Raw genomic sequence first — 112,348 nt, 5'->3', positions numbered from 1 at the left:
CTTCCGCACCTGGTGCGCAAGCCCTCGTCGTTCTTCCTGGTGCCCGGCTTCGTCCTGATCTCGTTCATGATGGCGGTCGTCAAGCTCTGCGCGCTCGCCACCATCCGCAAGCAGCGCTGGCTGACCAGGCAGGTGTCGGTGGAGAACGGCGTCGTCGTCAGGACCGCGCAGCCCGCCGGGGCGGAGGTCGCGGCATGAGGCACCTCACCCGCGTCGCAGGCGCCGCCCTCGCCGCGGCCGCCCTGCTGGCCGCCGTCGCGCCCGCCGCCCAGGCCGCCGGTGCCGCCCAGGGCGACCCGGACGTCGCCGCCTGGCAGCGCAGCGGACGCCCGGACCGGCTGATGGTGGTCAGGCCCGGCACCGCCGCACTGATCAGTCACGGCTCCGTGGTGAAACGGCTGTACCCGCCGTACGGACCGCTCCCGCTCAGCTGGCTGGCCGCCAACGCCGGCCGCGAGTGGGTCGGTTACGTACCGGTGAAGGCGGGTGAGTCCAGAACCGTGCGCATCAACACGGCCGTGCTGCTCACTCCCGGCACCACCCTGCAGATGGGCCGCCGCACACCCACCGTGCTGATGACCGCCGGGAAGACCGCCGCCTCCGGCACCTGGATCAGCGGCAGCCGGGCCAACCTCGACATCGACGATGTCACTTTGACATCCGCAGCCGCAGACGGGACCGACCCGGCCCCCGCGGACATGGCCGGACGCCCGTACCTCGCCATGGGTGCGGGGGGCCGCATGACGATCACCGGCACAGAAGTGATCGGCTTCGGCCGGGGGGCCGGCGCCCCGAGCCGGGAGTCCGGCGTCACCTGGGGCCGGACCGCCACCGGCTCGGCCACCGGCTCGACGTTCCAGGGGGGCCGCACCGGCCTGCGACTGACCGGATCGACCGAGGTGGCTCTCGACAAGGTCACCGTCAAGGGGTCCGTCCAGGACGGCGTCGTGCTGGACGGCGACCGGGGCACCACCGTACGAGGGCTGACCGTCGAGGGCAGCGGCGGCAACGGTGTGACCGTCGGCGGCACCGACCGCCGCAGTCTGTCCGGCATCACCACCAGCGACAGCCACGGCACCGGTATCAAGGCCACCGCCCAGCGTGGCCTGACCCTCACGGCAACGGCCTCGCACCACGACGCCGGCGGCGGAGTCCGGCTGGTCTCCTGCGTCTCCTGCACCCTCGACCAGGCCGTGGTGGACGGTGCGCCCTCCGCGATCAGCGTCTCCGGCCCGGGCGCACGGGTGACCGTGCGCGATGCCCGGCTCACCGGCGGCGGGGACGGCGCCGGGGTGGCGCTCGCCGCGGACATCGCCGGTGCCACCGTCACCGGCGGCACGATCAGCGGCTTCGACCGGGGCATCGCGATCGGCGGTCCCGACGTCCGGGTGGACGGGACCACCGTCACCGGCGCCGGCACCGGCGTCGAGGTCTACGGGCGCGCCCGCGACGTCGCGTTGCACTCCGTGGTGGTCCGCGGTGGCCGGGCGGGAGTCACCGCCTCGGCCACCACCACGGACGTCGTCCTGTCCGACGTCCGGATCAGCGGCACCTCCCGCAAGGGCCTGGCCTCCGCGTCCGAGGGCCTCGTGGTCACCGGCGGGTCGGTCTCGGGCGCCCTCACGGCCGTCGACCTCGGCGCCTCCGCCCGGCTGGAGAAGCTGACCGTCAGCGATGCCCGACGGGGAATGCACCTGGCCGCCGGCGTGCACGCACGCGGCCAGGGCCTGGACATTCTCGCCGAACGCAAGGGAATCCAGGCGGACGCGGACGCGTGGATCAGCATCACGGACTCGCGGGTGAGGGCCCCCACCGCCCTCTCCGGGAAGGGCACGATCAAGCGGCTCGGGCACACGGAGGTGACCCTGCCGCCGTTCCCCTGGCTCGGGTTCGCGGCGCTGGTCGCACTCGTCCTCGCCGTTCTGCTCCAGACCGTCCACCAGGTCCGCCACCGCAGGACACCGCGGCCCCGGGTGGCGGCCCACGTGCGGAACACCGCATGACCTGGCGGCACCGCCGCATCCAACACCCGCAACACCCCCGCAGTTCAGTGCCGAACGGCGGGGGCCATGTCAGGAGCCTCGCATGAACGACCAGCCACTCAGACCAGCCGCGACCACCCGAAACGGTGCCCGACGCGTTGCCGTCTACCTCAGCGTTCTCGGAGTGCTGACCGGCCCCATCGTGCTGTTCGGAGCGCCGGCCCAGGCCGTCGCGTGCTCCGGCCAGGTTCGCTACGCCGGCAGCACCAACACCATCTACCTGACCTCGGGCACCGCGAGCCTGTCCGACATCCACGCCCTCTGCCCGTCCGCGCCCCTGGTGGAGACGGACCCGGGCACCAGCACCTGGGAACTGAGTGCGGACCTGGTCGTCCAGAACGGCGCCACCCTCGAACTGCACGGCACACCGGTCGGCGGCGACGTCGACGCCCTGCGGCTGCGCAGCCTGTCCGACAACGTCGCCACTCACGTCAGCGCCATCACCGCGCAGTACGGCGACATCGACATCAACACCGTCCACATCACCTCGTGGGACGATGCCACCGGCGCCCCGGACACGGACCCGTACCTGCCCGCGAACGCCGCGGCCGGTTCACGGGCGCGCTCCTTCATCCGGGCGATCTCGTACCTGGACGCCGACGGCACGCCGCGTGAGTCGCGGATGGACATCAAGGACAGCGACATCGGCTACCTCGGCTCCCACGCCGCCGAGAGCTACGGCGTGTCCTACAAGGGCCGCGGCTGCGACTCCACCCACCTCGACGTGTGCGCGGCACTGAACGTCTACGGCTCGCAGACCAACAGCCGGTTCCACCACAACTTCATGGGCACGTACACGTTCAACGCGTACGCCATGACCTTCATCGGCAACGAGTACGACCACAACGTGATGTACGGGCTCGACCCGCACGACGACTCCGACTACCTGACGATCAAGCACAACCACGCGCACGACAACGGCGACCACGGGATCATCTGCTCGCAGCGCTGCGACCACCTGGAGATCGCGTACAACGAGGTCGACCACAACGGCATACCGCCGTACGTCCCGCCCGGCGACGACGACCCGTCGGACAACCAGGTCCACGGCATCATGATCCACCGCGGGGTCACCGACAGCGTCATCGAGAACAACCACGTCCACGACCAGCCCAACGGCGCCGGCATCGCGGTCTTCGACAGCAGCGGCGACACCATCCGCAACAACATCGTCACCGGCGCGGAGTACGGGCTGCGCTACAGCGTCGGCTCGAGGGACGTCACCACGACCGGCAACACGGTGACGAACAGCAGCCAGTACGCGGTCTTCACCTACCAGGGCTCGGACATCCCGGCCTACACCAACAGCTCCGGCCGGCCGAGCGACCTCGTCTTCACCGGCAACACCTTCGACACGACCTCCAGCAACGCGGTGAAGCTGAACCAGACCGACGGGACGGTCTTCTCCGGCAACGCGTTCAGCGGCACGTTCTCCTCCGGTGTGCTCACGCAGTGGAGCACGGGGACCGTGTTCTCCGGCAACACCGTTCCCACGTCGCTGACGTACTCGGTGAAGGGTGACCCGGCCACTCCGGGCAGCATCGTCTTCGAGGACATCAAGCAGTCCACGAAGGTGGCGGTGGACTCCGTCGGCTCGGCGTCGTTCACCGGCTCCGCCGGCACCGTCTACAAGGCGAGCGGCTACCCGGCCGTCCCCACCACGCTCGGCTCCTCGGGGACCGGCAGCACGGCGACGCTGACCGCGGCGACCGTCGGCACCTCCCAGGTGACCGTCACCCCGCAGTCGGTCGCGGTGGTCCCCGCGAGCGGCACCGCCACGGGCCGCGTGCCCACCGGCGCCGGAGCATACGAGGTCCTGGTCGAGCCTGGCACCGCCGGCACCGACCTCGCCTTCACCGCCACCGGGCTGACCGCCGGCACCAGGTATGTGCTGACGGCGGGCGGCACCACGATCGCCGGCGGCACGGCCTCCGCCGACGGCACCCTCACCCTGCACACGGTGCCGAGCACGACGCAGGAGGTGAACTACCGGGTCGTCAGGGCGAGCTAGCGGACCGTGAGAGGACCTGACCCCCAGATCGACAGTCCGGCACACGAGACGGGAGCGGCGGCAGTGCGCAGACGGCAGTTCATCAAGGCTTCCGGGGCCGCCACGATCGGTACGGGGCTCGCCGCCTGCTCCTCCGGACCGGGGAGCGGCACGTCCGGATCCCCGGGCCGCTCCGCCGGCTCGGCCACCCCGCTGAGCGCGGACCCGGCGGCCCTGGCCCGGTTCTTCGGCCCCCGGCTCACGGCACGTGCGGACGGCTCGTTCGGCCTCTCCCGCGCCGAGCTGCTGCCGGGAAGCCACCCCGTGCTGGGCGGGCTGCTGCGGGTGCACTACCCGGCACGCTCCGCCAGCCCGACCGTGGCGCGACAGTACGGCCTTCCCCAGGGAGGGGCGCAGCTCTACCTCGAGCTGCTGCACGGCTCCGTCGACTTCCTCCACCTTCGTTACTACGTCCGGTTCCCGGACGACTTCGACTTCGTCAAGGGGGGCAAGCTGCCCGGTCTGTACGGCGGGACGGTGACGAGCGGCCGTCGTATTCCCGACGGCGACGACGGGCTGTCCACCCGCTACATGTGGCGCGCGCACGGCGCCGCCGAGGTCTACGCCTATCTGCCGACGTCGGTCGCCCACGGCACTTCGCTCGGCCGTGGTTCCTGGGACTGGCCGCTCGGCCGCTGGGTGTGCGTCGAACAGGCCGTACGCCTCAACCGGCCGGGCCGCTTCGACGGGAACGTGACCGTCCACGTCGACGGGCGGCAGGTGATGAGCCGGGGCGGACTGGAATTCCGTACCACCGACCGGCTCGGCATCGACGGAGTGCTCTTCTCGACCTTCTTCGGCGGCAGCGACCCGAGTTGGGCGACGCCGCGTTCGCAGTACGCCGACTTCGCGGCGTTCGCCGTGTCCGACCGCCCGATCGACCCGCTTCGAGGCATCTGAACGTTCGTCCGAACCTTCGTCCTGGGAGGGACCCCACCATGACCATCACGCATGACACGGCTCCCGCCATCACCGGCTGGGGCGGATCACACGTCCGACAGGCCGTCATCCTCGCCGGCGGGCAGGCCAGCAGGCTGCGCCCCTACACGGACCACATCCCCAAGGCCCTGGTGGAGGTGGCCGGACGGCCCATCTTCGAACACCAGGCGCACTGGCTGGCGGCCGAGGGCATCGAGGAGGTCGTCATCTCCTGCGGCTACAAGGCCGACGTGCTGCGCGCGTACGTGGACGCGAACCGGCTTCCGCTGCACGTACGGGTCGTCGTCGAGGACGAGCCGCTCGGCCGCGGCGGCGGCCTGAAGTACGCCGCCGCCCACCTCCCGTTCCCCGGAGAACGGTGGGCGGGCCTCAACGGCGACATCCTCACCCGCTTCTCGCTGCGCGACCTGGCGCGGGCGCACGTCGAGCGGGCCGCGCTCGCCACGCTGGCGGTGACGCCGTTGAAGTCGCCGTACGGGATCGTGGAGATGACCCACTCCGACCGGGTGACGAGCTTCACGGAGGCGCCGGTGCTGCCGCACTGGATCAACGCGGGGGTGTACCTGTTCGAGCCGGAGGTCACCGCGCTCCTGCCGGACCTGGGCGACCACGAGGACACCACCTTCCCCGGGCTGGCGCAGGAGGGCCGGCTGTCGGCGTACCGGATCAACGGGTACTGGCGCGGCGTGGACAACGCCAAGGACCTGAAGACGGCGACGAAGGAGATCACGGCGTTCGGCTGGGTCCAGGCGGTCACCGCCTAGCCGAAACGCCAGTGACTCCACGGCTGGCGGAAGCCGTCACCAACGACGTATCCACACGTCATGGCCCTGAACGGCTCGCTCATCGCTGGTACTGCGCCCAGCAGCCCGGTGCCCGACAGGAGGCCGCCGCTTCGGCGGACGCGGAGTCGGCTCCGCGTCCGTGGGGCCGTGACGCGAGGTGCCTCGCCCCGGAGCCGGGGGCCGTCGGCCCCGACCTGCCCCCGACAACGAGAGGGTTTTTCCGTGCCCGACTACTCCCAACTCGTCAAGGCCTACGACATCCGTGGCGAGGTCCCCGTACAGCTGAACGCCGACCTCGCCCGCAAGACCGGTGCCCTCTTCGTCCGGCTCACCGGCGCGCCGCGGATCGTGGTCGCTCGCGACATGCGCGACAGCAGCCCGGAGCTGGCCGCGGCGTTCGCCGCCGGGGCGAACGCCGCAGGGGCGGACGTCGTCGAGGCCGGGCTCGGCTCCACCGACTACCTGTACTACGCCTCCGGCAGCCTCGACCTGCCCGGTGCGATGATCACCGCCAGCCACAACCCGGCCAAGGACAACGGCATCAAGCTGTGCCGCGCCGGAGCGGCGCCCATCGGTGAGAGCTCCGGGCTGGGGCAGATACGGTCCTGGCTGGAGGCCGACGACATTCCGGTGCCGGCGGCCCGCCCCGGCACCCTCACCTCCCGGAATCTGCTCGGCGACTACGCCGCCCACCTGAACGCCCTCGTCCCCCTCAAGGGCAACCGCCGCCTGACCGCGGTGGTGGACGCCGGCAACGGCATGGCCGGCCACACCGTGCCGGCCGTCCTCGACGGACTGCCCGTCGACGTCGACCCCCTGTACTTCGAACTCGACGGCACCTTCCCCCATCACGAGGCCAATCCCCTGGACCCGAAGAACCTCGTCGACCTTCAGGCCCGGGTGCGCGCCGTCGGCGCCGACATCGGCCTCGCCTTCGACGGGGACGCCGACCGGTGTTTCTTCGTCGACGAGCGCGGCGAGGCGGTGTCCCCCTCGGCCGTCGTCGGCCTGGTCGCCGGCCGTGAGCTGGCCCGTCACCCCGGCTCGGCCGTGGTGCACAACGTGATCACCTCCGCGGCCGCCGTCGAGATCATCCGTGAGCAGGGCGGCACGCCGGTCCGTTCCCGGGTCGGCCACTCGTTCATGAAGGCCGCGATGGCCGAGCACGACGCGGTCTTCGGCGGCGAGCACTCCGGCCACTACTACTTCCGCGACTTCTGGCGTGCCGACACCGGGATGCTCACCGCCCTCCACGTGCTGGCCGCCCTCGGCGAGCAGGACCGCCCGCTGTCCGAGCTCGCCGCCGGCTACTCCCGCTACGCGGCCTCCGGTGAGATCAACTCCGTGGTCGCCGACGTGACCGGCACCCTTGACCGGGTCGAAGCCGTCTACCGCGGGGAAGGGGTCACCACCGACCGGCTGGACGGGCTGACCGTGGACCTGGGCGACGGCCGCTGGTTCAATCTGCGGCCGTCGAACACCGAGCCCCTGCTGCGGCTGAACGTCGAGGCGCCCCTCCAGGGGGCTGTCGACGCCCTGCGCGACCGGGTACTCGGCCTCGTGCGGACCGCACCCAGAGCAGCCGGCCTCGACGCGACCGCCCGCACGGCACGCCGGGAAGCTGCGGCACGCGGCGAGTGATCGCAGAAGAAACCGACAAGGAACAAGGCCCGGGTCTTCGACCTGGGCCTTCTCCATGGAGGGGGGTGACATGCTGTGCCCGCGGCCGGGGCGCCGTCCAGAAGCCGGAACCCGGACGGTGATCCTTCCATCTTCCTGTGCCGGAAGCCACGTCGACGCCCGGCGTCGGAGGCCGAGCCAGGCCCCCGACGGGCTGCGCTTCGTGAGGGAGAATCGACTAAAAGTTGAGACATAAGATATCGCGGGTGTTTTCTCGGATAACCCACAGAATTGCGGCCGTGTGGCGGCAACCACGAGCGAGACTCTGGGCCGTGGCGGGTGTGGCGACCCTCGGATTCCTCATCACGCTGGAGATCGTCGCGCGTCGCTACGGCCTGCAGGGGCCGATGACCCACCAGGTTCAAGAGGTGATATTCGCCCCCAAATCGGGGCCTCTGCTGTACGCCAGTATGGCGTTGATGATGGTGGTACTCACCTGGCGGCAACGGTTCATCGCGGTCGGTGCCGCGATCGGTATCGACGTCGTCTTCTTGTTGGTCCGGTGGGCGGTCGACGCCAGGACGACCGGCGGCCACCCCTTCGGCAACGGCGCGTTGTGGGTGATTCTGGGCTGTGCGGTCATCGCTGTCACGCGCCGCACCGGCCGGGAACGTGTTCTGCTGCTGAAGGGCGTCGGGCTGGGCCTGCTGCTGGTGGCCGGCCGCAAGACCGGAGACACCTGGCTGCTCATCACCTCGAAAACCCGCCCGGCGGTGCTCGACCAGTACCTGGCGACCGCCGATCACGCGCTGGGCAACCCGTCGTGGCTGGTGGGCCGGGTTGTCACGGCCACCGGCTCGATCGGCTTCAATTTCCTCGACTTCGTCTACGGCCAGCTCGCGGTGGCCGCGGTCGTCGTCGCGCTGTACCAACTGCGTCACGTGGCGGTCGAGCGCCGCTTCCCGCGCCATCATCTGGTGCGCACGTTTCTGGTGATCGGCCTCCTCGGGCCGGCCATCTACATGATCTTCCCGGTGGTCGGACCGGTCTTCGCGTACGCCAACGGCACCGAACACTGGGCGGCGGTCAGCCTGTGGGCGGAAACGCATCCCACCGGGCACTGGGCGGTGGCCGATCTGTGGCCGGAAACGCCGCCGCCGATCAACGCCCCGCACCGCATGCCGTTCGACGAGATCACCCCACGTAACTGCATGCCCAGCCTGCACACGGCGTGGGCGGTCGCGATCTTCATTCATACCCGGCAGGGCCCGAGGGTTCTGCGCTTCGCAGGCACGTTCTGGCTGATCGCCACGCTCGTCGCAACGCTGGGATTCGGCTACCACTACGGCGTGGATCTCATCGCCGGCGTGGTGTTCACCCTCACGGTCGAGGCGGCTCTGCGCGCGTACGACCGCGGCTGGGACCGATCAGGGATCCAACTGGTCGCTTACGGCGCAACAGTCTTCGCCGCGCTCCTGGTGTCGTATCGCTGTCTGCCGTTGGAGATGGCCGAACATCCGTGGGTCTACGGACCACTTCTCATACTGGCGATGACCTCAGTGGTCTACGGCTACGTACGGACCACCACACTGTGGGAACCGAGGACCGCATCGGAGCGGCAACCGGAACCGCAACCCGAACCGGTGTGAATCACCTTGCGCCGGTTGCGTGCTGAGCCCCCAGGTCCGACCCGGGGGCTCGACTGACGTGTCAGGGCGTGACGTCGAAGGCGGCGGCGCGGGGGACGAACGTCGTGTCCCCGTCCTTGGCCGTCGCCAGTGCCGAGACGTGCCACGTGCCCTTGGCCAGCTCGGCCGCCTCCCGCTTCGTGACCTTCAGCGTGTAGGTGCAGCGGGTGGTCTCGTCCGAGGTGCTCCGGCACTTGGCGTTCTCCGCCGAGCGAAGCTCCACCTCGGTCGGGTCGAGCTTCGAACTCGCGGGCCAGGCAAGGACCTTGAGGGTCCGGATGCCCGAGTCGTCACTCACGTCCACGGTGTAGGTGAACGAGCCCGCGCTGCCTTCGGACGGAGCCACGTAGCGGGCCGAGCCGTTCTCCAGGGTCGGCTCCGTGGGGGCCGAGGCCAGGGCGAGACCGCCGGCGGCCACTCCGCCGAGGGCGACGGCGCCGATGAGCGAGGTGAAGAGAATGCGCTTGGACATGGGAGGTCCCCCTGAGTTCGCTTGAGTTCGCTTGAGTTCGTCGGAGAGTCGGATACGCGGAAAGCGTGGAAGAACCGCTGGTGGAAGCAGTCCTGGAAGTGGTCGTGGAAGCGGTGGCCGACCGCGTTCTCGATGTGATCGAGCCTATGGCCGGGGGCGTGGCGTCGTCCTCGCGCTGCGGGACGATTGGCGCTTCGAACCGCAGGTAGAGCATCTGCAACCCAGGTAAGAGACCGGGATCCGCCTCCAGCCGGACTCGGGCCGCTCACCTGCGGTCATAGCCTTGATCCGCCATGAATCGAACCGACGACCGGCTGCTCCCGGTCCTGCTGATCTGCGCCCAGGCCGTGGTGTGGCCCGGGGCGGCGCTGGTGCGCGGGGCCGTCCCGCCCGCGTCCGCCCTTCTTGTGGCGGCCCTGGTCGCCGCAGTGGTGACGGCCGCACTCGCACTCCGCGGTATCCGCCCGGTGGTCACCCTCGTCGTGGTCGTCGCCGCCTGTGCGCTGGGCGCCGGCCCGCTGCCCGTCGGGGCGATGGCGGTACTCGGCACCGCGGGTGTCGCGCTGGCCCTGTTCACCGTGGCGACCGAGCGCGACGCCTTCACCGCCGTGCTGTGCGTGGGGGCGCTCGCCGTCTGGCAGCTCCTGCAGGGCATCAGCCTGCACGGGCTCAGCGACCGCAACGGACTCGACCTCGTCCTGACCGCGGTGCTGTACGCCGCCGTGTGCGGCGCCGGCTTCCTCGTACGGCGGACCCGTCGCGCGCGGCAAGTGGCCGAACAGCTGCTGAAGCGGGCCGAGTCCGAGCGCCACCGGCTCCCGGCGGTCGAACGACGCCGTATGGAAAGGGAGTTGCACGACGTCAGCGCCCACCATCTGACGGCCGTGGTGGTCACGGCGGGGGCGGCCCTCGGGCTGCGCGAACGTCGTCCCGAACTGGCCGAGGAGGCACTGGAGTTCGCGGTCGAGACCGGCCGCGAGGTCACCCGCGCGCTCGGCGCGGTACGGGCGCCGGCTGCCTCCCGCGAGGACGTGCCGTCACCGGAGGAGCGGCTGCTGGACCTGGTCGCGGGGTTCCGGCGCCTGGACCAGCAGGTGGACTGCGAGATCGACCCCCTGCCGGACGGCGCCGTCGCGGACGCGGCGTACGGCATCGTGCGCGAGGCGCTGACCAACGTGGCACGGCACGCCCCCGGTGCGCATACGAGGGTGCAGGTCCGGTACGGCGACACCCGTACCGACGTCGTGGTCACGAGCGCGGCACCGCCGGCCGGTGCGGCGGCGCACGGTGCGGGGCTCGGCGGCGGTCGCGGCCAGGGCTTCCTGCGGTCGCGAGCCCGGGAGGCGGGCGGCACCCTCACCACCGGACCGACGGCGGAAGGCGGTTGGGAGGTGCGTGCGGTCCTGCCCGGCCGGACCGCGGCACCGGTGGAGCGGTCGGTTCAGCGGAGCTACCGCCTGGCGCAGCTGACGGCCGCCGTCGGCCTGGTCGTACAGCCGCTGCTCCCGGTGCTGGTCATCCGGGCGGAGGACGCGTCGAGCGGGACGCGGGTGTCCGCGGGCGTGCTCTTCGCGCTGCTGGCCACGGCACAGGCGGTCGCACTGCTGTGGCTGCGCCGTGCGCCCCGCGCGGCCCACGGAGTCCTGTTCGGGCTGGCCCTGCTGTGGCCGGTGGCGATGGCCACGGGCGACTACACCGGCCCGGTGGTCCTGCCCCCTGCGCTGAGCCTGCTGGCCACCTGCGCGGCGCTTGCGGCGGACGCCGCCCGTCCGGCAGTCGGTCCGTCCCTCGCCGAAGACCGCCCGCGCCTTCCCCTGCCGGCCCTCCCGGTCGCCGCCGTGGCAGCGCACGCGGCGGCCGCGACAGCAGCCGTCCTCGATCGGGGCACCACAGTTCCGGTCCTGGCGGTCGTCGCGGGGACGACGGCCGCGGCGTCCCTGGCGGTCGGCGCGGCCCGCTGGGCCGGAGCCCTGCGCGGGCGGCGCGACCGGGCCGCCCGGGGCACCCAGGACGAACGCCTCGCCACCTGGACGGAGGAAGCCGTCCGAGACGCCTGGGCCGAACGTCGCCGTATAGCCGCCGGCCTGGAAACCACCGTCCTGGCCCGCACCGCCGACATGGTCGCCGAGGCAGAGGCGGGCCGGCTCGACGCGACAGCGACCCGCGCCCGTGAGGCCCTGGCCGCGATGCGCGCCCTGCTCGACACGGTTCAGGAGGCCGAGACCGGGCCCGAACTGCGGCCGCAGCCCACCCTCCAGGCGCTCGACCTGCTCGCCCACCAACTCCGGGCCACCGGCCGCGACATCGAGATACGGCTGACCGACCGCGTACCGGAACGACTGCCCACCGCCGTCGACCTGGCCGCCTACCACGCCGCCGAGACGGTGCTCGCGGTCGGCGGCGAGGAACCCGCGGTCCTCGAACTCGACGCGGACGACGATACGTTGACGATCACTGCCACCGGGGTGCCCCGCGCCGCCGACCCCGGCGTACGGGAGCGGCTGACCACCCGGGTCTCGGCACTCGGCGGCACCCTGACCACCGGCCCGCAGGGCACTGTCCGCCTCCGGCTGCCACTCGCGGTCGCGCAGGACGACTCGGACAACGAGGAAAGGCAACGATGAGCCTCAACGTGCTGGTCGTCGACGACCAGAGCATCGTACGGGCGGGGTTCGCCGCCGTGATCGACGCCGAGGAGGACTTGACGGTCGTCGGCGAGGCCGCCGACGGCGCCGCCGCGGTACGGCTCGCCGAAGAGCTGGCACCCGACGTGGTCGTCATGGACGTACGCATGCCCGAACTGGACGGCATCGCCGCCACCCGCATCATCACCGGCCGGGAGAACGCGCCCCGTGTCCTCGTCCTGACCACCTTCGACCTCGACGCGTACGTCTTCGACGCGCTGCGCGCCGGCGCCTCGGGCTTCCTCCTCAAGGACGTACACCCCTCCGAACTGCTGCAGGGCATCCGGGTGGTGGCGGCCGGCGAGAGCGTGCTCGCCCCGTCCGCGACCCGCCGCCTCATCGGCCACTACGCGTCCGGACCGCCCGCCGCGGTCCCGGCCGGGAGCTCCCCCGAGCTGGACAGCCTGACCGGCAGCCAGCGGGGCGTCCTCACCCTGGTCGCGTCCGGCCTCACCAACGCGGAGATCGCCGAGCAACTCGGCATCACCGTGGGCACCGTGAAGTCCCACGTGAACGCTCTGCTCCGCAAACTCGGCCTGCGCGACCGCGTACAGGCGACGATCCTCGCGTACGACCTCGGCCTCGCCCGCCCTAACCCACCCGGCACCCACCTCTGACCACCACGACGCAACCAAGGAGTCCGTCCCGTGACCGGTACCGATCACGATTCCGTCAAATCCGACTTCCGCCGTGTACGCGACCACCTCGGCGTCGTCGGCCTCGTCTACCTCGCGGTCTGTGTCGTCCTGCTCGTCTGGGCGCTCATGGCGACCGAGGGCGACAGTTCGGGCGAGTCCATGGCGGGCGTCATCCCACTCCTCGCCACCGCCCCCGCCAGCCTCGTCTACCTCGTGTTGCCGGACAACCAGGTGATGTTCATCAGCGCCGTCGCTTTCGGGGCCGAGGTCAACGCCGAGATCATCGGCTGGTGCACCCGCGCACTGCGCCGCGGCAGACGCCCGGACCCGGCGTCCTGAGCCGCGGCACCTGCAGGAGACTGCTCACCGGATGCGGCTTCCCGCCTCAGCCTCCCCTTCGGAGAGCGGGACGGCCCAGTGCCAGCTGTGCCACGCGTGGCCAGTCGGCCGCCGCCCCGCTCACCCGCGGCGTACCAGGGCGGCGGCGTGGCACGCGGACCCGAAGGGCCCCGGGGGCGCTGCGGCACACGACGGGTGCCGGGAGTACGACGTGTTCGCCGTCGATGCCGACCGGGAGGGTGTCTGTGTCCGCTTCGACGACGACTTCCTCGGCGCTGAGCCGGATGAGTCCCTCGGTGTGCTGACCAGAGCGCGGACCGCGCACCATCCGTGCCGCCTGAGCGGTGTTCGTGACCCGCACGCACACCACGCCGAGCAGTCCCGAGTCCAGCCGTTCCCTGCGCCCTGGACGGGCCGCGTCGACGGCACGCCCGTAGGGGTTGTTGCTGACGAGCAGCGCCTGGAGTCCGTCGGTGTGCGTCCGGCCGGCGCGCATCCGCAGCCTGGGCGCGTCCTCGCCGGTGAGGAGGCCGGGGAGCGTCCGCAGGATCGTGTGCGTCTTCGCGTTCCGGTACGCCGGGTCGGCGACGACGGACGCGTACGTTCCGAAGGAGGCGTTGTTGACGAAGACCCGGTCCGCGGCGTACCCGAGGTCGACGCGGAGTTCGACGCTGTCGGTCAAGGCGCCCAGGGCCGCCGCCGGGTCGTCGCGGTCGAGGCCGAGATCGAGGGCGAAGTGGTTGCGGGTGCCGACGGGAATCACCACGAACGGCAGGTCGTGGTGGGCCGCGACCTCGGCCACCAGCGCCTGGGTGCCGTCACCTCCCGCCACCGCCAGGAGGTCGGCTCCCTCGGATACGGCCTGCCGGGCCAGCGCGGTGACGTCCTGGCCTCCCTCGAGCAGGACCACCCGGCAGCCCGCCGCCTGAGCCTTCTCCACCAGGTGGAAGCGGCCCACCTTGCCGCCACCGGAGCGCGGATTCATGAGGACCCAGGGGTGATGGGGCGTCTCGGCCACGGCTCGTTCGGAGGCGGTGCGCCCGTGCCCGGGCGCCAGGGCCGTACGCGCCGCCGTGACGGCCAGCACCCACAGGGCCAGGGACAGGCAGGCCACCCACAGCATGCCGTACGCGGCGTACAGGGCGAGGACAGCGACCGGTGCGGTCACCGACAGGGCCACCCCGAGGGCACGGAGCACACCGGTGTGTGCCAGGGTCCACCACACCCCGACGGCGGCGAGCGCCAGTCCGGCGATACCGACCAGCACCCACAGCACGCTCCGCAGACCGGCGGCGACGAGCGGCACCAGGATGCTCGCCAGCAGGGCGAGCATCGCGAGGCGAGCCCGTCCGGCACGGCCCTCATGCGTGCGCCCGGCCCTTCCCTCGCCCCATCCGCTCACTTCTTCGCACTCCCGGGCACGGCGTCGCTCACACGTCGTGCGGCGCGCCCTCGTACGGGTCGAAGGGATTGCCGGGTTGGACCACGCACAGGGCCCAGATGACGAAGCCCGAGATCGCGATCATCACGACCGACCAGACCGGGTAGTACGGCAGGGACAGGAAGTTGGCGATGATGACGAGCCCGGCGATGGCCACGCCGGCGAAACGCGCCCACGTCGCGGTCTGGAGCAGCCCGGCGCTGACGGCCACGGCGAGCACGCCCATGGCGAGGTGAATCCAGCCCCAGGCGGTCAGGTCGAACTTGAAGACATAGTCGTCGGTCGTGACGAAGACGGCGTCCTCGGCGATCCCCATGACGCCCCGGAAGATGTCGAGTACGCCCACAAGCATGAGCATGACGGCTGCGAAGACCGTGAGGCCGCCTGCCCATTCCTGCTTCCTCGTGGGCACCGGCCTGGTGTGTGGTGTGGTCATCTTGCCCCTCGTTTCGTGTCGTCCGGCTTGCTCAGCGACCGGACGTGGGGGTGGTGCCTCCGGCGCCCGGGCGGTCCGCCGGACCGTGGCCGGTCAGGACCAGCTCCTTCGCCCTGCGGAACTCCTCGTCCGTGATGTCGCCGCGGGCACGGATCTCGGACAACTTGGCGAGTTCGTCGACGCTCGTGGGGCGGCCCCTGCCGCCCGCGGTCTCCCTGATGTAGCTGTCGAACGCCTCCTGCTGTGCGCGCGCCTGCGCCACTTCCCGGCGGCCCATGTTCTTGCCGCGGGCGATCACATAGACGAACACGCCCAGGAAGGGCAGGACGACGACGAACACCAGCCAGCCGGCCTTCGCCCAACCGCTCAGATCGTCGTCACGGAAGATGTCGACGACGATGCGGAAGAGCAGGATGAACCACAGGATCCACAGGAAGAACCAGAGCATGGTCCAGAAGGCGCTCAACAGTGGATAGTCGTACGCCAGGTACATCTGCGCGCTCATGTCCGTCCTCCGTCCAGGGCGCTCGCCCGGCAGCGGTTCTGGTGCCTTCAGCGTGCGCACGGCAATCACCGGGCGGCCTCACCCGCCGCGGGTGAGTTCATCCGTGCTCTCCTCGTCGTATGCGCCGCCTCTGCCGCGCCTGCCGTGCCTGCCGTGCCTGCCGCACCGGTCCGGGGCCTCTGCCGGCACCCGTCGGAGCGGCGGACACGCTGTCAGACCGTCGCGGCGGGACTCTCCGGGCCCGTGATGTGCCTCCTTCGGAGGGCGGCCCGCCACGCGAGCGCCACGGCCACCTCGGCCAGGCCGAGCAGGACGAGCCACAGGCCGAGCAGCCGGGTCAGGGCACGGGCCGATTCCGTCGGCAGGGCGAGCACCACCACTCCCGCGACGATGCCGAGCACGGCGACGGCCAGAACGACGCCACGGTGTGGCAGTTCCTTGGCGGCGATGGCCGTGTGGAGGGTGAGGATGCCGGACACGAGCCAGACGAGCCCGACGATCAGTGAGAGCGCGGCGATGGTCTGCAGCGGGTTCCGCAGGCACAGCACCCCCGCCAGGATGTACAGCACGGCCAGGAGCAAGCCCGCGAGCCGTTCACCGTGGTCCTCCCCGGCGAAGACGGCCACGAACCGGAACGCCCCGTTCACCAGCAGGTACAGGCCGACGAGGACCGCCAGGACGTGCAGGGTCTGGTCCGGCCAGACCAGTACCAGGACGCCCGGCACCAGCGTGGCGACCGCCGAGCCCAGGATCCAGGTCCATGAACGGCCGAGACGCGCCAGTACGTCCGCGGGGTCGCCCACTGGGCCGAGGCCGGCCTGGTCGCCCACCGGGCCGGGGGCAGCCCCGCCGGGCACGTGTTCCGGTCCGGTAGGCGGTTCCGGACCACGCGACATGGTCATGGCTCCTCCTCGCCTGATCGAGCGATGCGACCGGACCGCCGACGGGTGCCGGCGGGGCGGTGCGCGGGGACCTGACCGCTTCAGCGTCCCGCGCGCCGCGGACCACCGGGCCACCCACGATGGGTGATCCGCCCGTCCCGCGCGTCGCGAGACGGGGCGCAGTGACCCGTCCCGAGGTAGTGCCGGCGTTCGGTGCGGGACCACGGACCGCGCATCGGCCCGGTGCGTGGACCGCCACTCGCGGGCCGACCCGATCACTCCGGCAGCTGTCGCATCTCCACGACGCGCAGTCCCAGCGACTGGCAGCGCGCCAGCAGCCCGTACAGGTGCGCCTCGTCCACGACAGGGCCGTACAGGACGGTCTGGCCGGACATCACCACGTGACCCAGTTCCGGGAATGCCTCGGCCAGCGTTTCCGACAGGTGCCCGTCGACGCGGATCTCGTAGCGCATGAGCTGTTCTCCCACGAGGACCTGGGGACAGGTGGACGGCGCCTTTCTCTGCGATGGTCCGTCTCGGCGCCTCACCGGGCCTCACCCGGTACAGGTGACCCGTCGCCCGGCACACGGACGGCTGACCCGGGTCAGTGCTTCAGGATGATCTTGAAGGAGATGATCAGCAGACCGAGCAGCAGATTGACCGAGGCGGTGGCGGCCACGAGACGCCAGGAGGCACCGGCGTGGCGAGCCGCGGCCGCGGACCAGCCCACCTGCCCGGCCACGGCGACGGACAGCGCCAGCCAGAGGGTGCCCTGCACGTCCAGGCCCAGGAGCGGGCTGACGGCCACCGCGGCGGCCGGCGGCACGGCGGCCTTGACGATCGGCCACTCGTCCCGGCACACGTGCAGCACGACCCGGCGGTCCAGGGCCTGTTGTGCCAGACGCGCTCCGAACAGATGGGCGTGCACGTGCGCGATCCAGAACACCGCGCCGGTGAGCAACAACAGCAGCACCAGCTCAGCGCGCGGGAAGTCCCCGAGAGTGCCGGCACCGATCACCACGGAGGCGGCGAGCATGGATCCGTAGACGCCGCCCGTGTAGTCCGCATGGGCCCGGCGGGCCCGGCGTTCGGCACTGCGCGCCGAGGCTGTGGCGGGGTGGGTCCTGAACACCGGTGCCTCCCTCCGCGCTCAGCGCTTCGATCCGATGTGCTTCTGTCCGCTCGCTCCGGGCGGAGCATCGGCGTTCGGCTGCCGCGGGCGGCTCTCCCGGCCGGTCGGCAGGTGCGGTGTGACCAGGAAACTGGCGAGAGCGATGCCGCCGGTGGCGAGGATCGCCGCCTTCAGACCGTCGAGCTGCGCCGCGGCGTACGAGTCCGTGACGGCGTCGACCTCGGACGGGGGCAGCCCGGCCCGCTCGGCCGCCGAGCGCACCTGCTCGGTGGCCACGAAGGTGACCCCGGCTTCGAGAGCGACACCGGCCTGCGTACGGGTCTCCTCCGACAGCCGTGGGTCGTCCGCCACCTGCGTGGTGAAGGCGTGGGCCAGCGCGCCGATGAGGATCGACCCGATGAGCGCGGTCCCCAGCGCGGAGCCCAGGTTCTGTGCCGTGAACTGGAGCCCGCCGACCTCACTGCGTTCCTCCTCGGCGGCGCTGGACTGGACGACGTTGCCCAGCTGCGAGGCGAGCAGGCCGACGCCCACGCCCAGCAGGGCCATGGCCCCGGCGAACTGCGCGTCGTCGAGGACCGGGTCGATGGTGGCGAGCAGCCACACGATGGCCGCCGCCAGAGTCGCCAGGGCCACCCGGACCACCCGGCGCGGCCCCACCACCCTCCCCAGCGAGGACGCGCTGAGGGAGGTCACGAGCATGGTGACGGACACCGGGAGCAGGCGCAGCCCCGTCTCGAACGCGTCGAGCCCCTGCACCACCTGCAAGTACAGCGGGATGGTGAAGAAGAGTCCGAGCAGGATGAGGTTCTGGCTCAGCAGCGTCATCAGTCCCGATCGCAGCACGGGCCTGCTCAGCAGCGACAGGTGGACGAGGGGATCGGCGCCCCGGTCGTCCCGCCGCCGCTCCCAGTGCCGGAACACGGCCAGGACGGCCACCCCGGCTCCGATGACGAACAGCGTCGGGGCGAAGCCCAGGACGGTGAAGGGAGGGTTGCGGGGCTGCACCCATCCCCAGGTGCTGCTCTGCAGCACCCCGAGCACGCCCAGCCCCAGCCCGGCCGCCGAGAGGACGGCTCCGACGCCGTCCAGCCGGGGGCGGGGGCCGGTCCGGGGGGACTTCGCGATCACTCGGTGGCAGCACAGGACGGCCACGACGACCACGACCTCACCGGCGAAGACCAGCCGCCAGGTGAGGTACGTCGTCACCCAGCCGCCCAGCAGCGGACCGACCGCGATGCCGGCGCCGGCGAGCCCGCCGATGACGCCGTAGGCGACGGCCCGGTCCCGCCCCCGGTACGACTCCGCGACGAGGGCGGCCATGGCCGGCAGCACCATGGCGGCTCCGAGTCCTTCGATGACGGACCAGCCCAGCGCGAGGACCCACAGGGTGGGGGCCACGGCGGTCAGGGCGGACCCCACGCCGTAGACGACGAGGCCGAGGAGGAACATACGGCGACGTCCCAGGATGTCCCCGAACCTGCCACCGATGATCATGAACGCGGCCATGACCAGCGCGTACAGCGTGATGACGGCCTGGATGGCGGTGACCTCCGTGTCGAAGTCCTCGACCAGCTGACTGATGGAGACGTTCATGACGGAGGTGTCCAGAACCATCAGGAACTGGGCCGTACCCAGGACGATCAGAGCCCGCCAGTGCTTCACGGTGTCCACCTCGCCGACTCGGCCCTGGCCCGGGGACGCCGGTGGAGTCGGCCGGGCAGCGGCCGGGGCACGCCCGGCCGCCACCCCCATCGCACCCGAAGCACCCGCCCGGCGCCTCACCCGCCACGGGGGAAGCGGCGGGCACCGGAAGGCGTCCACGCCGGTGGGGCCCGGTGCACGACTGCGCCGGTGGGGGTGGCGGACACGCGCGTCGAGGCACCCTCACCACACGCTTTGGCTGATCATCCTGCCCACCAGGTGGGCGTGCGTGCGTCGGTATCAGCGTGCGCCACCTCTGCGCAGGACCTTGTCGACGCCGACCGCGACGACGACGAGGGTCCCGGTCGCGACGTCCTGGTAGAGGCTGTCGATGCCCGCCTGGGTGAGGCCGGAGCGGAGCACGTTGACGATGAGCGCTCCGATCAGCGTTCCGACCACGCTTCCCCGGCCGCCGAAGAGGCTGGTCCCGCCGATGACGACAGCGGTGATGGTCTCCAGGTTCGCCGTCTGGTAGGAGTTGGGGTCGGCATTGGGGATGCGGCCGAGGGCCTGCCAGGCGGCGATCCCGTAGAGGAGACCGGCGGTGACGTAGACCGACAGGACCGTGCGCCGCACGTTGATGCCGGTCAGGCGGGCGGCCTCGGGTGCGTTGCCGACGGCGTAGATGTGCCGGCCCCAGCTCGTCCTGGTGAGCACGTACCAGAAGAACGCGTACAGACCCAACAGCAGGAACGTTCCCCACGTGACGAGTGCGCCGCCGACGTGGACGCCTTGCCCCCAGAAGACGAGCAGATCGCTGGTCACCGGATAGCTGCGGGAATCGGAGTAGAGCCTGCCCGCGGCGTAGACGACGGTCAGTGCGCCCAGGGTCACGATGAAGGAGGGCAGGCCCAGCCGGGCCACGAGCAGGCCGTTGACGAGCCCGAGGAAGGTCGCCACGACCAGGCCGAGCAGCAGCGCCGCCGCGGGGCTGCCTCCCTCGAAGACGAGCTTGGCCATCACGATCGTGCCGAGGACCGCGATGGCCCCGTTCGACAGGTCGATGCCCGCGGTGAGGATGATCAGGGACTGTCCCAGCGCCAGAATGCCGATCACGATGGTCTGCTGCAGCACCAGGGAGAGGTTTCCCGGCGTCAAGAACGTGTCCGTCGTGAGCGAGAAGACCAGTACGGCGCCGGCCAGGGCGGCCAGGGGGCCGGCCGTCGGCGTGCGCAGCGCGTACCGCAACGCCTGCCGCAGCGGAGCGTCCGGCTCGCTCCCGGCCGCGGGGCTGGTGGTGACGGGAGATCTCATGATCCTTTACTGGTCCCTTCCACGGGTCGGCGCCCGAAGCTCATCCCCAGCAGTGCTGGAGTCCCCAGTCCGTGTTCTGGGACGCCAGTCCCTGCACCGGCTTGTCGGTGATGAGTTCCGTGCCCGTGTCCGTGAAGCCGGACGGTTTCCTCCCGCTCTTGGTGAACTCGATGACCGCGGCCACACCCCGGTCGGCCATCCTGACCGGGAACTGCATGACGGTGGCCGCGTAGTGGCCGGATCTGACGGCCCGTACGCCGTCGCATCCGCCGTCGATGGTGCCGATGGTCACCTGCCGGGTGAGGCCGCGTGCGGCGATGGCAGCGGAGGCGCCGTCGGCCACCGGTTCGTTGATGGTGTAGACCGAGTTCACGTCGGTCGTGCGCTGCAGCAGGTTCTCCGTCGCGGTCTGCGCCCGGTTGCGGTCGCCGTTGGTGTTCGCCCGCCCGCGGATGACCGGTGAGTCGTCCTTGATCCCGAACCCTCTGAGGAACCCGTCGTGGCGCTGCTGACTGACCGAGGACCCTTGCGTACCGTCCAGCATGATCAGTTCGGGGGGCCGGTCGGCGAGCACGGCCCTGACGTAGGCGCCCTGGAGGCGTCCCGCCTTGAAGTTGTCGGTCGCGTACGTGGCGTCCACGGCGTCTTCCGGGTCCGTGGCACTGTCCAGCGCGATCACCAGGATGCCCTGCCGCCGGGCTTCCGCGATGGCGCCCAGGACCCCCGTCGTGTTCGACGGCGTGATCAGGATTCCCTGCACGTCGCGGGCGATGAGGCTCTCCATCGCGGCGACCTGGCCCTCGTTGTCGCCGTCGAACCTGCCGGCCAGGGCGATGAGCTCGGCGCCGTTCTTCTTCGCCGCGTCCGCGGCGGCCTTGCGCATGGTCACGAAGAACGGATTGGTCTCGGTCTTGGTCACCAGACCGATCGTGACCTTCCGTGTCCCGCCACCCCCCGTGGAGTCCTGACTCCCGCCGCAGGCGGCGGCGCCGAGCAGCAACGTGCCCACCAAGAGGACCGCGGCCCCCTGCCGGGGGCGCCGTGGCCGGCTGCGCTTGCGGACGGTGTGACGGTGTGCCATCGGTGACACCCTCCTCCGGCAGGGTCCAACGTCGTGGAAGCCCCCGTACCTCACATATGTGTCCAGATTGTTAATGAATATGGCATTTTGCCCTTCAATCTCCTCTTCAACGGCCTCAGCGGCCCGCGGCGTGGCGCACTGTCGTCGAGGCACGCTGTGCCGCGCCCGGCCGCACCGGCACCGGCGCCGGCACCGGGCTGAAGGTTGCGGCCGTGCCACGAGGGGCGAAAGATGGTGATCTGCCAGGGAAGGTCCTGATCCTGTCATGGGGTACCGGACTCGCCTGTGATCAGGGCTCCACCGAGGCGGTGCGGCGGCACCCGTGATCGGGAGGAGAAGGTGAGATTCGCGTGACTGGGCCTCCCCTGCTTTCGCTGCGCGGAATCTCCAAGCGGTTCGGCGCCGTCCAAGCCCTGAAGGACGTCGACCTGGAGCTCCGCGCGGGGGAGGTTGTCGCCCTACTGGGCGACAACGGTGCCGGTAAGTCCACCCTCATCAAGGTCATCGCCGGTGTCGACCCCGCCGACAAGGGCGTCATCGAGTGGGAGGGCCGGGCCGTCCATATCAGGACGCCCCAGATCGCCCAGCGTCTGGGCATCGCGACCGTGTACCAGAATCTGGCGCTGTGCGACGCCCTCGATGTCGCCGAGAACCTCTTCCTGGGACGGGAGCGGCGGTGCGCCGGTGTCCGGGGCCGCCTGTTCCGGTTGATGGACAACAGCGGCATGCGTGGGGAGGCGCGACGGCAGCTCGACGCACTGGGCATCCGCGTCCCCGACGTGCGTGCTCCGGTTGCTTCACTGTCCGCGGGTCAGCGGCAGACCGTGGCGATCTCCCGCGCACTCCTCGGCCGGCCGAAGGCCGTCCTCCTGGACGAGCCCACCGCGGCGCTGGGCGTCTCTCAGGCCAGCCATGTCCTGGACCTCGTCGACGAGCTCCGTGAGCAGGACATCGGAGTGATCCTCATCAGTCACAACCTGGGAGACGTCAAGGCTGTGGCGGACGAGGCGGCGGTGCTGCGGCTGGGCCGCAACAACGGCTTCTTCCATGTGCCGACCACACCGCAGGACAGGATCTTCGCCTCCATCGTCGGCGCCACGGGCAATGACTGACGTCTGTAGTGACTGATGTGGTGGCAGAGGCGATGGATTGTCGGCGGGCACGGACGGCTCCCCTGCACACCCGTGACTGAGCGGGGTGAGCAATGTTAGAAAGGCCGGATGGAAGACCGCTTTGCCCGAGTTCGGCATGTATCGCCGCTGTGGTCACTGGTGCGAAAGAACACGCGAAGCGTCGCGGGGCAGATATTCCTCCTGCAGGTGGCGCTGGTGGTTCTGCTCGTGGCATTCGCCGTCTTCTCCCTTGTCCTGCAGTCACAGCGGCACACCAACGCCGAGGCCAAACGGAGATCCATAGCCGTCGCGCAGACTTTCGCGCATTCCCCAGGCGTGCTGTCCGCGCTGCAAGCCCCCGATCCCGCGAAAGTCCTGCAGCCGCTGACTGAGGCGGGACGCAAGTCCGCGGGCGTCGACTTCGTCGTGGTGATGGACACGAAGGGGATCCGCTACACCCATCCCCTGCCGGACCGGATCGGGAAGCGGTTCGTGGGAAAGATCGAGCCGTCGCTGGCGGGGAAGGTCTATACCGAAAGCGTGCACGGCCCCCTCGGGGAAGAAGTCCAGGCGACCGTGCCCATCCGGAACACCCAGGGCCACGTGATGGCCCTCGTCTCTGCCGGGCTGAAAGTCAAGAACGTGACCAGTCTGGTGGACCGGCAGATACCGATCATCCTGACCGCCGGAGCGGGCGCACTCGGAGCGGCCACCGCCGCCACGGTGATGGTGGGCAGGCGGCTGCGACGACAGACTCACAGCCTGGCCCCGAACGAGATGACCCGCATGTATGAGCACCACGACGCGGTGCTGCACTCCGTGCGCGAAGGGGTGCTCATTGTCAATGACGAGGGGCGATTGCTGCTGGTGAACGACGAGGCCAGGCGACTCCTGGAGCTGCCCCCGGACGCAGAGGGCAAGCATGTGTCCCAGATACCGACCCTCGGACCTGAAATGGTGTCGTTGCTCAGCTCCGGCCGCGAGGCCACTGACGAGGTGCACCTGGCCGGCCCGCGGCTGCTGGTGGTCAACCAGAGGCCCACGGATTGCGACGGAGGTCCCAAGGGCACCGTTGTGACGCTGCGCGATTCCACGGAGCTGCGGGCTGTGTCCGGCAAGGCCGAAACCACAGGTGAGCGGCTGAAGCTGCTCTACGACGCCGGACTGGGCATCGGCACCACCCTGGACGCGATCCAAACGGCCGACGAACTCGCCCGGATCGCCGTCCCTCGTTTCGCCGACTTCGTCACCGTGGACCTGGCCGACGCCGTGTTGCACGGCGAGGAACCGGCGACCACGGCAAAGGGAATGCGACGCGTTGCCGTATGCGGTATCCGCGACGACCAACCGCTCTACGAGAAGGGCCGGCTGATCGACTTTCTGCCCTCCACGCCCCAAGCACGCGGCTACGGCACCGGCCGCTCGGAACTGGTGGCCGACCTGTCCACCGCGACGGGCTGGCATCTGCAGGACCCGGAGCGGACCGAGCAGATAGTGGACTACGGCATCCATTCGCTCATAGCGGCTCCGATCCAAGCCCGTGGTGTCGTGCTGGGCATGGTCAACTTCTGGCGCTCCAAGGAGCACGACCCCTTCGACCAGGAGGAGCTCTCACTGGCGGAGGAACTGGTGGCTCGTGCCGCGGTCAGCATCGACAACGCCCGCCGGTACACGCGCGAGCACGCCCTGGCGGTCACCCTCCAGCGCAGCCTGCTGCCGCGAGGCCTGCCCGAGCAGAGCGCCGTCGACGTCGGCTACCGGTATCTCCCGGCCCAGTCGGGTGTGAGCGGGGACTGGTTCGATGTGATTCCCCTGCCAGGCAGCCGCGTGGCCCTGGTCGTCGGTGACGTGGTCGGCCACGGCCTGCACGCCGCTGCGACCATGGGGCGGCTGCGGACCGCGGTGCACAACTTCTCCACGCTCGACATGCCGCCCGATGAGCTTCTGAGTCATCTGGACGACCTGGTCGGGCGCATCGACCAGGACGAGGCGTGCACGGACAGCCCCGCCGCCGTCGTGGGCGCCACCTGCCTGTACGCGATCTACGACCCTGCGACGCGCCGCTGCACCATGGCACGCGCGGGGCACCTGGCTCCTGCGCTGGTCCATCCTGACGGAAACGTCACGTTTCCCGACCTGCCGCCGGGTCCGCCACTGGGTCTCGGCGGCATGCCCTTCCAGGCCGCTGAGCTGGACATCGCCGAAGGCTCCCAGCTCGTCCTTTACACCGACGGTCTCATTGAGGACCGGACCCGCGACCTCGACGAAGGAATGGAACTCCTGCGCAAAGCCCTGGCGGGTCACCCTGAGCGCGCGCCGGAGGAGAGCTGCCAGGCCGTGCTGGAATCGCTGTTGCCCGAACGCCCCACGGACGACGTGGCTCTGCTCATCGCCCGTACCCATGCGCTGCCGCCGGACCGGATCGCCGAGTGGGACGTGCCACCCGATCCGGCTGCCGTCGCCGGGGTGCGCGCCGCGGCGACCGACAAGCTCGACGAGTGGGGGCTGTCCGAACTGGGCTTCAGCATGGAACTGGTGCTGAGCGAGCTCGTCACCAACGCTGTCCGCTACGGTTGCGCGCCGATCCACATGAGGCTGATCTGCGACCGCACGCTGATCTGCGAGGTGGCTGACGGCAGCAGTACCTCGCCCCACCTGCGATATGCCGCGACGACCGACGAAGGTGGCCGGGGCCTGTTCCTGGTGTCGCAGCTGACCGAGCGCTGGGGAACCCGGTACACGCCCCAGGGCAAGGTGATCTGGGCTGAGCAGGCACTACCGAATCACTGAGACGCCGTTCGCCTTCCCACCGCGATCCGTTGGAGGTCGGCATCGCGGACGTGGACCACACCCAGCCGGCCCTCGCCGAACTCGTCGGCCGCGGCAGCCTGTACGCGCCGGCCTGGTCGAACAATGCCCGTGACGTCGCCGCCGACCATCACACCCGGACGGGAACCCGCATCGACACCGGCACCTTCCGCGCCCGCCTCGGCGTCCCCGCCCCTATGGCCGACGCCGTCGCCGCCACCCCTGACAGGAGAACGGCCGCGAGAAACACACCGCCGCCTGCACCGCCCCGCGCTGCGGCTCGCCGCCACGGATCACCGCACAGAACAGCACTGTCACAGTGTCACAGACCTGTTCGAAGACGGCTCCCTCTCGGTATGAGCGGGAGGAAGCACGGCACCCATGGGGCACGATCACCGCGACATTCCGAACCCCGGGGGGCTTCTCATGGTTTACGCAGCTCGTTCACGCCGTACCACCGCCGTACTCGCCGCTCTCTCGCTCGGCATCATGGCACTGACCGCATGCAACGGCGACGCCGAGAAGGACACGGCCGACTCGGCCGCCCCGAGTACGGCAGTGAGCCCGTCCACTGCGGGTACGGACAAGGGCGCCGGCACACCTTCGACGGCCGACCCCGGTGACGGTGCCGGCGACGGCGGGACCTCCGCCGACAGTGACAGCACCCCGCCGTCATCGGAGCCGGAGCCCGGGGCCGATGACGGTCAGGACGGAGGTGTGGGCATGTGTGAGACGACCGACCTGACCTACAACGTCACCGTCGCGTCCAGGCCCGTCAACCACGCCCTGCTGACCGCCACCAACAAGGGCAGCGCCCCCTGTCTGCTGCCGGCGAACGAGCTGGTGATCACGATTCCGGGGCTGGACGGCGCCGCCGAGCACGTAGGCCCCGACGGCAAGGACTGGATTCTGAAGGCCGGCGAGAGCGCCTATGCGGGGATCATGTTCTCCCGCGCCGACACCGCGGGCGGCAAGAGCGCCGAGAAGGTGGAAATCGCGCTCACCGCTTCCGAGAGCCCGACGACGGTGCTGATCAACGATGGCCCCGTCACGGTCAACGACGGCCAGGTCACCAGCTTTTTCGGCACCGCCGAGGACGCACTCACCTACTGATCATCACACGCAACAACAAGGCCCAGGTCTCTGACCTGGGCCTTCACCATGGAGCGGGAGACGAGAATCGAACTCGCGCTCTCAGCTGGGAAGCGACGGGGCTTGGGTGACCCCATGGCTACTGACCTGCGAGGATTCATCGCGCCGACATCGTGGCGCGGGCCCGGTCGCACCCCCGTTGACCGTGGTTGTCCGCTCATATGGGCACGGTGTGGGCCGGGAGTCGAAGAAGGGCGGGCAGAGTTTCTGTGTCAACGGGCTCTGCGCTTGGTTCGGCCGGTTCGAATGGCCGGCTCGGGGAGAGCTTCGCCGGTGCACAGTCCGACGGCGCTCCCCCTGCCTGGCGCACTTGCCGGCTTCTGGGCCGTACCTGCGATGCAGGAGCAGCCGCCGGTCGAAGGTGGTGTGGCTGAGAGCGCGGCGGGCGCCGTTGCGGCATGCCCGGTCGGCACCGGTCAGTGGAGCCGGCGGAAGAAGCCGCGGATGTCGTCGACCAGCAGGTCGGGGGCGTCGTGCGCGCCGAAGTGACTGCCGGTGTCGTACACGTTCCAGGACACGATGTTCTTGTGGTCACGTTCGGCGAACGGGCGGATCGACTGGAAGTCCCAGGCGAAGTTGGCCAGCCCGAGCGGCACGGTGGTGGGTTCGGTCGGCTTGTCCACCGCGTGGAGGACCTCGTAGTAGAGGCGGGCCGATGATGCGGCGGTGTTGGTCAGCCAGTAGATCATGGTGTTGGTCAGTACGTAGTCCGGGTCGAGGTTCGGCCCGAGCAACTGCGCGTTCCAGCCCAGCTGCCCCACCGGCGAGTCCGCCAAGGCGTGGGCCAGGGTCTGAGGGGCAGTGGACTGCAGCTTGTCGTACGCGCCGCCGTTGTCCATCCACCACCGCAGGAACTCGACCTTCTTCCGGTCCTCCTCGGACAGGCCGTCCAGCTCGGCCGGGTCGCCGGACGGGAACGAGAAGATCTGGGTGACGTGCACACCGATCACGTGCTCGGGATCGCAGCGGCCCACCTCGGGGGAGATGAGCGAGCCGGCATCGTTGCCGTGCGCGCCGTACCGCTCGTACCCGAGGCGGGGCATCAACTCGGCCCACGCCTTCGCGGAGGCCGGCATCGATCTCGTGCAACGAACCGTGCGGTTGCAGCAGACCACCCAGGGTTCAGCAGCCCGACGGTCGGCGTAAAAACGGAAGTGTCATTCCGATCGCTGCGAGTCGACGGGAGCTTCGTCGCTGTGCACTCGGACGGAACTGTTGCCACCCGTCTGCTGCTGGGCGCGCATCGCCGCCCACTGCCCCGCCATGACGACCAACGTTCTGGCACGAATCTGGCACCCGGCGAGTGATCGCCAAGCACAGCAAAAAGGCCCGGGTCTCTGACCTGGGCCTTCTTCATGGAGCGGGTGACGAGAATCGAACTCGCGCTCTCAGCTTGGGAAGCTGCATGGCCAGAGCGGCGGAAGGTGTCGACTGCGGTCTCGGCACCCGCCTGCTCAGACGCGGGTCCGACACGCTTTCCAACTGTGTTGGTGGGATGGTGGGCTGCGTGTCGGGGCGTTCACCTGCGTTCATGGGCGGTCGGCTGGGTGAGGCGAGTCCGGCGTGCGGTCCTCTCCGAACGGCCGTGAACGCGACCGAACGAGACGGAAACCGAGACGGCCGCACTCCTCACCGCAGCACCGCAGACAGCCCGCGGGTAGCTGTCGAACCCACCGCTAGGCAGCCTTGGGCCGCGCCGCACGCGTACCCGGGGCGGCCTCCTGTGCATCCTCGGACCAGAAGATCTCGTCTTCTCCGAAGTCCGGGGCCTGGAAGGGGTCTGTCGTCGGAGGCGGTGATACTGCAGTGGAACGGCGGGGCTGCCCTTCCAGCGCGGAGAACAGCGACGTCGGGTCGATGAGAGGTCTGCCTTTCGTTACAGGTCCCTGATGGGGCCTGGCGTGCCGTGACCGGGCACAGCGGTCCTACAGCTTGGTCATCTTGGCGTACGGGCTCAAGATCCGCATGCGCGCCGAGCCGAAATCCACGAGCGCCGCGATTCCGTCCTCGATGCCGATCACCCGGCCGAGGCCGTACATGTCATGTGTGACCTGGTCGCCCAAGGCGAAGTGCTTGGGAGCCGGTGTGACCGGGGCCTTGAAGGGGCTGGTAGGCAAATGACGCTTCGGTGCCGCAGGCTTTGTCATAGCTCAGTATGAGCCTACATGTGTCCCTCTCGCTGTGGCCGTCGGCACAGAACCGGACGGGAACAACCGCGTCACGCCACTGACCTGGTGCCGAGCAAGAACTGAGGACGGTACGGCGCCTCACTCCGGGGACGCGGCCGCGCTGCGGCCGGCCCTGCTCACCGCGAGCAGGGGGAGGATGGCGAGGGCAGCGCCGATCCACAGCACGCTCGTGGTGGCGATGCCGTCGACGGCGAGGCCGCCGAAGAGCGCGCCGAGCGCGATGGACAGGTTGAAAGCGGAGACGTACAGCGACGAGGCGGCCTCGCGGGTGTCCGGTGCGGCGTCGAGGATCCAGGTCTGGAAGGTGACCGGTACCGCGCCGTAGCCCAGGCCCCACAGGAGCATGATGAAGCCCGCGGTGACGGCGCCTGTGTCGACGAGCGCGAGCATCACCATGGCCACGGCGAGGAGCACGGAGATGCACACGACGGTCTGCCGCAGCTGTTTGGCGATGAGCGCTCCGGCGATGAAGTTGCCGCAGATGCCGGCGACACCGAAAGTCAGCAGCAGCGCGCTGATCATGTTGTCGTCGATTCCATCGCCTTGGAGGATCGGCCGGACGAACGTGTAGGCCAGGAAGTGGCCGGTGATCACGAGGAAGGTGATGGCGATCCCGGCACGTACTCCCGCGTTGTCCTTGAAGACCTTTGGCAGGTCCGCGAACGTGATGGTCTGTTCGGCCGGCACCTTCGGCATCAGGAAGATCATGCAGGCCAGGGAAGTCAGCCCGAGGATGCCTACGGCGGCGAACGCGGTGCGCCAGCCGCTGAGGTCACCGATGATCGTGCCCGTGGGGACGCCGAGGACGGACGCGGTCTCGACGCCGCCGAAGATGACGGCGGTGGCCCGGGGGATGTGCTTCGTGGGCACCAGTCGCAGCGCTATGCCGCCGGCGAGGGACCAGAAGCCGCCGACGCTGATGCCGATCAGGAAGCGGGCGACCAGGACGATCGCGAAGCTGGTCGCGAAGGCGGAGGCCAGGTTGGCCGTGCCCACCAGGCCGATCAGGACCGCCAGCACGATGCGGCGGTCGATTCGGCCGGTGGCCACGGTGACCAGGGGCGCCGCGACGGCGGCCACCAGGCCCGGTCCTCCCTCGGCGCCAAGGACGGCAGCCTGCCCGCCTGGCGGGTCGACGCGCTCGCCGCCGACGGCTCGACGACCGCGACCGTGCTGGCCCGCTCGCAGAGCCTCTCCCTCGCCGTCCCCACCCCCGACGGCGGCCTCCTGGTGCCCGGCAGCGGCTCCGACACCGCCGACTGGGGAGTGAACCTGGTCCGCGCGGGCGCCGCCGGCACCCCCGTGGTCCAGAAGGTAGCCGCCTCCGTGCTGAACCCGGTGGCCGACCCGGTGCAGGCGCTCACCCTGGACAACGGCCGGCTGACCGTGACCGAGCACGACCACGACCTGGGCGGCACGTACCTGTACAGCCGGACGATCGGCACCACCGGCGACACCCTCACCGTCGGCTCCCGCACCAACCACGGTGTCAGCACCGACCCCTGGCCCCACCTCGTGGGCACCGGGGACGGTCGTACGGTGATCTGGAACGAGTGGTACGGGCAGGGCGACCCTGTCCCCCGGGTCCTCCAGCCGAAGGGCACGCTGCCCGGCACGGCGATCGACTCCCGGCGCAACTACGTCCGCGTGTGGGACGCCGAGGGCCGGTACGCCGCGATGGCCACCGAGTACACCGAGGAGGCCGGGTCCGAGACGCGGGTCGTCGACCTCGACACCGGCGCCACGGCGCTCACCTCGGCGCAGCACGGCCGGACGATGTGGGGCACCACCCTGTGGATGCCGGACGGCAACGACGCCGTCGCGACGCCGGTCGATGTCCGCACCGGCACCAAGGGCGAGTCGGTGTGGCTCGGCCCGAAGTGCGGCCTGGAGGACCTGGAGGCGGTCGGACGCTGGCTGCTGTGGACGTGCTCGGGGTCGGGCCTGAACGAGAGCCAGGGCGTCTACGACACCGTCACGAAGACCAAGCTGACGCTCACACAGGGTACCTGGGAGACCGCGAAGCTCGGCGACGGCTTCGTCGTCATGGACGTGGACGGCGAGCTGAGGGTGACCGACGTACGCGGCGGCACCCCCGTGACACACACGGTGGGCACCGTCCCGGCCGGGCAGCCCTGGGACGTCGACCCGTACACCGGCCTGATCGCGTATGTCGACGACAAGGAGAACACCCACCTGGTGCCCAGCGGTGTCCCCGTCTCGGCCCTGTCCCAGCTCGACTCCTCCGTCGCGGGTTCGGTCGACGTCAAGGGCGGCACCGCGCCCTGGAGCCCCAGGTGGTGGCTGTCGAAGCCGGCCGCCTCCTGGACACTCGTGCTCAGGAACAAGGCCACGGGGGCGACGGTGCGCACCCTGTCCGGCGGCACGGCACATGGCGTGCTCCAGCCGTCATGGAACGGCAAGGACACGGCCGGCAAGCTCGTCGCCAACGGCGCCCACACCTGGACGCTCACCGTCACCCCGGCCGACGGCCAGGGCGCGGCCCTCACGAAGACCGGCACGCTCAAGGTCACCGGCGCGACCCCGGTCCGGCGGGACTTCGCCACGGCGGACGGCTTCGGCGAGGTGCTCACCCTCAACGCTTCGGGCGCGCTGACGTACCAGTACGGCACCGGCACCGGGTCCCTGACCGGCAAGAAGACGGGCTCCGGCTGGCCGACGAGCGCGAAGTTCGTGCCGTACGGCGACCTGAACGGCGACCGGTGCAACGACGTTCTCGTCCGCTACAGCAGCGGCGCGCTGCGTGCCTACCGGCCCGCGTGCGGGGCGGCGGTGACCCCGTCGACGGCGTACACCTCGCTGGGCACGAGTGGCTGGACGCAGTACGACGTGCTGACCTCACCGGGGGACCTCAGCGGTGACGGCCGCGCGGACCTGATCGTCCGTCAGACCTCCACCGGGGACGTCTACCTCTACAAGGCGACGAGCGCGGGGAAGCTGTCGGCGCGGACGAAGATCGCGTCCAGGTGGACGGGCTACAAGAAGATCGTGGGTGCCGGCGACCTCAACGGCGACGGCCACGGCGACCTGCTGGCTCAGGACAAGTCGAACGAGCTGTGGCGCTACGACGGCACCGCGGCGGGCAAGTTCAAGAGCCGGGTGAAGATCTTCAACAACTGGGGGGCCTCGTACAACGTCATCGTCGGCGTGGGCGACATCACCGGCGACGGCAAGGCCGACCTCGTCTCCCGTGACACCTCCGGTGCCCTCTACCGCAACAACGGCAACGGCAAGGGCTCCTTCGGCAGCCGCACCAAGCTCGCCACCGGCTGGCAGAGCTACAAGGGCGTGTTCTGATCAACGCCACACCCCCCCTTCCGACCGGCGGGGCGGACGCCCGCTGTGGGGGAGCGAGGGGGGCACACCCGCGGGGGGCTTCTGCTCCCTGCGCATGAGGCAGCCACTGCGCAACTCTCCGTGGTGAACAGGCAGTTCAACGCAGCTGCAGGAGCTGATCGAGTGCGAGGTCCCGGTCCGGTCAACGTTGCCGGCTGGGGTCGTGTGTCCCTCATGCTGGAGGTGCTGCCAGGATGACTTGCCCTTCAGCTCCATGCCTATCGGGTCTCATGAGATGCCTGCGGAAGTTGAGTCCGGGCGGACGCAACAGGTGCTGCCCTGCTGCTTGGCCAGGGAGTCGTCGTCGGCCTTGACGACGTACACCTCCCCGTGCTCGTGGCCGGGGCCTTGGACCCAGACCTTGTCCTGGAGGGCGTACCAACAGATGGTGTCCATCTCCGCGGCCGTGGTCGGACCGGACTCCTTCCCGGGCGTCACCACCCAGTGAGCAGCAGATGGTTGAGAAGCAGCGCGAGTACCGCCTGAGCGGCCAGCCAGGTGCGGGGTCGGGTGAGGAACGCGCAGGCCGGCAGCAGCCACACCGCGAAGGGGAGCCAGATGCGTTCCGTCTCGGCCTTGCTCATGCCAGACAGGTCGGCGGCCAGGAGGGCGAGGAGGGCCGCGGACACGAGAAGGGCGAGGCTGCCGTGGCCGGGGGGTTCGGTGCGCCGCCGGAGCAACACGGCACCCGTCCGCCGTAGCCCCGGTGCCGTCGCCAGGCCCGTGATCAGGACCGCGCAGGCGAGGTTCGCCCATACCCAGTAGCCGTACGGGCGGATGCCGCCCACGCCCTGGTAGTAGCGCGTGACCAGGAGGCGGTATGCCTCCCACCAGTCGAACCCGGCGAGGGTGAAGGCCGTCGGCACGACGGCCAGACCGGCGAGCAGCGGCACGAGCAGCATGGGCCGTTCCCGGACGTGCCGTCGGCCTAGCAGCAGCACCGCCGCGCCGATGAGTGCGACGAGTGTGAGGCCGTACGAGAGGTAGCAGGTGAGCCCGAAGAGGAGTCCGGCCGCCGCCGCCCTCCCCCACTCTCGGCTTCGCTCGAGCGGGGGGACCCCCATCGACGACCTTCCGCTGACCGCAAGTGCCAGCAGCGCCACGGCCCACGCCGCGACCGCCGCGAAGTACGCGTCGGCCGAGGTGCCCATCCACACTGCGGCCGGGGCCAGGACCAGGAAGGGCGCCGCTCGTCGCGCGAGGTTCTCACCGGCCAGTGCCCGTACCGCGACCAGCACGGCCACGCATGCCGTGGCGCCGACGGTGATGCACCACACCCCGGCCCAGCCGCCGCCCCGCAGGCCGATCCGGTCGAGGAGGACGAAGGTGAGCGTCGCCGCCGGGGGGTGGCCGGCGACATGGGCGGGCCAGTTGTCTGGGGACTCCAGAAGGATGTGGTGGGTGAAGTCCCGCAGGGTGGCCGGGATGTCGTCGAAGCGGTCGATGACCTGGAGGTACTCGTGGGGGGTGGTGAGGCGGCCCGCGATGCCCCGCTGCCAGCCGTCGATCAGGGCGAGGGAGGCGATCCAGGCCGTTGCCGTCGCCCAGGCCGTCGCGAGCAGGGCCCGCCAGGGCAGCCGGGCGGCGAGGACGGGGCCGTATGCCACCGCGGCCGCCGCCACGAGGAGGGCGGCCGGGGTGCCGGGGCCGACGTGTGGGGCCCAAGTGGCGAGCAACGGTGGCCAGTTGACGAACAGGGTGTGGTGGGAGTGCTGGATGTGCCGTCCGACCAGTACGGCCGCCGTGACGAGGAGGGCGGCGGACAGGGCGGCGTACAGATCGCGGAGGAGGGGGCGGGTCACATCCGCACGCTAGGCCGGGCGATGGGTTGAAGTACCTCCGTCCGGGCCGGATGTCAGCGTTTCGTCATGGGTCGCGGAGCCGTTCCGGGGGTGTGTCGGACCTACGGTCGAGCCATGACACGGTCTCCTTCCTCGCCGGGTTTCTGGCGCAGCCCCCTGCGCGGCCCGTGGCTGACCTCGGTGCTGGGCGTCGTCCTGCTCGGTGGGATCACGGTGCTGTTCGTGACGGGGCTGGTGTCCTACGCCGCCTACAACCCGAACCTGGCTCCGGTGAACGACAAGACCCCGGACAAGGGGATCCTCGGCTTCTACCTGTTCTCCTGGCCCACCGACCCGCACTGGCTGTACCGGCTGAACCAGGGTGTTCACGTCACGCTCGGCATCACGCTGATCCCCGTGCTGCTGGCCAAGCTGTGGTCGGTGATCCCGAGGCTGTTCGCGCTGCCGCCGGCTCGCTCGCTCGCGCACGCGCTGGAGCGGATCTCGCTGCTGTTGCTGGTCGGCGGCGCGCTGTTCGAGTTCGTGACGGGCGTGCTCAACATCCAGCTGGACTACATCTTCCCGGGCTCCTTCTACACCCTGCATTTCTACGGGGCCTGGGTGTTCTTCGCCGCGTTCGTCGCCCACGCCGTCCTGAAGACTCCCGCGGCTGTACGGAACCTGCGCCGGCTCAGGGAGGACGACTCATCCGATCCGGTCCCATCCGATCCGGTCCCATCCGATCTGGTCTCCCCGCGCCCGGATCCGCCGACCGTCTCCCGGCGTGGTGCCCTGTGGTTCGTCGGGGGCGGCACGCTGCTGCTGTTCGCGACCACGGTCGGGCAGAGCTTCGACGGGCTGCTGCGGCGCACCGCCCTGCTGGCCCCGCACGGCGGCGCCGACCCGGGCAGTGGCCCGAACGGCTTCCAGATCAACAAGACTGCCCGGTACGCCGGGATCGATACGGCGGAGACGACCGAGGACGCGTGGCGTCTCGTCGTGACCGGACGTACCGGCACCGTCCGCCTGAGCCGTGCCGAGCTGGCCCGACTTCCCTTGCACAGTGCGGCGTTGCCCATCGCCTGTGTCGAGGGCTGGTCGACGTCCGACCAGTGGTGGCGCGGGGTGCGGCTGCGCGACCTCGCCGTGCTCGTCGGGTACGACGACGATCCGCCGGACGTGCTCGTCGAGTCCCTCCAACGGCGCGGCGCCTTCCGTCGTGCCGCGCTGCGGGCCAACCAGGTCGCCGATCCGCGCTCTCTGCTCGCCCTGTACGTCAACGGCGAGGACCTGTCCCCCGACCACGGCTTCCCGGCACGGATCATCGTGTCCGCGGCGCCCGGCGTGCTGAACACCAAGTGGGTGGCCCGTATGACCTTCGGAGACCTCTGATGCGCCGACCGCTGATCCCGGTCGGAAGTCCGTTCCAGCTTCTGCTGCTCGCCGCCTCGTTCGCCCTCGCCGGCTACGCGGGCGTGCGCCTCCTTGCCGACGACTGGTTCGGGGTGGCGGTGTGGTTCGTGGGGGCGGCGCTGCTGCACGACCTCGTCCTGCTGCCGCTGTACGCGGTGGCGGACCGGGCCGTCGTGCAGGGGATCGGTGCGGCCGGGCACAGGGAGTGGGCGATGTACGTCCGTGTCCCGGCAGCGCTGTCCGGCCTGCTTCTGCTGGTGTGGTTCCCGCTGATCAGCGGGATGGTGGACCGGCGTTACCGCCTGGGCACCGGACTGTCTCCGGAGGGCTTCCTGGCCCGCTGGCTGCTGATCACTGCGGTGCTCTTCGGCGGCTCGGCGCTGCTGCTGGCGCTGCGGCTGCGCAGGGCGACGAAGCAGCGCCCGCCGGCCGTCCACTGACCGACAGCCCTCCACCCGGCCCTGCGTGCGTGCCGCAGAAGGGCCGGGGTGCCGAGCCGCGCCCAGGGGAACGCACCGTCTGGTCCACAGTTGTGGATGACGTCGACGACCTGCACCTCGACGCGCTCGTCGATGTCCACCGGCGCGGTCTCTGCGATCAACAGGCCGCCGCGGGAGAGGAGTCCGGCCACCCGGTCCAGCAGGGCGCGCGGATCGCCGCCGATGCCGACGTTGCCGTCCATGAGCAGGACGGTGCCCCAGCGGCCCTCGCCGGGCAGGGAGTCGAAGACGGAGCGCCGCAGTGCCTGGCCTCCGAGCCGTACGGCGTGGTGGACGGCGGTCTCGCTGACGTCGATGCCGAGGGCGGTCCGGCCACGGGCGGCGAGTTCCGCGACCAGCCGCCCGGGTCCGCAGCCGACGTCCAGCACTGCGCCCTCGCACCGGTCCAGTACGTCGAGGTCGACCGGGTCGGCGTGGGCGCACCAGCGTTCGACGTCGAGCGGCAGCAGCCAGCCGTCGGCGCGCCGCAGGAACAGTGGGCCACGACCGGCGCGCAGGGCGGTGGCGTACGGGTCGGCGACGGCCCAGGCGGCAGGCGTCGTGGTCATGGGCGCGTCACCGCCCGGCACCGGGCCAGCTGTGCCGCGAACCTCCCGCGAGGGGCGAGCGCGGCGACGGCGTGGGCGTCGGCGGCCGTGTCGACGTCCCGCAGGCGGGGCAGGTCCCGCACGCGCAGCCCCGCGCGCACCAGCCGCTCCCGTTGTACGGCGCCGGTGGCGGGCGTCGACATGGGCACGCCCCGGAGCAGGGCGGGATCGGGCTCGGCCAGCCCGAGGGCCCAGAAGCCACCGTCCTCGGCCGGACCGAGGTACGCGTCGCAGTCCGCGAAGTCGACGGTGAGCAGCTCCGGCGTCACCTGCGGGGTGTCCATGCCGATCAGCAGGGCGGGCCCGTCGCACCCGGCGAAAGCGGCTGCGAGCCGTTCGTCGAGACCGCCCGCGCACTGCCGTACGACGTCGAAGCCGGGCGGGAGCCAGGGACCGGGAGTGCCGTCCAGCACGAGGACGCGGCGGGCGGCGGGCGTGGCGGCCACGACCAGCAGGGTGTCGGCGAGCGAGGCCTCCGCGAGCGCCGCAGCTTCCGGTGGCGTGAACGGCGGGGTGAGCCGGGTCTTGACCCGGCCCGGCACAGGCTCCTTGGCGATGACGAGGAGGGTGGTCACCGGGCCGTCCTCTCGCGTACGGGTGCTTCGTTCAGCACGCGGCTCATGTCCCGTACCGCCTGCCAGGTGCCGCGCCAGGTGCCCGTCACCTTCGAGGCGCCGGTGCGGGGCAGGTAGGGGACGTCGTGCTCGGTGATGCGCCAGCCCGCGTCGGCGGCGCGCACCACCATCTGGAGCGGATAGCCGCTGCGCCGGTCGGTGAGGCCGAGGGCGAGCAGGGGCTCGCGGCGGGCGGCGCGCAGCGGTCCCAGGTCGTGCAGGCGCAGACCCGTGCGGCGGCGCAGCAGCCGGGCGAGCGCGAGATTGCCGGCCCTCGCGTGCGCCGGCCATGCGCCGCGGCCCTGCGGCCGCCTGCGGCCGAGCACCAGGTCGGCCGCGCCGGAGCGGACCTCGCGAACGAAGGGTTTCAGCTGTGCCGGGTCGAGGGAGGCGTCGCAGTCACAGAAGCACACGAACTCGGCGGTGGCCGCGGTCAGTCCCGCGTGGCAGGCCGCGCCGAAACCCCGCCGGGGCTCGTGCACGACGGTCGCCCCGAGCGATCGGGCGACATCCGCCGATCCGTCCGTGGAGCCGTTGTCCACGACCAGGGCCCGCCAGCCGGCCGGAACCCGGGCCAGGACCCAGGGAAGGGCCTCGGCCTCATTCAGGCAGGGGAGCACGACATCTACATCCGCGTCGGTGGTCACGGCTCTCACCCTACGAACGGGAATCGGGCATATCGGTCCTTCGCTCCTTACGAAACGCGGACGTCGGAGCCCCGGGAGCCGACCGAAGCCGCACAGAGGCGGGCCCGGTGCGAGGCTGGGGGCATGCAGCAGTCGTACGAGGCGGGCGGAGCGGACGCCCGCGCCCGGGTCCTGGTCGTCGACGACGATCCCACGGTCGCGGAGGTCGTCGCCGGTTACCTGGACCGGGCCGGATACGTCGTCGACCGGGCCGACGACGGTCCGGCCGCCCTGACCCGGGCCGCCGCACACTGGCCGGACCTGGTGGTGCTGGACCTGATGCTGCCCGGCATGGACGGCCTGGAGGTGTGCCGCCGGATGCGCGGCCGCGGGCCCGTGCCGGTCATCATGCTCACCGCGCGCGGCGACGAGGACGACCGCATCCTCGGCCTGGAGGTCGGTGCCGACGACTACGTCACCAAGCCGTTCAGCCCCCGCGAACTCGTCCTCAGGGTGGAGTCGGTGCTGCGCCGCGCCCGGCCCGAAGCAGGCACGCGGGCGCTGAGCGCGGCCGGACTGACCGTCGACCCCACCGCCCGCCGCGCCACCAAGAACGGCACCGAACTCGCCCTCACGCTCCGGGAGTTCGACCTCCTCGCCTTCTTCCTGCGCAATCAGGGACGGGCGTACGGCCGCGAGGACCTGATGCGCGAGGTATGGGGCTGGGACTTCGGTGACCTGTCCACCGTCACCGTCCACGTCCGCCGGCTGCGCGGCAAGGTCGAGGACGACCCGGCCCGGCCCCGGCTCATCCAGACGGTGTGGGGCGTGGGCTACCGCTTCGAACCCGGCGGCGGGGAGGAGGACTGACCGTGCGCGACACCCTCCTCATCGCCCTGTACGCCTTCGCCGGCGCCGCCGTCACCGGCCTGGCCGGAGCCGGTGCGCTGCGCCTGCTGCGCCGCCGTTCGCTCACCGCGTCGCTCACCGTGGTCGCGGCGGTCGGAGTGGTCGCGATGCTCGCGGGCACGCTCGCCGTCGCCTGGGCGATGTTCCTGTCGCCGCACGACCTCACCGTGGTGACGACCGTGGTGGCGATGGCAGCCGTGGTCTCCCTCGCGACCGCGCTGCTGCTGGGCCGCTGGGTCGTCGCCCGCAGCCGTGAACTTGCCCTCGCCGCACGCTCGTTCGGCGACGGCGGCGACTTCTCCGCTCCCGATGGCCCGGCCACCGCCGAACTCGAGTCACTCAGCCAGGAGCTGGCGGCCACCAGTGCGAAGCTCGCCGAGTCCCGCAACCGTGAGCGCGCGTTGGAGACCTCCCGGCGCGAACTGGTCTCCTGGATCTCCCACGACCTGCGCACCCCGCTGGCCGGCCTGCGTGCCATGTCCGAGGCGCTGGAGGACGGGGTCGCCGCCGACCCCGAGCGCTACCTGAGGCAGATCCGCACCGAGGTCGAACGCCTCAACGGCATGGTCGGCGACCTCTTCGAGCTCTCCCGCATCCACGCCGGAACCCTGCCCCTGAACCCCGCCAGGATCTCCCTGTACGACCTGATCGGCGACGCCCTCGCGGGCGCGGACCCGCTCGCCCGCGAGCACGGCGTAAAGCTGGTCGGCGACGATGTGGACGCGGTCCCGGTCGAGGTCGACGGCAAGGAGATGAGCCGCGTCCTGGGCAACCTCCTGGTCAACGCCATCCGCCGCACCCCTGCCGACGGTACGGTCGCGGTTGCCGCCGAGCGCTCGCCCGACGGTGTGGTCGTGTCCGTCACGGACGGCTGCGGCGGCATCCCCGACGAGGACCTGCCCCGCGTCTTCGACACCGGCTGGCGAGGCACGCACGCCCGCACGCCCCCGGCGGGCGCGGGCCTCGGCCTCGCCATCGTGCGGGGCATCGTGGAGGCCCACCACGGGCGGGCCACCGTACGCAACATCCCGGGCGGATGCCGCTTCGAGGTGGTGCTGCCCGCCGCCGCTTCCTGAACACGGGCAGCACCACCGGTCCTACGCCCACCGCATCCCGGCACGCGCGAACTCCGCCATGCCTTCCGCGAACCCGACCTGGGGCTTCCAGCCGAATTCGGCTCGCAGCCGTGAGGAGTCCGCGGTGATGTGCCGGACGTCTCCCAGCCGGTACTCGCCGGTGACGACGGGCTCGGGTCCCCCGCACGCCGAGGCCAGCGCACATGCCATCTCGCCCACGGTGTGCGGCTCACCGCTGCCCGTGTTGTACGCCGTCAGCGCCCCGCTCGGCGCCCCGGCCGCCTCCAGCGCGGCCACGTTGGCGGCGGCCACGTCCCGCACGTGCACGAAGTCACGTCGCTGACAGCCGTCCTCGAAGACACGCGGCGCCTCGCCCCGGGCGAGTGCGGACCGGAAGAAGGAGGCGACCCCGGCGTACGGGGTGTCGCGGGGCATCCGGGGCCCGTACACGTTGTGGTAGCGCAGCGACACCGCCGAGCAGCCCGTAGACCGGGCCCACGCGGCGGCCAGGTGCTCCTGCGCGAGCTTGGTCGTGGCGTACACGTTCCGCGGATCGACCGGCGCGTCCTCCCCGACCAGCCCGGGAGCCAGCGCCTCCCCGCACACCGGGCACGGCGGCTCGAACCGCCCCGCGTCCAGATCGGCGACGTTCCGCGGCCCCGGCCGCACCACCCCGTGCCGCCGACACTCGTACCGCCCCTCCCCGTACACGACCATCGACCCGGCCAGCACGAGACGCCGTACCCCCGCGTCGGCCATCGCGGCGAGCAGCACGGCGGTGCCCAGGTCGTTGCGCGAGACGTACTCCGCCGCGTCGGCGACCCCGTTGCCGAGCCCGACCATCGCCGCCTGATGGCATACGGCGTCGACACCGGCCAGCGCGCGGGCGACCGCCGCCGGGTCCCGCACATCGGCGCCGGGATCCGCCCGGACGTCGTACACGACCGGCTCGTGCCCGTGGGCCGTGAGCGCCTCGACGACATGGGACCCGATGAATCCGGCACCGCCGGTGACCAGTACACGCATACGGCCACGCTAGATCCGCGACGGTGCCGCGCCCCCGTGACCGGCCCTGCACGTCATCACTCCGTAAGACGTCGAAGGCGCGTCGGAAGGGGACAAAACGGTACCTCCGCGAGACGCTGCCGTACGCGCCCCTCATCGCCGCCCAGGGAGACCGTCATGGCAACGTCGCCTTCCCCGTCCGCGAACGACTCCTACCGCTTCGACGACCTCACCGCCCTGTTCATCAACTGCACGCTCAAGCCGTCCCCGCAGCTCAGCCACACCCAGGGACTGATCGACAAGAGCGCGGCGGTCATGATGGAGCGCGGGGTCACCACATCCGAGATCCGGGCCGTCGACCACAACGTCGCCCCCGGCGTATATCCGGACATGACCGAGCACGGCTTCGCGGTCGACGAGTGGCCCGCGCTGTACGAGCAGGTGATGGCCGCCGACATCCTGGTGCTTGCCGGACCGATCTGGCTCGGCGACAACAGCTCCGTCACCAAGAAGGTCATCGAGCGGCTCTACGCCTGCTCCTCACTGCTCAACTCCCAGGGCCAGTACGCCTACTACGGCCGCGTCGGAGGCTGTCTGATCACCGGAAACGAGGACGGCGTGAAGCACTGTGCGATGAACGTCCTCTACAGCCTCCAGCACCTCGGCTACACGATCCCGCCCCAGGCCGACGCCGGGTGGATCGGCGCGGCCGGCCCCGGACCGTCGTACCTCGACGCGGGCTCGGGCGGCCCGGAGAACGACTTCACCAACCGCAACACCGCCTTCATGACCTGGAACCTGATGCACCTGGCCGCTCTGCTCAAGCGCTCGGGCGGCGTCCCCGCCCACGGCAACCAACGCTCCGAATGGGACGCCGGCTGCAGTGCCGAGGCGGCCAACCCCGAACACCGCTGAGGCGCTCACGCCCGAGGCGTACGGCTTGCGTCATCCATCCGGCGCAGGCTGTGCGGACCTGCACTGGTAGCCGGCCCTCCGTGGCCACGGCAAACTGCCGGCGGTCGGTTGCTTCGCATCCCGCCGACCCAGGTGGTCATCGACGACGCCCGCGACCGAACTGCGGTCGAAGATCGGTCGACCGAGCCGACGTCCGCTGTTCACCGGCGTCACGAAAGCAAGGTCATCTGGGATACGTCACCACCGAGCAGGTCGAAACGATCCTCGATCGACTGGGCCGGGCGGTCTGCCACGGATAGGGTGTAAAGAACGCGTCAAGATGACGCGGGGTGTGCCGGGAAGTCTGGTCGGCGTCCGTAGGGCCGTGTGCCTTTTGCCGACACCCCGGAGGTTCGCCGACTTGGCCGCCAGCCCGCCCCGTGCCCCGTTCCTAGGTCTTCTCTCCTGGCCGGAACGGCAGGCTGTAGCTCGGGCTCTGCGTACCGAGACGGTGGGTGGCCTGGTCCTGCTGGTCGCCGCGACAGTGGCGCTGGTGTGGGCGAACGCTCCCTTCAGCAGCACGTACTTCACCATCCGTGACTTCCACTTCGGGATACCCGCCCTGGGGTTGGACCTGTCAGTCGGCCACTGGACCTCCGACGGGCTGCTGACTGTGTTCTTCCTGGTCGCCGGGATCGAACTGAAGCGCGAGCTGGTCGTCGGCTCACTGCGCACCCCGGCCACGGCGGTGCTGCCGGTCATCGCCGCATTGTGCGGCATGCTGGTACCCGCCACCCTGTACGCGATCACTGCTGCCGCCGGCAGAGGCAGCATGGACGGCTGGGCAGTACCCATGGCCACCGACATCGCCTTCGCCCTGGCAGTCCTGGCAGTCATCTCCACCCATCTGCCAACCGCCCTGCGCGCCTTCCTGCTCACCCTCGCGGTCGTCGACGACCTCGGCGCGATCCTGATCATCGCCACCTTCTTCACCTCCGACCTCAACTACTGGGCTCTGGCCGGGGCCTTCGCGGGACTGGGTGTCTTCTACGTCCTGCAGCGCCTGCGGGTGCGGGGCTGGTGGTGGTATCTGCCGCTGGGTGTGACGGTCTGGGCGCTGATGAACAACGGCGGTGTCCATGCCACCGTCGCAGGGGTCGCCATGGGACTGATCCTGCGCACCACCCGCGAGGGGGGCGAACAGAAATCCCCCGGGGAACGCACCGGGCATCTGCTGCACCCGCTCTCCGCCGGAATCTGTGTTCCACTGTTCGCGCTGTTCGCCGCAGGGGTCAGCGTCTCCGCAGAAGGGCTGGGCAAGGTCTTCGCCACGCCCGAACCCCTCGGAGTCATCGTCGGTCTGGTCGTGGGCAAGATCCTCGGCATCTTCGCCGGCACCTACCTCGCCGCGCGCTTCACCCGCGCCCAACTCAACCCGGACCTGGCCTGGGCCGACATCTTCGGCCTGGCAACACTGGCCGGGATCGGTTTCACCGTCGCCCTGCTCATCGGCGAACTCGCCTTCCCGGGCACCGCCGTCGGCGAGCACATCAAGGTCGCCGTCCTGATCGCGTCGCTCACCGCCGCCGTGCTCGCCACCCTGTTGCTGCGCCGCAGGAACAGCGTCTACCGGCGTCTGTACGAGGAGGAAAACCTCGACGAGGACGCCGACGACATCCCCGACATCTACCAGCGCACCGAAGGCAGCAGCACATGACCCCGCCACTGCCACCCGCCTGCTCACCGCAGCAGCATGGCTGCAGGTCGAGCGGCAGGAGCAGGGTGGCGATCAGGAGTCGGAAGACGCGCGGGCCGGGGAGGGCGAAGACGCGGATGGCGGCGCCGAGGACGACGCCGGGCAGCGTGCCCAGCACCAGACGCCGGGCGAGGTCACCACGCAGGGCGCCGCCGCGATGGTAGCGCCACAGGGCGCCGAGGCCGGCGACGACGTTGAACAGCAGGTTCGCCGGAGTGACCGCCGGGTTGGGCACGCCGAGCTCCGGTGGCACCTGGAGTCGTATGCCGAGCCGGGGCCCGACGGGTTGCTCTTCGTGGGGGAGAAGGGGGCACCGTTCCGCCGCAGCACCTTCGGCCGGAGGTGGCGCAAGGCGCGTGAGATCGTCGGCATGCCCGAGGGCTTCCGCTTCTACGACCTCCGCCACACCGGACACACCCTGTCCACGCGGTCCGGCGCCACCCTCAAAGACACGATGGTCCGCGCCGGCCAGTCCTCCGAGAAAGCGGCGCTGATCTACCAGCACTCCGACGACGACCGGCAGCAGGAAGTTGCAGCCGCCCTCGACGCGACAGTCCGCAAGGCACGCCAGGAAGCTGCGAGCGTGCCAGATCAGGAGATCCCCGCCCCCGACGATCACCGTTCTGGCACGAATCTGGCACGCGGCGAGTGATCGCAGAAGACAGCAAAAAAGGCCCGGGTCTCTGACCTGGGCCTTCTTCATGGAGCGGGTGACGAGAATCGAACTCGCGCTCTCAGCTTGGGAAGCTGCGATCATTTGGGGTTGGTTCCGGCGCTGACCTGGTCAGACGGCCGGGGTGCTGCCTTACCCAGGCTCGGCTGCTTTCACCGTGATGCCCCGCTGTTCCCCGCTGGATCTGGTGCGCTTGTGGTGCGGCCGTGCTGGGTAGCCACGGCCGCACCCTTCTGATCTGTAGCTCTACAGAGACCGGTCAACGCGGGTCGTTCCGGCTGACCTAGAGGCCCTGGGGGCTGCTACCAGTCGGTAGTAGTTGCTGTGGTTGCGGTACCCGGCTGCTGTACGGCGGCCTGCTGCTCCTGGCGCTCCAGGATCGCTGGGGCTCTCCGTCGCCACGACGTTGCCGCTACAACTACAAGCACGCTGATCAGGGCGATAGTGGGCGCCCCCTCAGGTGGCCTTGTGGCGGTCTGCCATGGTACGTCGCTGTTGCCACGTATATAGGCACTCACCGTTATGGTCCCACCGCCTACGGCTATGCCTCGGCCAGTCGCCCGAGGCTTGGCCAGGGGGCATCGCGTGGCGGTACGCCGAGCGCCGACTTGGAAGAGTGCAACCGCGGGCCAGCCGCTCTGGTCGCGGTACCTAAAGAACATCGATCAGTAGCCCAGAAGGACCAACAATTGATGTCGCTCCCGCATCATCGATTGTCGTCTTCTTATAATGGCGCAGACGTCCAACCGCGCGAGGACTAGCCAACATTAGCGGAGTGCGAATGGGGCAAGCCAAAGACTTCACCGTGACGACATTTGGCCTCTTGATTGCATTCTTCTTGCCGGGGCTAATTGGGCTTTACGGATTCAGTCTTTGGAACCACCAGGCTGCGGAAACCTTCAAGACATTCAGGACTTCCGGCTCTAATATCGGCCTCTTTCTTTTGCTCCTCATGGCTTCACTTGCGGTTGGGCTTACCCTCACCCCAATTCGAGCCCTCCTGTACGAGGAGAAAATCTGCAAGAGTCATAGACCTGCCGCCAACCTCTACAGGAATCTTCATCGCGGTAATCGACATGAAGGTTTTCGCACAATCGTCGACGAGCAGTACAGGTACCATCAATTCTGGGGGAACTCCTCTCTTGCCGCCATCCCCCTCATGCTTCGCGTGACGCTCGACTGTTTTTCGGCGTCTCTGGTGTTGGGAATCTTTGTGATGCTTGCGTTCCTGGCGGTCGAAACAGTGACTGTATGGGCCGCCATTCAGGGCTACATCAGATACGTCCAAAAGCACAACGCACTCTTGAGATAGAAGTGGCCATCGTTTAAGGAAGGTCCAGTGCCGAACGGCATCCCGCATTCTCCAGGGGCAACACCTCCGCGCAAGGCAAGTGCCGGACACTTGATGGCGGCGGTCGAGGCCGCGTCACTGCGCACCGATGTCCCGGCCTTCCGCCCAGGTGACACCGTCAACGTCCACGTCCGCGTCATCGAGGGCAACCGCTCCCGTGTGCAGCAGTTCAAGGGCGTTGTGATCCGCCGCCAGGGCGCCGGTGTCCGCGAGACCTTCACGGTCCGCAAGGTCTCCTTCTCCATCGGCGTCGAGCGCACCTTCCCGGTGCACACCCCGATCGTCGAGAAGATCGAGCTGGTCACCCGCGGCAACGTGCGCCGCGCCAAGCTGTACTACCTCCGTGAGCTCCGCGGCAAGGCCGCGAAGATCAAGGAGAAACCGAAGCGTCGTTAACCTCGGCATTTCATGACGGTCCGTCGGATCTTCCGGGGCGCCCGTCGCAGTATCCCGCCGGGCTCAGCAACGATGCCGGTGCGGTCGACTAGAGCAAGCCGCGACGGCCGGCCCGTGAAGGCAACCTGGAGCTGTTCGCCTCCAAGGTCCTCAGCTTGGGAAGCTCGGGTCTCTTGGCCGCGGTTGCAGCAGTGACCTGCGGCGGAGCGATGTTGGAGTCCTGGTCGCACCCGGGGCAAGTTCCCGTGGTTCCCCGCAGGATCTGGCACGCGAATGGCACGGCCTCTTCGCCTCGAACGTCCTTTGGCGGAGCTGGGCCCCGGAGTGTCTGAGCCTCAGCCGACGACAGTCAGCCACGACGGCGGGTGCGTCGACCGACCACGCACGCGTATGCCTCGCTGCACCCCCACCGACCTCAGCCACGCTACTGGCTTGTGTCGTCGACCAGAGTAAGCCGCGACGGCCGGCCCGTGACGGACGGGTGCGCGGGCCCTCGGCTGGGGTGGTGCGGTGAGTGCAGGCGCTCGTTGAACGACGTGGGGTCCCTGTGACGCACGCACCTTCTACAAGCCATCCCGCAAACACTGGGTGAGCCAATCGCTTGGTGGGTAGTGTGGAACGTTGTCGGGGCCGACCACCCTTGTGGCGCTGGCCAGGGTTCCGCAGGGGGTAGCGCAGATTACATGCCAACAGTCACGCTTGCCGATCAAATGCTATTGCACATTTCCACCAGCAAGAGTGCGACAATATCGGCACTTCCAGTAGGTGGCAGCAAATATCCGTTCCCCACGGCTCAACTGCTGCAGCAGATCGTCTCGGATCGTCTGCTTCTAGCGGGAGGGCATCTCCGAGCGGGTGACGCTCTACTTTTTGCGACACAATACAGATCGGCCATCAGTCGTTTCTACTACGCAATGTATCAAGCGGCGCGCGCCATCGCTTTCGCGGAAATTAAAGGTGACGATCACGAGCGCCACAACATCCTTCCGCGGAATCTCCCGGCGGGCATCGATAGCCCGGTCTTGCGTGAGGCTGAACTCGTGGATGCCCGCCTGCTGCGCAATCAGGCTGATTATGACATCTACCCAATCAACGAATCCGATTGGGAAAACGATGCTCGTGCACTTTCAGCAACAGCGGCCAACTTTGTCCAGATGTGCGAATCTTTCGCCCTGACGAACGGATATATCTGATGTCGGCAAGTGATTACGAAGCCCGAATCGCTCGGGTACTTGACGATGCAGACATCCCCATCGTGCGTGTTGAGGAAAGGTCATTTCCTGGCGAACGATGGTTTCTTGTTTGGGTGGACGAAGACTCGATAGCGGCAGCGCAGAGTCTGGCTGGACCTATTGAGCAAGAACTAAATTCCGTCCACGATACGGAAAATGAATCTCTCGCTGTCACCTTTAGGCCGCACCGTACCAGTGTTGAAAAGCCTCTGGTCTCTACGCCAAAGAGTGTCCTCGCCTCTTCAAAAGTTGACCAGCTGATCCAGCTGTTGGAAGCTAGGTCGCGCACATCTGACGCACTTCCCAGTCTCAAGTACATGGAAGATCCCCGGGCTAGTCTGGCCGCTATTGGTGCGTCACGTCACCACCTCGTCTACGGTCGACGTGGTGTAGGGAAGACCGCGCTCCTTCTTGAGGCTAAGCGTCTCGCCGAGAGAGAAGGGCACGTAACGGCGTGGATGAATGCCCACACCCTGCGGCTAATGAACTCATCTTCCGCTTTCCTTATGATTGCGGAGACTGTACTAACCTCCTTGATTCAGCACGCAGGCACTTCCCAGGGTGATTCCTTCGCTCGCCTAAAGGATCTCGGCGAGAAAGTCACATCTCTCCGGGCCGCTGAAGGAGATGCAGAGCTCGGCGAAACCATCGCTGATCTGAATAGGGGATTGCGGACAGTCCTGCGAGCGGGGATCGTTCGCCTGTACCTGTATCTCGATGACTTCTACCTTTTTCCCATCTCCGCGCAACCGCATCTGCTTGACTACTTGACTAGCATGCTGCGCGACTGTGATGGCTGGCTGAAGGTTGCGAGCATCGAACGCTTGACGCGGCCTTTCGAGCCATCCTCGCATATCGGCATTGAAATTCCGCATGACGCATCCAAGATCGATCTGGACGTGACTTTGGAAGATCCTGAGGCCACGCAGAGGTTCTTGGAGTCCGTGCTTACGAACTACACGGAAACTGTGGGGATCGCTAAGCCGTCGAGTATCACCCGTAATGCGGCGCTTGGCAGGCTGATTCTCGGTTCAGGTGGTGTACCTAGGGATTACTTGAACCTTTTCGCCTCTTCGATCGTGGCAGCTAGATCCCGGACAAACGCTCGGGAGGTCGGACAGGAAGACGTCGCAGATGCCGCCGGTAAGGCGGCGCGAGGAAAATTGAGAGATCTAGAGCAGGATGTTTCTGCAGATAACGCCGATTCTTTGACCTCGGCTCTCGAATACCTTTCGTCGTATGTTCGGGGAGAGGGGTACACCTACTTCCGCGTCGATGTTGCCCAAAAATCCCTCCCGGCCTATGAGACTCTTGCACGCCTCGTTGACCTCCGGTTTGCGCATCTGATTCAGGCTACGCTCTCAGACCAGCACCGCCAGGGAGTCAAGTATGAGGCGTACATTCTCGACCTAAGTCAGTACTCAGATGTGCGCTTGAAGCGGGGGCTGCACGTACTTGACCTCGAGGACGGCAAATGGACTTTTAGGTTGAGCGGCAAGGCTAATACGCTCAGGAAATTGAAGAGCACTCTATTCCGAGACGAGTTGCGGCGATCGCCTGTACTCGATCTGGAAGCACTTGGGCGGCATGCGGGCCTGAACACGGCGTGAGGTCGGTAGAACGACTTTGGGGCCGTGATCTTCGAGGCACGCGCCAGAGTGGCTGCGCAAAGCCGTGTAGCCGACCGCCGCAGCCGCGATGAACCCCTGCTTCGGCATCTCATGGTTGATCGCTCTGAGCGCGGCACGGGCGCCGGCCGGGCTGGAGCGGGACGGAGGCAGGAGCGCAGGCCCGGCCGGGGGCCGGGCCGCGCGCGGGGAGCGGAGCGAGCCGCCTTGAACCAGTGAAGAAGGTTGTTACTCAGTCGGTGGTTGGGGCGGCTGTGATGCTGCGGGACTGTGCTGCGGCTCGTCGAAGAGCTTCGGCTACTTGCTCGGCCGCATCGGCGGACAAGAGGATCTCTTGGGTCCACAGAATCGAGAGCCTGATGTCGCCGTTCAGCAGGTTGGTGGCAACGTCGACTTCGGTGCCGTTGCCGGTGACGTCCTGCACGTTGAGGTTTGGATCGCTGCCGTAGACGCTCATGGTGTCCGGCTCGTGCGGTGGGTGCTGGCGGCCGTGATGTTCCACAAAGGGGCTGCGTACTGCTCAGGGCGGCTGCTGATAAGTAGTTGGCGCAGGTCCTCGCGGAGGGAGCCGTTGAGGTTCAGCGCCTCGGTGATGCGGCGGAACGTCGTGTGGGTGACTCCGCGGTTCCGGGCCTCGGCCTCGAACTGGTCGAGTTGGGCCAGCACGGCTTGGGGGTCGAGCTTTACCGGTGGCTGCTCTTTGAGCCATGTGGCTTTGTTGCGCTCGTAGTCGATCTCCGAGTAGCCGCAGATTTCGCGGCTGTGTGCTTCTACCTCGTCCAGTGTGGCGGTCGTCATGATGGCGCGGGCCAGCCGGTTGCGGCTCAGCGCTTCGTCCAGATCGACCTCATGGACGGTCGGTCCTTCGTCGGTGAGGGGGACGGGGAGTCCGGCGTCCCGCATCTCGCAGGTGCCGCGTACGCCTCGGGCTGTCGCCGCGAGCATCCCGGTTGCCTCGGAGGGGTGCCACTCCAGGACCGAGCTGATCGGCTCAACGTCCTTGGCCGTGAAGGTGTGGATCAGTGGGCCGAGCAGGTCGCGCAGTTCATCGGGAGGCAGTTCACCGTCCAGGCCGGGGCCTGCCACCAGGAGGCGGATCGGTGCGTTCACCTGGCAGCACGCGGCGAGCGTGACGGCGTCGGCAAGCGGGCTTTTCAAGGTCGGTTCATCGCCTCGGGCGAGGATGTCGCCGCCTACGTCCAGGAGATCGATCGACTCCGGTGAGAAGTGGCTTAGTAGCTCTTCGAGTTGGCGGGTGATGCCCTCGACTCCGTGGTGCGGGTCGATCAGCGCGAAGGTGTGCGGGAGTTCTGTTGCGAGTCGGGGAAGGGTGGAGCCCGCCGGAGCGATCGGGCGGGCCTTGGCCGGCACTGCCCAGACTGCTGGGGTGAGGGGTTGGAGGCCGGTGAAGTTCTCTGGTCCTCGGGGGCCTGGTACCGGGTCGATCAGCAAGCGGTCCCACGCGTACGTGAGGATCACCGCCTGGTCGTCCTCGCCGTATAGAGCGGTGTGAAGCATTGCGGCGGCGACTGCGTCGCCCCCTCCTCCTGCTGCGACGATCAACCGCGTCATGGGCCCAAGACTACGGGGTCGGGGCCTTGACCAGTCACCCTATAGTGGCTAGAGGCTATAGCCACTTGGACGAGGAGGGGACATGCCTCAGATTGAGGAGGCGCAGCCGAAGTATCTCCAGATCGCGCACTTCATCCGTGATCAGATCCTTCGGGGCGACCTGCGGCCCGGAGACGAGGTCCCTTCGGAGCGGCAACTGGCGGCGGACTGGAAGGTGTCCCGGCCGACGGCGGCGCGGTCGCTGGAAGCGCTGAGCCATCAGGGGCTCGTCGAGAAGCGGCAGGGGTCCGGCACGTACGTGCGGAGCCTTGAAGTGAACCGGCGGGCACGGGAGTTGTACGGGCGGGCCCGGCAGACCGGGAAGATCTACACGCCCGGTGAGTACGCCGTGATCACGTCGGCTGGGTGGCTGGACGCGCCGGATCACGTTGCTGAGGCGTTGGGCCTGGTGAAGGACCGTCGGGCCGTGCATCGCCGGCGGGTGACCAACAACCAGGATGGGCCCATTACGCTGTCCACTTCGTGGTTCGCGCCGGACGTCGGGCAGCGGGCGCCCAAGCTCCTGGAGCCGGAGCGGATCCAAGAGGGCACCTTGATGTACGTCGAGAACATGACGGGGCGGCAGGGGAGTTACGCGGAAGATCGCATGTGTGCTCGGCAGGCGACTGATGAGGAGGTGGCAGACCTCCAGCTTGAGCCTGGCTCGGCGGTGTTGATCGTGCATCACGTCGTCTTCGACCTCCAGGACCGGCCGTTGGAGTTCGCCGAAGCCACCTACCCACCGCACCGCTGGGCGTTCGAGCAGGGATACCCACTCACCTGATGGCTCGTCACTTCGACGGAACTGCTTGCGCGCCGCGAGTGGCTAATGCCACTATCCAGTAAGTGGCTAAGGCCACTTGATCGGAAGGGGGCACGGAGTGACGAGTCAGCGGCCGGACCAGGGAGCTCACTTACCTTGCCGGGGTTGCCGTGGGCGTGGCTGGAAGCGTGTCAGTTCGCGTACGTCCCTGGCGCTCGCCGCTGCCGCCGACCGCACTCGTGCCACATCGAAGCGGCGCTGCCTCGACTGCGACGGCAGCGGCAAGGAGTGAGCGCGGATGGCTTACACGATCGACCGCTACCCCTGTGAGGACTCCCCGCGGCTCGGAGCGATGACCTTGCATCCGACCCCGGAGTCCGTCCCCCGGGCTCGACGCTGGTTCCGGAAGTTCATCGCCCCGTACAACCCGGCCTGCTCGGTCGAGGACTGCGTGCTGATGATCTCGGAGCTGGTGACCAACGCCATCCGCTACGGGCAGGCGGACGAGCCGTGGCAGGTGCGGGTGGAGTGGTTCCGGGAGGAGACCTCGCTCCGGGTCGAGGTGCACAACCCCGGTTTCCCGGCGAACGTGCGGCTCCGGCGCCCCGATGCCAACGACGCGCACGGGCGGGGGCTGCTGCTGGTGGACTCGATCGCCGAGTCGTGGCACTCCGGGCCCAGTCGCTTCGGCGGGACGGTGGTCTCCTTCGTGGTCGCCGATGCCTGGCCGTCGTAAGGGCAATACCCTCCCTTGGTACTGCGCCGGCGGATTCGTCGCTAGTCTGGTTGACCAGTTGACTTGGCCAATCTCGACAGGCGGCGGCGTTCATGGCGTATGAAGTGGAGGCACCAAAGTACGTCCGCCTCGCTCAGACCATTCAGCAGCGCATCGAGGACGGCACGTACCCGCCCGGCACCCGTGTGCCCAGTGAGAACCAATTGGTGCAGGCCTTCGGGATGTCCCGCCCAACCGTCGTCCGGGCCCTGGAGCTGCTGAAGCGTGACGGCTGGCTGGAGTCACGGCAGGGGTACGGCACGATCGTGCGGGGGCGTCCGGCGGTGGTCGAGCAGAAGGACCGCCGGGGGAGTGAGGCGCTCGCGCGTGACGAGTCGCAGTCCCCAGGGCGACTCGTAGAGGTCGGTCACGTCCCCGTTCCGGCCCGCGTCGCCTCCGTGCTCGGGCTGCCGAAGCGGGCCAAGGTCCTTATGCGCCGATTCCTCGTCGTGGAGGACGGCGAACCCGTCGAGCTGGTCTCGTCGTACTTTCCCGCCGGCCTGGTCGAGGGCACCGAACTGGAGAGTGCCGACGCTCTGACCGGCAGCACTCGCGCGCACCTGGAAGCACGCAAGAAGGTCCGTTTCGACCACGTGACGGAACGGGTATCGGCCCGCCTTCCTGCGCCTGCCGAAGCCGAGCTTCTTGACGTCCCGGACGGCGTTCCGGTGCTGAGCGTCCTTGTCGTCGCGTGCGACGCCTCCGGCCAAGCACTGCAAGTCTCTGACGTACTGCTTCCTGCCGATCGGCAGGAGCTGGAAGACACCTACCGCCTGAACTGAGCCCGGTCCAGGGCTGGGTCTTGTCTTCGGATCACTCTCACGGACGTGCGATAGGTTGCCCGCCATGGCTGAACTCGGACCCGTCGCCTGGCCACCTGCTCCGATAAGGACCGAACGGCTCGTGCTCCGCGAGTCCGAGGCCCGGGATCGTGCGGCGTTCATCGAGCTGTTCGCATGCCCAGAGGTGCACACCTACCTCGGTGGCCCTCGACCGCGTGATGAGCTCGAACGTGCGATGCCTGAGGTACCCGGTCGGCGCCCTGGCCTTTTCGTGATCGATCTCGGCGGAGCGATGATCGGCTCGATCACGCTCGATCGGCGCGACGCAGAGCGTCCGGGTCACGTCCGTCCGGATGGCGGGGACGCCGAGCTCGGCTACATGTTCCTGCCGGAGGCGTGGGGATGCGGGTACGCCGCCGAGGCGTGCGCAGCGGCGCTCGACTGGTTTGCCGACGCACTCCCGAGCGAGCCGGTGGTGCTCTGCACCCAGACCGCCAACAGCCGCTCGATGCGCCTGGCGGCGAAGCTGGGGTTCACCGAGGTGGAGCGGTTCGAGGAGTGGGGCTCCGAGCAGTGGTTCGGCGTGTGGTCTTCGGTCACGCCGTCCGGTTGAGCTAGCCGTCCTCCCGGCCGGGAAGCGGTGCCCCCTGGAGAAACGCTCGGTAAGCGTCCGCGGCGTCGTCCTCCACGGTCGGCCCTTCCGGTCCGTACCGTGTGTCGCTCCGGTCGCGTTTCGGTCCGGAGATCCAGAAAGCCTCATCGGTTTCGACGTCGTAGAAGTTCGCGTCGAACAAGCCGAGACCCGTGGCGCGCCGCAGGGTCCGCCCCTGGAAGTAGGCGGTCTTCCAGCTCTTGGAGAAGTCCACCCACCCGATCCACGACGGTCCGCGGTCGGTGTCGTAGCCCGTCTTGAGCTGCACGAACGTGATTCGGCGAGGCATGCTCCCAGCTTGGCCGGTCGCGCTACTCCAGCAAACCGAGTTTGTGGATCGATCCGATGGCCAACCGTTCTAGCTTGACAAGTCAACTTGGCATCCCTAGCTTCGAGCTTGCTAAGTCAACTTGTCAGGTGGCGAGTTGGTCGACTCAGAAGGAGAAACTCTGTGCGCGTGATCCGTGTTGACGCCTCGACCGCGACGATCCTGCTCACCGAAGCGCCGGCGCCGAAGGTGCGCGACCGGCAGACCGGCGAGATCGCCAAGGACGCCGTGAGCGGTGAGGCGCTCATGACCATCGGCGTCGTCTACATCGACGAGGGTGAGTCGTCGCTGATCCAGGTCACCATCCCGGAGAGCGGTGTGACGGACGGCTTGGCCGTCGGCGCCCCGGTCTCCCTCCCCGGCCTCGTCGCCCGGCCCTGGCAGAGCGTGTTCAACGGGCAGCAGCGGCACGGCATCGCCTACCGGGCCACGGCCGTCATGCCCGGGGCGTTCCAGATGGCTCAGGCGGGCTGATCGACGTGACCGACCTGGTGACGTTGGCCGAGCTGGGCGGACCGCTCGCCGTGATAGGCGGCGCGGCCTACGCCCGGCACGCCCACCCGGCGGCGTACTGGCCCACGGTCGGGCTGCCGCTCTCGGTGGCCCGGCTGCTGGCCTCATACTCCTCGACCATGGACGCCTGCGGGCTGACCGTCGAGCCGTCCCGCTGGCGGGCACTGGCCGTCCGGGCCACGACGCGCCGTGAGGTGCGGCCGGTTCCTCCGCGTCGGGGGATGATCCGGCCCACCTCAACCGGGCTCCGGGTACGGCTGCGGCTCGCTCCAGGGCAGGAACCGGCGGACGTGGCCGCCTCGGCCGAACGGCTGCGGCACGCCTGGGGAGTTCACGCCGTGTACGTGCGGGATGTCAAGCCCGGTGTCGTCGAACTTCGGCTCGTCGGCTACGACGTCTTACGCAAGGTGCGCATGCCTCGCCGCGTCGGCAGCGGGCTTTTGCGGGTGCCGGTGGCGCTGCGGGAGGACGCGACCGCGTTCGTCCGCGACTACCGCGCCGTACCCCATGAACTCGTCCTCGGCGCCACGCTGTCCGGCAAGTCCATGTACCTCCGGCACCTCATCTCCGGTCTCGCGGCCCAACCCGTCGCCCTGGTCGGCATCGACTGCAAGCGCGGTGTCGAGCTGGCGCCGTTCGCCTCGCGGCTCTCCGCGCTGGCTACCGACCCGGACGAGGCGGCTGAGCTGCTGCCGGTCCTGGTCAAGGAAATGGAGGACCGATACGACCTGATCAAGGCCCGGCAGGGCATCGCGCCCGGAACCCCGGACGAGGAGATCGCCTCGGACGTCTGGGGCCTGCCTGAGAGCGAACGGCCCGTTCCCATCGTGCTGTTCGTCGATGAGGTGGCCGAACTCTTCCTCGTCGCCACCCGCAAGGACGAGGAACGGCGGGACGAGATGGTTACCCAACTTATCCGCCTCGCCCAGCTCGGCCGCGCAGCCGGCATCTACCTGGAAGTCTGCGGGCAGCGCTTCGGTGCCGAACTCGGCAAGGGAGCCACCATGCTCCGCGCGCAGTTGACCGGCCGGGTCTGCCACCGCGTGAACGACGAAGCCTCCGCCAAGATGGCTCTCGGCGACATCGCGCCCGAAGCGGTTGACGCGGCCTGCTCCATTGCTCCCGAACTGCCCGGCCTGGCCGTCGTCGGCGACACCTCCGGCGGCTGGTCCCGCATCCGCACCCCGTACTTGTCGCTCGCCGATGCTGCGGCTACCTGCCGAGACTCGGCGCATCTCGCCCCGGACGTACCGGCGCTCTCGCCCTTCCGGCCGTACGTCCCGCCCGTGCCCGTTGAGGCATCCGCGCCGACGGCCACTCCGCGCCCGGTCGCCGAGTAACCAACTCGCTCCATCGGCCAGCGCGGCCGTCCCGCGCCAAATCCCTACCCCCGCCATGCCCGGAACCGGAAGGAGTGGCGCCGTGCGTTCCCTGCCCGTCCGCCTCGACGCCGTACTCGTCCAAGCCCTGATCGCCGCCGCGCTGTCCTTCGCCCACCTGCACGACCTGGCCGCAGCGGCCGGACAGGACGGCTGGAAGGCGTGGGCCTACCCGGTCTCCGTCGACCTGCTGTTGGTGGCGGCCTGGCGGCGACTGCGCTCAGGCGGGTCGAAAGCGGCCGGGTGGTGCTGGTTCCTCGTCGCGCTGACCGCGTCGCTCGGGGCCAACATCGCCACGGCCGGCCTGCTCGACCTGGACGCCGTCCCGGCCTGGCTGCGCATCCTCGTCGCCGGATGGCCCGCGGTCGCCTTCCTCGGCGGCACGCTCCTCGCCCACGGCTCAACAGAAGAGCCCAAGGCGGCCTCGATCCCGGCGCCTGAACCGCCCGCTGTAGAAGCGGCGCCCGAACCGGCTCCGCCGCCCGCCACCCCTGTCCCACCCGCCCTCGTCGCCCACGCCCGCAAGGTCGCCGACGAACACCGCGCCCGGACCGGAACACCCATCGACACCCCGACCCTTCGCGCCCGGCTCGGCGTCCCGCTGCCGCTCGCCGAAGCCATCGCCACCCAACTCACCTGAACCCAGGAGTACTTCCGCACATGCGTCCGTCCACGCTCCGCGCCCTCAACCGCGCTGCCGAGCTGACCCGCCAGAACCGCCTCACCGAAGCAATGCTCATCGCCGAACCCGTGATCCTCACCGCCGACGAGTACGAGGGCGAGGAGATCCGGCGGTGGCTGCTCGACCACGTCGCCGACTTCACCGGCGAGAACCACCCGGACTCGAAGGAGCTGCCCTGATGCCCGCCAACCCCCGCTTCCGCCGCGTCGTCCGCATCGGACCCGTCCAGGTCGGCACCTACTACGACGGCCGGGGCCAAGAGAAGCACACCGCCGTCTGCACGGCCCCGCGCTGCGGCTTCTCGAACGACTACGACAGCCGCACCGCCGCCGAGCTGGCCGCCCGCACCCACCGCTGCCGCGTCCGCTGAGGAGATCCCGTGACCGTCTCACTCCCGCTCGTCTTCGTCCTCGGCGTCATCGCCTGGGCCGCGATCAAGTTCCTCGGCGTCCGCCTGTGGGTCGCCGTCGTAATCGCGCTGTTCGGCTTCTGGCTCTCGCACACTTTCCTCGCCCCGGCCATCGAGACCGGCACCCGCACCGGAGTCGGCGTCGTCAACGGCACCGACAAGTGACAAGGAGGTTTGCCATGTTGTTCCGCCCGCAGCTGCCCGACACCCCGCACCTGCCCACGACGCTCACCACGCAGCAGCACCGGGTGCAGGCTCCGGTGCCGTCCGCCGGCCGCCCGCTCACCCCCTACGTGGGCGCGGCCGCCGCCGTGGTCGTCGTCGGCATCGTCCTCACCGCGCTCCTGGCGGCTGTCGCCGTCACGGCCGTCTCCGTGGCCATCGCCGCCGTGGTCCTGCGCTCCCTCGTCAACGGCGCCAACAGGCGCTGACCGGCCACCGGGGCGGCAAACGCCGCCAAGCATCCCGCCGCCCCGGGGCCTCCCTCCCAACCACCGAAACAGCCGAAAGGGACTCCCATCCTTACCCACTCGACCCCGCCCCCGCTGGCGGAGCTGAGCACCCTCGCCGCCTTAGGCACCATGCCCGCCCTCGCCCGACAGCTTGCGGGCCTGGGCGGCTGCACCCACCCCATACGCCTCGACGGCCACCGCACCGAGTACAACGTCGACACCCGCACGGGCGAGATCGGCAGCATCCTCCACCACCTGGACTCCGCTGCCCTCCCCGCTGGCCACCTCCTGGTCCGATGCAACAACCGCCGCGCAACGCGCTGCGCGGCCTGCGCCGAGACGTACCGCCGCGACACCTACCACCTGATCACCGCCGGGCTGCGGGGCGGCAAGGGCACCCCTGACCGGGTCGCCACTCACCCCCGCGTCTTCGCCACCTTCACCGCACCCGGCTTCGGCCCGGTCCACAACCGCCGCACCGACGGGCGACCCTGCCGCTGCGGCGTTCACCACGGCCAGGACGACGAGGCGCTCGGCACGCCGCTCGACCCGGACACCTACGACTATGAAGCGGCCGTCCTCTGGAACGCGCATGCCGGGGCCCTGTGGCGGCGCTTCTCGATCTACCTCCGCCGGGAGGTCGCCAAGCGCGCCGGCCTCACCCAACGCACCTTCCGCGACCATGCCCGCGTCTCGTTCGCCAAGGTGGCCGAGTACCAGAAGCGCGGCGCCGTCCACTTCCACGCGGTCATCCGCCTCGACGGCCCGGAGGGCGGAGACACTCCGCCTCCGTCCTGGGCCACGGCCGAGCTTCTGTCGGACGCCATTCGCGCCGCCGCGACCGCCGCCCGCGTCGACGGCCCGGTGATCGACGGCCGGGCCCACACCTTCGCCTTCGGGCGACAGCTCGACGTCCGACCGATCCGCTCCGCCGACTTCGACCAGGAGCTGACAGAGCGGGCCGTAGCGGCGTACATCGCCAAGTACGCCACCAAGGGCGCCGAGACAGCAACCGGCACCCTTGACCGGCCGATCCGCTTCCTCGCCGAGCTGGCACACGCCCGGATCACCGAACACGCCCGCCGCATGATCCGCACCGCCTGGACCCTCGGCGCCCGCAAGGAGCTGGAATACCTCCGCCTGCGCGCCTGGGCACACATGCTCGGCTTCCGCGGCCACTTCTCCACCAAGTCCCGCCGCTACTCCACCACCCTCGGCGCACTCCGCGACGCCCGCGCCGAATGGCGCCGCGCCCAGACGGCTCCGCCCGTCCCGCAGGACGGTGACAGCACGCTCGTCCTCGCCCACTGGGTGTTCGCCGGAACCGGCCTCAGCGCCGCCGAGACCTGGCTTGCCGCATCTCTCGAACCCGCCCCCGGAACGGAAGGAGAACCCACCGCATGACCGACCGCTACCTGTCCGTCGACCAGGTCGCCGAGCTGCTCGGCACGACCGCCCGCTTCCCCCGGCGGCTGATCGAGGAGCGGCGCATCCGGTACGTGAAGCTCGGCCGGCATGTCCGCATCCCCGAGAGCGCGGTCGAAGAGTTCATCCAGTCCCGCACCGTCGAGCCGATCAGGCTCCGCCGCACGACGCTCCGGAGGGTTGCCTGATGGCCAACAAGAAAGGGAGGCGACGTCGCTTCGGTGCGGTGCGGCAGTACCGGTCCGGCCGCTGGACGGCGTCATACCTCGGCACCGACGGCGAGCGCATCCGCGCTGACGAGACCTTCGAGACGAAGAAGGACGCGGAGATCTGGCTGTCGCAGGTCGAGGCAGACCTCAGCCGCGGGGACTGGCGCGCTCCGGACGCTGGAGCGGTCAACTTCCTTGTGTACGCCGAGAAATGGGTCGAGGAGCGGGAGCTGGCCGTTCGTACCGTGGACCTGTACAAGCACCTTCTCCGTCTCCACATCCTCCCGACCTTCGGTGGACTCGACTTGGATGAGATCACCGCTCCCCGCGTTCGCGAGTGGAGGGCTGAGCGGCTCCGCACCACCACAGCCAAGACCACCGTCGCCAAGGCATACCGCCTCCTCAAGGGCATCCTCGGAACGGCCGTCGACGACGACCTGATCAGCCGCAACCCGTGCCGGATCAAGGGCGCGGGCAAGGAGTCGGCTGCCGAACGGCGCATCGCCACCGTCGCCCAGGTCGACGCCCTCGCCGAAGCGATCGGCATCCGCTGGCGGCTCATGGTCTACCTCGGCGCGTACGGCCCGATGCGCCCCGAGGAGCTGGCAGGCCTGCGCCGCCGGGACGTCGACGCCGACAACATGGTGATCCACGTTCGCGTCGCCGAGCCTGAGCGGACAAACGGCAAACGTGCCCCCGGTGAGACCAAGTCCGGCGCAGGTGTTCGTGCCGTCGTTCTCCCCGCCTTCCTCCACAAGGAGGTGAAGCAGCACCTCGCCTGGTTCGCCGAGAAGGGACCCGACGGCCTGGTCTTCGTCGGCGAAAAGGGCGCTCCCTTCCGGCGCACCTCCTTCGGCCGGAAGTGGCGGCGCGCCCGGACCGTCGCCGGCCTCCCGGACGGCTTCCGCTTCTACGACCTTCGTCACACCGGCCACACGCTGTCGACCCGCTCAGGCGCCACCCTCAAAGACACGATGGTCCGGGCCGGCCAGTCCTCCGAGAAAGCCGCGCTGATCTATCAGCACTCCGACGAGGAGCGGCAGCGCGATGTCGCGGCCGGGCTCGACGACATGGTCCGCGCGGAGCGTGCGAAGCACCACAGCGACAGCCGCGCGCACCACAAGCCGAAGCCCACCGGCACCTAGCAGCGCGCTTATGGTGCGGATGTGGTGCACGCCCCGCCCACCGGTCTAGACAACAAACAACCCCCGGGTCGATGACCTGGGGGTTTCTCATGGAGCGGGTGACGAGAATCGAACTCGCGCTCTCAGCTTGGGAAGCGACGGCGCCTGCACTGTCATATGGCACCTGACCTGCGTGGATTCACCGTGCTGGCGTTGTTCCCGGGGCCTGATGGCACCGCTGTTGACCGTGGTTGTCCGCTCTTACGGGCACGGATTGGGCACGGCCTCGGTTTGTGCCGTACGGCAGCATGGTCATGCTTGTCGAGAGGTTCACCGGGCGTGAGTCGAGCCGCGCGCGTATGGATGACGTTGCGTGTGCAATCCGGTGGGTCGACTTCCGAGTCATCGACGAAGGCAGCCAGGGCTCCAGCGGTGGGGTCCTCGCCATCCTTACCCTCCTGGAGAGTGGTGTGTTCACCGAGGAGGACCCAAGGCGATCCGGGCGGGATGGAAACCTGAGCCCGACAGCCCTTCGCCGTCAGGCGGAGTCGTCGAGCGCGCCGGCAATCAGCACTTCGAGCTGCTGCGCCACCTGGTCCAGCGGCTGCATGCTGCGCTTGGCGCGGCACATGGCGATGGCGCCCTCGACGGACGCCACGATCAGGGCCGCGAGTCCAGGAGCCCGTTCGGGGTCGGCGCCGTGCCCCCGTAGCGACTGAGCGAGCAGCTGCTCCCAGCCCTCGAATGCCTCGGCGGCCGCGACGAGGGCTGGCGGGATCTCGTCGGCCGGCGGTTCCTCGACGGCGACGGCCAGTACGGGGCAGCCGGCGTGGAAGTCGCTCTCGACGACGATGCCACGCCATAGGGCCAGGAAGGCACGCAGCCCGGCGACCGGGCCCTCGTCCAGTTCCTTGCGCAGGATGCGCGCGACTGCCGCACCCGCGTACTGCACGGCCTCGGTGGCCAACTGCTGCTTGCCCTCGGGGAAGTAGTGGTACGTCGAGCCGAGCGGAGCCTTGGCGTGCTTGGCCAGCTCCCGGATGCTGGTCGCGTTCAGGCCGCGCCGGCTGATCAGGTCGGCCGCACCGGCCACGATGCGCTCGCGTGACGGCGTGCTGGACTCGGCCACGACCGCACTCCCTCTCTGGCTATAACGCTCGTCATAGTCTAGCGTGACCTTCGGCTATAACGACTGTAATAGGCCGAGTGTGCAGCCGAAGGGAGACCTCGCCATGCCGGTGATCCGGCTCACCGTCCCGCCCGGTTCCCTGACCGAGGAGGGCCGCAAGACCGTCCAGCGCGACCTGGCCGCCGTCCTGCTGCGCTGGGAGGGCGCACCCGACACCGCGTTCTTCCGCGCCCAGGCGTGGAGTTACCTCGTCGAACTGCCCGAGGGCGCGCAGACGACCGCCGAGGACGACGCGCCCCGCTTCCTCGTGGACGTGACGGTCCCCCAGGGCGCGCTGTCCGAGCGCCGCAAGGCCGGCCTGGTCGAGGACGCCACCAAGACCGTCCTCGCGGCCGCCGGGCTCTCCCGGGACGACGCGCTGCGCGTGTGGGTGCTGGTGCACGAACAGCCCGACGGCACCTGGGGCGCCGGCGGCTCCGTCGTCCGTTACGCGGACCTCGTGGCCCTGGCGAAGCGGCAGAAGCAGAAGGGGCAGCAGGCTGATGCGTGAACTGACCTACGTCGCCCGCAACACCGTCGAATGGCGCGAGGCCCCCGACCTCAAGCTCCGGTCCGGCCAGGAGGCGATCGTCGCCCCGGTGGCCGCCACCTCCTGTGACGTCGACACCGCGATCCTGGCCGGGCATGGCTTCATCGACCCGCCGTTCGCCCTCGGCCACGAGTGCGTGGCCCGGGTCGTCGAGACCGGCGACGACGTCACCATCGTGGCCCCCGGCGACCTGGTGGTCGTCCCCTGGTCCCTCAACTGCGGCACCTGCGACCACTGCCGCGCCGGACTGACCGCCCACTGCACGGCCGTTCCGCACATGGCCATGTACGGCGCACCGATCGGCGGCAGTTGGGGCGGTCTCTTCTCCGACCTGGTCCGCGTCCCCTGGGCGGACGCCATGCTCGTACCCCTGCCCGCCGACCTCGACCCGATCGCCATGGCCTCGGCCAGCGACAACTGGTCCCTGTCCTGGCGCCTGGTCGCCCCCCACCTGAAGAACAAGCCGGGCGCCCGCGTCCTGGTCGTCGCGCGCGGCAGCATCGGCCTGTACGTCTGCGACATCGCCCGCGCACTCGGTGCCTCCGACGTCCTGTACGTCGACCCGGACCCCGAACACCGCAGGCTCGCCGAGAGTTACCGCGCCCGCACCGCCGAGACCCTCGAACCCGTCCTGCACGGCTTCGACCTCGCCGTCGAGGCCACGGGCCGCGTCGACCAGCTCGCCCTCGCCGTCAAGTCCCTCGCCCCGGAAGGCATCTGCGAGTCGGCCGGCAACCACTTCCGCCCCGGTGAGCTGCCCCTGCTCGACATGTACCTCACCGGCGTCACCCTGCGCATCGCCCGCGACAACGTCCGAGGCCACATCCCTGACGCCCTGGACCTCGCCCGCTCCGGCAAGGTCGACCCCGCCCGGGTCGTCTCCCACGTCCTCGACTGGGAACAACTCCCCGACGCCCTGCCCGAGAAGCACCTCAAACCCGTCTTCGTCCGCGCCGACGGCTGAACACCTCCCGAGAGCCCCGACCGAGAAAGCCGATGAACGCGCCACCGACAGAACTCCTGACGACGCATACCGAAGCCACACGACCACGAGGAGAGGAACTGGACCACCAGCGGAGGGCGATCGCCGCACTCGGCCACGAACTGCGTGCCTTGGTGGACGCCACCGTACGCACCGCGGCCCCGGCCGAGGTCTTGCATCGCGTGACGGACGGCGTCCGTCGGCTCACCGGGCAGTTGACCGGTCGGCGTCGCGTACGGGCAGAGATCCCGGACGTGGACGAGTTCCCCGGCGGCGTACGGATGTACAGCCCCGTCACCGGACCCGGCAGCCCCCTCGCCCCACCCATGCAGGTCACGCCCGAGGGCGTCGGCATCATCGGCCGCTGCACCCTCGGGATCGCCCACGAGGGCCCGCCCGGATATGTCCACGGCGGGATGAGCGCCATGTTGCTGGACGAGCTGATGGGCTGGGCCTGCTACAGGGCCGGAACCCCCGCGATGACAGTCTCGCTGCAGATGCGCTACCACCGTCCGGTCCCGGTGGAGACTTCCCTGCGCGTCTTCGCCCACGTCACTGGCACCGAGGACCGGAAGATCTTCGTGGCGGGCTCGATCAGCACCGAGGAGGACCCGTCGGTCGCCCTGGTCACGGCGGACGGCGTCTTCGTCTCCCCCGACCCCGCCCGGACCCGGACCCTGTTCCCGAACACGCCCTGATGGCGGGCCGCCGCCCGGCATGAGTTGCGGCCGCGGGGCAGCGGCCGGTCAGCCGGGCCGGCCGGTCGGCATGACGGTGCCGTGCGGAAGGTTCACCCCCATCACCCCTCACCCGGCAGCACTGCGTCCCGCCTGCAGGGACGGTCGGCGGGACGCAGTGGGCAGGATGCGAGGAGCCCGACACCATCATGTGGGGCTCATAGGAGGTCAGAACATACCGTTGTCGTTGGCCGAGTTCTCGGGCACCGGTGTCGAGACGTCCCAGTGCTCGACGATCTTTCCGTTCTTCACGCGGAAGATGTCCATGGCGGCGAGGCCACGGTCCGTCGCGTTGAGCGTGATGTGCGTGTGCACCGTCACGAGGTCGCCGTCGGCGAGGAACCGCTTGAAGTCCACGTTGACGTCCGGGACCGCCTTGACGAACCCGGTCGCCCAGGTGACCCACCCTTCCTTGCCGTCGGCGACGTTGGGGTTGTGCTGGACGAGGTCGCCCAGGTAGCGGTCGGCGGCCTGCTGTGGCTTCTTCTGGTTGATGCCGAGGTCCACGAAGGCGCGCACGATCTGCTTGTTGCGCGCCTCCTTGGCGTCCTTGGCGCCGGACCAAGCGGCCGCGGCGGGCTTCTTCTTCGGCGCGGTGTCCGTGACGGCGAAGGCGGTCGTGCCTACGGTCAGCGCGGCGGTGGTGAGGACGCCGACGCCCAGGATGGTGGCGCGGCGGCTGGGCCTGCGGGGGTTCATGGCTGTCTCCATCGTTGTCTGCGGTAGGTGTTGCCTTGCTGATCTCCGGACCTGAGAGGTGCGGAGAAACTCGGTTGTCCTCCGTGCGGTGCGCCGGCCCGGCGCGGCGACACCCCGGCCGGCCCCGTCTCACGCCTGGCGCGACGCCAGTTCCACCACCGTCACGTCCGAGGGTGCCCCGACCCGGGTGGGCGGGCCCCACGCGCCTGCGCCCCGTGACACGTACAGCTGTGTGTCGCCGTACCGTTCCAGTCCGGCGACCGTCGGGTTGGCCAGCTCGGCGACGTAGTTCATCGGCCAGAGCTGGCCGCCGTGGGTGTGGCCGGACAGTTGCAGGTCCACCCCGTGTCGTACGGCCTCGTCCACGAACACCGGTTGGTGTGCCAGGAGTACCGAGGTGCGTGACGGGTCGCGGTCGCGCAGCGCGGCCGCGAGGTCGGGGCCGTCGTCGTGCTCCTCGCCGGTCACGTCGTTGACGCCGGCCAGATCGAAAGCCGCGAGTTCCACGCGTTGGTTCGCCAGGAGCTTCAGGCCCAACTCCTGTACGTGTTCCGTCCATTCCTCCACGCCGGAGAAGTACTCGTGGTTGCCGGTCACGAAGAACGCCCCGTGACGGGCCCGCAGTCCGCCGATCGGCTCGACCGCCGAGCGGAGGTCGTCCACCGACCCGTCGACCAGGTCGCCGACCACGGCGATCAGGTCCGGCTGGGTCGAGTTGACCGTCCGCACGACCTTCTCGGTGAACCCGCGCCCCAGGATCGGGCCGAGATGGACGTCGCTGACCACCGCGATCCGGTAGCCGTGCGCCGATCTGGGCAGTTTCGCCAGAGGTACGGTCACCCGCTTCACCCGCGGTCCGCGCAGCACTCCGTAGGTTCCGTAACCGACCGTGCCGACCGCGGCCGCGGCCGTCGCCCCGCCGACCAGCCGGGCCACGAACACCCGCCGTGACACGTCCGCGGGGGAGACGTCGCTGACGGGAGCCGCCGCCGACTCGGTGACCGGCTCGGAGGGCGGCACCGCGACCGGCTCGGGGACCGGCGCCGGTACGGTGGCCGCCTGCCGAGCGGCGCGGCGCCGCAGCAGACCTGTCAGCGCCGGGCGGACGGCCTCGCCGGCGAGGACGCCGATCAGCAGGTACAGGGCGACCGCGGCCCACAGATACGCGGGCCACGCGACGATCCGGACCAGCAGGAACGGCAGTCCGAGCCGGTCCCCGGTGAACACCGTCAGCATGAGCGCGGGGCCCGCCACGAGGACCGCGGTGCCCAGCCGTCGCCCCACCGTGCCCGGGGCGGTCGTGTCCCGGACGAGGCGGCGCCACACGTACCAGTGCAGGCCGCCCATCACGCCGACTACGACCGGAATGGCCAGGACGAGCACGATTCCCACGGCGTTACAGCCTTTCTGACGTTCGCTTCATGCTGACGGTGCGACCGGGTTCCTCCGGCTCAGCGGGTGGCCGGTTCGGGCTGCCGGTTCTCCTCGGCCGTCTCCGCGGGGCCTTCGACGGACAGATGCGGCAGGCGCTTGTCGAGCCAGCCGGGAATCCACCAGTTGGCCTTGCCGAGCAGGTACATCGAGGCCGGGACCAGGACCGTCCGCAGGACGAAGGCGTCGATCGCCACGGCGGCCGCCAGGCCGATGCCGAACTCGGCGACGATCCGCTCGCCCCCGAAGCTGAAGGCGATGAAGACGCAGAACATGATGGTGGCGGCAGCGGTGATGACGCGTCCCGTCTCGGCCATGCCCACCGCGACGGCGCGTTTGTTGTCGCGGGTGTGGATCCATTCCTCGTGCATGCGGCTGACGAGGAACACCTGGTAGTCCATCGACAGGCCGAACAGGACCGAGAGCATGATGACCGGCAGGAACGCCTCGACGGGTCCGGCCGCGCCCAGGCCGAGGCGCTCCGAGCCCCAGCCGTACTGGAAGAACGCGACGATCACGCCGAAGGAGGCGGCGGTGGCGAGGATGTTCATGACGGCGGCGACGACCGGCACCATCAGGCTGCGGAACGCGAGGAGCAGCAGCACGCAGCCGAGCGCGACGATGACGGTGAGGAACAGCGGGAGCTTGCCCGCCAGGACATCGGCGAAGTCGTCGAAGATCGCCGTCTGGCCGCCCACGTAGACCTGGAGCGTGCTGTCCTTCTCGGCGGGCGGGATCACGTCGTCGCGGAGGTGCTGGATGAGTTCCGCGGTCTGCTCGGACTGGGGCGAGGTCGTCGGGACGACCTGGACGATGCCGATCTTGGCGTCGGGTTCGGCCGGCAGCACGGTGACGGCGGCGACGCCCTTGGTGTCGGAGAGCTGCGTGGCCAGGCTCCGCAGAGCCTGCTGATCGGACGCGCCGGGCGTCTGGGCGACGAGCTGGAGCGGGCCGTTGAACCCGGGGCCGAAGCCGTCGGCCAGCATGTCGTACGCCTTGCGGGTGGTGGTGTCTTCGGGGTGGTTGCCGGCGTCGGAGGAGCCCAGCCGCAGGGACAGCACCGGCAGGGAGAGCACGGTGATCACCGCCAGGGAGAGCACCGAGAGGATCACCCGGCGCCGTTCGGCGACCACGGCCCAGCGGGCCCAGACGCCGGGCCGGTTGTCGGGGGCGGTGGTCTGCGCGCGACGTTCGCGGCGGCTGAGCACGCGTATGCCGATGAAGCCGAGCAGTGCGGGCAGCAGGGTGACCGAGGCGAGGACGGTGAAGACGACGGCGGTCGCCGAGGCCACCGCCATGCCGTTGAGGAAGCTCACGCCGAGGACGAACAGGCCGAACAGGGCGACCACGACGGTGCCGCCCGCGAACAGCACCGCGCGGCCGGAGGTGTCGATGGCCTTGATGACCGACGCCTCCATGTCCATGCCGTTCTTCAGGTTCGAGCGGTGCCGGGTGACGATGAACAGCGCGTAGTCGATACCGACACCGAGACCGATGAGCGCGCCGAGGATGGGGCCGACGTCGCCGATGTCCATGACATGGGTGAGCAGGGTGACGGTCATGAGGCCGACGCCGACTCCGGCGACCGCGGTGGCGATCGGCAGCAGCATCGCGAACAGCGAGCCGAACGCCACGAACAGCACGATCGCGGCGGCGGCGATGCCGACGAGTTCGGCGGTGGGCGCGTCGGATTCCGCTGCCTGGCTGATCGGGTCGCCGCCGAGCTCCACCTTCAGGCCGTCGCCGCGGGCCTCCTCGGCGGTGGCGATGAACTTCTCGATGTTGGCCTTGTCCAAGTCCATGGCCTGCTCGGTGAAGTTCACGGAGGCGTACGCGACGCGCCCGTCCTCACTGATCTGCCGCACGCCCTGCTCGCCGTACGGGCTGGTGATCGCGGCGACGTCCGGGACCTTCGCGAGCTTGTCGAGGGTGGCGGTCATCCGGTCCTGGACGGCGGCGTCGCGGACGTCGCCGTCGGACTCCCACACGACGGTCGCGGTGGCGCCGGACTGGGCGGGCATGGTCTCCCGGAGCAGGTCGAGCGCCTTGGACGACTCGGTGCCGGGGAGGGAGAAGCTGTCACTGGCCTTGGTTCCGACGGCAGTTGAGGCAAGGCCCACACCGGCGAGCAGGGCCACCCAGAGCAGCACGACGAGGAGCCGGTGGCGGTAGCACCAGCGGGCGAGGGCGGACAAGGGAACTCCTCAGGGACTCAGGGTCTGGAGGGACGAGGCTGACGTGGTGCTTTCCAATCTCGTTCGCCCGAGCCGCCCGATGGTCCGTCTGGCGGACGGTATCCGCCGTACCGCGATCGCGGTACGGCCCTACACCGCGGGCGGAGTTCCGGGCCGGACCAGGCCCGTCTCGTAGGCGAGCATGACGAGTTGGGCCCGGTCATGGGCGTCGAGCTTGGCCTGCGTGCGGTTTACATGGGTCTTGGCGGTGTAGGGGCTGATGCCCAGCCGCAGGGCGATCTCGTCGTTGCCGAGCCCGGCCGCCACCAGGACGAGGATCTCCCGCTCCCGCTCGGTGAGCACCGCCAGCCGCTCGGCGACGGCGCCCACGTCCTGCAGGGGCCCGCGCAGGAACCGGGCGATCAGCGCGCGCGTCGCGCCGGAGGACAGGAGCTCCTCGCCGCGGGCGACCAGCCGGATCGCCTGCTGAAGCTCCGTCGGCTCCACGCCCTTGCCGAGGAACCCGCTGGCCCCGCAGCGCAGCGCGCTGAACACGTACTCGTCGACTTCGAAGGTGGTCAGCACCAGGACCCGTACGCCGGGCAGCGACGAGGTGATCTGCCGGGTGGCGGTGAGGCCGTCCGAGCCGGGCATCCGGATGTCCATCACCACGACGTCGGCCCCGGCGGCGAGACGAACGGCCTCATGCCCGTCGGACGCCTCGCCCACCACCTCCATGTCGGGGGTGGAGTTCACCAGCACTTTGAAGCCGGCCCTGACCAGTTCCTGGTCGTCGGCGAGCAGGACCTTGATCGTCATGTTCCCGTTCCCTCGTGCGGCAGGAGGACGCGGATCTCGAACCGGCCCTCGGTCAGCTGTGTCGTGAAGGTCCCGCCGAGGGCGCTCGCGCGTTCCCGCATGCCGAGCAGCCCATGTCCGCCCTCCCCGAGTGCCAGCGGATCGGGACCGGTGGACTGGGAGCGCGGTACGGGACCGGCCGGGTTGCGCACCGCGATCCGGAGCGCGGACGGCAGGTAGTCGAGTTCCAGTTCGGCGTTGGGGCGGGACGCGTGTCTGCTCGCGTTCGTCAGGGCTTCCTGGACGACCCGGTACGCCGTGAGGCCCACCGCCGGGGGCAGGTCCACGGGCGTTCCGGTGATCTTCTGGTCGACGATCAGGCCGGCGGCGGTGAAGCTCGCGATCAGGTCGGCCAGGTCGGCCAGACCAGGGGACGGTTCATAGGCCGCCTCGTCCGGGGCGTCCGGCTGGCGCAGCAGTCCGAGCGTGGTGCGGACTCCCTCCAGCGAGGACCGGGCGGCCCGCCGGATGTGCGCCAGGGACTCCCTGGCCTGGACGGGTTCCGTCTCCAGCACGAGGTCCACCACCGCCGCCTGAACGTTGATCAGGGCTATGTGGTGTGCGAGGACGTCGTGCAGGTCGCGGGCGATCCGCAGCCGCTCGTCGACGACCCTGCGCCGTGCCTCCTCCTCCCGTGTCTGTTCGGCCCGTCGCGCCCGTTCCTCGACCGCGGCGACGTAGGCACGCCGGTTGCGGACCGCGAATCCGACCGCCGCGGCCGACGCGCTCAGAGCGCTCAGCGCGACTACTTCCGGACCCGTCCACCCGCGGTGGTCGAACACGACGCTCGTCCCGGCCAACAGGACAGCGGTGGCGGCGACCTCCAGTACCGCCTTGCGCCGTGGAAGGTGCAGCGCACACGTGCACATCGCGATCATCGTGGCCAGCATCAGCGGGCTCTTGTGGCCGGTGACCGCGAAAGCGGCGGCCGTCCCGGAGGCGGTCACGGCGAGCACTGCCGACGGGCAGCGCCGCCGGAGGGTCAGCGAGGCGCAGATCACGGCGGCGTAGAGCGCGCCCTGGAGGGTCAAGGGCCGAGTGCCGCTGTCGTTGTCCAGAACGGGCGTCAGCAGCGAGATCCCGAACACCACCGCGGCCAGAAACGCGTCCATGACCGGCGGATGTTCATGCCCGGATGACGGTGGAGTCAACGCGCACCTCCCGGTGTTCAGCTCTGACCGGGGGAGGGCACGTCGATCCCGCGTGTGCGCAGGGAGTCGCCCACCTTCACCAGCTGCCTGAGCAGCTCGGCCCGTTCCTCGGGCGTGAAGTCGTCGAACAACGCCGCTGCCGCCGCGTGCGAGGGTCCGAGCTCCTGCTCCACCACACGTCGACCGGCAGGGGTGAGCTCGACCAGTTTGACCCGGCGGTCCTGCGGATGTCCGACCCGGCGGACCAGACCCTCCTTCTCGAGACCGTCCACCAGGACGGTCATGTTCCGGGGAGACATGCCCAGGGGCTCGCCGAGCTCGCCCATACCGGACGGCTCGCTCTTGAGCGTCAGCCCCATGAGCAGGGTGGCGCGGGGCACCGTCATACCGCCGTCGGCGGGGATGTTCCTGTCCATCCACTGCCTCAGCCCCTTGCGCAGGCTCGAGAATCCGGCGAGCAGCTCGTGGCCGGTCACGGGCGTGGCTGTCTCGCCGGGTGAGTCCGGGCCGGAAGGCGTTCTCGACAAGCTCATTCCTATCAGTTGTTAATTTCACCATGGGTACTGTAACAATGTTCCCAGAGGGGCGCCCTGTCGGCAACCGGCAAGGGGACGCCACCGACGTGGCCGCGCTACGAATCCGCGCGGCCCCGCAAACCCCCACACTTCAGAACAGGACGGCCAGCCATGGACCACGTCACATCACAGCGAGTCGTCGTCATGACCGGCGGCACGTCCGGTCTCGGCGCACACGCGCTGCGGCACCTCGCCGCCCGGCCGGACACACGGGTCATCGTCGGCGCCCGGGGAAGCGGCACGGTGCCGCCCGGTGCCGAGGTCGTACCGCTCGACCTCGCCTCACTCGCCAGCGTCCGCGCCTTCGCCGCCGCGGTGACACAGCAGCTCGGCGACGCCCGTATCGACATCCTGGTGCTCAACGCCGGCATGCAGACCGCCACCGCCGACGGACGGAGCGCGGAGGGCTACGAGCTGACGTTCGCGGTCAACCACCTCGCCCACTACCTGCTCGCCCGGCTCCTGGCGCCGCACCTGGCCGACCACGGCCGCCTGGTGATCACCACGAGCGAGACGCACGACCCGGCCGTCACCCCGATCGCGCCCAAGACCCTGGAACCGCAGCGGCTGGCCCACCCGGACAAGGGCGGCTTCGGGGCAGGTGTACGGGCCTACTCGGCGTCCAAGCTGTGCAACCTGCTGACCGCGCAGTCCTTCGCCGCTCTGGAGGAGGTTCGTGCCCGCCGGATCAGCGTGATCGCCTTCAGTCCCGGTCTCACCGGCGGCACCTCACTCGGCCGCGACAGCTCGCGCGCCCGGCGCCTGTTCGTCACGGTCCTGATGCGCACGGTCTTCCGCCTGGTCGGCCTCTTCAAGCCCGAATACGTCATGGGGACGCCCGAACGCTCCGGTGAGGCGCTGGCTCAGGTCGCCCTGGGGGAGGTCACCCTGCCGCCCGGCCGGATCTACGTCTCACTGGTCAAGGGGCAGCCGGCCTTCCCCGACCCTTCGGAACTGGCGCGCAGCCGAGCCGCCCAGGACCAGCTGTGGCACGAGAGCGCGGCCATGGTCGGCATCGAGGAGAGCGCGGCATGACGGACACACAGACGGTCGCCGCAGCCGGCCGGGAAACGGAGAAGCAGCCCAGGAGCAATCGGCTCGTGCTCTTCGCGCTCATGATCGCGATGATGCTCGCGATGCTCGACAACATGATCGTGGGCACCGCGATGCCGACGATCGTCGGCGAACTGGGCGGCACCGAGCACCTATCGTGGGTGGTGACGGCGTACACGCTGGCCACCGCCGCGGCCACCCCGATCTGGGGCAAGCTCGGCGACATGTACGGGCGCAAGGGCGTCTTCATGAGCTCGATCGTGCTTTTCCTGATCGGCTCTGCGCTCAGCGGCATGGCCCAGGACATGGGGCAGCTGATCGGTTTCCGGGCCGTGCAGGGCCTGGGTGCCGGTGGTCTGATGGTCGGCGTCATGGCGATCATCGGCGACTTGATCCCGCCGCGGGAGCGCGGCAGGTACCAGGGCATGATCGCCGGTGTCATGGCCCTCGCGATGATCGGCGGGCCACTGGTCGGCGGCACCATCACCGACAACTGGGGCTGGCGCTGGTCCTTCTACATCAACCTGCCGCTCGGCGTCGTCGCACTGGGGCTGATCGCCGTGGTGCTGCGGCTGCCGAAGAAGCGGGCGAAGGCCGGGATCGACTACCTCGGTGTCGTCCTGCTGACCGTGGGTATCACCGCGATCGTGCTGGTCACCACGTGGGGCGGTACGGAGTACGCGTGGACCTCCGCGCAAATCATGGAGCTGACCGGCATCGGTGTGGCCGCGCTGGTCGGCTTCGTGTTCTGGCAGACCAGGGCCGCCGAACCGGTGGTGCCGCTGCACATCTTCCGCAGCCGCAACTTCACGCTGATGACGCTCATCGGCTTCATCACCGGCTTCGTCATGTTCGGTGCCACGCTGTATCTGCCGCTGTACCAGCAGTCCGTGCAGGGCGCGTCCGCGACCAACTCCGGGCTGCTGCTCCTGCCGATGCTCCTCGCGATGCTGGCGACCTCGGTCCTGGCGGGGCGGATCACCACGAGCACTGGCAAGTACAAGGCGTTCCCGCTCGTAGGCAGCGTCCTGATGGGCCTCGGGCTGTACCTGCTGTCGACGATGGACACCGGGACCTCGCGGGTCACCTCCGGTGTGTTCATGGCGATCGTGGGTCTGGGCCTGGGCTGTCTGATGCAGGTCACCATGCTGGTCGCGCAGAACAGCGTCGAGATGAAGGACATGGGCGTCGCGTCGTCGTCCGCCACCCTCTTCCGCACGCTCGGCTCCTCCTTCGGTGTCGCCATCATGGGTGCGCTGTTCAACAACCGGGTCCAGGACGTCATGGCCGAGCGGGCCGGGTCGCTGGGCTCCGACGTGACCGAGCAGTCCGCGCAACTGGACGCGGCGAGCCTGGCCAAGCTGCCGGAGGCCGCGCGGGAGGCGTACCAGTACGCGGTGTCGGCCGGCACACACTCGGCGTTCCTCCTCGGGGCCGGCGTCGCCGTGGTCGCACTGGTGGCGGCGGTCTTCGTGAAGGAGGTCGTCCTGCGGGGGACGGGGCCGGACGACGAAGGCTCCACGCCGCGGCCGCCCACCCTCGACGCCGTCTGATCCGCGTGGTCAGTGACCGGCACACACAGGCGGCGACGCCCGCCAAGTCCCGTATCCGGCCCATACGGAGGACCCCTCGGCCATGAAGATACTGATCCTCGGCGCGACCGGTCCCACGGGCCGCCATCTCGTCGACCTCGCCCTGCGATCCGGTGACCGGGTCACGGCCCTGGTACGCGACCCGGCAGCCGTTGGCGAGGTGGCGGACCGCTTCACCGTCGTCATGGGAGACGCCACCTCGCAACGGGATGTCGCGATTGCCGCGCTCGGGCAGGACGCGGTCGTCTCCGCCCTCGGCCAGGGGAAATCCCTGAACCCCCGTGCGCTCTTCGACCGCGCCTCCGCCGCCGTGATCGGCGCGGCCAGGCAGCAGGGCGTTTCCCGACTGGTGTGGATGTCGTCGTTCGGGGTGGGCGACACCTTCGAGTCGGCGACCGTCGTGCAGCGGGCCATGTACCGCACGATGCTGCGGCGCGTCTACGCGAACAAGGAGATCGCGGACGACCGTATCCGCGCCAGCGGTCTGGACTGGACGGTGGTCTACCCGACCGCGCTGACCAACGGCCCGGCCAAGGGCACCTACCGCGTGGACGACCGGCTGCAGATGAAGGGCGCTCCGCGGATCAGTCGCGCCGATGTCGCCGCTTTCATGCACCGAGCGGCACACAGCAGCGAGTGGATCGGACGCCACGCCGTCATCACCGACTGACGGCGTGGCGGACCCCTCATTTGGAAGGCCGAACTTGAAAGGCCGAAGTCGGATGCCGGTCTCATACCCCGGTACGAGGCCCACCCCCGCGGACCAGCCCGCGGGGGGAAGGGATCGAGGCCGCTCGTTCCTAACGTTGCTGGTGAGGCGCCCGACAAGCGCCCGAGGCCGAGGGAAGGCACGCTGATGATCGAGGCACAGCTACTGACCAAGAGGTACGGGGAGAAGACAGCGGTGGACGGGCTGGACTTCACCGTGAAGCCGGGCACCGTGACAGGCTTCCTGGGACCGAATGGCGCGGGGAAGTCCACCACGATGCGCATGATCGTCGGACTGGATGCCCCGACGAGCGGCTCCGTGACGGTGAACGGCCGTCACTATGCCGAGCACCGGGCGCCGCTCCAGGAGGTCGGCGCGCTGCTGGAGGCGAAGTCGATCCACCCGGGCCGCTCGGCGTACAACCACCTCAACGCGCTCGCGCTGACGCACGGCATCCCGCGCAGCCGCGTCGACGAGGTCATCGACCTCGCCGGTCTCGGCAGTGTGGCGAAGCGGCGGGCCGGAGCCTTTTCCCTCGGTATGGGGCAGCGGCTGGGCATCGCGGCGGCACTGCTCGGCGATCCACAGACGGTGATGCTGGACGAGCCGGTCAACGGCCTCGATCCGGAGGGTGTGCTGTGGATCCGCAATCTGCTGACGTCGCTCGCGGCGGAGGGGCGGACGGTGTTCGTCTCCTCCCATCTGATGAGCGAGATGGCGCTGGTGGCGGACCATCTGATCATCGTGGGGCGCGGAAGGCTGCTGGCCGACACGACCGTGCAGGACCTGGTCCGCCAGGCGGGCGGCGACACGGTGAAGGTGGCGACCGAGGACCCGGCGCGGCTGCGGGACGTCCTGGCGGGTCCGGGCGTCGACATCGTCGGCCAGGTCGGTTCCGAGGAACTGCACGTCACAGGGCTCACCACCCGCGAGATCGGGCTGAAGGCGGCGGAGCACGGAATCCCGCTGTTCGGACTGAGCGCGCGAACGGTGTCGCTGGAAGAAGCGTTCATGGACCTGACCAGGGATGCGGTGGAGTACCACGGCACCACGACCGCTATCGACACCCTCGGGAGGGTGGCATGAGTTCCCTTGCTACGACCGTCGAGCCCCAGCAGGAGTCGGCTGCTCTGTCCCGCGCCCGCTACAGGGTGACCGGATGGCGCGTGCTGCGCTCGGAGTGGGCCAAACTGTGGTCCCTGCGCTCGACGTGGATCACGCTGGTCCTCGGCCTGCTGTTCCTGCTGGTGTTCGGGCTGATCGCTGCCTGGCAGTTCGAGTCCGGCGGTCTGGACGAGGACTTCGACCGCTCCACGGCCGTGGACCTGTCCCTGTTCGGTGTGCCCTTCGCACAGTTGGCCCTCGGTGTCCTCGGTGTGCTGGTGACGGCGGGCGAGTACTCGACCGGCATGATCCGCTCGACATTGGCGGCGGTGCCGCGCCGGCTGCCGGTGCTGTGGTCCAAAGCGGGGCTGTACGGGCTCGTGGCGCTGGGCGTCGGCACGGTCGGCGCGTTCGTGGCCTACTTGGTCGGCAACGAGATCCTCTCCGGCACCGAGGCGGCCCAGAGCCTGTCGGACGCGGGTGTCGCACGGAGCCTGCTGGGGGCGGGGCTTTACCTCGGCCTGATCGGCGTGATCGGTGCGGGCCTGGGCGCGCTGCTGCGGTCGGTGGCGGGCGGTATCTCGGTGCTGGTCGGCGCGTTGATCCTGGTTCCCGGGCTGACCTCCCTCCTGCCCGGCTCCTGGGAGGACAACGTCAGCCCCTACCTGCCGAGCGCCGCGGGCGAGTCCATGTTCGCGCTGACGCACGACGCCTCCACCCTGTCTCCCGGGGCCGGCCTGGCGGTGTTCCTCGGCTGGACGCTCCTCGTGCTGGCGGGCGCGGCGTACCGGCTCAGGCGCAACGACGTCTGACCGCCCGGACCACAGACACCGGACCACAGACAGGTGACTTCCGTGAGCATCGACGACACCGGCGGTATGGGCCCCCTGGTCGCCCGGCTGAACCGCGGCGGTCGGCGGTTGCGGCAGGCTGACCGCGCCCGTCCATGGGTGCTGGACACCCTGGTGGTCGTGGTGGCCGTCGTGATGTTCTGTCTGCCGGATCTGCTGCCTGAGGGCAGGGCGGACGGTCCGCCCAGGCTGCGTCTGCAGCTCACCGAGCTGCCGACGACGGCGACGCTGGCGCTGCAGGCAGGGCTCGTACTCCCCCTGCTGTGGCGGCGGCGCAAACCGCTGGTGGCCTTCGGCGTCATCGCGGCCGTATTCCTCCTCCAGTGGTCACTCGGTGCCGTACTGCGCGCGGACATCGCCCTCTTCGTCGCCCTGTACAGCCTGGCCCTGCACGGGAGGCTTCGGCAGCTGCCATGGGCCGGTGCCGTCATGGCCGGTGCCATGGTGCTGGTCGCACTCCGGGTATCTCCGTCCGTGTCCGCCTGGGACGCGCTGTTCTTCCTGCTGAGCACGGCGACCGCGGCACTCGCGCTCGGCCTGGTGATCAGGTTTCGCCGGGCCCAGCTCGCCGGGCTGCGGGAGCGGGCGGCACGGTTGGAGATCGAGCGTGACCAGCGCAGCAGGCTGGCGGTCGCCACCGAACGAGCCCGGGTGGCGCGGGAGATGCACGACATCGTCGGACACAATCTGGCCGTCATCATCAGCCTCGCCCACGCCGGTGCGTACGCCACGGACGTGGCTCCGGAACGCGGCAAGGAAGCCCTGAACCTGATCGGCGACACCGGCCGCCAGGCACTGGGCGAGCTGCGCAGGGTGCTCGGCGTGCTGCGCGAGGCGGCGGACAAGGACGATCCGTCGTCCGGGCCGCTGCTCAGCCCTCAGCCCGGCATCATGGACATCGAGACGTTGTGCGCCGGCGTGCGAGCGGCCGGCCCGGAGGTCGTCTACCGCACGGCCGGAGACATGGACACCCTGGACTCAGGGGTGCAGCTGACGGCGTACCGCATCGTCCAGGAAGCCCTCACCAACACCCTCAAGCACGCCGGTGCCGGCACCCGGGTGAACCTGTCGCTCGTCGCCGAGGACGACCGGCTGGAGATCCGGGTCCAGGACACCGGCGCGCCGGGCCCGGCCGAACCACCCGACGAGGAAGGACACGGCCTGGTGGGCATGCGTGAACGAGCGGCACTCTACGGCGGGATCGTCACCGCCGGACCCGCGGCCCGCGGAGGCTGGCGCGTGGACGTCACCCTCGACCTCACTCCCCAGGACGGTGACCGATGACCACCGTGCTCATCGTGGACGACCAGCCGCTCCAGCGCTACGCCTTCCGCCTCCTGCTGGAATCCGCCCCCGAGACCACCGTGCTCGGTGAGGCCGCGCACGGCGGCGAAGCCGTCCGCCTCGCGGCGGAACTGCGCCCCGACGTCGTTCTCATGGACGTCCGCATGCCGGGCATGGACGGCATCGAGGCCACTCGTCGCATCGTCGCCGCAGGCGACCGCTCCCGCGTTCTCGTGCTGACGACCTTCGACCTCGACGAGTACGTGCACGCCGCCCTCAGGGCGGGGGCCAGCGGATTCCTGCTGAAGGACGTGCGTCCCGAGGAACTCCTCGCCGGTATCCGTGCAGTCGCCGCCGGCGACGCCGTGATCGCTCCCGCACTCACCCGCCGCCTGCTGGACGAATACGCCCAGCACGTTCCGCAACCCGCTGATGATGTCCCGGCCCAGGAAGCAAGACTGAAGGCTCTCACTGACCGGGAGCGCGAGATCCTCGTGGCCATCGGCAAGGGCTGGACCAACGGTGAGATCGCCGCCCACTTCGTGGTGGCCGAGTCCACCGTCAAGAGCCATGTCCGAAGCATCCTGGCCAAGATCGGCGCCCGCGACCGCATCCAGGCCGTGATCTTCGCCTACGATCTCGGACTCGCCCGGCCCAAGAGCTGAAACGGCGGTGGGCTGCTCGCCTTCGCCGTGGCTGGCGCTATGGTGGAGCCAAGCGGACGGGTGTCCGCTATCGGGGTGCGGCGGGCGCGGACGCCTGCCCGGCTGAGCATGAGGTGTGGGCGTGAGCCCGGAGGGAGGGGGCGTGGAGTCCAGAAACGACGGGCCCCAGCGTTCGGACGCACAGCGCAATCGGGAGCGGATCCTGGAGGTGGCGCTGGCCGAGCTGTCGCGTGCCGTGGATGTCCCGCTGAACCTGATCGCCAAGAAGGCGGGAGTGGGACAGGGGACGTTCTACCGCAACTTCCCCAACCGCGAAGCGCTCGTCCTGGAGGTCTACCGCCACGAGGCGCAACAGCTCGCCGACGCCGCGTCGGAACTGCTCGAAACCCGGTCACCCGAACAGGCCCTGCGCGCATGGATGGACCAGCTCGCCCGCTTCGCCGTCGCCAAGGCCGGCCTGGCGGATGCGATGCGTCAGATCGTCGGTACGACGGACGGCCCGGCCCAGCCCGGATACGCGCTGGTGATCAAGGCGATCGAGGCGCTGCTCGCGGCCAATCACGAGGCCGGCGCCCTCCGGCCGGGGCTGACGTCCGACGACTTCATCCTGGCCGTCGCGGGCATCTGGCAGATCGATGCCCGAGGGGACTGGCAGACCCAGAGCGCCCGGCTCCTGGAGATCATCATGGACGGGCTGCGTGCGGGGGCACCCGGACGGGGGTGAGAAGGGCCGCTTGGCCAGGCTGACCAGCGGCCCGGCCAAGGAGGGCACGGAGCAGGTTCCGCGGATCCCATACGGCCTTGACCTCGGCGAGCCGGCGGTACTTGGCCTCGCTGCCGAACACGCCGCGGCGCCACGCCTCGCCTCGGTCCTGGGTGCGGTTGGTGCAGGCATGGGGAAGCGTGTACGGGTGCAGGGCGGATGTCGTCGCGTCCGCCCATGCGTCGAACCGCGCGTCGCGGCACGTCGGCCAGACGCTCGATCGGTGTGCCGACCACGGCTTCGCTGAGCGTGCCGACGTAGCCGCCCCGTACCGCTGCGCGAGGGCCGTACGGGACGATTGCCTCCAGCATGCTGTTCGTCTTGAGCTACGTGGTGGGCCCTACCGTGTCGACGACGGGCGCGCCGAGCGTGGAGAGCCGCCCGATGATGTCTTCGGCGGAGGGACGGGGCGACGGTGAGTGGAGTGGTCCCCGCGTCATGCGAGGTCGGAGAGGTCCTCCGGTGTGAGGGTGATCGACCCGGCGGCCATATTCTCCGCCAGGTGGGTGGGGGACCCGGTGCCGGGGATGGCGAGGGTGACGGGGGCGGAGGCGAGCAGCCAGGCCAGGGCGATCTGGGGGACCGTGGCGCCATGCCGTTCCGCGACCTTGGCCAGGCGGTCCGCGGAGAGGTCGCTGGCGCCGCCGCCGAGGGGGAAGAACGGTACGAAGGCGATGCCGGCTGCCACGCAGGCTGCCAAGAGCTCGGCGTCGTCGCGCTTGCCGGCGTGGAAGTGGTTCTGCACGGCGGCGACGGGCGCGATCGCACGGGCCTCGGCCAGGTGGCCGATGTCGACGTTGCTGAGGCCGAGGTGGCGGATCAGGCCCTCCTCGCGCATCGCGGCGAGCGTTTCGAACTGCGCGGCGATGGACTGGCCGTGGGGTGGTTCCATCGCGCCGACGCGCAGATAGACGAGGTCGAGGCGGTCCACGCCGAGGGTTTCGAGGTTCGTCTCGATCATCGGCCGCAGGGCGGCCGGGTCGTCGGTCTGCCGCAGTCCGCCGTCGGGGGTGTCCCACGGGCCGACCTTGGTGGCGAGAACCAAGGTGTCCGGGTAGGGGTGGAGGGCCTCGCGGATCAGGGCGTTGGCGCTGACGGTGCCGTCATTGCTGCGGTAGAACGAGGCGGTGTCGATGTGGTTGACGCCGAGTTCGACGGCGCGGCGCAGGACGGCGCGACCGGTTTCGGGGTCGCGGGCCGGGCCGGTGAAGCCGTTGGCGGACAGCCGCATGGCTCCGAAGCCGATGCGGTTGATCGGCAGGTCGCCGCCAAGCAGGAAGTCGTGGGAGGTGGAAAAGTCAGGACTCATGGTCGGTCCGTTCGGGGGTCGGCCGCGGGGCGGGGGGTGTGCGTGGGCGGGCCGTCAGGGCTGACTGGTCAGTCCGTGATGACGGCGTCGCGGTGGATCCACTCGGGGCTGTGGGCCGCCTTGTGCAGGAAGTCGGCGACGTCCGCGCGGCTGATCGTCGGGTTGCCTTTCATCGGCAGACGCTCGCCCACGAGATAGGTACCCTTGGCGGGGTCCTTGGTCAGCATGGTCGGGTAGACCAGCGTCCAGTCCAGGCCGCTGGAGCGGATCGCCTTCTCGGAGATCTCCTTGTTCGCGTAGATGTTCCGCAGGAACGTGCGGTACATGACCTTCTGCACGGCGCTCGCCGACCGGAAGGTGTCACCCACGCCGAACGAGGACAGCCAGACCAGGCGGGAGACCCCCATTTCCCGGGCCGCGCCGATCACGGCCGCCGAGGCGCGGGTGAACAGGTCGTCGGCCCGCACGGATGTGCTCCTGCCCAGGGCCGAGATGACGGCGTCCTGTCCGGCCATGGCCTTCGCGACGTCGTGCTGCGAGGTGGCGTCGCCGGCGACGACGGTGATGCGGTCCGCCAGATCTTCCAGCGCCTCCGGCCTGCGTGCCAGGACGGTGACCCGGTCGCCGGACTGAAGGGCCAGGTCGACGACGTGGCGACCGGTGGGGCCGGTCGCACCGAGGATGAGCAGATTCATGGTGGAACCTTCCACTGAGACGTAAGCGGACAGTTGTCCGCCTCTTGGAAAAGTACCGGACAGATGTCCGGTCAGCAAGTGACGGTGATGCGTAGCGGACAGATGTCCGCTACGTTGGATGGGTGCGGACAGCAGTCCGCTTGGCTCCGCCACGTCGAGGAACCTGGCTCGACGTCGGTGTTCAGCCCCGGTTCCAGAGCCCAAGAGATTGGCAGCACCATGACCGACACCCGCATCCTGCTCCGCAACGGTCACGTCATCGACACCGAGCCCGAGCCGGTCGCCCACCCGAAGACGGATGTCCTGATCGAGGGCGGTCGGATCACCGCCGTAGGCCCCGACCTCCCGGCAGAGGGCGCCACCGTCGTCGACGCCACCGACCGGATCGTGCTCCCCGGTTTCGTCGACACCCACCGACACGTGTGGCAGTCGGCGCTGCGCGGCGCGGCCGTGGATGTCGACCTCACCGCTTACCTCGGTCTGGTCCTGGGGCGGCTCGGCCCGCGGCTCGGGCCGCAGGACATCCACACCGCGACCCTGGCCGGCGCGCTGGAGGGCCTCGACTCCGGCATCACCACCCTGATGGACTTCTCACACGCACTGCACACCCCCGAGCACGCCGACGCCGCCGTGGACGCCTTGCAGGCGGCAGGGCTGCGCGCGGTGTTCGGCTACGGCTTCCCCCTCACCGGCTTCGGGAACCACGACGACGTCCGCCGGATCCGCGCGGAGCGGCTGCGGAACGACGACGCGCTGGTCACCATGGCGCTCGCCCCGCTCGGCCCGTCGTACACGCCGATCGAGGTGGTGACCGACGACTGGCGGCTGGCGGCCGAACTGGATCTGCCCGTGACGTTCCACGTCAGCGCCGGCCCCCTTGCGATGCGTCCGGTCTCCACCCTGCGGGAGCACGGTCTGCTGGACGTCAAGGCGCTGTACGTCCACGGCAACTCGCTCGACGACGACGAGCTGGAGCTGATCGCCGACTCGGGCGGCACCGCCTCGGTCACGCCGGGCACGGAGGCGATGTTGGGCATCGGCCGACCCGTCGCGGGCCGCTACCGCCGTGCCGGAGTCACCACCGGCCTGGGCGTCGATGCTGTGACGTCCACGCCCGGCGACATGTTCTCCCTCATGCGGGCAGCGCTGATCGCCAGTCAAGTCGCCGACGGTGCAGCTCGGTTGAGCGTCAAAGACGTGCTGCGGATGGCCACGCTCGACGGTGCCGCCGCCCTCGGGCTGGCCGACCGGATCGGCTCGCTGCGCCCCGGCAAGCAGGCCGACGTCATCCTGCTCCGCCTGGACGACCTCAACGTCCTCACCGCCGACCGCGACCCCATCGCGGCCGTGGTCACCGCTGCCCACCCCCAGAACGTGGACACGGTCCTCGTCGCCGGACAGGTCGTGAAGTCCGAGGGGCGGCTGACCCACCCAAGCCTCGCCCGGACCGCCGACGCTCTGCGGGTCACCGCGGCTGCCGTCGGCAGCGGCAACTGACCCCCGCGGCCGCGCCGCGAGAACGCCCCGGCGGCCGGTCGGCAGGGCCGACCGACCGATCCGGGCGCCGGCGGTTCGGTGCGCCGCGGGGATGCCCTGGTTGAGCAGCCTGGGCAGGTCGGCATGGCCGAGGTGACCGGCGTCGCTGTCGGCATGACCGGGGCGCTGGTGTTGTCCGGCACATGCGGTCTGTGAGGCCGGTCAGCGAGACAAGTCGCCGCAGTCCGAGCTGTCCTGGCACGCACGCCGGCTGTACGTGGCCTGAGAACAAGGCGACCAACGGGCCCCGACCCCGGCGGATTCGAAGATCACCTTTGATCGCGGGAGGGCATCTCGATCCCGCGGGCACGCAGAATGTCGCCCACCTTCTCCAGCAGTCCGAGCAGCTCATCCCGCTCTTCGGGCGTGAGGTCGTCGAACAGCGCTGCCGCCGCCGCTTGCGACGGTCCGAGTTCCCGCTGTGCCACCTCTTTGCCGGCCGGGGTGAGTTCGACGAGCTTGATCCGGCGGTCGTGCCGGTGGCTGACGCGTCGGACCAGGCCCTCCGCCTCGAGGCCGTCCACCAGGACAGTCATGTTCCTGGGGGACATGCCGAGGGACTCGCCGAGTTCGCTCATGCCGGTCGGCTCCCTCTTGAGGGTCAGGCCGAGAAGCAGGCTGGCGCGCGGCACCGTCATACCGCCGCCCGTGGGCATGGTCGCCTGCATCCACCGCCTCAGACCTTTACCCAGATTCGTGAATGCGGCGAGCAGTTGGTGGCCCGTCACGGACCCGTGTGTCCGGTCGGGTGCGCTTGGGTCAGGGGTCGATGTTGACAACTGGTTCCTTATCAATTGATAATGTCCCGGAGGTTACTTTAATGACGATCTCACGGCGGCGTCGTGTCGGCAACCGGCAGTGACTCTCACCGTGGGCGCGCTCCAGGACCGCGCCCCTGACCTCCCGCTGATCAGGACAGGAAACCCCACCATGGATTCCATCGAACCGCAGCGTGTCGTCGTGATGACCGGCGCCACCGCCGGGCTCGGCGCACACGCGGTGCGGCGCATCGCCGTCCAGCCCGGTACACAGGTCATCATCGGCGCCCGGGGAAGCGGCACCGTGCCGCCCGGCGCCGAGATCATCCCGCTCGACCTGGCCTCACTGGCCGGCGTCCGCGCCTTCGCCGACGCGGTGGCACGCCAACTGGGCGATGCCCGTATCGACGTCCTTGTCCTCAACGCCGGCGTGCAGAGCGCCGCCACCGACAAGCGCAGCACGGACGGCTACGAGCTGACGTTCGCGGTCAACCACCTCGCCCACTACCTGCTGGCCCGGCTGTTGCTGCCGTACATGGCGGACCACGGCCGCCTGGTGATCACCACCAGCTCCACGCACGATCCCGCCAACACTCCGATCGCGCCCAAGACCATGGAACCGCGGACGCTGGCGCACCCGAGCGAGAGCGGCTTCGGCAGCGGCGTGCGCGCCTACGCGGCCTCCAAGCTGGGCAATCTGCTGACCGCGCAGTCGCTCGCCGCGCGGGACGAGGTCATGGCTGGCCGGATCTCAGTGATCGCCTTCAACCCCGGTCTCACCGGCGGCACCTCGCTGGGCCGCGACAACTCCCGTGCCCGGCGCGCGTTCCTCACTTTCCTGATGCGCACGGTCTTCCGCGTGGTCGGCTTCTTCAAGCCCGAGTACGTCATGAGCACCGCCGAACGCTCGGGCGAACTGCTGGCCGAAGTCGCCCTGGGGAACGTCACACCGCCGCCCGGCCGGATCTACGTCTCCCTCGTCAAGGGGCAACCGACCTTCCCCGACCCCTCCGCACTGGCACGCAGCCGGGACGCCCGGGATTGGCTGTGGCGCGAGAGCGCGGCCATGGTCGGCATCGACTGAGCCGGCGTCTTCCGCTGCCCCGCGGTGTCCCCACGCCCGAAAGGAAGAGGTCATGACCACGGTGCACCGGGAGCAGGCTCCCCCGTCCCCGCCGTCCGTGCGGCGTCGCCCGCCGGCGCCATTGCTGCTGGTTCTGCTGTGGGCCGGTGTGGCCGCCGTGGTCGCCCTGTGGTGGCAGAACACCGGATCGGTGGTGGGCACCGCGGGCTGGCTGACCGCTGCGGGGCGGATCTCGGGCCTGCTGTGCGGGTACTCCTGCGCGGTGCTCGTCGGTCTGATGGCCCGGGTGCCGTTGCTCGAACGCCGGATCGGCTCGGACCGGGTGGCCCGCTGGCATGCGATGGCCGGGCGGTACACGATCTGTCTGCTGGTCGCGCACGTCGTGCTGATCATCGCCGGGTACGCCGCCCTGGCCCAGGTCTCGTTCTGGGAAGAGGCGAACACCGTCGTCTTCCACTCCCCGAGGGTGCTCCCCGCAGCCCTCGGGACGATCGTCCTGTTCGCTGTCGGGCTCATCTCCGCGCGGGTGGTCCGCCGTAGGGTCAGTTACGAGTTCTGGTACTACCTGCACCTGCTGACGTACGCGGCGGTGTTCCTCTCCTTCGGCCATCAGATCGTGCTCGGCGCGGAGCTCGCCGGGAACCCGGTCGCCAAGGCCGCCTGGTTCGCCCTGTACCTGAGCGTCCTGGCGCTGGTGGTGTGGTTCCGGGTCCTCACCCCGATGTGGCTCAACCTGCGCCACCGGCTGCGGGTGGGGTCGGTTCACCGGGAAGCGCCGGGTGTGTGGTCCGTCGTCATACGGGGCCGACGCCTGGAGAAGCTGGGCGCCGAGCCCGGGCGGTTCTTCCGGTGGCGGTTCCTCACGAGCGGCATGTGGTGGACGTCCACGCCGTACTCGCTGTCCGCACCGCCTGACAGCGCCCGACTGCGCATCACGGTCAAGGCGCTCGGGGACCACAGCACGTCGGTGCCACGTCTGCGGCCGGGCACACGGGTGTGGGCGGAAGGCCCGTACGGGGCGCTGACCGCCGACCGCCGGACCACCGGGCAGACGCTGCTGATCGCGGCCGGGGCGGGCATCACCCCGCTGCGCGCCCTGTTCGAGACGCTGCCGGGCGAGGTGACGCTGCTGTACCGGGCGCACTCGGCCGAGGACCTGGCGCTCGCCGGAGAGCTGGAGTCCATAGCCCGGGCGCGCGGCGCCAAGGTGCTCTACGCCCTCAACGCCGCGGACGGCTCACGGCCCCGCCTCAGCCCCGGCGTACTGCACGGCATGGTGCCCGAACTCGCCGACCACGACGTGTACCTGTGCGGACCCTCCGGGTTCGCCGAGGACATGTACGAGGCACTGCGCGCGGCCGGGGTCCCGGACCGCCGTATCCACCACGAGTCTTTCGAGCTGTGAGGCCCTTATGCACCCGTTGAAAAGGACCAGCCCACTGCGCCGGATCGTGCTGGCGAGCGCCGCCACCGTCTCCGGAATGGTGCTCCTGCTGTCGCTCAAGCCGCACTCGCCGCCCGGGATCACCGTGGCCGCGCCCGTCCCGGCCGGCACGGGCGAGGCGTCGTCCGGGCCCGGAGCCTCATCCGATTCCGGCGTGCCCACCAGCCCGGGCAGCGGATCGACCGAGACCGGCACGAAGACCGTCACCGGTGACGCGGTCGACACGATATGGGGCCCGGTCCAGGTCCGGATCACCGTGCAGGACGGCAAGATCACCGAGGCCGACGCCGTGACGTACCCCAAGGCCGATCCGCTGGAGGAGCAGCTCAACGAATACGCCGTCCAGCAGCTGAACCAGGAAACGCTGACCGCGCAGAGCGCGGACATCGACGTGGTGTCCGGGGCCACGTACACGAGCCAGGGCTACCAGCAGTCCCTCCAGTCGGCGCTGGACGCAGCGATGAGGTGAACGCAGGGCGCCTCCCTGGTCGGAATCGCCCAGCCGACCGTCCCACGGTGCCGAACTGCCATCGCGAGCCCGCCGACCGCGCTTCGGCCAAGCCGACCTGCTCCCGCCGTTCCCGCACACCTCACCTACCCCTGTTCCCCCATGAGCTGAGGAGCCACCCATGCCCGCCACCGCTGTGCTGAACCCCGTGCTCGACCTCCTGTTCATCCGCTCCACCGTGACCAGGGCCGAACCGATCACGGCCCGTATGCGCCGCTTGCGCGTCGAGGCCGACAAACTCGCCGGTCTCGACGTCCGGCCCGGACAGCAGGTGCGCGTCCTGGTCGGCGGGCTGACCCCGCGGACGTACTCCGTGTGGCGCTACGACCCCGCCGGCGCCGTCGAGTTGTGTGTGCTGGACCACCCTGAAGGCGGCCCGGGGGCCGAGTGGGGGCGAAGCGTCCGGGTCGGCGAGCAGGTGCGGCTCCGCAAGCCGGAGGGCACGTTCACGCTCCGCCCCGACGCCGCCCACCACGTCTTCGCCGGGGAGGAGACGGCGTCCGTCGCCTTCGGGGCGATACTGGACGCGCTGCCGGAGGGGGCTCGGATCTCCGGGTGCGTGGAGACGGACACGGCCGCGGACCGGCTCCCGATGCGCCACTCCGACCGACTCGACTGGCTGACCCGAGGCGGTACGTCACTCCCCGACGGGATACGACGCCTCGCTCCCGAGCCGGGCGGGGTCGCGTACGTCGCAGGGGAGGCACGCACCGTCCAGGCCGTACGGCAGCTGCTGGTACGAGAGTTGGGCTGGGACCGTCGGTCCGTGCTCACCAAGCCGTTCTGGGCGCCGGGCAAGAAGGGGCTGGAGTAGGGCCGGTCCGAGAATGGTCTAGACAACCAGCAAACCCCAGGTCGGGGCCTGTGCCGGAGCTCGGTGGCCGCATTCTGAGCTCTGACGATGCGCTCCTCGGCGGCAGCGGCGTAGAGGGCCCGCCACCGATCCAGGTAGCCGGGCCGTGGTAGGACGGTGGGCGGAACAGGGGCGGGGTAGGCGGTGTGGCAAAGTCCGTTGTCCTCTCTTCCTGCTGCCGGGGAACACACCAGAATGAGTGCGGCTGGTTGCACCCCACCAGCCTCATGACAATCGGCCACTGCATGACGCCGACCACGTTCAACTTCCGAGGATTGCTTCCCGGGCTGCGCGTGCCCAGACGGCCTGTTGGCGGGTGGTGAAGCCCATCCGGTTCCAGTGGAACAGGATGGGCCGGGTCAGGATGCCGCGCAGGCCGAGCTGAAGGTTGCCCGCGCGTGCTGCGTCTGCGAGGGCTTGGCCGCAGTGTTCCAGTCCGGTCGCCCAGTTCCCGAGCGGCGCGAGTGGGCCGTCGGTGAGTGCGGGGCCAGCGTCGAGCGTCAAGAGTCGCTGTACCGAGGCCACTATGCTGCTGACCTGGTCGTGGTGCACGTCGACGGGCAGTGGGCGTCGTGCTTCGACCTGCCCCCATACGTCTCCCTGTTCGCCCCACTCCAGCCCGGCGGCACGCAGCAGCAGAGTGGTGACGAGGAGGGAGGTCTCTTTGGGGCCGGGGAGCCCGCTGGTGCCTTCGGTCACGTGTTGGTGGTAGTCGAGGACTCCGACGCTGTCGGTGTGGAACAGGGTGTGGGCGAGCGTCATGCCGTACGGGCCGCCGAAGGCGATGGTTTCCGGCTCGTACAGGAAGGGCCACCACCGTTTGGCGACGCCCAAGGACAGGGCCCTGTCGAGTACTTCGGTGAGGTGCGCGATAGCGTCCTCCATCTGTGTACCTGGGCCCGGCTGGACGCGTAGGCGCCAGCAGGGGTACTTGCGCACGAACCACCATGCTCCGATCAGCCCGTTGCGCAAGGCGGGCAGGAGATAGGCGCTGAAGGTTCGTTCCGCCGTGGGGTAGTCGGTGAACTCGATGTTCACCTGGTACCAGCCAGCGGGTTGCAGATCGAGTGCCGCTCGCCCGGCGGCGCGGTAGCGCTCGGTGGCCTCGGCGAGACGCTCGGGCGACGTCTGCGCTCGTCCAGCGGCCTCCGTGAGCGGGGTGCCGGTGAGGACGGCCAGGATGGCCTGCTCGATGGTGTTGCTGTCGGTCAGGTTCATCCGGATCCTTCAGGTGGCGGGGTCAGATGAGGAGGAGGCAGGCGTCCCAGTCGCTGGTGGGGAGGGTGCCTTCTTGGATGTTCTGGAAGGCGAGGGTTGCGCCGACCGAGCCGTTGAGGAAGCCGGTCTCGGCTGGAGGTTCGGTGGTGAGGAAGCGTTCGGTGAGCTGTGGCAGGTAGTGGACGAAGGCTCGTGGTTCGTCGGCGTCCTGAGTGACGCGTTGGACGAGGCGGAGCAGGCCGCCGAGGCCGTGGCACAGGCCGCGGCTGGTGAGTTGGTTGAGCTGGGTGGGATCGGCAAGGCAGTAGAGGAGTGCTCGTTCGGCCATGCGTTTGCGGTCGGGGTCGTTCAGGGCGAGAGCGGCGAGTTGTTGGGCGCGGGCCAGGCCGGGGGTGCCGTAGCACCAGGAGGGGGCGGCCAGGTGCGGGGGCACGCTGGTGGTGCCGGTGATCCAGCGTGGCCAGCGGGTGCCTCGGTGGTCGTTCACTCGTATCCGGTCCAGCCAGCGGCAGATCCGCAGCATCGCCTTCTCGTGGCCGGGCACGGTGATGCCGCGGAGCTTGGCGAGTGCGAGCAGGGCGAGAGGGCCGGTGATGCCGTGGGCGAGGCCGGCATTGGCGTGGCCGCCAGGGGTGGGAGCACTGAGATTGACGGGACTGTGGCTCACCCACCAGCCCAGGCGGGTGCGCCCGTCGGCGGTGGGGAGTGGCTCGGTCAGGCGTACCAGGTACTCCAGTACGCCCTTCAGTTCGTCGCCCTCGGGGGCGCGGCGCAGGAGGAGGGCGCCGAGGCCGGTCAGGCCGCGCAGGAGGTCGTACTCGGCGAAGGTGGTCGGCTCGCCGCGGTCGATGCGGGCGTGAGCTGCTGCCAGTCGGCGTCGGGTGTGAGCGGCGATGATCCGGTCGAGGGTCTGCAGGGCGCCGAAGTACCGGTTGCTGCCGTCGGCGGTCCAGTGCAGCACGTACGCCATCGCGGGTGCGCCGAGGAACAGGCCCGTCTCGTCGCCGTCCAACAAGGCGCCGACAGAAACGAGTTGCCGGTGGGCGGTCTGCCAGGATCCGGTGCCCTGGCGAGCGCGTTCGACATGGAGCAGTGCAATACCGAGGGAGCCTCGGGCGAGGGACTGCCGGAGGATGGCGTCCGTGTCCAGGGCGGGCGGAGCGGTGGTCACCGCAGGGCTCCTTCTTCTCTTGCGGTCCAGGAAAGGGCAGCGGCGCGGGCCAGGCGGCGGCAGATGGCTTCGGCGTCGGGGGCGATGCCGGCGACCCGGTTGTGGTGCATGTGCAGGAGGGACGGAAGAACCGCGGTGGAGTCGGCACCATGCGCTTCGAGAGCCTGGCGGTAGGCAGTCAGGGCGGTGCGACGCCGGGCCCACGTCATGACCAAGTGCTCACTGTTGGGCAAGGCTCGCAGGGCCCCGCGGTCGGGGCCTGGGGCAGAGAAGCGGACGGCGGCGGAGAGTACGTCGCGGGTGGTGGCTTCGCCGTCGTTCTTCAAGAGGTTCGTCGTAAGCCATGCTTGTCCGTCCGCTGGGGAGCCGAGGAAGGCGTCGGCGATGTCGACGAAGCTGCTGGCGGTGACGGCGGGCCGGAGGCTGTCGGGGATGGGGAGGGCCATCTGTGCGAGGGCGGCGGCGGAGTCTGCGGCGAAGACCTGTTCGGCTGCGGTGAGGGCGGGGCCGGCGCCGTAGCGGCCGGTTTCCGGCTCGTCGGTGTCCCACTGGACGCGTTGGAGCAGGCCCTCCGCGCGCAGCTCACCTGCCCAGGCGGCGACTTGCTGCGCCACGTCACGGAAGGCGTTCGGGTTCGGGAGGCGGAGTCGCAGCCGGAGGTGGCTGTCGGGGTCGTTGTAGCGGGTGAACCACCAGGTCGGTGCGTCGGCGCCCCTGCCGTGGAGGAGGCGCGGGAGGTGCGCGGTCAGCAGTTCGGGTGCACGGTCGGCGTTGCCGTACAGCTTCAGGTAGGCCCACTCGCCAGCGCCGGGCAGGCGGCTGGAGTCATGGCGGACGACGGTTGCAGTGCGGTTGATCGGCGCAGGGGAAAGCGGTTGGTCGGAAGCGAAGGACACGGTGATTTCGTGGGCGCGGCCGACCCAGCCGAACGCCGCCTCGTCGGGCGCTTCGTGCACGGTCACCGTTCCGTGGCGGTCCAGTTCGGCGCGCAGGAGTTGCCGGTGGGCGCTGATGTCGAGGTCGAGGCGGAGCCGTTGGTCGTTGCCGCCGACGTACACGGTGCGGGGCACGCCGTAGCGGATGCGCCAGTCGGTGAAACGGAACATCCAGTCGCGACTGTCGTCGGAGAGGTCGCGTGCGTTCAGCCGCCAGCAGGCGGCGGACAGGATGGTGCGGCCGACGCGGACTTCGGGCAGGAACGGCAGCCGGGCCGCCGCACCCCAGGCGAAGGGGGTGAGGATGGCGGTGTGGGAGCGGTGCAGTTCGGTGACGAAGCGGACGAGGGGATGGGTGGCGCTGCTTAGTTCCACGGCGTTCATGACCGAGGGCTCGACGAGCTGACCGGTGGAGCGGGAGAGCAGGTAGAGGCGTCGGGAGTCGGCGACGATGCCGAGGTCGTCCAGGTCGAGGGTGGCGTCCGGGTTGTGCTCGCCGACCGAGAGGACGTGCGGGACGACGGCCGGGGCGCGGCCGACGTTGCGGGTCGGGATGCGCAGGGGTGGGCTGGACACCTGCCCGCGTACGGCTCCGGCGGCCAGCGTTGGCAGGGCGGCGTACTCGGCGGTCATCCGCTCGCGGTCCGGCTGGTCCAGCATCGTCAGGAAACGGCCCGTCGTCGTGCCGGCCGCGAGGGACAGCCCGGCGGTGACCAGGTCGAACCGGCCGTGCTCCAGGTCCTCCAGTGAGGGGGACAGCACGGTGAAGCACAGTTCGACGTGCGCGGGCAGCTGAGTGGGTTCCCCGAGTGACATGGCCTCGATGTCCTCCTCGGTGAGGACGACTTCGCGCCGATCGTTGAGGGCCGCCGACTGGGCGAGGGCGAGGAGGTGGTCGTCGCGGCGGGAAGTGGCCAGCACCGGCCGCTTCAGGACCGTGCCCCGGTAGCCGACGGGGAAGCCGAGGCCGGTGTCCGGGTCGGTGAGGTCGCGCAGGGGGACGATCAAGCCCATGCTGTAGCGCTCCAGGAACCGCGCGCGGTAGTCCTGCCATGCCGGAGAGCCGTTCGGGTACGGCGAAATGCGGGAGATGACCTCCAGGGCACGCTCTGCCTCGCGCGTGACCGCTGTTGGCAGGACGATGTCGCAGTCGGGGCGCACGTTCACGACCAGGGTGTGGGTGGTGGCGTCGGTGAGGGTGTTCATCCGCGCAGCTGCCTGGATGCGTAGGGCCTGCTGCTCATCCTGGGCAGCGATGTCGTGGAGGGTGAGGAGCTGGTGGATCTTTCGCAGCTTCTCGGCTGTCTCCGCCTTACCTGATGTGGCGGTGGCACCTGTGGCGTCCAGCTGCGCGATGAGATGTCCGAGCGCGTCGTCGCACGTCATGGGGGCGTGGAGGCTCGTCAGCAGGACGCGATGGGCGACGAGGCTGGACACCATGTCCTCGATCACCGCAGTCGGCGTATCCGGGTAGTCGCCGTGGAGTTTGGCCACGAGGTCGCCGACCGTGATCGGCGTACGGGCCAAGGTGAGCACCGTTTCCACGGCTCGGGTTCGTCGCAGTGTGGTGTCGGTGGGGCCATTCGTGCCGGACTGGTGCGGTACTGCCACCCGATTGCCCCGTACCGTGCAGGTCGGATCTGCCATCACGGGCAGGCGTCGCAGCACCTCCCGGTTGCCTTCCAGGGTGGTGATGGCGGCGTTCAACCACTCGGCATCGGCCCGGGCGAAAGCACCGTGCTCCTTCCCCCATGTCACCCGAGCCGTACCGCCGATGTTCACGGGGGCGGGGCCGGCGAACAGCCCGAACGGTGTGGCGCGGTGCTGCATGCGCAGCAGGTAGCGGGCGAGCGAGGCTGCGGTGCGCCGGACGGTGCGCGGCCGTTGCCGCTCTCCGTTGAGCACGTCGCGGATGGCGGCGGCGAGGAGCGGCGCGGCGAACTCGATGGCGCCAGCCCGGGTGTCGTCCGCCCAGACCTGGGAGATCCAGTCGCGCCGGCGTTCGACGTCGGCGGGGGCTTCCCCATCCAGGTCGGGCCAAGGAGGAAGCGTCGCTGCCAGCGGGAAGACTGATGCGCGGATCATGCTTGCGTCGATTGCGTGGTACATCGCTGTGCCTCCTTCTTCGTCACGGTGGTGCGCGGGGCCGGGCGCATCGGATGTCGCCCGGCCCCTGGTGGGTCAGCCGCCGATGCAGGTGCTGTTGGTGCAGGCGGACTGGCAGGTGGAGGTGCAGTTGTCGCTGGTGTCGTTCAGCAGCGAGCCGATGACCGGGGCGGATGCGAGGGTCTCGATGTTGAGGTCGAAGTCCGACCTGGTGTTGGTGCTGTAGTCGGTCGCGGCCTTCAACGTTGACGTGGGGTTCTGCGGTGCCATCACGTACTCCTCACGGGAAAGGCGGGTGGGATGTGCTGTGCTGGCCTGGCCGTGGCGCCGCCGACGGCGTCACGGCCAGGTGATCGTGACCCTGGTGTGGGGCCGGTCGACGAGCCGGCCTGCGGGAAGCCGGTCGTCCGGCGTACCCGCCGGGTGGACCTCGATGTGCGCACGGTGGGTCCGGTGGTCGCTGTGCCAGATCTGGATCTCCTCCACCAGACGGTCCGCGACCTTCTGTCCCTGCGGCCCGTGGCCGATCGCCCCGAGCTCGTACCGGTCGGGGTCGTCGGTGGGGCGCGCGGTGCGGTAGGCGAAGCTGTCTCCGCCCACCAGCGTGGGGACGCCGATCGGCGACGCGGAGCCGACCAGACCACGCTTCCGTGCGCCGATCTTGGCAGCCATCAAGGGGAGGTTGTCGAGGGCGGTGGTCAGCCACAGGTCCAGGTGCTCGGTGGACTCGTCGCCGGCCACGGTGACGCCCGACCATGCCTCGACACGGGGCATGCCCAAGGCCACCCGCAGGGACGCGGCGTCGGGCTCGGGATGTCCGTCGAGGCGGAGGGCGATCTCCTCCTCTTCCACGTCGTGGAGCAATACCAGGCGCACACGGTTCTCCCCAACGCCCTGCATCGGCACGAACCCGCACAGCTCGAACCCGTCACTGACGAGCCGCTCCCTGTCGCGGACGAACGCCACCGTGCGGGTCATGCCGCGCATCCGCAGCGGCACCACGAGCCGACCACCCTCCTTCAGCTGGTGGACCCAGGCGGGCGGGATGTCGGCGGCCTGCACGGTGACGACGATGCGGTCGTACGGGGCGTGGCCGGCTACGCCATGCTCGCCGTCGGCTGTGATCACGGTAACGATCCGGTCGTAGCCGGTTGCCTTGAGGAACTCCTCGGCACGCTGGGTGACGTCGTGGTCGATGTCCATCGTGACGACGCGGCCCTGCTTGCCCACCATCTCGGCCAGGTAGGCCGCGTTCACCCCGCCGGAGCCGATCTCCAGGACGTTCATCCCCGGCTGGATGTCCGCCTGCTCGATCTGCATGGCCTGGATGCGCGGGGCGGACACCGAGCTGATGTTCACGCCCGTCGCATCCGTCTTCGTGACCGGGGCGAACTCGGCCTCGTAGGTCTTGGCCATGTCCACTTCGGGGGTGGCTAGGTGCCGGGGTACCGAACGGAACGCGGCCACGACGCGGCCACTGCGCGCGGCCCCCAGTTCGATCAGCCGCTCCACCATGGCATCGCGCATCTGCTGTTCGGATGCGGGGGCGTTGTGCTTCTCGGACGTTGGGGCGGGAGTGTCATTCACAAGCATTCTCCTTCTCGGCACTACGTCGTCTTCTTGAACTGGGCCAGCCTGTCTGCGGTGTTGTCGGCCAGGTCAGCGGCGAGTTCGCGCACGTCAAGGGGAAGGCGCTCGTCCTTACTGGCATTGATTCCGGCGCCGACAGCGCCGATCAGGTCGAACAACGTGTCGTCGTCTGGTTCCTCGGTAGCCAAGGCGGCTCTCTCTTCTTGTGGCGGTGCTGCCCGTTCCCGCTGTGACCTGTCCTTCTGAGGTCGGGGATACCTCCAGCTCGAACAGCGGGAGCGGGGTTGAAGGCCCACCCAGGACGCGGCCGTTCTCCTACGCGACGTGGGCGGGCGGTCTGTTGAGTGGCACCTTGGTGGGCCACTGGCTGAGGGGGATGGGCTGTGCGGGAGCCGGGGCATTCCGCTGGCGGGCGGCGCGCTCGCTCATCGTCCAGTGGAGCTGTTCGAGCCTGAAGACGCACCACTGGCAGGCGCAGAGGGGAAGCACCGTGCCCGCCACCGTGATCTCGCCGACCTCGGCCACGGGGACGTTCGTCTGCTCGCACCTGAAGCAGCTGCCGTTCGCCCAGTCGAAACGGCTCCACAACTCTCCTGGCCTCACCCCCATGGCGGGCCTCCTCCCGGGAGATGGAGATGGGGCATCGGGTTGCCGCCGACGAGGGGCAGAAAGGCGACGGGGCGCGCATGCCACACGAAGGAGTACGGCCCCGCTGCGAGCGGCAGCGTGAAATCCAAACCCTGTTGAAGAGCTGAGGCAGCGTCCCGCCAGCTCTGGGCACGTCGGTCCACGAGAAGGTCGATGAAGGCCGGCTCAGCGGCCGAGGCGATGACACGGACTTGAATGCGTGCCCATCGGACAGCCGAGGCGGCGGTCGGCTGTGCGGCACAGCTGATGCGCCGCCCGTCCGCGTGACGCCACTCGCACCAGAACCCGGACTCAGGCTCGCAGACGGCGCGTGCCGGCGTGGGAGAGACGTGAAGGAGCACGGGGTGATCAGGGCGCATGGCTGCCTGCCTCCGGGCAGACCCACAGCAGCCGACGGGTAAGACTGGCGACGTCGCGCATATAGAAGAAGGCGCTGAAGGCCGGCGTCTCCTTCGTAGGACGCGCTGACAGCTCCAGCAGCTTGTTCGCCCGGCTGACCAGACTCCTAATGTCGGGGTCCTCGTCCGCGCCCAGGTCCACGCCGAGAAGCCGGTTCAGCTGCTCGATGACGGCCGTGGTCCTGATGTCGATGCTCTCGCGGGTGGAGGTGCCCAGCTTCATCCTCAGGGCGGCGTCGGTGCTGTCCGCGATCAGCTCCGTGTCGATGGGCTGCTTGTCGACGGCTGGAGCCTTGCGTCTGTCCGTCACGGTGCTCACCACGCATCTCCCCTCGGTACCGCAACCTGCAGCGACTGCCTCGGTTGCTCGGGTTCGGAGACGAACGTAGAGCGGCGGTACCCCAAGCCCCAAGAAGATTGCGCGAGTTTGCAGCAAGCTGATTGACGGCCCACAACGGCCCATCGACCATCGTCATGTCGCGCAAACCCAAGCAAGGCAGCAGACAGGAGAACGACCATGAAGCTACGGTTCCTTGGTAAGAACTCCACGGTCGGCGACTGTCCGACCCTGTACGCCACGGACCGGGACACCTACCTCGTCCAGGGCTGGAAGATCTTCGCGAACGACCTGCTGATGCAGCTTGAGATCCCGGAGGGGGAGACGGCGGTGGAGGTGCCCACAGAGCTGTTCGAGCACCTCACCAAGGACGGCCTGGCGGCCGGGGAGATCAGGCGCGTCGAGGATCCGATCATGATCCTGACGCCGAGCGGTACGTTCGTAGTCCAGGGCCGCGAGGTGACCGCCCCCGAGGCGCTGGCCCAGATGGAGATTCCGGATTACGAGACCGTGGTCGAGGTCCCCAAGGCCGCGATCACCGCCCTACTGGAGGAACCGCGTGGAGCTGATCTCCAGCGCCAAGCGCAACCAGCTCTTTGAGAGCTTCGCGCAGGACGCATTCCATCTGGAGCTGAGGGACGACTACTCCGTCCCCGACGAGGACAGCCCGTTCACGAGCTGGCTCAGCGGCGAGACCGTCGACTACTCCTACATGGACCCCTGGACGCGGCTCATCAGGCGCGTCACGGGTGAAGGGAAAACCGTCCGACGCGTCCGAGTGGTCACCGAGCCGCACACCCCCTACATCCAGTGGGAGCACGCCACCACCGCTCTGAACGAGGAGGCCGGCGAGGAGATCCGCTGGCTGCCCCGGCACCGCCTGTCGGAGGACGTCACATTCCCCGTGGGAGGCAACGACTGGTGGCTGTACGACGACCGCCTGCTCGCCGTGGGCCACTTCGACTCCGACGGCCATGTGCTCGGGTCGGAACTGATCGAGGACCCGGACACCGTGGCCGAGTGCGTACGCCTACGGGACCTGCTGTGGTCCGCCGCCATCCCGCACCCCGAGTACAAGCCCTGACCGACCCGTGAGCACCCAAGTACAAGAGGCACTGCAAGCGCTCGGTGCCCGGCTGCGCGGCTTCCGCAAGGATGCCGGTTTCGCCAGCGGCCGGGCATTCGCGCGTGCCACTGCGTGGCAGGAGTCGAAGGTCTCCCGCATCGAGAACGGCAAGCAGCGCCCCAGCGAGGACGACATCCGCGTCTGGTGCGAGACGACCGGCCAAGGCGACCAGCTCGGCGATCTGGTCGCGATCGTCCGCCATGTCGACGAGCTGTGGCTCGAATGGCGTCGGCAACTCCAGACCGGCGTCGAGAAACGACAGCGCCAAGCCATCCCGGTCTATGCCAAGACCAAGGTCTTCCGCATCTGGCACCCCACACTCATCTGGGGAACGCTCCAGACCGCAGACTACGCCGCCGAGGTCTTCCAACAGGGCGTCAGCTACTACGAGATACCCAACGACACCGAAGCGGCCGTGGCGAAGAGACTCGAACGCCAGCAGTACCTGTACCAGGGCGAACGCATCTTCAACGTCCTCCTCGGCGAACAGGCCCTCTACACCAACTTCGGCGGCCCGGAGGTGATGAAGGGGCAGCTCGACCGTCTGCTGGCGGTGATGAGGCTGCCGCGCCTCAGCCTGGGCATCGTCCCCAAGTCCGCCCCCACCTTCATATGGCCGGGCAACGCGTTCTCGATGTTCGACAGCCGACTCGTCCTCGTCGAGACCTACTCGGCGGAGTTCTCCGTCTCCCAGCCCCGCGAAATCGAGCTGTACACCAAGGCGTTCGCCCTCCTGAAGCAGTCAGCGGTCTACGGCACCGCCGTCCGAGACCTCATCTTCACGGCGATCCAGCACTACGACCAGATCCCGAACGACTAGGAGAGCGCCCCGTGCAGCCGATGACCCCCAACTGGCGAACCAGCTCTTACACAGAGACGCAGAACTGCGTTGAAGTGGCCGACAGCGACCCTGAGCACGTGCTGGTTCGGGACACGAAGGTGCGCGGGCGGGGAATGCTGGCCGTCCAGCGAGGCAGCTGGGCGGCATTCGTCGAGTACGCCAAGGAAGCGTAGCGCTGTCTGCCTTCCTTACGTTGACCGCGAGATTCCCAGCTGTTCACTCAGGAAACGGGACGGGCGAAAGCGGCGGCGCTCAACCGACGGGTGACGCCTTCGGTGTAGACCCCATGCCTGATCACCTCCCGGGCGGCGCCCGCCGTCCCCAAGGGCACCGCGGGCGCCGAGAACACCGACTGGTGCTCCGCGTATGACAAGTTCCCACCCCCGTGTCTCCTGGCGGTCGGCCACGATGATCAGCGGCGGACACAGAGGGGCATCGTCGTCGGGCACAGGGATCACCGCCATACCGCAAACCCGTACAAGCCGCGCACGGAGGCGCCCGGGTCGAACATTGACCGAAACGCCTCCGTGCAGCGGGTTACCTGCGGTGTCCCTGCGGTGCGCCGCCTTGACCGGGAAGCCGAGCGGCGCCCGGAGACGAGGCCGGCGGGCTGTGGCGCGCGGGCCGAGTGGACGGTGTTTCGGCCGCGTCGGCGGGCAGGTCGGCGATGCGGCGCAGGCGCCAGACAAGGACGTCGCTGACCGACCCGGCGGTGTCCAGTTCGCGGTGGGCGACGGCCTCGGTCAGCAGCTCCTGTGGGTTGTGGCCGGCCTGGTAGACGTGGGTCAGGGTGGCGGCCAAGGCGGGCCAGCCCGGTTCGCTCACCACCGCCTCGGCGATCTCGGGCGTTGTGGCGCGGAGGAGGGCGGCGGCCCAGTCGCGTACGGGGTCGACCAGGCTCAGACCCTGGTTGCGCAGGCGGGCTATGGGCTCCTCGGCGGCAGCAGCGTAGGCGGCGCGCAGGTGGGCGGCGGCCTGGCGGGCAGCCTCAGCCTGCTGCGCGTGGTGACGCTGGGCGTGCCAGTGAGCGGCGGCGGTGGCGAGGAAGAACAGGGTGTCGATCAGCATCGCCGTGGTCGCGCCGTCCTCCCCTCGGCCCAGCGCTGGGCCGCTGTAACGGAGGTCGCGAGCGGCTCGGCGCAGGGCCTGGGCATGCCGGTACTCGGCACGGGTGTGAGAGCGCGTGGCCCGCTCGAACGCCCAGGCCGCGTCACGCAGTTGCTGGCGGGTGTGAGCTGCGCTGGTCTGGGCGAGCGTGTCCAGCATCTCACCGGCGGCGGCGATGCGGGCCGCCGCGGCGCCGTCGCCGTCCTGGTCGAAGGTGACCAGGACGGTCCAGGCGGCGCGGGTGGCCGAGCGCCGGGCGGCGGCCGGAGCCGACACAGCTCCACGCGAGCGGGCGGCCGACCGACGTGTAGCCGTTTCCTGCTCGTCCCCGTGGGCGTCGTGGGTGGTGGGGAAGCGTTCGCGGATGCGGGGCAGGGAGAGGTCGGGGGCGAGCGTGGAGCCTGCGTAGTAGATGGGCTCGCCGTCGTCGTTCACGTCGCCGGGCAGGGCGACCTTGTAGCCGAGCAGATCCCCGGACGGCGCGACGCGCTGGTGGATCAGGAGCCCGGCGGCCTTGAGCCGGGCGAAGAACTCCGCCTCGCTCGCGGCGCCGGCCACCGCTTGGCGGACGGTCTCGTGCAGCTCTTCGCGCGCGGGGCGGTCGCGGCCCTGGCGGTCCGCCTTGTGGCGTTCGGCGCTTGTGGGGCGCTTGGCGGCGGTGCCGTCCCCGGGCGCGACTCGGCGCAGGTTGTAGTCGGCTTCGATGCGGCGGCATTCGGTCTGGGCGCGGCGGGCCTCGTTGTGCAGGCGGGGCCGGCGGCCGTCGTCGCGGACCAGGGTGGCGATGATGTGGATGTGGTCGTCGGCGTGGCGGACGGCCGCCCAACGGCATGCCTGATCGTCGCCGTCGGGGGCGATGCCGGTGGCGGCGACCATGCGGCGGGCGATGGCCGCCCAGTCCTCGTCGGACAGGATCGGGTCCTCCGGGGCGGCCCGCACGGACAGATGCCACACGTGCTTCTCGGGGCGCTTGCCGGCGGGCAGGGCGTTGACGGGCTGGTCGAGCAGGCGCTGCAGCTGCTCGTAGGTGGCCTTCGGGTCGCGGCCGGGGTCGGGGGTGAGCGGGTCGAAGGCGGCCACCAGGTGCGGGTCGATGTGCTCCTCTTCGGTGCCGGGGCCGTAGAGGTAGCGGATCAGCCCGATCGTCTCGCTGCCGCGATCGTGGATGCTGGGGATCACTCAGGGGCACCGCCGTCGCGGTGGGCGAGCAGGGCATCGGCGGCGTCCTCCATGCGGCGGGCGGCGTTGCCGACGGCCTTGGCCACGGCCTCCAGGTGGGGTGCGTCGGCGCCGGAGTTGAGGGCCTTGGCGACCTGGTTGAACAGGCCGTGGATGCGGCCCAGGTGGCGGCGGGCGGCGAACAGCTCGTTGATGACTTCCCGTTCGGTGGCGATCTCGGCGGCGGTGCGAGTCAGGTCACGAGCGGCTTTGTCCGCGGCGTAGGCGAGGAAGGCGGCGATGGGCATGTCGCAGTGGGCGGCGGCGTCGGTCAGGCGTTTGAACTCGTCGTCGTTCATGCGGCAGCTGGGCTGCTTCAAGCGCTTGCGCTCTTTTGGCTGACGCGCACGCTGACGTTTCTTCGCGAGGGATTCGGCCTGCTTCCCTCCCGGCTGCGGTCCGCCCTCGGTCGTAGCCTGACGGTCCGGTGCCCCCTGGCACCGGTCCGTTCCCGCCACCCCCGGGGCGGGGACACCGGGAGCATTGCTCCCGGTACAACTTGCTGGCCCTGTGGGGCTGATGGTGTCGGTGTGGCTCTGGTGCTTGGTGGGTTGGTCGTCGTGCTGGTCGTGCAAGGAACGTATCTCCATGGCGTTGTGCGGTATGTGGTCGTAGAGCCCAGGAAGCAGCGATGTTCATCGCCCGGAAGGAGCGGTGAGGAGGCGCCTCGGCGTGGATGACTGGGCTGTTGGCGTACCCGAGTTGAGCTCGCAGTGTGGTACGAGAGCGGCGGCGAACTTCATCTGGCGGAGCGCCCGACATCGGCGTCGGGCATTCCGCCAACGCCGGGCGTTCCGCCATGGCGTTCATCGGGCAGTGGCGGTGTTGTTGGCGGATTCGAGTTCCGCCGTGGCGGCCGTGGCGACTTCCTTGGCGCGGTCCTTCTGGATCGTGTAGCCCTGGGCCCTGACCTTGTCCTCCAGGGTGGTGCGGGGGACCGTGCCGAGTTCGGCGCCGATGGCGCGGGCCATTGCCCACAGCACCTCGTCGGGAACGGTGGTCTTGCGCCCGCCCGGCTTGGGATTCGCCTTGGTCAGTGGCGGCGGGGCGATGGCGGTCTTCGCCCCCGGCTCAAGTACGTCGGCCCTGGCGGAAGGTGCGGCGGTAGCGCCGTCCGGTCTTTCTTGGCGGACTTGGCGGCTCGGCTTGTCTGCCCGTCCCGCTCCCGTGCTCTGCGGACGGGCGAGCGTGGCGTCGGCCAAGGTGCCGGCGGTAGGGGCGGGCCAGCGCGTGGGCAGGGTGATGGCGGCCAGGGCGAGGGCTTGCTGGCGAGTGGCGAGCTTGCGCAGCAGCAGCTCGTCCTGACGCTCGTCGCGGTCGACGTCGGCCTGCTCCAGTGCCTGGTGCAGGCGGCGGGTGAGGCGACGGCCTCGCCACTTGGTGCGCTTCTCGGGCTTCATGGCTTCTGCCCGGAGGATCAGGGTGACGGCCCGGTCGAGGGCACGCTCGCGGATGATCCGGGCGGCATCCGCGTCCCGGTCAGCGATGCCGAGCCGTGCCAGCAGCCGCTCGCGTATCTGCCGGGCGAGGACGGCGGCCAGGCTGCGGGAGTCGGCGTGCGGGCTGCGGTTGCGCAGTTCGATGCCCATGGCCAGGTGCCACAGCATCGCCGCCAGGACCGGGCCGACGAAGGCCCGCACGGTTCCGCCGACCAGCCCGGACTCGGCGTAGGCGGGCACGATCTGCACGCCGGTGATCACCCAGGTGAGGGTGCCGGGCAGGCCGGGCGCCTGCTTCGGGCCGTTGAGGTTCGTCCGGGCGAGCAGGGCGGTGGCGAACAGGGCGAGCTCGGCGGCGGCGAACATCGCGGCGCGCTCGACGGTGCCGCCCATGTCGAGGTAGTCGGCGGCGAAGCGCCAGCTGGTGTCCGCGCTGTAGGCGGTGCAGCCGATCGCGGCGACGGCGGCGATCGGGATGGCGGCGGTGTCACGGAGCCGTTCGGCTCCCGGCTTTCGTCGGCGTCGGCGCCAGGCGACGGACAGCGCGGCGACGAGGAGCAGGACCGCGATGGCCGCAGGCGCGGCGATCCACGGCGGCAGGACGGGTGTGCCGATGTCGACGGCGCCGATGAGCGTGGTGGTGCCAGGTGTCATGCAGAGGCTCTCCAAGGGGCCCGCACATTTGAGGGCAGGCGGAAGCGCGGGCGGGCGATGCGAGACGGTGGGGAAGGGAGCGCTGGCCGGTCAGACGGCGGGCGCGGTACGGCGCCGATCCGGCCCGGTGAGGATGACGCGTTCGGTCATCTCGGCGAGGCGGGAGGCGACACGGTCGCCGAGCGCGGTGCGCAGCTCGGCGGTGGGCAGGTTGGTGGTGATGAGGGTGGGGAGCATGTGCTCGTACCGGTGGTTGATCAGCCGGTAGGTGAGCTCCTCGGTCCACTCGCTGGTTTTGGCCGCGCCGAGGTCGTCCAGGAGCAGCAGCGGGCATCGGGCGAGTGTCTGGAGCTCCCGTTCGCCGTCGTGACCGGCGCGGGGGCGGAGCCGAGCGTGCAGGTCTGCGGAGGTGGTGGCTTCCCAGCGCAGGCGGACGCCTCTGGTGAGCAGGGCACGGACGGCGCCGTACGCCTGGTGGGTCTTGCCGGTGCCGGTGGGGCCGACGATCAGTAGCGACGGGCCCTCGGCGATGCCCGGACCTCCGGGCCCGGGGCGTCCTGCTCCGGCGATGTGGTCGGCCCAGTCGGTGATCTGAGGGTGGTCGGCCAGGGCGCGGCGGTAGCGGGCGGGTATACGGGCGTCCGCAAGCTCCAGTGCCGTGACGGGCTCCGCCGGCGGTTCCTCGGCTGTGACACCGGGGTCGATACCGCGGCTGGCCAGGATGGTGTTGAGCCGGTTGGCAAGCGGGCCGACGTGGTGGGGCTCGCGGGTGAGGGTGGCGGTCAGAGGTCACCTCCGTAGGCGGCGTCGACATCGGTGGGGTTCGTCCACGGCCTGTGGACAACCGCCGCCGTGGGTGTGGCGTTCATGGCCTCGTGCACGAGGCTCGGCAGGGTGCTGGGGTGCAGTCCCTTGGCCCGGTGCCGTTCGAGCCCGGCTCGGATGTGGGCGGGGTCGATGCCCTCGCCGAGCAGCTTGTGCACCTCCCGGCCGAGATGGCCCAGGACGTCCTTGGGCGGGCGGTGGGCACAGGCGGCGGCGTACTCGGCGATGAGCTGTTGAGCCGAGACGGTGTCGGGTGCGGGGGCGCTTGCGCCCCCCGAAGGGGTATCTCCTAGATCCATGGTCCTAGGTCCTAGATCCGTACCGTGAGACGTCACCGCAGGCTCACGCACACTTCCGTGAGTCTTCCCTGATGACTCCCGGAACCGGTCCTGACCTGTAGTTTTTTCGTCGCGGTCCGGATTCAGTGCGGGCTCGTGCGGTTGCCGCGCATCCTCACCGCCTCCTCCGTGAGGGCTCCGTGCTTCCTCCCGGAGGGCTGGGCGCGATGCCGGTATCACCGCCTCAGTGACGCCGACCGCCTCCGCACTGTGCGCAGTGCCAGCCCGGGTGTCGTGGATCGGACAGTCGGGGAGACGGCTCTTGCTCGCCCGGTTGATCTTCTGATGCCGGCGCCAGGTGACGACATGCAGGTACCGCTTGTCGTCGGGTCCCCTGTAGCGGCAGATCAGCCCGGCGTCGGCGAGCTGGGCGAGGTCCGTCTCGACATCGGTTGGGGTGTGTTCCGGGCGCAGGACCCACAGCTGCCCGGCGATGATCGCGGCGTGGTCGCGATGGCGGCCCTGGTCGTCGGCCTGGGTGAGCAGGCCGAAGAAGGTGCGCTCGGCGGTCAGGGAGACGGCGGCCAGGGACTCGGAGACGAAGGCTTCCGGCTTGATGGTGCGGATTCGTGCCAAGAGCGGGGCATTCCTCACTCGGTGGCCGATGGGCGGGCACCCATGGCTCACCGTCGGTTGGGGCGGTAAGGGCTGAGGAGCAGGGGGAGTTGCCGGTCTTCGGCGCGGGCGCGCTGAAGACCGATCGCGTTTTCCGGGGGGTGTCGTCAACATAGCCACACCGAGGCCACGCAAGTCCAGCTCGATCCGGCGCTATCTCTCACGGCAGAAAGGCCGCAGGAAATCACGTTGGATGGCGAGCGGGAGCAAAACCGTAGGGCACGATCGCCGGTTGACCAAATAGTTGTCCTGCCGACCGAGCCAGAAGCATCACATCGGGAAGCCGTTGACCTGCTGGCGACGGGCAAGCTACAACACAACACCCCACGTCAGAGGCGCATCCAGATGCGCGCGAAGGGCGCGCGCCCTGGATATGGGGGATGGAAATACCGCCCTGCCCGCCGTCCGAGCAGGGCGCAACATAGCCGACGATCGCCGGTTAACCAAACCGGCGAATGCAAGCTACAACTGGAGTCATGCCCGCACGCTCATTGGAAATCGGGCCCGCAGGAATACGGGCGGCCCGCACCATCGAAATCCTCCGCACCCAACGCGGCTTGTCGCAACGCCAGCTCGCCGGCCGCGTGACCGCGCTCGGCCACCCGATGTCCAACACCATGCTGTCCCGCATCGAACGCGCCCAGCGCCGATGCGACGTTGACGACCTCATCGCGATCGCCGAGGCGCTTCACGTTTCAGCCCTCGTGCTCCTGCGCGGCGGGCCCGCGGCCTGAACGCCGAACCGCCCGCCACACCGAGGCTCGTATCCCCTACCGCTCCAGAGTGAGGACCCACCGCCCTTGCGTCGACCCGCAATATCCCCTGCCCCTGCCCCTGCTCGGACCCAGCGCCCCGGCCCGAAGGAGGTGATAGCGAATGGCTGACCGCCTCCTGACGGTGGCCGAGGCCGCCGAGCAACTCGGCACGGGCGAGCGCTTCGTCCGCCGCCTGGTCGCCGAACGCCGCATCCGCTTCGTCAAGCTCGGGCGCCCGGTCCGTATCCCCGAAAGCGCCGTCGCCGAGTACGTCGAGGCTCGCACCGTGGAGCCGGTTCGCCGTATCCGTGCCCGCTACGGGAAGGCGGCCTGATGGCGCGACGCAAGCCGCAGCGGCGGCGCGAGTTCGGCACAACACGCAAGCTCCCTTCCGGTCGATGGCAGGCCCGCTACCTGGGTCCGGACGGGCAGCGGTACACCGCGCCGGAGACGTTCGACACCAAGAGCGACGCGCAGGAATGGCTCAACCTCACCCGCGCCGACATCGAACGTAACCACTGGCGCGACCCGGACGCCGGCGCGGTGAACTTCGAGAAGTACGCGCTGCGTTGGATGGAGGAGCGTGGCCTGGCCCCGACCACCGTCGACCGCTACGACGGCCTGCTGCGCCTGCACATCCTGCCGACCTTCGGCGGCAAGGACCTGGACGAGATCACCCCGCCCTCCATCCGCACATGGCGGGCCGAGCGCCTGAGGGCGACCGGTGCCACCACGGTCGCCAAGTCGTACCGTCTGCTGAAGGCCATCCTGCAGACGGCGGTCGACGACGACCTGCTGCCCAACAACCCGTGCCGCATCAAGGGCGCAGGCAAGGAGGAGGCTGACGAACGTCCCACCGCCACCGTCGAGCAGGTCTTCGACCTCGCCGACGCCATGGGCCCGCGCTGGCGCCTGATGGTCCTGCTCGGCGCTTTCGCCTCCCTCCGCCCCGAGGAGCTGGCCGAACTGCGGCGTCGCAGTGTCGATCTCGACGAATGCTCCCTGCGCGTCACACAGGCTTCCCCGGAGCTGACCAACGGCAGGCGCGTCACTGGCGATCCCAAGACTCGGGCGGGCAAGCGCACCGTATACCTGCCGGACTTCCTGAAGCCCGAGCTGCGCCGCCACCTGCAGTGGTTCGCCGAGAAGGAGCTGGACGGCCTCCTGTTCGTGGGCGAGAAGGGAGCGCCCTTCCGCCGCTCGACCTTCGGCCGCAAGTGGCGCAAGGCCAGGACCAAGGTCGGCATGCCGGACAACTTCCGCTTCTACGACCTCCGCCACACCGGCAACACCTTGGCCGCCGACACCGGCGCCAAGCTGAAGGACCTCATGGTCCGCGCCGGCCAGTCCTCGGAGCGGGCCCAGCTGATCTACCAGCACTCGACGGCGAAGCACCAGCGGAAGCTGGCCCAGGGCATCGATGCTGAGGTGCGCGCACAGCTCCATGAAGCGGCGGCACAGCAGAGTGCCCGCGAAGCGTAAGTCGCTGCTGCCCACGCACGGGATCCGGCCGACTCGGCCGGATCCCGTGTTGCCTGAGCTGGCGGTTTCCGGGAGCACGAGGCCCGTCGCATGCCAGGAACATGGATGGCGATGCCACTGACCAGCATTATTTCTTGATTTCCTCCCTCATATGAGGGAGGATTTCCGGAAGTCGAGTGGGGTGCGTCGAGAGGCTGGCCATGACTGTCGTGCACGCGGAGGGCCTCCCGGCCCGTGATCGGCTCGCCGAGCTGGGGCTGTCCGTCGAGCGGATAGAGGATGCCCTGCGCCGAGCCGAGTCGGAGCGCAACTTCTGCACGCCGCTGGACCCGGTGTCCCTGCCCGGCAACATCTTCTGGGGCCGCACGATCCGCTTCCTGAGGGAGACGTACATCCCGTATGGGTGGACCAGCGCCAGCCCCAGCAACGTTCCACTGCTCGTCGCGCCCTCCGGCGAATTCGCGATCACGGCTTCCAGCGGCAGCCCGGAGACCGGATACGCGGCACTCACGCCCTCCACCCGCTACGCGAAGGGCAACGCGGTGATGAAGCGAGTGGAGGCGAACCGGCAGTTGTTGCTGTTCGGCGAGGCTGAGGCGGAGCCTGAGCGGCAGGACGCCGGAGACGGCATCCCGACCTGGTTTCTGCTCTACCACCACTCGAAGACCGATCAGGGCACACGACTCCACGCGGAACTGTCGTTTCCGAACGACACCGGCAGTCGTGGCAAGATCAGCAGTTGGTACGAGCGGATCATCCTCCCCTGGATCGACTTCGAGGGCGGCTTCACTCCGTTCGCCGACGATGACGATGATGACGGCGACGGCGGCATCGACATCCCGATCGAGCGTCTGTCCTGATCGCCCTGCCCCCGACCTCCCCACTTGGCTCCTCCCATGACCACCGCATCCCGGCTAGTCCTGGCGCGCAAGCGCCGAGGGCTGACCGTCACCCGACTCGCCCAGATGGCCGGCCTGACGTCACGCAGGCTGTCCGACTTCGAGAACGGACGTGCCACTCCCAGCCCTCCGTCGCTTGAGGCGATCGCGACAGCGCTGGAGTTCCCCCCTTCCTTCTTCAACGCCGAGGAGGTCGCCGAGCTGACCGTTGACTCGGTCAGCTTCCGTGCCCTGAGCAAGATGACCGCCTCCCAGCGGGACATCGCCCTCAGCTCCGGACGGTTGGCGCGTGCGCTGCAGGACTGGATGGGTGCGCACTTCCGCCTGCCCGCCCCCGACATCCCGTCGCTCACCTCGTTCAGCCGCCTGGGCTCGGATGAGGACGAGATTCCCCATCCAGGGGAGGCGGCAGGCACGGATGTCCCAGCGGAGGAAGCTGCCTCCCTGGTGCGCGCCCGCTGGGGACTCGGGAACGCACCGATCCCGAACGTGGTGCACCTGTTGGAGGCGCACGGCGTGCGCATCTTCTCCCTCTCCAGGGACTGTCCCGAGGTCGACGCATTCTCCTTCTGGGACCGGGGGATCCCATTCGTCCTGCTGAGCACCGAGAAGACCGCGGAACGCGGGCGCTTCGACGCCGCCCACGAACTCGGACACCTCGTCCTGCACGGCGAGGAGCAGATGCCGCACGGCCCACAGGCCGAGGCGGAAGCACACCGGTTCGCAGCCGCATTCCTCATGCCGCGGGCGGACGTCCTCGCCCACGCGCCGCATGGCGCGAGCACGAGTTGGGTCCTCCAGGCCAAGCGCCGTTGGAAGGTCGCCGCCATGGCGCTCGCGCACCGGCTGCACGAACTGGGCCTGACCACCGAATGGCAGTACCGCACCCACTGCGTGGAACTCGGCCGTCTCGGCTACCGCAAGTCGGAGCCTCGGAGCGGAGTCGCCCGAGAGACCTCCCAGGTGCTGGGCAAGGTGTTCACTGCCCTGCGCACCGAAGGGACGCGGCCTGCCGACGTGGCCCGCGAGCTTCATCTCCGGCCCGCCGATCTCAATGACCTGATCTTCGGGCTCGTTGTCACCGCGCAGGAGGGGGAGGCGCAACGGCACGGCGGTGGGCACAAACGGCCGCAGCTGTCCGTGGTCCGCTGACATGCCGACCGGTGAGATCGAGGATCGCATCTGCGGCCTTCTCGCCGGCCTCGGCGTGGACCCCAGCACGTGACACCTGCTACGGCTGTGCGCCTCCCCGCGCCGCAGCCTGGCGACCAGGCGGTGTTCGGGGGAGCCGCTGGCGGAGCGCCGCGCACGCCTCATTGTGAACTGCCCCTTTGCGTAAGCGACTTCGCAGGAACGCCATGCGGCAGTGGCGCAGGTCACACAAAATGCGTCTCGCCATTTGAGACGCTTGAGGGTTGAGTCACTCAAAGAGGCCCGCAGATACCCCCGAAGTGGTCATTTGACCTCGACTTAGGGCACACGGAGGGCACGAAGCCTCCAAAATGGTCTAGACAACTAACAAACCCCAGGCCGCTGACCTGGGGTTTCTCTCTGGAGCGGGTGACGAGAATCGAACTCGCGCTCTCAGCTTGGGAAGCTGATGTTCTACCATTAAACTACACCCGCGTAAGACGCCAGTTGGAAGCTGATTCCGACCGGTGTCTGATCGCCCCGTAACTCTACCCCATCCCAGACCCCCGGCGCTGAAGCCGTGGGGTCTGAGTCTGTTTCGGGGGGTGGGATCCGGCTGCGGGGGGCCGGAGTTGGGGCGTACGGTGGAGGGGTGGGAGAGGCTCCGGGAGGGGACGGAGTGCCGCCTGGAGGGCCGTCCCGCTCGTCCCGTAATGTGGCGTTTGTCGTCACGCATCCCAGTCAGACGTGACGCGGCTCTTGGGGAAGGGACTCTAGGACTTGATGGAGCGCACCGTCGTCCGTTGTGCCGATGGGCACGTGTTCAGCACCGCTTCGTTCCCGATGCAGCAGGCCGAGCGACTCGGCCCCGGGCGGCTCGTCCGGTGTCCTCGGTGTGCCCGGCTCCGCAGTGCGGTGCCGGTGGTGCTCGAGAAGCGGTAGCGGCGAGGAGAGAAACGGCCTGGCGCGCGGAGTCGTCCTGATTGTGGCGGGTCCGCGCGCCTTGCGTATCCTCGGGGCGTGCTTCTCTCTGACAAGGACATCCGGGCCGAGATCGACGCCGGGCGGGTGCGGATCGATCCCTACGACGAATCCATGGTGCAGCCGTCGAGCATCGACGTGCGTCTCGACCGCTTCTTCCGGGTGTTCGAGAATCACCGTTATCCCCATATCGACCCTTCCATCGAGCAGGCGGATCTGACCCGGCTCGTGGAGCCGGAGGGGGACGAGCCGTTCATCCTCCACCCCGGGGAGTTCGTCCTCGCCTCCACCTACGAGGTCATCACCCTCCCCGACGATCTTGCCTCGCGGCTCGAGGGCAAGAGCTCGCTCGGGCGGCTCGGGCTCGTCACCCACTCCACCGCCGGGTTCATCGACCCCGGCTTCTCCGGGCACGTCACCCTGGAGCTCTCCAACCTCGCCACCCTGCCGATCAAGCTCTGGCCCGGTATGAAGATCGGCCAGCTGTGCATGTTCCGGCTGAGCTCGCCCGCCGAGTACTCCTACGGCAGCGAGCGGTACGGCTCCCGGTATCAGGGCCAGCGGGGGCCGACCGCCTCCCGGTCCTTCCTCAACTTCCATCGGACGCAGGTGTGAGCACGGGGACGAGTGACGCCGGCATGAGCGACATACGGGAGAACCTCACCTACGAGCGGTTCGGCGTCGCCGTGCGCGAACTCGCGCAGACCATCGCCGACGACGGCTACGAGCCCGACATCGTGCTCTCCATCGCCCGCGGCGGCGTCTTCATCGCCGGCGGGCTCGCCTACGCCCTCGACTGCAAGAACCTTCATCTGGTCAACGTCGAGTTCTATACCGGCGTCGGCACCACCCTCGAGATGCCCGTCATGCTCGCCCCCGTTCCCAACCTCATCGACTTCTCCGACAAGAAGGTCCTGATCACCGACGACGTCGCCGACACCGGCAGGACGCTCAAGCTGGTCCGCGACTTCTGCCTCGACACGGTCGCCGAGGTCCGCAGCGCCGTCATCTATGAGAAGTCCCACTCGCTCGTGAAGTGCGAGTACGTGTGGAAGCGCACCGACGACTGGATCAACTTCCCGTGGAGCGTCCTGCCTCCGGTGAGCAGGTCGGGAGAGCCGGCCAAGCCGAACAGGGAAGCGCTCTGACTCCGGAGGGCAAGGTGCTCCGGGGAGCAGATGTGCCCCCGGCTCCCGGGTTCACCTGCCGGGGGCGCGGAATGTGACCTGCCGGCGGGTGGCCTCGTCGATCTCGTCGAGGGTGAGGAGGGGCGTGGCCCGGGTGCGGAGGGCTCCGCTGGCCTTGACGGTGAGGCTGACGGCGGCCATGGAGACCGGGTCGGGGAAGTCGACGATGAGCACGATGTCGTCCTCCCCGAAGGCGAAGTACATGGCCTCGACCTGCCCGCCGAGGTCGGTGACGACCTGGTCGACGGCGGCGCGGCGGCCACTCGCGCCCTCCTTGAGCAGCCCCTTGGTGCCCTCGGGCGTGTAGGTGGCCTGGATGAGGAACTTCGGCATGGGATGCTTCCTGCCCGTCGCTTGTCCGGTTTGCAGAATGGCCTTCCCGCTGACGCGTCGGCCGCTCCTCACGGAACAGCCGGATTCACTCGATGGAAGCCGAACCGACGGTCAGCCGGGCAGCGACGGACGAAGGGACCTTCACAGGTGACCTTCACAGGTGACCTTCCCGGCACAACCAAGGGCTCCCGGCTGACACCGGGAGCCCTTCTCGTCGTGGACGACGACGCTTACTGCCCTGGAACCTGCCCCTGGAACAACCTGCCCCTAGAACGTCCCCAGCTTCACGATCGACAGCAGCGCGATCAGCTGGATCGCCGACGCTCCCAGTGCCTTCGGCCACGGCAGGTCGTGGGAGCGGCTGACCATGAGGGTGAGGAGGGCGCCGGCGGCGACCCAGGTGGCCCAGCCGAGGACCTGGACGAAGGAGGCGTCGCCGCCGAGGAACATGGCGACGATCAGGCGGGGGGCGTCCGTGAGGGACATGATCAGCATGGAGAGGCCGACCGTGGGCTGCCAGGCGCCGTCGCCGCCGAGCTGGCGGGCGAGGGTGTGGGTGACGACGCCGAGGATGAAGGAGCTCAGCACCATCGCGACGGCCGTCGTCAGGACGATCGGGATCGCGTTGGACAGCGTGGCGTTTATCGCGTCCGTGCGCGTGTCGTCGAAGCCGAAGACCGCGAGCAGGCCGTAGAGGAAGGTGACGATGAGGGCGGGGCCCCACATCGTGTAGTCCCGCATCTGGAGGAAGGTCTGCTTGGGGGACAGGACGACGCCCTTCAGCAGCTCCTTCCAGTGCAGACGCGGGCCGATCGGGCCCGACGGGGCCGCGGAGCCGGCGTGGTAGGTCCCGCCCTGGTTGTACTGCTGGTGGTCGTCGATCGAGAACGCCTGTGTGTGCCCCGGGTTGTTCGCGGCGTACGGGTCATGGGCGCCCGGTCCGGGGGCGTACGGGTCGTCGCCGCCGAAGTACTCCGGTTCGTCGCCCTGACGGCCGTAGCCGCCGCCCTGGCCGCCGCCGTTCGCCGGGGGCCACTGCCCGCTGCCGCCGCCGTACGGGGGCTGCCGGCCGCCGGGGTACTGCGGCCGCTGCTGCGGGTACGGGTGCTGCGCCGGCGGGTAGCCGTGCGACGGCCCCTGGGGCGCCTGCTGCCCGTACGGAGGGTCTTGGGGTCGCGTCTGCGGGGCGCGGCCGTCCCGGCCGCCGCGTCCGATCCTGAATCCAGCCACGTCATCGAACGTACCTGGTCCCGAAGAGTGACGGGCGGGGCCGGGGCGTTCGCGCACGGCTTTGCGGCCGAGCTGTGACATCCCTTAAGGGCAGACCCGTACGACTCCTGGGGGACGTCCGTACGCCGACGCCCCCCTGTCCGCGTGGGACAGGGGGGCGTCTCAAGTCACCGCCGGCGCCGGTCACTTCACCGGCTGACCTCCGGTCACTTCACGGGCTGCGGCTCCGGCTCGCTCTCCGTCTCCGACGTTCCGGCCGGGGGCTCGTCCTCGACCGGGGTCTTGACCGACTCCAGCAGGAGCTGGGCGACGTCGACGACCTGGATGGACTCCTTGGCCTTGCCCTCGTTCTTCTTGCCGTTGACCGAGTCCGTGAGCATCACCAGGCAGAACGGGCAGGCGGTCGAGACGATGTCGGGGTTCAGCGACAGGGCCTCGTCGACGCGCTCGTTGTTGATGCGCTTGCCGATCCGCTCCTCCATCCACATGCGCGCACCACCGGCGCCGCAGCAGAAGCCGCGCTCCTTGTGGCGGTGCATCTCCTCGTTCCGGAGGCCCGGGACGTTGGCGATGATCTCGCGCGGAGGCGTGTAGATCTTGTTGTGGCGGCCCAGGTAGCAGGGGTCGTGGTACGTGATGATGCCCTCGACCGGGGTGACCGGGATCAGCTTGCCCTCGTCCACCAGGTGCTGGAGCAGCTGGGTGTGGTGGATGACCTCGTAGTCGCCGCCGAGCTGCGGGTACTCGTTGCCGATCGTGTTGAGGCAGTGCGGGCAGGTGGCGACGATCTTCTTGGCCGACTTGGGCTTGCGGGACTCCTCCGTCACCTTGCCGTCGTCGTCCATCTCCTCGCCGAACGCCATGTTCAGGGCCATGACGTTCTCCATGCCGAGCTCCTGGAACAGGGGCTCGTTGCCGAGACGACGGGCCGAGTCGCCCGTGCACTTCTCGTCGCCGCCCATGATCGCGAACTTGACGCCCGCGATGTGGAGCAGTTCGGCGAAGGCCTTCGTGGTCTTCTTGGCGCGGTCCTCGAGGGCGCCCGCGCAGCCGACCCAGTACAGGTACTCGACCTCGGACAGGTCCTCGATGTCCTTGCCGACGACCGGCACCTCGAAGTCGACTTCCTTCGTCCACTCCAGGCGCTGTTTCTTGGCCAGGCCCCAGGGGTTGCCCTTCTTCTCCAGGTTCTTGAGCATCGTGCCCGCCTCGGAGGGGAAGCTGGACTCGATCATGACCTGGTAGCGGCGCATGTCGACGATGTGGTCGACGTGCTCGATGTCCACGGGGCACTGCTCGACGCAGGCGCCGCAGGTGGTGCAGGACCACAGGACGTCCGGGTCGATGACGCCGTTCTCCTCGGCGGTGCCGATCAGCGGGCGCTCGGCCTCGGCCAGGGC

At 69.6% G+C, this 112,348-nt stretch carries 113 protein-coding genes, 2 tRNA genes and 2 pseudogenes (2 of these 117 only partly in view); 65 read left to right on the top strand and 52 right to left on the bottom strand.

Features of this window, described 5'->3' with window-relative positions:
* The 7 genes from IE263_RS01075 to IE263_RS01045 form a co-directional block, all read left to right on the top strand.
* On the top strand, positions 1-198 hold the 3' portion of the coding sequence (locus tag IE263_RS01075; RefSeq protein ID WP_189931196.1) for a glycosyltransferase. 1,032 nt of this gene lie to the left of the window's left edge; only the last 198 of its 1,230 coding nucleotides appear in the window; its start codon lies off the left edge, out of view; its stop codon occupies positions 196-198.
* Entirely contained in the window at positions 195-2,003 is a 1,809-nt protein-coding gene (locus IE263_RS01070) for a right-handed parallel beta-helix repeat-containing protein (protein ID WP_189931195.1), read from the top strand. Before IE263_RS01075 ends, IE263_RS01070 begins: the two co-directional genes overlap by 4 nt.
* An 82-nt stretch (positions 2,004-2,085) precedes the next feature.
* Positions 2,086-4,053, top strand: a complete 1,968-nt coding sequence (locus tag IE263_RS01065; RefSeq protein WP_189931194.1) for a right-handed parallel beta-helix repeat-containing protein — start codon at positions 2,086-2,088, stop codon at positions 4,051-4,053.
* Positions 4,054-4,116: 63 nt separating this feature from the next.
* The gene (locus IE263_RS01060) at positions 4,117-4,992 is read left to right on the top strand and encodes a polysaccharide lyase (RefSeq protein WP_229910736.1); all 876 of its coding nucleotides are present in this window, start codon (positions 4,117-4,119) and stop codon (positions 4,990-4,992) included.
* A gap of 38 nt (positions 4,993-5,030) precedes the next feature.
* Positions 5,031-5,795 carry a nucleotidyltransferase family protein gene (locus tag IE263_RS01055; protein ID WP_189931193.1) on the top strand — a complete coding sequence of 255 codons (765 nt, stop codon included), beginning with the start codon at positions 5,031-5,033 and terminating at the stop codon, positions 5,793-5,795.
* Positions 5,796-6,038: 243 nt separating this feature from the next.
* Entirely contained in the window at positions 6,039-7,457 is a 1,419-nt protein-coding gene (locus IE263_RS01050; protein ID WP_189931192.1) for a phosphomannomutase/phosphoglucomutase, read from the top strand.
* A gap of 311 nt (positions 7,458-7,768) precedes the next feature.
* Positions 7,769-9,085, top strand: a complete 1,317-nt coding sequence (locus IE263_RS01045; protein WP_229910735.1) for a phosphatase PAP2 family protein — start codon at positions 7,769-7,771, stop codon at positions 9,083-9,085.
* Between the two features lie 61 nt (positions 9,086-9,146).
* On the opposite strand, the gene IE263_RS01040 is transcribed toward IE263_RS01045, so the two are convergent.
* Positions 9,147-9,596, bottom strand: coding sequence for a DUF5707 domain-containing protein (locus IE263_RS01040; protein ID WP_189931190.1), 450 nt, complete (start codon positions 9,594-9,596; stop codon positions 9,147-9,149).
* Between the two features lie 293 nt (positions 9,597-9,889).
* Here IE263_RS01040 and IE263_RS01035 point away from each other — a divergent pair, with 293 nt between their 5' ends.
* The 3 genes from IE263_RS01035 to IE263_RS01025 are packed head-to-tail and all read left to right on the top strand — an operon-like array spanning position 9,890 to position 13,257.
* A complete protein-coding gene (locus IE263_RS01035; RefSeq protein ID WP_189931189.1) occupies positions 9,890-12,220 on the top strand; it encodes a sensor histidine kinase in 2,331 nt (776 codons plus the stop codon).
* Positions 12,217-12,897 carry a response regulator gene (locus tag IE263_RS01030; protein ID WP_189931188.1) on the top strand — a complete coding sequence of 227 codons (681 nt, stop codon included), beginning with the start codon at positions 12,217-12,219 and terminating at the stop codon, positions 12,895-12,897. Before IE263_RS01035 ends, IE263_RS01030 begins: the two co-directional genes overlap by 4 nt.
* A 30-nt stretch (positions 12,898-12,927) precedes the next feature.
* Entirely contained in the window at positions 12,928-13,257 is a 330-nt protein-coding gene (locus IE263_RS01025) for an SCO4225 family membrane protein (protein WP_189931186.1), read from the top strand.
* Between the two features lie 46 nt (positions 13,258-13,303).
* Here IE263_RS01025 and IE263_RS01020 read toward each other — a convergent pair whose 3' ends face one another.
* The 9 genes from IE263_RS01020 to IE263_RS00980 form a co-directional block, all read right to left on the bottom strand.
* On the bottom strand, positions 13,304-14,590 hold the full coding sequence (locus tag IE263_RS01020) for a diacylglycerol/lipid kinase family protein (protein WP_189931979.1): 1,287 nt from the start codon (positions 14,588-14,590) through the stop codon (positions 13,304-13,306).
* Between the two features lie 97 nt (positions 14,591-14,687).
* The gene (locus IE263_RS01015; RefSeq protein ID WP_189931184.1) at positions 14,688-15,134 is read right to left on the bottom strand and encodes a DUF7144 family membrane protein; all 447 of its coding nucleotides are present in this window, start codon (positions 15,132-15,134) and stop codon (positions 14,688-14,690) included.
* Between the two features lie 31 nt (positions 15,135-15,165).
* Complete coding sequence (locus tag IE263_RS01010; RefSeq protein WP_189931182.1) at positions 15,166-15,639, bottom strand: SHOCT domain-containing protein; 474 nt, start codon at positions 15,637-15,639, stop codon at positions 15,166-15,168.
* A 212-nt stretch (positions 15,640-15,851) separates the two neighbouring features.
* On the bottom strand, positions 15,852-16,541 hold the full coding sequence (locus IE263_RS01005; protein ID WP_189931180.1) for an HdeD family acid-resistance protein: 690 nt from the start codon (positions 16,539-16,541) through the stop codon (positions 15,852-15,854).
* 254 nt (positions 16,542-16,795) lie between these two features.
* Positions 16,796-16,993, bottom strand: coding sequence for a DUF8691 family protein (locus IE263_RS01000; protein WP_189931179.1), 198 nt, complete (start codon positions 16,991-16,993; stop codon positions 16,796-16,798).
* Positions 16,994-17,124: 131 nt separating this feature from the next.
* Complete coding sequence (locus IE263_RS00995) at positions 17,125-17,652, bottom strand: hypothetical protein (RefSeq protein ID WP_189931178.1); 528 nt, start codon at positions 17,650-17,652, stop codon at positions 17,125-17,127.
* Positions 17,653-17,670: 18 nt separating this feature from the next.
* The gene (locus tag IE263_RS00990; protein ID WP_189931177.1) at positions 17,671-19,314 is read right to left on the bottom strand and encodes an MFS transporter; all 1,644 of its coding nucleotides are present in this window, start codon (positions 19,312-19,314) and stop codon (positions 17,671-17,673) included.
* Between the two features lie 279 nt (positions 19,315-19,593).
* A complete protein-coding gene (locus IE263_RS00985) occupies positions 19,594-20,607 on the bottom strand; it encodes an ABC transporter permease (RefSeq protein ID WP_189931176.1) in 1,014 nt (337 codons plus the stop codon).
* A 40-nt stretch (positions 20,608-20,647) separates the two neighbouring features.
* Positions 20,648-21,688 carry a substrate-binding domain-containing protein gene (locus IE263_RS00980; protein ID WP_189931175.1) on the bottom strand — a complete coding sequence of 347 codons (1,041 nt, stop codon included), beginning with the start codon at positions 21,686-21,688 and terminating at the stop codon, positions 20,648-20,650.
* A 350-nt stretch (positions 21,689-22,038) separates the two neighbouring features.
* Here IE263_RS00980 and IE263_RS00975 point away from each other — a divergent pair, with 350 nt between their 5' ends.
* The 3 genes from IE263_RS00975 (at position 22,039) to IE263_RS00960 (ending at position 26,721) form a co-directional block, all read left to right on the top strand.
* The gene (locus IE263_RS00975; protein WP_189931174.1) at positions 22,039-22,800 is read left to right on the top strand and encodes an ATP-binding cassette domain-containing protein; all 762 of its coding nucleotides are present in this window, start codon (positions 22,039-22,041) and stop codon (positions 22,798-22,800) included.
* A 108-nt stretch (positions 22,801-22,908) separates the two neighbouring features.
* Entirely contained in the window at positions 22,909-25,590 is a 2,682-nt protein-coding gene (locus tag IE263_RS00970) for a SpoIIE family protein phosphatase (protein WP_229910734.1), read from the top strand.
* 507 nt (positions 25,591-26,097) lie between these two features.
* A complete protein-coding gene (locus IE263_RS00960) occupies positions 26,098-26,721 on the top strand; it encodes a DUF4232 domain-containing protein (protein WP_189931173.1) in 624 nt (207 codons plus the stop codon).
* A 455-nt stretch (positions 26,722-27,176) separates the two neighbouring features.
* Here IE263_RS00960 and IE263_RS00955 read toward each other — a convergent pair whose 3' ends face one another.
* The 4 genes from IE263_RS00955 to IE263_RS00940 form a co-directional block, all read right to left on the bottom strand.
* A complete protein-coding gene (locus IE263_RS00955) occupies positions 27,177-27,836 on the bottom strand; it encodes a hypothetical protein (protein WP_229910733.1) in 660 nt (219 codons plus the stop codon).
* A 280-nt stretch (positions 27,837-28,116) separates the two neighbouring features.
* Positions 28,117-28,210: transfer RNA gene (locus IE263_RS00950), tRNA-OTHER, on the bottom strand.
* Positions 28,211-28,685: 475 nt separating this feature from the next.
* Positions 28,686-28,907 (bottom strand): hypothetical protein, encoded by a 222-nt coding sequence (locus IE263_RS00945; RefSeq protein ID WP_189931171.1) that lies wholly within the window; start codon positions 28,905-28,907, stop codon positions 28,686-28,688.
* A 120-nt stretch (positions 28,908-29,027) separates the two neighbouring features.
* Positions 29,028-30,029, bottom strand: coding sequence for an MFS transporter (locus IE263_RS00940; protein ID WP_229910732.1), 1,002 nt, complete (start codon positions 30,027-30,029; stop codon positions 29,028-29,030).
* 90 nt (positions 30,030-30,119) lie between these two features.
* Here IE263_RS00940 and IE263_RS00935 point away from each other — a divergent pair, with 90 nt between their 5' ends.
* Positions 30,120-32,267, top strand: coding sequence for an FG-GAP-like repeat-containing protein (locus tag IE263_RS00935; RefSeq protein ID WP_229910731.1), 2,148 nt, complete (start codon positions 30,120-30,122; stop codon positions 32,265-32,267).
* A gap of 267 nt (positions 32,268-32,534) precedes the next feature.
* Here the strand turns inward: IE263_RS00935 and IE263_RS00930 are convergent, their stop codons facing one another.
* Together IE263_RS00930 and IE263_RS00925 are read right to left on the bottom strand one after the other, a co-directional pair.
* A complete protein-coding gene (locus tag IE263_RS00930) occupies positions 32,535-32,702 on the bottom strand; it encodes a hypothetical protein (RefSeq protein ID WP_373311825.1) in 168 nt (55 codons plus the stop codon).
* A 38-nt stretch (positions 32,703-32,740) separates the two neighbouring features.
* On the bottom strand, positions 32,741-34,108 hold the full coding sequence (locus IE263_RS00925; RefSeq protein ID WP_189931167.1) for a hypothetical protein: 1,368 nt from the start codon (positions 34,106-34,108) through the stop codon (positions 32,741-32,743).
* A 66-nt stretch (positions 34,109-34,174) separates the two neighbouring features.
* Here IE263_RS00925 and IE263_RS00920 point away from each other — a divergent pair, with 66 nt between their 5' ends.
* On the top strand, positions 34,175-35,479 hold the full coding sequence (locus IE263_RS00920; protein ID WP_373311824.1) for a molybdopterin-dependent oxidoreductase: 1,305 nt from the start codon (positions 34,175-34,177) through the stop codon (positions 35,477-35,479).
* A 316-nt stretch (positions 35,480-35,795) separates the two neighbouring features.
* Here the strand turns inward: IE263_RS00920 and IE263_RS00915 are convergent, their stop codons facing one another.
* The 3 genes from IE263_RS00915 to IE263_RS00905 are packed head-to-tail and all read right to left on the bottom strand — an operon-like array spanning position 35,796 to position 37,857.
* Positions 35,796-36,548, bottom strand: coding sequence for a class I SAM-dependent methyltransferase (locus IE263_RS00915; RefSeq protein WP_189931162.1), 753 nt, complete (start codon positions 36,546-36,548; stop codon positions 35,796-35,798).
* Positions 36,545-37,162, bottom strand: coding sequence for a TIGR04282 family arsenosugar biosynthesis glycosyltransferase (locus tag IE263_RS00910; protein ID WP_189931160.1), 618 nt, complete (start codon positions 37,160-37,162; stop codon positions 36,545-36,547). Before IE263_RS00910 ends, IE263_RS00915 begins: the two co-directional genes overlap by 4 nt.
* Positions 37,159-37,857, bottom strand: coding sequence for a glycosyltransferase family 2 protein (locus tag IE263_RS00905; RefSeq protein ID WP_189931158.1), 699 nt, complete (start codon positions 37,855-37,857; stop codon positions 37,159-37,161). Before IE263_RS00905 ends, IE263_RS00910 begins: the two co-directional genes overlap by 4 nt.
* 114 nt (positions 37,858-37,971) lie before the next feature.
* On the opposite strand from IE263_RS00905, the gene IE263_RS00900 reads away from it, so the two are divergent.
* The gene (locus IE263_RS00900; protein WP_189931156.1) at positions 37,972-38,697 is read left to right on the top strand and encodes a response regulator transcription factor; all 726 of its coding nucleotides are present in this window, start codon (positions 37,972-37,974) and stop codon (positions 38,695-38,697) included.
* Positions 38,698-38,699: 2 nt separating this feature from the next.
* Positions 38,700-39,812, top strand: a complete 1,113-nt coding sequence (locus IE263_RS00895; RefSeq protein WP_189931154.1) for a sensor histidine kinase — start codon at positions 38,700-38,702, stop codon at positions 39,810-39,812.
* A 21-nt stretch (positions 39,813-39,833) separates the two neighbouring features.
* Here the strand turns inward: IE263_RS00895 and IE263_RS00890 are convergent, their stop codons facing one another.
* On the bottom strand, positions 39,834-40,838 hold the full coding sequence (locus IE263_RS00890) for an NAD-dependent epimerase/dehydratase family protein (protein ID WP_189931152.1): 1,005 nt from the start codon (positions 40,836-40,838) through the stop codon (positions 39,834-39,836).
* Positions 40,839-40,994: 156 nt separating this feature from the next.
* Here IE263_RS00890 and IE263_RS00885 point away from each other — a divergent pair, with 156 nt between their 5' ends.
* The gene (locus IE263_RS00885) at positions 40,995-41,732 is read left to right on the top strand and encodes a flavodoxin family protein (protein WP_189931150.1); all 738 of its coding nucleotides are present in this window, start codon (positions 40,995-40,997) and stop codon (positions 41,730-41,732) included.
* Positions 41,733-42,132: 400 nt separating this feature from the next.
* The gene (gene nhaA / locus IE263_RS00880) at positions 42,133-43,428 is read left to right on the top strand and encodes a Na+/H+ antiporter NhaA (RefSeq protein ID WP_189931148.1); all 1,296 of its coding nucleotides are present in this window, start codon (positions 42,133-42,135) and stop codon (positions 43,426-43,428) included.
* A 49-nt stretch (positions 43,429-43,477) separates the two neighbouring features.
* Here the strand turns inward: nhaA and IE263_RS48145 are convergent.
* Positions 43,478-43,708, bottom strand: a pseudogene (locus IE263_RS48145) (TSUP family transporter); the annotation flags it as partial.
* Here IE263_RS48145 and IE263_RS00875 point away from each other — a divergent pair.
* The 5 genes and pseudogenes from IE263_RS00875 to IE263_RS00855 form a co-directional block, all read left to right on the top strand.
* Positions 43,706-44,119 (top strand): annotated as a pseudogene (locus tag IE263_RS00875) (site-specific integrase); the annotation flags it as partial. The pseudogenes IE263_RS48145 and IE263_RS00875 sit on opposite strands and share 3 nt — an antisense overlap.
* Positions 44,120-44,921: 802 nt before the next feature.
* On the top strand, positions 44,922-45,452 hold the full coding sequence (locus IE263_RS00870) for a hypothetical protein (RefSeq protein ID WP_189931146.1): 531 nt from the start codon (positions 44,922-44,924) through the stop codon (positions 45,450-45,452).
* Between the two features lie 93 nt (positions 45,453-45,545).
* Positions 45,546-45,887 (top strand): 50S ribosomal protein L19, encoded by a 342-nt coding sequence (gene rplS / locus IE263_RS00865; RefSeq protein WP_189931144.1) that lies wholly within the window; start codon positions 45,546-45,548, stop codon positions 45,885-45,887.
* Between the two features lie 683 nt (positions 45,888-46,570).
* Positions 46,571-47,080: a hypothetical protein gene (locus tag IE263_RS00860; protein ID WP_189931141.1), complete on the top strand. Its 510-nt coding sequence runs from the start codon at positions 46,571-46,573 to the stop codon at positions 47,078-47,080.
* A gap of 113 nt (positions 47,081-47,193) precedes the next feature.
* Positions 47,194-48,729: an AAA family ATPase gene (locus IE263_RS00855; RefSeq protein WP_189931139.1), complete on the top strand. Its 1,536-nt coding sequence runs from the start codon at positions 47,194-47,196 to the stop codon at positions 48,727-48,729.
* A gap of 250 nt (positions 48,730-48,979) precedes the next feature.
* On the opposite strand, the gene IE263_RS00850 is transcribed toward IE263_RS00855, so the two are convergent.
* Together IE263_RS00850 and IE263_RS00845 are read right to left on the bottom strand one after the other, a co-directional pair.
* Positions 48,980-49,204 (bottom strand): hypothetical protein, encoded by a 225-nt coding sequence (locus IE263_RS00850; RefSeq protein ID WP_189931137.1) that lies wholly within the window; start codon positions 49,202-49,204, stop codon positions 48,980-48,982.
* Positions 49,201-50,319 carry a DUF1152 domain-containing protein gene (locus tag IE263_RS00845; RefSeq protein ID WP_189931135.1) on the bottom strand — a complete coding sequence of 373 codons (1,119 nt, stop codon included), beginning with the start codon at positions 50,317-50,319 and terminating at the stop codon, positions 49,201-49,203. Before IE263_RS00845 ends, IE263_RS00850 begins: the two co-directional genes overlap by 4 nt.
* Before the next feature lie 82 nt (positions 50,320-50,401).
* Here IE263_RS00845 and IE263_RS00840 point away from each other — a divergent pair, with 82 nt between their 5' ends.
* The 4 genes from IE263_RS00840 (at position 50,402) to IE263_RS00825 (ending at position 53,291) form a co-directional block, all read left to right on the top strand.
* The gene (locus IE263_RS00840) at positions 50,402-51,142 is read left to right on the top strand and encodes a GntR family transcriptional regulator (RefSeq protein WP_189931132.1); all 741 of its coding nucleotides are present in this window, start codon (positions 50,402-50,404) and stop codon (positions 51,140-51,142) included.
* 277 nt (positions 51,143-51,419) lie between these two features.
* Positions 51,420-51,857: an ATP-binding protein gene (locus tag IE263_RS00835; protein WP_073940922.1), complete on the top strand. Its 438-nt coding sequence runs from the start codon at positions 51,420-51,422 to the stop codon at positions 51,855-51,857.
* Between the two features lie 92 nt (positions 51,858-51,949).
* A complete protein-coding gene (locus tag IE263_RS00830) occupies positions 51,950-52,678 on the top strand; it encodes a GntR family transcriptional regulator (RefSeq protein WP_189931130.1) in 729 nt (242 codons plus the stop codon).
* Positions 52,679-52,742: 64 nt separating this feature from the next.
* Complete coding sequence (locus IE263_RS00825; protein WP_189931128.1) at positions 52,743-53,291, top strand: GNAT family N-acetyltransferase; 549 nt, start codon at positions 52,743-52,745, stop codon at positions 53,289-53,291.
* Between the two features lies 1 nt (position 53,292).
* Here the strand turns inward: IE263_RS00825 and IE263_RS00820 are convergent, their stop codons facing one another.
* The gene (locus IE263_RS00820; protein ID WP_189931125.1) at positions 53,293-53,619 is read right to left on the bottom strand and encodes a hypothetical protein; all 327 of its coding nucleotides are present in this window, start codon (positions 53,617-53,619) and stop codon (positions 53,293-53,295) included.
* A 162-nt stretch (positions 53,620-53,781) separates the two neighbouring features.
* On the opposite strand from IE263_RS00820, the gene IE263_RS00815 reads away from it, so the two are divergent.
* The 10 genes from IE263_RS00815 (at position 53,782) to IE263_RS00770 (ending at position 59,872) form a co-directional block, all read left to right on the top strand.
* On the top strand, positions 53,782-54,132 hold the full coding sequence (locus IE263_RS00815) for an SCO3933 family regulatory protein (RefSeq protein WP_189931123.1): 351 nt from the start codon (positions 53,782-53,784) through the stop codon (positions 54,130-54,132).
* 5 nt (positions 54,133-54,137) lie between these two features.
* Positions 54,138-55,511 carry an FtsK/SpoIIIE domain-containing protein gene (locus IE263_RS00810; RefSeq protein ID WP_189931121.1) on the top strand — a complete coding sequence of 458 codons (1,374 nt, stop codon included), beginning with the start codon at positions 54,138-54,140 and terminating at the stop codon, positions 55,509-55,511.
* A 55-nt stretch (positions 55,512-55,566) separates the two neighbouring features.
* The gene (locus IE263_RS00805; RefSeq protein WP_373311823.1) at positions 55,567-56,190 is read left to right on the top strand and encodes a DUF2637 domain-containing protein; all 624 of its coding nucleotides are present in this window, start codon (positions 55,567-55,569) and stop codon (positions 56,188-56,190) included.
* 20 nt (positions 56,191-56,210) lie between these two features.
* Positions 56,211-56,411 (top strand): hypothetical protein, encoded by a 201-nt coding sequence (locus IE263_RS00800; RefSeq protein WP_058081260.1) that lies wholly within the window; start codon positions 56,211-56,213, stop codon positions 56,409-56,411.
* Positions 56,411-56,602 (top strand): mobile element transfer protein, encoded by a 192-nt coding sequence (locus IE263_RS00795; protein WP_189931119.1) that lies wholly within the window; start codon positions 56,411-56,413, stop codon positions 56,600-56,602. Before IE263_RS00800 ends, IE263_RS00795 begins: the two co-directional genes overlap by 1 nt.
* A gap of 9 nt (positions 56,603-56,611) precedes the next feature.
* A complete protein-coding gene (locus IE263_RS00790) occupies positions 56,612-56,806 on the top strand; it encodes a hypothetical protein (protein ID WP_067240896.1) in 195 nt (64 codons plus the stop codon).
* A 17-nt stretch (positions 56,807-56,823) separates the two neighbouring features.
* Complete coding sequence (locus IE263_RS00785) at positions 56,824-57,072, top strand: SpdD protein (RefSeq protein ID WP_189931975.1); 249 nt, start codon at positions 56,824-56,826, stop codon at positions 57,070-57,072.
* 150 nt (positions 57,073-57,222) lie between these two features.
* Positions 57,223-58,497 (top strand): replication initiator, encoded by a 1,275-nt coding sequence (locus tag IE263_RS00780; protein WP_189931118.1) that lies wholly within the window; start codon positions 57,223-57,225, stop codon positions 58,495-58,497.
* Positions 58,494-58,706, top strand: coding sequence for an excisionase family DNA-binding protein (locus IE263_RS00775; protein ID WP_189931117.1), 213 nt, complete (start codon positions 58,494-58,496; stop codon positions 58,704-58,706). Before IE263_RS00780 ends, IE263_RS00775 begins: the two co-directional genes overlap by 4 nt.
* On the top strand, positions 58,706-59,872 hold the full coding sequence (locus IE263_RS00770; RefSeq protein WP_189931116.1) for a tyrosine-type recombinase/integrase: 1,167 nt from the start codon (positions 58,706-58,708) through the stop codon (positions 59,870-59,872). The genes IE263_RS00775 and IE263_RS00770 overlap by 1 nt, the downstream gene beginning before the upstream one ends.
* Positions 59,873-60,389: 517 nt before the next feature.
* Here IE263_RS00770 and IE263_RS00765 read toward each other — a convergent pair.
* Positions 60,390-60,980: a TetR/AcrR family transcriptional regulator gene (locus tag IE263_RS00765; protein WP_184905774.1), complete on the bottom strand. Its 591-nt coding sequence runs from the start codon at positions 60,978-60,980 to the stop codon at positions 60,390-60,392.
* 103 nt (positions 60,981-61,083) lie between these two features.
* On the opposite strand from IE263_RS00765, the gene IE263_RS00760 reads away from it, so the two are divergent.
* From IE263_RS00760 to IE263_RS00750, 3 genes are read left to right on the top strand one after another with little or no spacing between them, the layout of a single operon-like run.
* Positions 61,084-61,530, top strand: coding sequence for a tautomerase family protein (locus IE263_RS00760; protein ID WP_184905772.1), 447 nt, complete (start codon positions 61,084-61,086; stop codon positions 61,528-61,530).
* A complete protein-coding gene (locus IE263_RS00755) occupies positions 61,523-62,533 on the top strand; it encodes a zinc-dependent alcohol dehydrogenase (RefSeq protein WP_184905770.1) in 1,011 nt (336 codons plus the stop codon). Before IE263_RS00760 ends, IE263_RS00755 begins: the two co-directional genes overlap by 8 nt.
* 32 nt (positions 62,534-62,565) lie before the next feature.
* Positions 62,566-63,249 (top strand): PaaI family thioesterase, encoded by a 684-nt coding sequence (locus tag IE263_RS00750; RefSeq protein ID WP_184905768.1) that lies wholly within the window; start codon positions 62,566-62,568, stop codon positions 63,247-63,249.
* 207 nt (positions 63,250-63,456) lie between these two features.
* On the opposite strand, the gene IE263_RS00745 is transcribed toward IE263_RS00750, so the two are convergent.
* The 6 genes from IE263_RS00745 to IE263_RS00720 all read right to left on the bottom strand — a co-directional run bounded on the left by IE263_RS00745 (position 63,457) and on the right by IE263_RS00720 (position 70,077).
* The gene (locus tag IE263_RS00745; RefSeq protein WP_184905766.1) at positions 63,457-63,987 is read right to left on the bottom strand and encodes a nuclear transport factor 2 family protein; all 531 of its coding nucleotides are present in this window, start codon (positions 63,985-63,987) and stop codon (positions 63,457-63,459) included.
* Between the two features lie 129 nt (positions 63,988-64,116).
* A complete protein-coding gene (locus tag IE263_RS00740) occupies positions 64,117-65,379 on the bottom strand; it encodes a metallophosphoesterase (RefSeq protein WP_229910730.1) in 1,263 nt (420 codons plus the stop codon).
* Between the two features lie 59 nt (positions 65,380-65,438).
* Positions 65,439-67,613, bottom strand: a complete 2,175-nt coding sequence (locus IE263_RS00735; RefSeq protein ID WP_184905764.1) for an MMPL family transporter — start codon at positions 67,611-67,613, stop codon at positions 65,439-65,441.
* 129 nt (positions 67,614-67,742) lie between these two features.
* Positions 67,743-68,411 (bottom strand): response regulator transcription factor, encoded by a 669-nt coding sequence (locus IE263_RS00730; RefSeq protein ID WP_184905762.1) that lies wholly within the window; start codon positions 68,409-68,411, stop codon positions 67,743-67,745.
* Positions 68,408-69,601, bottom strand: coding sequence for a sensor histidine kinase (locus IE263_RS00725; RefSeq protein WP_444545090.1), 1,194 nt, complete (start codon positions 69,599-69,601; stop codon positions 68,408-68,410). Before IE263_RS00725 ends, IE263_RS00730 begins: the two co-directional genes overlap by 4 nt.
* 17 nt (positions 69,602-69,618) lie before the next feature.
* Positions 69,619-70,077: a MarR family winged helix-turn-helix transcriptional regulator gene (locus IE263_RS00720; protein ID WP_229910729.1), complete on the bottom strand. Its 459-nt coding sequence runs from the start codon at positions 70,075-70,077 to the stop codon at positions 69,619-69,621.
* A 210-nt stretch (positions 70,078-70,287) separates the two neighbouring features.
* Here IE263_RS00720 and IE263_RS00715 point away from each other — a divergent pair, with 210 nt between their 5' ends.
* The 8 genes from IE263_RS00715 (at position 70,288) to IE263_RS00680 (ending at position 78,158) form a co-directional block, all read left to right on the top strand.
* On the top strand, positions 70,288-71,211 hold the full coding sequence (locus IE263_RS00715; protein WP_229910728.1) for an SDR family NAD(P)-dependent oxidoreductase: 924 nt from the start codon (positions 70,288-70,290) through the stop codon (positions 71,209-71,211).
* Positions 71,208-72,782 (top strand): MDR family MFS transporter, encoded by a 1,575-nt coding sequence (locus IE263_RS00710; RefSeq protein ID WP_184905758.1) that lies wholly within the window; start codon positions 71,208-71,210, stop codon positions 72,780-72,782. Before IE263_RS00715 ends, IE263_RS00710 begins: the two co-directional genes overlap by 4 nt.
* An 82-nt stretch (positions 72,783-72,864) precedes the next feature.
* Entirely contained in the window at positions 72,865-73,491 is a 627-nt protein-coding gene (locus IE263_RS00705; protein WP_184905756.1) for an NAD(P)-dependent oxidoreductase, read from the top strand.
* A 186-nt stretch (positions 73,492-73,677) separates the two neighbouring features.
* Positions 73,678-74,616 (top strand): ABC transporter ATP-binding protein, encoded by a 939-nt coding sequence (locus IE263_RS00700; protein ID WP_184905754.1) that lies wholly within the window; start codon positions 73,678-73,680, stop codon positions 74,614-74,616.
* Complete coding sequence (locus tag IE263_RS00695) at positions 74,613-75,446, top strand: ABC transporter permease (protein WP_184905752.1); 834 nt, start codon at positions 74,613-74,615, stop codon at positions 75,444-75,446. The genes IE263_RS00700 and IE263_RS00695 overlap by 4 nt, the downstream gene beginning before the upstream one ends.
* Positions 75,447-75,479: 33 nt before the next feature.
* A complete protein-coding gene (locus tag IE263_RS00690) occupies positions 75,480-76,769 on the top strand; it encodes a sensor histidine kinase (RefSeq protein ID WP_373311822.1) in 1,290 nt (429 codons plus the stop codon).
* Positions 76,766-77,434: a response regulator gene (locus IE263_RS00685; protein WP_184905750.1), complete on the top strand. Its 669-nt coding sequence runs from the start codon at positions 76,766-76,768 to the stop codon at positions 77,432-77,434. The genes IE263_RS00690 and IE263_RS00685 overlap by 4 nt, the downstream gene beginning before the upstream one ends.
* Positions 77,435-77,576: 142 nt before the next feature.
* Positions 77,577-78,158 (top strand): TetR/AcrR family transcriptional regulator, encoded by a 582-nt coding sequence (locus IE263_RS00680; protein WP_184905748.1) that lies wholly within the window; start codon positions 77,577-77,579, stop codon positions 78,156-78,158.
* Here the strand turns inward: IE263_RS00680 and IE263_RS48140 are convergent.
* From IE263_RS48140 to IE263_RS00665, 3 genes are all read right to left on the bottom strand, one after another.
* Positions 78,118-78,279: a BBE domain-containing protein gene (locus IE263_RS48140; protein ID WP_229910726.1), complete on the bottom strand. Its 162-nt coding sequence runs from the start codon at positions 78,277-78,279 to the stop codon at positions 78,118-78,120. The genes IE263_RS00680 and IE263_RS48140 overlap by 41 nt on opposite strands.
* 354 nt (positions 78,280-78,633) lie before the next feature.
* Positions 78,634-79,506, bottom strand: a complete 873-nt coding sequence (locus tag IE263_RS00670; RefSeq protein WP_184905746.1) for an aldo/keto reductase — start codon at positions 79,504-79,506, stop codon at positions 78,634-78,636.
* Between the two features lie 68 nt (positions 79,507-79,574).
* Positions 79,575-80,201: an NAD(P)-dependent oxidoreductase gene (locus tag IE263_RS00665; RefSeq protein WP_184905744.1), complete on the bottom strand. Its 627-nt coding sequence runs from the start codon at positions 80,199-80,201 to the stop codon at positions 79,575-79,577.
* Positions 80,202-80,420: 219 nt separating this feature from the next.
* Between IE263_RS00665 and IE263_RS00660 the strand changes: the two genes are divergently transcribed.
* Positions 80,421-81,698 (top strand): amidohydrolase family protein, encoded by a 1,278-nt coding sequence (locus IE263_RS00660; RefSeq protein WP_184905742.1) that lies wholly within the window; start codon positions 80,421-80,423, stop codon positions 81,696-81,698.
* Positions 81,699-82,006: 308 nt separating this feature from the next.
* Here IE263_RS00660 and IE263_RS00655 read toward each other — a convergent pair whose 3' ends face one another.
* Entirely contained in the window at positions 82,007-82,405 is a 399-nt protein-coding gene (locus tag IE263_RS00655; protein WP_184905740.1) for a MarR family winged helix-turn-helix transcriptional regulator, read from the bottom strand.
* Positions 82,406-82,667: 262 nt separating this feature from the next.
* Between IE263_RS00655 and IE263_RS00650 the strand changes: the two genes are divergently transcribed.
* The 4 genes from IE263_RS00650 (at position 82,668) to IE263_RS00635 (ending at position 86,345) form a co-directional block, all read left to right on the top strand.
* Positions 82,668-83,579 (top strand): SDR family NAD(P)-dependent oxidoreductase, encoded by a 912-nt coding sequence (locus IE263_RS00650; protein WP_229910725.1) that lies wholly within the window; start codon positions 82,668-82,670, stop codon positions 83,577-83,579.
* Between the two features lie 52 nt (positions 83,580-83,631).
* Positions 83,632-84,984 (top strand): ferredoxin reductase family protein, encoded by a 1,353-nt coding sequence (locus IE263_RS00645; protein WP_184905738.1) that lies wholly within the window; start codon positions 83,632-83,634, stop codon positions 84,982-84,984.
* Between the two features lie 7 nt (positions 84,985-84,991).
* Positions 84,992-85,492, top strand: coding sequence for an FMN-binding protein (locus tag IE263_RS00640; RefSeq protein ID WP_184905736.1), 501 nt, complete (start codon positions 84,992-84,994; stop codon positions 85,490-85,492).
* 160 nt (positions 85,493-85,652) lie between these two features.
* Positions 85,653-86,345 (top strand): siderophore-interacting protein, encoded by a 693-nt coding sequence (locus IE263_RS00635; RefSeq protein WP_184905734.1) that lies wholly within the window; start codon positions 85,653-85,655, stop codon positions 86,343-86,345.
* A 300-nt stretch (positions 86,346-86,645) separates the two neighbouring features.
* On the opposite strand, the gene IE263_RS00630 is transcribed toward IE263_RS00635, so the two are convergent.
* The 8 genes from IE263_RS00630 to IE263_RS00595 all read right to left on the bottom strand — a co-directional run bounded on the left by IE263_RS00630 (position 86,646) and on the right by IE263_RS00595 (position 94,769).
* The gene (locus tag IE263_RS00630; protein ID WP_184905732.1) at positions 86,646-87,602 is read right to left on the bottom strand and encodes a thiopeptide-type bacteriocin biosynthesis protein; all 957 of its coding nucleotides are present in this window, start codon (positions 87,600-87,602) and stop codon (positions 86,646-86,648) included.
* A gap of 22 nt (positions 87,603-87,624) precedes the next feature.
* The gene (locus tag IE263_RS00625) at positions 87,625-88,773 is read right to left on the bottom strand and encodes a lanthionine synthetase LanC family protein (RefSeq protein WP_184905731.1); all 1,149 of its coding nucleotides are present in this window, start codon (positions 88,771-88,773) and stop codon (positions 87,625-87,627) included.
* Positions 88,770-91,817, bottom strand: coding sequence for a lantibiotic dehydratase (locus IE263_RS00620; protein WP_229910724.1), 3,048 nt, complete (start codon positions 91,815-91,817; stop codon positions 88,770-88,772). The genes IE263_RS00625 and IE263_RS00620 overlap by 4 nt, the downstream gene beginning before the upstream one ends.
* A gap of 72 nt (positions 91,818-91,889) precedes the next feature.
* Complete coding sequence (locus IE263_RS00615; RefSeq protein ID WP_184905727.1) at positions 91,890-92,084, bottom strand: FxLD family lanthipeptide; 195 nt, start codon at positions 92,082-92,084, stop codon at positions 91,890-91,892.
* Between the two features lie 69 nt (positions 92,085-92,153).
* A complete protein-coding gene (gene fxlM, locus IE263_RS00610) occupies positions 92,154-93,401 on the bottom strand; it encodes a methyltransferase, FxLD system (RefSeq protein ID WP_229910723.1) in 1,248 nt (415 codons plus the stop codon).
* 20 nt (positions 93,402-93,421) lie between these two features.
* The gene (locus tag IE263_RS00605) at positions 93,422-93,592 is read right to left on the bottom strand and encodes a hypothetical protein (protein ID WP_184905725.1); all 171 of its coding nucleotides are present in this window, start codon (positions 93,590-93,592) and stop codon (positions 93,422-93,424) included.
* A gap of 127 nt (positions 93,593-93,719) precedes the next feature.
* Complete coding sequence (locus tag IE263_RS00600) at positions 93,720-94,013, bottom strand: hypothetical protein (RefSeq protein ID WP_184905723.1); 294 nt, start codon at positions 94,011-94,013, stop codon at positions 93,720-93,722.
* Between the two features lie 387 nt (positions 94,014-94,400).
* Positions 94,401-94,769 carry a hypothetical protein gene (locus tag IE263_RS00595; protein ID WP_184905721.1) on the bottom strand — a complete coding sequence of 123 codons (369 nt, stop codon included), beginning with the start codon at positions 94,767-94,769 and terminating at the stop codon, positions 94,401-94,403.
* A gap of 198 nt (positions 94,770-94,967) precedes the next feature.
* Between IE263_RS00595 and IE263_RS00590 the strand changes: the two genes are divergently transcribed.
* The 4 genes from IE263_RS00590 to IE263_RS00575 are packed head-to-tail and all read left to right on the top strand — an operon-like array spanning position 94,968 to position 96,927.
* Positions 94,968-95,387 carry a hypothetical protein gene (locus tag IE263_RS00590; RefSeq protein ID WP_184905719.1) on the top strand — a complete coding sequence of 140 codons (420 nt, stop codon included), beginning with the start codon at positions 94,968-94,970 and terminating at the stop codon, positions 95,385-95,387.
* On the top strand, positions 95,347-95,871 hold the full coding sequence (locus IE263_RS00585; RefSeq protein WP_184905717.1) for a DUF6879 family protein: 525 nt from the start codon (positions 95,347-95,349) through the stop codon (positions 95,869-95,871). The genes IE263_RS00590 and IE263_RS00585 overlap by 41 nt, the downstream gene beginning before the upstream one ends.
* Before the next feature lie 7 nt (positions 95,872-95,878).
* Positions 95,879-96,733, top strand: coding sequence for a helix-turn-helix domain-containing protein (locus IE263_RS00580; protein ID WP_184905715.1), 855 nt, complete (start codon positions 95,879-95,881; stop codon positions 96,731-96,733).
* A 20-nt stretch (positions 96,734-96,753) separates the two neighbouring features.
* A complete protein-coding gene (locus tag IE263_RS00575) occupies positions 96,754-96,927 on the top strand; it encodes a DUF397 domain-containing protein (RefSeq protein ID WP_184906612.1) in 174 nt (57 codons plus the stop codon).
* Between the two features lie 364 nt (positions 96,928-97,291).
* On the opposite strand, the gene IE263_RS00570 is transcribed toward IE263_RS00575, so the two are convergent.
* From IE263_RS00570 to IE263_RS00550, 5 genes are all read right to left on the bottom strand, one after another.
* The gene (locus tag IE263_RS00570) at positions 97,292-99,040 is read right to left on the bottom strand and encodes a relaxase/mobilization nuclease domain-containing protein (RefSeq protein WP_184905713.1); all 1,749 of its coding nucleotides are present in this window, start codon (positions 99,038-99,040) and stop codon (positions 97,292-97,294) included.
* Positions 99,037-99,378: a plasmid mobilization relaxosome protein MobC gene (locus IE263_RS00565; RefSeq protein ID WP_184906611.1), complete on the bottom strand. Its 342-nt coding sequence runs from the start codon at positions 99,376-99,378 to the stop codon at positions 99,037-99,039. Before IE263_RS00565 ends, IE263_RS00570 begins: the two co-directional genes overlap by 4 nt.
* Before the next feature lie 507 nt (positions 99,379-99,885).
* A complete protein-coding gene (locus IE263_RS00560; protein ID WP_184905711.1) occupies positions 99,886-101,172 on the bottom strand; it encodes a hypothetical protein in 1,287 nt (428 codons plus the stop codon).
* Positions 101,173-101,262: 90 nt separating this feature from the next.
* Positions 101,263-101,958 carry an ATP-binding protein gene (locus IE263_RS00555; protein ID WP_184906610.1) on the bottom strand — a complete coding sequence of 232 codons (696 nt, stop codon included), beginning with the start codon at positions 101,956-101,958 and terminating at the stop codon, positions 101,263-101,265.
* Positions 101,955-102,911 carry a hypothetical protein gene (locus IE263_RS00550; protein ID WP_184905709.1) on the bottom strand — a complete coding sequence of 319 codons (957 nt, stop codon included), beginning with the start codon at positions 102,909-102,911 and terminating at the stop codon, positions 101,955-101,957. Before IE263_RS00550 ends, IE263_RS00555 begins: the two co-directional genes overlap by 4 nt.
* Positions 102,912-103,426: 515 nt before the next feature.
* On the opposite strand from IE263_RS00550, the gene IE263_RS00545 reads away from it, so the two are divergent.
* The 5 genes from IE263_RS00545 (at position 103,427) to IE263_RS00525 (ending at position 107,238) form a co-directional block, all read left to right on the top strand.
* Entirely contained in the window at positions 103,427-103,684 is a 258-nt protein-coding gene (locus IE263_RS00545) for a helix-turn-helix domain-containing protein (protein ID WP_184905707.1), read from the top strand.
* Positions 103,685-103,826: 142 nt separating this feature from the next.
* On the top strand, positions 103,827-104,039 hold the full coding sequence (locus IE263_RS00540) for an excisionase family DNA-binding protein (protein WP_184905705.1): 213 nt from the start codon (positions 103,827-103,829) through the stop codon (positions 104,037-104,039).
* Entirely contained in the window at positions 104,039-105,187 is a 1,149-nt protein-coding gene (locus IE263_RS00535) for a tyrosine-type recombinase/integrase (RefSeq protein WP_184905703.1), read from the top strand. Before IE263_RS00540 ends, IE263_RS00535 begins: the two co-directional genes overlap by 1 nt.
* Positions 105,188-105,387: 200 nt before the next feature.
* Positions 105,388-106,047: a hypothetical protein gene (locus tag IE263_RS00530; protein WP_184905701.1), complete on the top strand. Its 660-nt coding sequence runs from the start codon at positions 105,388-105,390 to the stop codon at positions 106,045-106,047.
* Between the two features lie 36 nt (positions 106,048-106,083).
* Positions 106,084-107,238, top strand: coding sequence for a helix-turn-helix domain-containing protein (locus tag IE263_RS00525; protein WP_184905699.1), 1,155 nt, complete (start codon positions 106,084-106,086; stop codon positions 107,236-107,238).
* Between the two features lie 400 nt (positions 107,239-107,638).
* Here the strand turns inward: IE263_RS00525 and IE263_RS00520 are convergent.
* Positions 107,639-107,712, bottom strand: a tRNA-Gly gene (locus tag IE263_RS00520).
* A 525-nt stretch (positions 107,713-108,237) separates the two neighbouring features.
* Here IE263_RS00520 and dcd point away from each other — a divergent pair.
* Complete coding sequence (dcd, locus tag IE263_RS00515; RefSeq protein ID WP_189931115.1) at positions 108,238-108,813, top strand: dCTP deaminase; 576 nt, start codon at positions 108,238-108,240, stop codon at positions 108,811-108,813.
* A gap of 23 nt (positions 108,814-108,836) precedes the next feature.
* The gene (locus IE263_RS00510) at positions 108,837-109,346 is read left to right on the top strand and encodes a phosphoribosyltransferase (RefSeq protein WP_189931114.1); all 510 of its coding nucleotides are present in this window, start codon (positions 108,837-108,839) and stop codon (positions 109,344-109,346) included.
* A gap of 51 nt (positions 109,347-109,397) precedes the next feature.
* Here IE263_RS00510 and IE263_RS00505 read toward each other — a convergent pair whose 3' ends face one another.
* From IE263_RS00505 to IE263_RS00495, 3 genes are all read right to left on the bottom strand, one after another.
* Positions 109,398-109,718: a GYD domain-containing protein gene (locus IE263_RS00505; protein ID WP_189931112.1), complete on the bottom strand. Its 321-nt coding sequence runs from the start codon at positions 109,716-109,718 to the stop codon at positions 109,398-109,400.
* A 267-nt stretch (positions 109,719-109,985) separates the two neighbouring features.
* On the bottom strand, positions 109,986-111,029 hold the full coding sequence (locus IE263_RS00500; protein ID WP_189931110.1) for a Yip1 family protein: 1,044 nt from the start codon (positions 111,027-111,029) through the stop codon (positions 109,986-109,988).
* A gap of 125 nt (positions 111,030-111,154) precedes the next feature.
* Positions 111,155-112,348: the 3' portion of a (Fe-S)-binding protein gene (locus tag IE263_RS00495; RefSeq protein ID WP_189931108.1), read on the bottom strand. The gene runs 1,098 nt beyond the window's last position; 1,194 of the gene's 2,292 nt are visible here — the last part of the coding sequence; its start codon lies beyond the right edge, outside the window — the gene reads right to left on this strand; it ends in the stop codon at positions 111,155-111,157.

The sequence above is a fragment of the Streptomyces aurantiogriseus genome, from assembly GCF_014649375.1.
Lineage (GTDB): Bacteria > Actinomycetota > Actinomycetes > Streptomycetales > Streptomycetaceae > Streptomyces > Streptomyces aurantiogriseus.
The sequence above is the reverse complement of the archived record's forward strand: the minus strand, read 5'-3'. Positions and strand labels throughout refer to the sequence as shown.

What these genes read in the sequence shown, in the direction of transcription:
- IE263_RS01070 (WP_189931195.1), top strand. Translation starts at nt 195, where the DNA reads ATGAGGCACCTCACCCGCGTCGCAGGCGCCGCCCTCGCCGCGGCCGCC.
- IE263_RS01065 (WP_189931194.1), top strand. Translation starts at nt 2,086, where the DNA reads ATGAACGACCAGCCACTCAGACCAGCCGCGACCACCCGAAACGGTGCC.
- IE263_RS01055 (WP_189931193.1), top strand. Translation starts at nt 5,031, where the DNA reads ATGACCATCACGCATGACACGGCTCCCGCCATCACCGGCTGGGGCGGA.
- IE263_RS01040 (WP_189931190.1), bottom strand. Translation starts at nt 9,596, where the DNA reads ATGTCCAAGCGCATTCTCTTCACCTCGCTCATCGGCGCCGTCGCCCTC.
- IE263_RS01035 (WP_189931189.1), top strand. Translation starts at nt 9,890, where the DNA reads ATGAATCGAACCGACGACCGGCTGCTCCCGGTCCTGCTGATCTGCGCC.
- IE263_RS01030 (WP_189931188.1), top strand. Translation starts at nt 12,217, where the DNA reads ATGAGCCTCAACGTGCTGGTCGTCGACGACCAGAGCATCGTACGGGCG.
- IE263_RS01020 (WP_189931979.1), bottom strand. Translation starts at nt 14,590, where the DNA reads ATGCTCGCCCTGCTGGCGAGCATCCTGGTGCCGCTCGTCGCCGCCGGT.
- IE263_RS01015 (WP_189931184.1), bottom strand. Translation starts at nt 15,134, where the DNA reads ATGACCACACCACACACCAGGCCGGTGCCCACGAGGAAGCAGGAATGG.
- IE263_RS01010 (WP_189931182.1), bottom strand. Translation starts at nt 15,639, where the DNA reads ATGAGCGCGCAGATGTACCTGGCGTACGACTATCCACTGTTGAGCGCC.
- IE263_RS01005 (WP_189931180.1), bottom strand. Translation starts at nt 16,541, where the DNA reads ATGACCATGTCGCGTGGTCCGGAACCGCCTACCGGACCGGAACACGTG.
- IE263_RS01000 (WP_189931179.1), bottom strand. Translation starts at nt 16,993, where the DNA reads ATGCGCTACGAGATCCGCGTCGACGGGCACCTGTCGGAAACGCTGGCC.
- IE263_RS00985 (WP_189931176.1), bottom strand. Translation starts at nt 20,607, where the DNA reads ATGAGATCTCCCGTCACCACCAGCCCCGCGGCCGGGAGCGAGCCGGAC.
- IE263_RS00980 (WP_189931175.1), bottom strand. Translation starts at nt 21,688, where the DNA reads ATGGCACACCGTCACACCGTCCGCAAGCGCAGCCGGCCACGGCGCCCC.
- IE263_RS00970 (WP_229910734.1), top strand. Translation starts at nt 22,909, where the DNA reads ATGGAAGACCGCTTTGCCCGAGTTCGGCATGTATCGCCGCTGTGGTCA.
- IE263_RS00960 (WP_189931173.1), top strand. Translation starts at nt 26,098, where the DNA reads ATGGCACTGACCGCATGCAACGGCGACGCCGAGAAGGACACGGCCGAC.
- IE263_RS00955 (WP_229910733.1), bottom strand. Translation starts at nt 27,836, where the DNA reads ATGCCGGCCTCCGCGAAGGCGTGGGCCGAGTTGATGCCCCGCCTCGGG.
- IE263_RS00945 (WP_189931171.1), bottom strand. Translation starts at nt 28,907, where the DNA reads ATGACAAAGCCTGCGGCACCGAAGCGTCATTTGCCTACCAGCCCCTTC.
- IE263_RS00930 (WP_373311825.1), bottom strand. Translation starts at nt 32,702, where the DNA reads ATGGACACCATCTGTTGGTACGCCCTCCAGGACAAGGTCTGGGTCCAA.
- IE263_RS00920 (WP_373311824.1), top strand. Translation starts at nt 34,175, where the DNA reads ATGGGTCGCGGAGCCGTTCCGGGGGTGTGTCGGACCTACGGTCGAGCC.
- IE263_RS00915 (WP_189931162.1), bottom strand. Translation starts at nt 36,548, where the DNA reads ATGACCACGACGCCTGCCGCCTGGGCCGTCGCCGACCCGTACGCCACC.
- IE263_RS00900 (WP_189931156.1), top strand. Translation starts at nt 37,972, where the DNA reads ATGCAGCAGTCGTACGAGGCGGGCGGAGCGGACGCCCGCGCCCGGGTC.
- IE263_RS00890 (WP_189931152.1), bottom strand. Translation starts at nt 40,838, where the DNA reads ATGCGTGTACTGGTCACCGGCGGTGCCGGATTCATCGGGTCCCATGTC.
- IE263_RS00885 (WP_189931150.1), top strand. Translation starts at nt 40,995, where the DNA reads ATGGCAACGTCGCCTTCCCCGTCCGCGAACGACTCCTACCGCTTCGAC.
- IE263_RS00870 (WP_189931146.1), top strand. Translation starts at nt 44,922, where the DNA reads ATGGGGCAAGCCAAAGACTTCACCGTGACGACATTTGGCCTCTTGATT.
- rplS (WP_189931144.1), top strand. Translation starts at nt 45,546, where the DNA reads ATGGCGGCGGTCGAGGCCGCGTCACTGCGCACCGATGTCCCGGCCTTC.
- IE263_RS00860 (WP_189931141.1), top strand. Translation starts at nt 46,571, where the DNA reads ATGCCAACAGTCACGCTTGCCGATCAAATGCTATTGCACATTTCCACC.
- IE263_RS00850 (WP_189931137.1), bottom strand. Translation starts at nt 49,204, where the DNA reads ATGAGCGTCTACGGCAGCGATCCAAACCTCAACGTGCAGGACGTCACC.
- IE263_RS00845 (WP_189931135.1), bottom strand. Translation starts at nt 50,319, where the DNA reads ATGACGCGGTTGATCGTCGCAGCAGGAGGAGGGGGCGACGCAGTCGCC.
- IE263_RS00840 (WP_189931132.1), top strand. Translation starts at nt 50,402, where the DNA reads ATGCCTCAGATTGAGGAGGCGCAGCCGAAGTATCTCCAGATCGCGCAC.
- IE263_RS00835 (WP_073940922.1), top strand. Translation starts at nt 51,420, where the DNA reads ATGGCTTACACGATCGACCGCTACCCCTGTGAGGACTCCCCGCGGCTC.
- IE263_RS00830 (WP_189931130.1), top strand. Translation starts at nt 51,950, where the DNA reads ATGGCGTATGAAGTGGAGGCACCAAAGTACGTCCGCCTCGCTCAGACC.
- IE263_RS00825 (WP_189931128.1), top strand. Translation starts at nt 52,743, where the DNA reads ATGGCTGAACTCGGACCCGTCGCCTGGCCACCTGCTCCGATAAGGACC.
- IE263_RS00820 (WP_189931125.1), bottom strand. Translation starts at nt 53,619, where the DNA reads ATGCCTCGCCGAATCACGTTCGTGCAGCTCAAGACGGGCTACGACACC.
- IE263_RS00805 (WP_373311823.1), top strand. Translation starts at nt 55,567, where the DNA reads ATGCCCGGAACCGGAAGGAGTGGCGCCGTGCGTTCCCTGCCCGTCCGC.
- IE263_RS00800 (WP_058081260.1), top strand. Translation starts at nt 56,211, where the DNA reads ATGCGTCCGTCCACGCTCCGCGCCCTCAACCGCGCTGCCGAGCTGACC.
- IE263_RS00795 (WP_189931119.1), top strand. Translation starts at nt 56,411, where the DNA reads ATGCCCGCCAACCCCCGCTTCCGCCGCGTCGTCCGCATCGGACCCGTC.
- IE263_RS00780 (WP_189931118.1), top strand. Translation starts at nt 57,223, where the DNA reads ATGCCCGCCCTCGCCCGACAGCTTGCGGGCCTGGGCGGCTGCACCCAC.
- IE263_RS00775 (WP_189931117.1), top strand. Translation starts at nt 58,494, where the DNA reads ATGACCGACCGCTACCTGTCCGTCGACCAGGTCGCCGAGCTGCTCGGC.
- IE263_RS00770 (WP_189931116.1), top strand. Translation starts at nt 58,706, where the DNA reads ATGGCCAACAAGAAAGGGAGGCGACGTCGCTTCGGTGCGGTGCGGCAG.
- IE263_RS00760 (WP_184905772.1), top strand. Translation starts at nt 61,084, where the DNA reads ATGCCGGTGATCCGGCTCACCGTCCCGCCCGGTTCCCTGACCGAGGAG.
- IE263_RS00755 (WP_184905770.1), top strand. Translation starts at nt 61,523, where the DNA reads ATGCGTGAACTGACCTACGTCGCCCGCAACACCGTCGAATGGCGCGAG.
- IE263_RS00750 (WP_184905768.1), top strand. Translation starts at nt 62,566, where the DNA reads ATGAACGCGCCACCGACAGAACTCCTGACGACGCATACCGAAGCCACA.
- IE263_RS00745 (WP_184905766.1), bottom strand. Translation starts at nt 63,987, where the DNA reads ATGAACCCCCGCAGGCCCAGCCGCCGCGCCACCATCCTGGGCGTCGGC.
- IE263_RS00730 (WP_184905762.1), bottom strand. Translation starts at nt 68,411, where the DNA reads ATGACGATCAAGGTCCTGCTCGCCGACGACCAGGAACTGGTCAGGGCC.
- IE263_RS00715 (WP_229910728.1), top strand. Translation starts at nt 70,288, where the DNA reads ATGGACCACGTCACATCACAGCGAGTCGTCGTCATGACCGGCGGCACG.
- IE263_RS00710 (WP_184905758.1), top strand. Translation starts at nt 71,208, where the DNA reads ATGACGGACACACAGACGGTCGCCGCAGCCGGCCGGGAAACGGAGAAG.
- IE263_RS00705 (WP_184905756.1), top strand. Translation starts at nt 72,865, where the DNA reads ATGAAGATACTGATCCTCGGCGCGACCGGTCCCACGGGCCGCCATCTC.
- IE263_RS00700 (WP_184905754.1), top strand. Translation starts at nt 73,678, where the DNA reads ATGATCGAGGCACAGCTACTGACCAAGAGGTACGGGGAGAAGACAGCG.
- IE263_RS00695 (WP_184905752.1), top strand. Translation starts at nt 74,613, where the DNA reads ATGAGTTCCCTTGCTACGACCGTCGAGCCCCAGCAGGAGTCGGCTGCT.
- IE263_RS00685 (WP_184905750.1), top strand. Translation starts at nt 76,766, where the DNA reads ATGACCACCGTGCTCATCGTGGACGACCAGCCGCTCCAGCGCTACGCC.
- IE263_RS00670 (WP_184905746.1), bottom strand. Translation starts at nt 79,506, where the DNA reads ATGAGTCCTGACTTTTCCACCTCCCACGACTTCCTGCTTGGCGGCGAC.
- IE263_RS00665 (WP_184905744.1), bottom strand. Translation starts at nt 80,201, where the DNA reads ATGAATCTGCTCATCCTCGGTGCGACCGGCCCCACCGGTCGCCACGTC.
- IE263_RS00660 (WP_184905742.1), top strand. Translation starts at nt 80,421, where the DNA reads ATGACCGACACCCGCATCCTGCTCCGCAACGGTCACGTCATCGACACC.
- IE263_RS00655 (WP_184905740.1), bottom strand. Translation starts at nt 82,405, where the DNA reads ATGCAGGCGACCATGCCCACGGGCGGCGGTATGACGGTGCCGCGCGCC.
- IE263_RS00650 (WP_229910725.1), top strand. Translation starts at nt 82,668, where the DNA reads ATGGATTCCATCGAACCGCAGCGTGTCGTCGTGATGACCGGCGCCACC.
- IE263_RS00645 (WP_184905738.1), top strand. Translation starts at nt 83,632, where the DNA reads ATGACCACGGTGCACCGGGAGCAGGCTCCCCCGTCCCCGCCGTCCGTG.
- IE263_RS00640 (WP_184905736.1), top strand. Translation starts at nt 84,992, where the DNA reads ATGCACCCGTTGAAAAGGACCAGCCCACTGCGCCGGATCGTGCTGGCG.
- IE263_RS00635 (WP_184905734.1), top strand. Translation starts at nt 85,653, where the DNA reads ATGCCCGCCACCGCTGTGCTGAACCCCGTGCTCGACCTCCTGTTCATC.
- IE263_RS00630 (WP_184905732.1), bottom strand. Translation starts at nt 87,602, where the DNA reads ATGAACCTGACCGACAGCAACACCATCGAGCAGGCCATCCTGGCCGTC.
- IE263_RS00620 (WP_229910724.1), bottom strand. Translation starts at nt 91,817, where the DNA reads ATGTACCACGCAATCGACGCAAGCATGATCCGCGCATCAGTCTTCCCG.
- IE263_RS00615 (WP_184905727.1), bottom strand. Translation starts at nt 92,084, where the DNA reads ATGGCACCGCAGAACCCCACGTCAACGTTGAAGGCCGCGACCGACTAC.
- IE263_RS00600 (WP_184905723.1), bottom strand. Translation starts at nt 94,013, where the DNA reads ATGGGGGTGAGGCCAGGAGAGTTGTGGAGCCGTTTCGACTGGGCGAAC.
- IE263_RS00590 (WP_184905719.1), top strand. Translation starts at nt 94,968, where the DNA reads ATGAAGCTACGGTTCCTTGGTAAGAACTCCACGGTCGGCGACTGTCCG.
- IE263_RS00575 (WP_184906612.1), top strand. Translation starts at nt 96,754, where the DNA reads ATGACCCCCAACTGGCGAACCAGCTCTTACACAGAGACGCAGAACTGC.
- IE263_RS00565 (WP_184906611.1), bottom strand. Translation starts at nt 99,378, where the DNA reads ATGAACGACGACGAGTTCAAACGCCTGACCGACGCCGCCGCCCACTGC.
- IE263_RS00560 (WP_184905711.1), bottom strand. Translation starts at nt 101,172, where the DNA reads ATGACACCTGGCACCACCACGCTCATCGGCGCCGTCGACATCGGCACA.
- IE263_RS00545 (WP_184905707.1), top strand. Translation starts at nt 103,427, where the DNA reads ATGCCCGCACGCTCATTGGAAATCGGGCCCGCAGGAATACGGGCGGCC.
- IE263_RS00540 (WP_184905705.1), top strand. Translation starts at nt 103,827, where the DNA reads ATGGCTGACCGCCTCCTGACGGTGGCCGAGGCCGCCGAGCAACTCGGC.
- IE263_RS00535 (WP_184905703.1), top strand. Translation starts at nt 104,039, where the DNA reads ATGGCGCGACGCAAGCCGCAGCGGCGGCGCGAGTTCGGCACAACACGC.
- IE263_RS00530 (WP_184905701.1), top strand. Translation starts at nt 105,388, where the DNA reads ATGACTGTCGTGCACGCGGAGGGCCTCCCGGCCCGTGATCGGCTCGCC.
- IE263_RS00525 (WP_184905699.1), top strand. Translation starts at nt 106,084, where the DNA reads ATGACCACCGCATCCCGGCTAGTCCTGGCGCGCAAGCGCCGAGGGCTG.
- IE263_RS00510 (WP_189931114.1), top strand. Translation starts at nt 108,837, where the DNA reads ATGAGCGACATACGGGAGAACCTCACCTACGAGCGGTTCGGCGTCGCC.
- IE263_RS00505 (WP_189931112.1), bottom strand. Translation starts at nt 109,718, where the DNA reads ATGCCGAAGTTCCTCATCCAGGCCACCTACACGCCCGAGGGCACCAAG.
- IE263_RS00500 (WP_189931110.1), bottom strand. Translation starts at nt 111,029, where the DNA reads ATGTCACAGCTCGGCCGCAAAGCCGTGCGCGAACGCCCCGGCCCCGCC.